The organism is Streptomyces sp. NPDC033221 (assembly GCF_055577005.1).
Window position 1 is genome coordinate 1 of record NZ_JBVIQN010000007.1, and the last position, 115,343, is coordinate 115,343.

Here is a 115,343-nt window from a genome sequence, read left to right on the forward strand (position 1 = left end):
TGTTTCGCTCCTCTTCTCCTCCTCCTCCCCCCGCACCCCTTTCCCCCCCGGCCCCGGGGCGCACCGGCACGGCAACGGCCCCCATCGCACCCGCGTTCCCAGGGTTACGCCAGCAGCCCCGAGCTCTTCCAGAGCTTGCGGCCCACGCCGCGCAGGACGCCGATGTCGTCGAGGAACTCCGTCAGCCGGCCGGCGCCGGACTGCATCACCTCGCGGCGGTGGCCGCTGGCCTTCACCTGGGCGACCGCCTCCCGCCGGTCCAGGCCGACGTTCGTGTACACCTGCGGGTTGACGAAGGCGATGGAGAAGACGCGGGCCGCCTCCCCGCAGCTGACCCGGGTCAGCTCCTGCTCCCAGCGCGGCGCGGTGACCATCTGGCGGCGCAGTTCCTCACGCGCGTACCGGACGTGCCGGGCCTCCTCGACGACGTGGATGCGGGTGACGCCGCGCACGATCGTCTGGACCCGCTCGTCCGGGAAGGTCAGCCGCTGCATCCAGTCCAGTATCTCCTCGCCGAGCAGCGTGCAGGCGAACGAACCGGGCGTCGTGGAGACGGTCTTGAGGACGCGCGCGAGGTTGTGGTTGAGGCGGGAGACGGGGTACGCGGGCGCCTCGCCCTTCTGGATCATGCGCGCGAACATCTTCGAGTGCCGGCACTCGTCGGCTATCTCGGTCAGGGCGTAACGGACGTGCGCACTGGTGACGGACTTGTCGTAGATGTGCCGTACCAGCAGCTGCATCAGGATGATCTCGAACCAGATGCCCAGCGAGGCCAGCGACGCGGCCTCGTGCCGGGACAGCTCCATCCGCTGCTCCTCGGACATCTTCTGCCACATCGGGGTGTCGTAGAGGGAGACCAGCTCCGGCGGCCAGAACCACTTGCCCTCTTCCAGGGGCGCGTCCCAGTCGAGTTCGGTGTCCGGGTCGAAGGAGTGCTTGGCGGAGGAGTCGAGCAGTCGTTCCGCCACCTGCTCGCGGTCCTTGAGCAGCCCGAGGGCGTCCCGGAGGACTTCCGGCTCCGGCACGGTGGTCGCTGTCGTCACGGTCGTCATGGCTGTGGCTACCTCGCTCGTGGGTTACCCGCGGTCACGTCTTATGAGACTGCTTGTCAGCAAGCCCGTCAATCCCCTGTGCGCGAATTGTTGACCCGCCGGTAAGTCCGTGTGAGCCTGCCAACGACCGTCTCCGGTACGGGGGGTCACAAGCGAAGCGAGGAGGCGCAGGTGTCGAGCCGCGAGCTGTACACACAGGACCCGGGCGCATACGCGTGGACCGTACCGGCGGGCAGTCCGGCCCGCTTGAGCTGGGAGTACGACGACGGCCGCGAGCGGCTGCTGGCCCTCTACCAGAAGGGCAAGGACAAACAGTGGGACGCCAACCTGCGCATCGACTGGGCGCAGGAGGTGGACCCGTACGACCCGCTCGGCACCCCGGACGAATCGGTCTCCCTGTACGGCACCGCGTACTGGGACCGGATGTCGGACAAGGAACGCGGCGAACTGCGGCAGCACTACGCGTCCTGGCAGTTCAGCCAGTTCCTGCACGGCGAGCAGGGCGCGATGGTGTGCGCGGCGCGGATCGTGGAGACCGTCCCCGACCTCGACGCGAAGTTCTACTCCGCGACCCAGACCATGGACGAGGCCCGGCACGCCGAGATCTACAGCCGCTTCCTCAAGGACAAGATCGGGATGCTCTACCCGGTCAACGACAACCTCCAGGCCCTGCTGGGCGACACCCTCAGGGACTCCCGCTGGGACATGCCCTACCTCGGCATGCAGGTACTGATCGAAGGCCTGGCGCTGGCCGCCTTCGGCATGATCCGCGACACCACCACCCAGCCGCTCCCCAAACAGATTCTCGCCTACGTCATGCAGGACGAGGCCCGGCACGTCGCCTTCGGCCGGCTGGCACTGCGCGACTACTACAAACAGCTGTCCGACGGCGAACTGCGCGAACGCGAGGAATTCGTCATCGAGGGCTGCTACCTGATGCGCGACCGGCTGCGCGGCCTGGAAGTCCTGGAGAACTTCGGCGTCCCCCGCCAGGAAGCGGCCGACCTCACCGAAAACTCCGAATTCCTCCACCTCTTCCGCAAACTGCTCTTCAGCCGCATCGTCCCGTGCGTCAAGGACATCGGCCTGTGGGGCGAACGCCTCCAGCGCGCCTACGTGGACATGGGCGTCTTCGACCTCGGCGACTCCAACCTGGACCAGCTGATGGCCCAGGACGAGGAACTGGCCGACCAACTCGACGCGGAACGCTTCGCGAAGGAGGAACGCGAACGGGTGGGGGAGGTTACGGAGACGATCGCCCTGGGGGCGGAGGAAACCGAGGGGTGAGTTTGCGTGGCCCTCACGCTCGTGCCATGAACGGCCCCAACTCGAACCAGGTCGCCTTGCCGGGCCCGACACCGTGCCGGCACACGCCCCACGCGGAGGCGTTCGCCGAGATGAGCAGTATGCCGCGGCCGGCCTCGGCCCTGGGTGAGGGCGAAGCGCACACCGGCAGCCCGGTGGCCTCGTCGTGCACGAGCACCCGGAGCTGACTGGGTACGGACCACTCCGCGTACACCGTGACCGGCGCAGTGCAGTCGCTCGTACGGCACGCGTTGACGGCGTTGGTGACGGCCTCGGACGTGAGCAGCAGCGCCGTATCGGTGAGGTCCCCGCGACCCACCGCCGCGAGCAACGCCCGCACGGCCTCCCGCGCGACGCGGACCCAGACGGGGTCGGGTGGGAAGACGAGGGAGCAGGTGTGCATGGGGGTCTCCTGCCGTCGAGAAGTCGACTGCCTGACAGCCGAGTTGGCGGAGACGGTACGTACACGAGTGAAGCCGTTACAACCGTGAACGCCAGATTCGCCCCGCACGAGTGACGATGAGTGGTGTGGATGGACCGCCCGTGTCCCAGTGCGACACACTGCGCTGGGCCATGAGGAGGTGCCAGTTGCCACCTAGGAACTCCCCGAGCGAACGGCAGCGACGACTCGGCGCGGAGCTGCGAAAACTTCGGAAGCGCGCCGGGATGTCAGGAGACGACGCAGGGGCTCTGCTCGGTGCGGAGCGCACGCGGGTGAGTCACATCGAGGCCGGGCGGGTGGATGTTCCGCGCAACGGGCTGTACAAGTTGCTACGCGCCTATGGGTGCGAAGAGGGACCGTATTTTGAAGCGCTGATGGAGATGGCCCAGAGCCGGGGAAAGGGCTGGTGGGACGAGTTCAGTGACGCGCTCAGGCACGATGCTCTGGACCTGGCCGAGGCGGAGGCGAGTGCCCGCGCCATCCGTATGCACCAGCCCCTGTTCATCCCCGGGATGTTCCAGACGGCGGACTACGCCCACGCCGTGACGATGACGACGGGGCAGGACCCTGCCCGGGTCGAACGGTACGTCGCCTTCCGCCTCGCCCGGCAGCGCATCCTGACGCGGCCGGACCCGGTCTCTTACCACGCCGTGATCCACGAGGCCGCGTTGCGAGTACACGTCGGCGGTGCCGGCACCATGCGCAGGCAGCTGATCAGGCTGATCGAACTCGCCAGGCTGCCTCATGTGACGCTACAGATCTTCCCGTTCGAGAAGGGCGCCTACGCGGCGTTCAGCCGGCCGTTCGTCCTGATCGGCGGCCGAACCCCGGAGCTGGGCACCGTCTACTTGGAGCATCCGATCGAAGCCGTGTTCCTGACGGATGGAGATCACAACCACGAGTACGACAAGATGTTTGCGCGCTTGGCGAGCCTTGCGCTCGATCCCGTCGACCCGGAAGCCCCGCCGGAGTCGCATGACAGACCGGATTCACTGAGCTTGATCCAGCACATCATGTACGGACTGTGAGAGGAGTTCGAGTGTTCCCCCTTGAATGGCGCAAGTCATCGTTCAGTACCGGAGACCACGGAGAGTGCGTGGAGGTGGCGGCAAGCTCCTGCGGGGCCGTCCGGTTCCGGGAAAGCGACGAGCCGACCGCCGTCGGCTCCGTCGCGCCCGGGGCGTGGGGTGCGTTTCTCCGGGCCGTCAAGCGTGCGCAGTTGGACGGTTAGCGGCGGCCCGAGCGGGCGAGCCAGCGGCCGTCGTGGCGGGTCACCTCGATGGGGCGGCCGAAGCAGGCCGTCATGCGCTCGTCGGTGAGGACGTCCGTCACCGGGCCCGCCGCCTGTACCCGGCCCTCGCGTAGGAGTAGGGCGTGGCCGATGGCGGGGGAGAGCTCTTCCAGGTGGTGGGTGACGGTGACCGTGGACAGGCCGGGGCGGCCTTCGGCCAGCCGGTGCATGGTGTCGATCAGGTCCTCCCTGGACGGCAGGTCGAGTGCGTTGAACGGTTCGTCCAGGAGGAGCAGCGACGGGTCGGCCATCAGCGCGCGGGCGATGAGGAGGCGGGCCCGCTGGCCGCCGGAGCATACGCCGTACGGGCGATCGGCCAGGTCCTTGCACTCCAGCTCGGCCAGCAGGTCGTGCGCGCGCTCTCGGGTGGCGTCGTCGTACTTCCCCCACAGCGGCTGCACCGTGCCGGTTGCTCCGGTGAGGACCACGGTGTGGCCGGTGGCGTCCTGGGGGACTTTCTGCGCGCTGGAGACCAGGCCGATCGCGGCGCGCAGTTCGCGTACGTCCACGGTGCCGAGGCGGTGGCCTAGCACCTCGACCGTGCCGGTCGTGGGGAACATCAGCGCGCCGATCAGCCGCAGGACGGTGGTCTTGCCCGCGCCGTTGGCGCCGAGGAGGGCCCAGTGCTCACCGGTGCGTACGGTCCAGTCGATGCCGTCGAGGATGAGCTGTTCGGTGGTGAGACGGCGCACGCTTGCGTTGTGGAGGGCCGCGATCACTCGGCTTTCGCCGGTCGAGGGGGCCGAGGGGGCCGAGGGCTGGTCCGAGGGCTCCGGGAGTGTCATGGCGGGGAGGTTAGCTGTGCATGGCAGCTTTGTGAGGTGGGTGTCCGGGGTGTGGACCGGGGGCGGCCTGTAGGGCGTCGCAGCGTCCTACGCCAGGCCCAGCAGGCCACGGACCCGGCGGTACTTGACCGTCAGCCGCTCCCGCGTCGCCGCGTCCAGCAGCGCGAGCCGCGCCGGGTCCGCGTTGTGCGTCAGGTCCGCTTCCTTGATCAGCAGTGCGCCGGGCGTGGCCAGGATGCGGGCCGTATACGCCTCGGCCGGCTCACCCGGGCGCTTGGTCACCGCGCGGACCATCGCCTTGGTGCGGGCGGTGAGCGCGGCGCCGGCCAGCCACGCGGGCGTGAGCGCGCCGTCCTCGACGGCGTCGTGCAGCCAGGCGGCGGCGATCTGTTCGTCGCTGCCGCCGCGCTCCCGTACGCCCCCGGCGACCGCGGCGAGATGCTCCGCGTACGGGCGGCCGGCCTTGTCCGTCTGCCCCTCGTGGGCCCGGCGGACCAGCGCCTCGACCTCAGGGAGAGATAGAAATGCCTGGTCACCGGCCTGGTTTTCGTGTTCTGGCTGTCGCACGCTGCCCCCTGCGCCTCGTGGCCCTTTCCCCGTACGTCACCGTAGCGCGGCCTGCATCACCGCGCGGGCGATGGGCGCCGCGCTGCCGCCGCCGCTGATGTCCGCGCGGTTGGCCGCCGCGTCCTCGACGACCACCGCCACGGCCACCGCCGGGTCCGCCGCGCCGTTCTTCCTGGCCCAGGAGACGAACCAGGCGTACGGCGTGCCCTTGTTGTCCACGCCGTGCTGCGCGGTGCCGGTCTTGCCGCCGACGGTGGCGCCGTCGATCGCGGCGCCGGTGCCGGTGCCCCGGGTGACCACGCCGGTCATCAGCTCCTGGAGCTGCCGCGCGGTGCCGCGGCTCATGGCCCGGTGCAGGGTCTTCTGCCGAGTTCTGGAGACCGTCTTGCCGTGCGCGTCGGTCACCTTGTCCACCAGATAGGGGGCTTTGACCTGGCCGTCGCCGGCCACCGCGGCGGCGACCATCGCCATCTGGAGCGGGGTGGCCGTGGTGTCGTACTGGCCGATGGCCGAAAGGGCCACCTGCGCCTGGTCCATGTCGGTGTCGAAGACGCTGCGGGCGGCGGTGGAGGGGATCTTCAGGTCCGCGTCGTTGAAGCCGAAGTTCTCCGCGGTCTCGACCATGCCGTCCAGGCCGATGGCCACGCCCAGCCGGGCGAAGACGGTGTTGCAGGAGACTTCGAAGGCGTGCCGCAGCGACGCGTTCTCGCAGCCGTCCGCCTCGTTGGTGAGCCGGGTGGACGTCCCCGGAAGGGTGTACGGGCTCGGGACGTCGGTGTCCGCGTCGAGGTCGGTGACCTTGTGGCGGTCCAGCGCCGCGGCGGCCGTGACGACCTTGAAGGTGGAGCCCGGCGGGTAGGTCTGCTTCAGGGCGCGGTTGATCATGGGCTGGCCGGTGCTCCGGTCGAGCCGGTTCCAGGTGTCGGCCACGGCCTGCTCGGTGCCGGCGAGGTCGTTCGGGTCGTACGACGGCGTGCTGACCAGCGCGAGGATCTTGCCGGTCCGTGGTTCCACGGCGGCCACCGCGCCCTTCTTGCCGCCCAGCCCCTCGAACGCGGCCCGCTGCACCCCGGAGTCGACCGTGGTGATCACGTCGCCGCCCGGCTGCTGCTCGCGGCTGATGTCCGTCCACAGCGGCAGCGCGGCGAGCTGCGGGTCGGTGCCGGACAGGACGTCGTCCTCGGCGTTCTCCAGGAGCGAGGTGCCGTAGATCTGGGACGCGTAGCCGGTGACGGGAGCGTACAGCGGTCCCTCGGCGTACGTCCGCTCGTACCGCAGCTGACCGCCGCTGTCGCGCGATCCGGTGACCGGGTCGCCGTCGACGAGGAGGTTGCCGCGCGGCTGGCTGTAACGGGCCAGTGCGGCGCGCCGGTTGGCGGTGTTCTTGTCGTAACCGTCGGCTTCGAAGACCTGGACGCGGGCGGCGTTCAGGAGCAGCGCGACGAGCAGGACCAGGCAGAAGACGCTGGCGCGGCGGATGTAGCGGTTCACCGGTCGCCGCCCTGGTCGTCGTGGTCGGAGGAGGGAGTGGGGGAGGGGGAGGGGCCTCCGTATCCGTATGCGTACGGGGGGTCCTCTTCCTCGTACGGGCGGGCCGAGGCGCCGGAGCGTGCGTCACCGGGCGGCACCGCCGCTACGACCCCGGTCTCCGCGGCCTCCGGGTGGGGTCGGCGGGCGCTGTCGCTGACGCGGATGAGCAGCGCAATGATGATCCAGTTGGTGACGACGGACGAGCCGCCCTGGGCGAGGAACGGCATCGCCATGCCGGTCAGCGGGATCAGGCCCATCACCCCGCCGGCGATGACGAAGACCTGGACGGCCAGGAGGGAGGCGAGGCCGACGGCCAGCAGCCGGCCGAACGGGTCACGCAGTGCCAGGCCCGCCCGGTAGCCGCGGGCGACCAGCAGCGCGTACAGGAGGAAGAGCGCGATGAGGCCGGCCAGGCCCAGTTCCTCGCCGAAGGTGGCCAGGATGAAGTCCGACTTCATGGCGAAGCCGATCAGGGCGGAGTGGCCTTCGCCCAGGCCGGTGCCGAGCAGGCCGCCGGCGGCGAAGGCGAACAGCGACTGGGCGAGCTGGCTCGCGCCCCGGCCCGCCGTGATGCTCGCGAAGGGGTGCAGCCAGTCCGCGACCCGGCTGTGCACATGCGGTTCGAGGACGCCGACGGCGGCGGCGCCGGCGGCGGCGAGCAGCAGGCCCATCGCGATCCAGCCGGTGCGGCCGGTGGCCACGTACAGCAGGACGACGAAGACGCCGAAGAAGAGGAGCGAGGTGCCCAGGTCGCGTTCGAGGACCAGGACGCCGACGCTGACCAGCCAGATGGCGACGATCGGGCCGAGCACCCGGCCGGTGGGGAAATGGAGCTTCCACATCCGCTTGCCGGTGTGGGCGAGGGCGTTGCGGTTGGCCGCCAGATAGGCGGCGAAGAAGACGGTGAGCAGGATCTTCGCGAACTCGCCGGGCTGGAAGGAGAAGCCCGCCACCCGGATCCAGATCTTGGCGCCGTTCACGGCGGGGAAGAAGATCGGGACGATCATCAGGGCGAGGCCGGCGGCGACCGACACGTAGGCGTACCGCTGCAGGGTGCGGTGGTCGTGCAGCAGCAGGACGACGGCGGCGAAGAAGGCGACGCCGAGGGCGGACCAGACCAGCTGGGTGGGCGCCGCCTGATCCTTGGGCGTCTCCAGGTCGAGCCGGAAGATCAGCAGCAGCCCCAGCCCGTTCAGCAGGATGGCGATGGGGAGCAGCAGGGGGTCGGCGTAGGGCGCCCGGAACCTGACGGCGAGGTGGCCGAGGAGGGCCAGGGCCGCCAGGCCGGCGCCGTAGCTCGCCGCGTCGCCCGGGACGGCGTTCTGCCGGGCGAGCCCGACGTCGATGTACCCGCAGACGCTGATGAGGACGGCGCCGGCGAGGAGGGCCAGTTCGGTGCCCCGCCGCCCGGGCGTTCTCAGGCCCGGTGGGGGAGCGTCCGCCGTGGTTGCGGTCATGACAGGCAACGTAGCAAGAGTTGGGGTGTATGTCCGCTATGTCCGCTATATCAGTCATGTCGGGTTGGTGGGGTGCCGGGCGGGTGGGGTGGATGTCGGCGTGGCCCTGGGGTCGGGGCGGGCACGATTTCGGGGTCGGTCGGGCACTGTTTCCGGAGCCGGGCGGGGATGGGTGGGGTCGGTGGCGGGCCCAGCGGTGCCCCGGGTGGGTGGGCCGGGCGGTGCGCCGGAGGGGGGCGGACGCCGGAAGCGCCGTACGGGTTGCCTCGTTCGCCCGTGACGGAACCGGTGGGCCGCAAACCCCGCGTACGGTTGGCTTTCGCCCATGACGCCCGGTACCTCCACAGCTCCGGCGGAGCGCCGCGCCGCGATGGCCGACTGGCCCGCGAGCGGGGCCAGTTCGCTCGGCCGGCATCAGGCCCTGGCCGCCTCCGGGAGAGCCCCTAGGGGGGCAAACAGGGGTTGTTCCGTGATTGCGCGCAATGGCAGTTTGTAAACTCGCCCTCAGACCACGCGCACACATATGTACAAGGCTGAGCTCGTCACGCTGGATGCGGCCGACCGGTCCATGGCGCACGTCACATCCGCGAACGCCGAGCGGATGTCCCGGCGTTCGGCAGCCCTTACCGGGGGCCCGCCGAGGGCGGGTGACCGTCCCCCTCGACGAAAGGCAGTATTAGCGTCATGACGACTCTCCGTTCCCGGATCATCGCCTGGGCCGGCCGTATGTATATGGCAAGGACGCGCAAGAAGGGCTTCGACCTGTCTCGGATGTCTTTCTTGCCCGAGTCTGTACTGATGCCGTTGCGGCGCGACGGGCTGGACCCGGTGGGCGAGCTGGCTACGGTGCGTGAGAAGGAGCCGATCAGCAAGCTGCCGGTGCCGATCGCCGCCAATGTGTGGCTGGTCACCGGTTACGACGAGGTCAAGGCCGTCCTGGGCAAGGGCAACGCCTTCAGCTCCGACTTCACCAACCTCATCGGCCAGGCCGGCGCCAGCACCGACCAGAACCCCGGCGGCCTCGGCTTCGCCGACCCGCCGGTGCACACCCGGCTGCGCCGCCTGCTGACGCCCGAATTCACCATGCGCCGCCTCGGCCGGCTCACGCCCCGCATCCACGAGATCGTGGAGGAGCGGCTGGACGCCATGGAGAAGGCCGGCTGCTCCGGCGAGCCGGTCGACATCGTGGAGCACTTCGCCCTGCCGATTCCGTCGCTGGTCATTTGCGAACTCCTCGGAGTGCCGTACGAGGACCGCGCGGACTTCGAGCGGCTGAGCGCCGCCCGCTTCGACCTTTTCAGTGGCGCCAACGCGTCCTTCGGCGCCATATCGGAATCGCTGCAGTATTTCCGTGAGGTGGTCAAGAAGCAGCGCCAGAACCCGGGCGACGGCCTGCTCGGCATGATCGTGAAGGAACACGGCGACTCGGTCAGCGACGAGGAGCTGGCGGGCCTGGCCGACGGCGTGCTGACCGGCGGCTTCGAGACGACCGCGAGCATGCTGGCGCTGGGCGCCCTGGTGCTCCTCCAGGACTCCTCGCACTTCGCGGCCCTCAGGGGCGGCGACGAGGCGGCCGACCGCTATGTGGAGGAGCTGCTGCGCTACCTCACCGTCGTACAGGTGGCCTTCCCCCGGTTCGCGCGGGAGGACCTGGAAATCGCCGGTGTGCCGATCTCCAAGGGCGACGTGGTGCTGTGCTCGCTGAGCGGCGCCGACCGGGACGGCAAGCTGGGCCCCGACATGGAGCGCTTCGACCCGTCCCGCAACGTGCCCTCGCACCTCGCCTTCGGCTACGGCATCCACCGCTGCGTCGGCGCCGAGCTGGCCAAGATGGAGCTGCGCGCGGCCTACCCCGCGCTGGTGCGGCGGTTCCCCAACATGCGGCTCGCGGTGCAGCCCGAGGAGCTGGCGTTCCGCAAGCTGTCGATCGTGTACGGGATCGAGTCGCTGCCGGTCCGCCTCGACGGCTGAGCCGGATTCTTCCTTCCCCTCGTTGGTGCCAATGGAATGCGACATTCCGACGTACCGGAATGCGAGGGGTCGGTTACTTTTTCAACGACCGGGTGCCTGGCCGAAAGGCCGAGTGCCCGGTCGTTTCTCTTCCTCCTTACGGACGAGGGGTGCGGAATTCCGCAGGGGTCAAAGTCCCGGAAAACACGGGAGTTGCGTGGCCTTATCCGCTCATCTTCGGTGGACTGTTACCTGTCCGGAGATTTCTCGTGATGCGGGGTGAATAGCTTCATCGCGCATACGTACGTGTGCGTGTACGCGTACGCATCAGGAGCCACCGCGACCCCGTGCACCACGATCCGCCACGGCAGCGCCGGAAGCACCGGACGTACCGCCGCCCTGAGCGTCCTCGCGCTCGCCGTCAGTGGCGTCGTGACCGCCTGCAGATCCCGTCGGCCGAGGTCGACAGCCGGCCCGTCCTTCCGCTCGGGCTCACCGGCGACGGCGAGCTGGACGTACCCCCGGTGGACAAGGCGGACAAGGCGGGCTGGTTCACCAAGGGGGTCACGCCGGGGGAGAAGGGGCCGGCCGTCCTTGTCGCGCACTACGACACGGCCCGGCCCGCCTCACTCCGCCCGCAGGGCCACCGGGAGGCTGGTGACGCCGCTGAGCAGGTTGGAGTAGTTGCGGCGGGTGTCGCCGCGCAGCTCCACCGAGGCGACGATCTCGCGCAGTCCGGTCAGCATGGCGGCGATCTCCGCGCGGCCCAGGTAGGCGCCGAGGCAGAAGTGCGGGCCGTAGCCGAAGGCGAGGTGTTTGTTGGGGGCGCGGCTGAGCAGGAACCGCTCCGGGGCCTCGAAGACGTCCTCGTCCATGTTGGCCGAGTCGTTCCACAGCGTGACGATGTCCCCGGCCTTGATCACCTGCCCCTGTCCGCCGACCGGCACGTCCTCCAGCGCCGTACGGCCGAAGTGCAGCGCGGGCGTCGTCCACCGCAGGATCTCGTCGACGGCGGTGGAGATCTCCGCCTCGCCGCTCTTCAGGGCCCGCCACTGCTCCGGGTGTTCGACGAGGGCGAGCACACCGCCGGTCATCGACATCCGGCTGGTCTCGTCACCGCCGATGATCAGGCTGTAGCAGTTGACCACGATCTCGTCCATGGTCAGCGGCCGGCCCTCGATGAGGCCGGTGGCCAGCACGCTGACCGCGTCGCTGCCCGGGTTCCTGCGCCGCTCCTCGGCCAGCGTGCCGAAGTACGCGAGGATGTCGTTGCGCGCCTGCCACGCGGCGGCGGGCGACTGGGCGGCGCCGTCGTTGCCGAGAGCCGTCGCGGTCAGCTCCAGCACCTTGGCCCGGTCCGCCTCGGGTACGCCCATCAGGTCGCAGATCGCGGTGAGCGGGATGTCCGCCGCCACGTCCCGGGCGAAGTCGCACTCCCCGAGGGCGACCGCTTCGCGGAGCAGCGCGCGGGTGGACTGCTGGATGTTGTCCACCACGCCTTCCAGCGCGCGCGGCGAGAACGCCTTGAGCAGGATCTTGCGGATGTCGGAGTGCCGCGGCCCGTCCGTCACCGCGGCCATCATGCCCGCGGCGGAATCCCCGCCCATCAGCAGCGTGGTGAGAACATTTCCCTTCTCCGACGTGAACCGTTTGTTGTCCCGGTAGATTTCGGAGACGTCGGCGTGCCGGGAAACGACCCAGAAGCCCGGCGCCCCGCCGACCGAGGGGTGCCAGTAGAACGGCTGGGTTTTCCGTAGGTGGCGCCAGACCTCGCTCAGGTCGTACTCGGCGTGCGTACGCGGGTCCGTCAGGTCGAGCGTCGCTATGTCACCCGGACTCAGCATGATGCGGCTGGGCATGGATTCAACTGCTCCTTAGGCTCCGTGGCAGGCGTCGGCCGTGTCGCCGTGTTCGCCGCTTTCGGTCTGCGGCCCCGGCGTCGTCCGCCGGTGGCCGGCCATGGTCCCCCGTGGCCCGGTCGGCCGGAGTCGCCCATGCGGCCGCTCCGCATTTTCACAGTAGCAACTCGCCGCGTACCGGCGGAGGTCGTGCCCGGTGTCCGCGGACGGATTCCGTTGCCGGGGCGGCGGCGGAGCCGGAAAACGAAGACGTCATTCCGTTTGCGGCCGTTTCCGCCCGCCCGGGCGACGCCCCCGCGAAACGGGCGCCGGAGCGCGTGCCCGGGCGCACCGGGGGGAGCCGCGTACGTCCCGGGGAGAACTGGCCTGACCAGCGCATATGATCGCTCCGGCGGCAGAGTTCGGAGTGCGCCCGGGCGGCCGGGTCATCTCCTTGACGCCTTCACGGGACTGCTGATTAACTCGCGATGGCTTGATCGAAGGACCCGGAGCGGGTCCGGATGGTGTGCACTTTCGGGGGTTGTGTATCCATGCCACAAGGCGTACGACCGAGGCCGTGGCCCAGCCGCGCCCACGGGGTCGCGACATCGTGTCGCGCGGTTTCCGTCCGGCCGCACCCACTGCGATCGCCCTGATTTCCCGTATGGCTCCACCGGAGCAACGGTCCACGACATGTGACGGACCGCTTCACGGGGGATTCCGGCCTTTCCCTGCGCCCACGGTAACGACCAGACCCGGTACGGCAGTTCGTCGAACGGGTAACCGGCAGGGATGTCCGGGGGGAAAATCCGTTCACCCTTGACCTGCGTCCCGGGTGTGTGAGAACACGGCACCAGAACCCGGCCACGGCCGGATTCCCCGTCTCCTCTCTTCCTTTCCCCTGCCGATTTCCCGTCCGGACCGACCACCGGAGCGGAAACACCGGCCTTCTCCCCACGGAGCGGGTCCGGCGCCTTCGCTGACCGACGCCAGCCCTTTTCATTCCCTCCCCTCGGCGCGGCCTTTTCCGCCGGGCTTCATCGCCCTGCCTCCTGGCCGCCGCGCGCGGTGTGCCCGCCGTGCCGCGCCCTCGGACGCCGTCCCGCACGACGCCGTCCCTCCGACGCCGCTCACCCGATCCCGCCGACGACCGACCAGTGCCGCATTGCCCTGTGCGGGGCAGGAAGAAGGAAACAGCTCATGATCCCGTTGTCCTTTGCGCAGCGCCGGCTGTGGTTCCTGCACAAGCTGGAGGGTCCGTCGGCGACGTACAACATGCCGCTGACGCTGCGGCTGACGGGCAAGGTGGACGCGGAGGCGCTGCGTGCCGCGCTGCGGGACGTGATGACCCGGCACGAGACGCTGCGTACGGTCTTTCCCGAGGTGGACGGTGAGCCGCGGCAGGTGGTGCTGGACGCCGCCGACGCGGACTTCGCCTGGGAACACCGGCAGCTTCCCGAGGCGGACCTGCGAGCCGCGCTGGAACAGGCGGCCCGGCACCACTTCGACCTGGCCACCGAGATTCCGGTGCGCGTATGGCTGTACGAGACCGGCCCGGACGAGCACGTACTCCTGCTGCTGCTCCATCACATCGCGGGCGACGGCTGGTCGATGGGCCCGCTGGCCCGTGACGTCGTCGAGGCGTACACCGCACGGTCCGAGCGGCGTGACCCGGACTGGCCCGAACTGCCGGTGCAGTACGTGGACTACACCCTGTGGCAGCGCGAACTGCTCGGCGACGAGCAGGACCCGGACAGTGTCTTCGGGCAGCAGGTCGCCTACTGGCGCGACCAGTTGGACGGCCTGCCCGACCTGGTGAGCTTCCCCACCGACCGCCCGCGCCCGGCCGTGGCCTCCTACGAGGGCGAGCACCTCACCTTCGACCTGGACCCCGCACTGCACCGGCGGCTGGTGGCGCTGGCCCGGCAGTCGAACACCACCGTCTTCATGGTCCTCCAGGCCGCGATGGCCGCGCTCCTCACCCGCCTCGGCGGCGGCCACGACATCCCGCTGGGCAGCGGCGTGGCCGGCCGCACCGACGAGGGCCTGGACGACCTCATCGGCTTCTTCGTCAACACATTCGTCCTGCGGACGGACACCTCCGGCGACCCCGCCTTCGAGGAGCTGCTCGGCCGGGTCCGCGAGACCAGCCTCGCCGCGTACGAGCACCAGGACGTACCGTTCGAGCACCTGGTGGAACGCCTCAACCCGCGGCGGTCCACCGCCCACCACCCCCTCTTCCAGGTCGCGCTGGTCCTCCAGAACGCGCCGAGCGAGGACTTCCAGCTGCCGGGCCTCCAGGTGCAGGCCGAAGTGGTGAGCGCCGGCACCGCACGCTTCGACATGCTCATCTCCCTCACCGAGGGCCATGACGCGGCCCAGGGCCCCACGGGCATCGAGACGGTCGTCGAGTACGCCACCGAACTGTTCGACCGCGCGACGGTCGAGGACCTGCTGGCCCGCTGGGTGCGGGTACTGGAGCAGGTCACCGCCGACCCGTCGGTGCGGGTGGACGGGCTGGAGCTGCTGTCCGGCACCGAGCGCGACCGGGTGGTGTCCGGGTGGAACGCGACGGCCGCCGACGTGCCGGGCAGGACCCTCGCCGAATCCGTCGCCGGCCATGCGCGCCGGGACGCGGACGCGATCGCGGTGGTCCGCGGTGCCGAGTCGCTGTCGTACGGCGAGCTGGACGCGCGGGCGAACCGGCTGGCGCACTGGCTGGTCGGGCAGGGTGTGGGGCCGGAGAAGCTGGTGGGGGTGCTGCTGCCGCGGTCGGTGGAGATGGTCGTGGCGGTGCTCGCCGTTCACAAGGCCGGGGGCGCGTACGTACCGGTGGACCCGGAGTACCCCCGCGAGCGCCGGGAGTTCATCCTCGGTGATGCCGCGCCCGTGCTGGTGCTGGACGAGGCGGCGCTGCGCCAGGATCTGTCCGGGTTTCCGGAGAGCGATGCGGGTGTGCGCGTTGCCCCGGAGAACCCGGCGTACGTGATTTACACGTCCGGCTCGACCGGTCTGCCCAAGGGCGTCGTGGTCTCCCACCGTGGTGTGGCCAGCCTGGCGCAGGCGCAGGTCCAGCGGTTGGGTGTGACGGCGGACAGCCGGGTCCTGCAGTTCGCTTCGCCGAGCTTCGATGCGGCGTGGTGGGAGCTGGTGATGGCGTTCTCTTCGGGCGCCACGCTGGTGGTGCCGGAGGAGGGCCGGCTGGTCGGTGAGGCGTTGCAGGCGGCGTTGGCCGAGCAGCGGGTTTCCCATGTGACGCTGCCGCCTTCGGTGCTGGGCGCCCTTCCGCAGGGTGCCGAGACCGGGCTGCCGGAGCTGCGGGCGATTGCGCTGGCGGGTGAGGCGGTGCCGCCGGAGCTGATCTCCCGGTGGGCCGTGGGTGGTCGCGAGGTGGTGAACGCGTACGGTCCGACGGAGTCGACGGTGTGCGTCTCGATGAGCGACACGACCGATGAGATGGTGGCGCCGATCGGCCGTCCGGTCACCAACACCAGGACGTATGTGCTGGATGCGGCGCTGCGACCGGTGCCGGTGGGTGTGGCGGGTGAGCTGTACGTGTCGGGGGCAGGGCTGGCGCGTGGGTACGCGAAGCGCCCCGGGCTGACGGCTGAGCGGTTCGTGGCCTCGCCGTTCGAGCCGGGCGTACGGATGTATCGCACCGGTGACCTCGCACGCTGGCGCGCGGACGGTCAGCTGGAGTACCTGGGCCGTGCGGACGAGCAGGTCAAGGTCCGTGGCTTCCGTATCGAGCCCGGGGAGATCGAATCCGCGCTGACGGCTTCCGAAGGCGTACGGCAGGCCGTGGTCATCGCGCGTGAGGACACCCCCGGTGACCAGCGGCTGGCCGCGTACGTGGTGCCGGATCCCGATGCGGCGCTGCGGGCCGGTGCGGAGGCTGACGCCGAGGCGCAGGTCGAGGAGTGGCGGGAGATCTACGACTCGGTGTACGCCGAGACGGGCAGCAAGGGCATCGGCTTCGGTGAGGACTTCTCCGGCTGGGACAGTTCCTACACCGGTGAGCCGATAGCCCTGGACGAGATGCGGGCCTGGCGGGACGCGATCGTGGACCGGGTACGGGACTTCGGTGGCCGCCGGATGCTGGAGATCGGCGTGGGTGCCGGTCTGCTGATGGCCCACCTCGCGCAGGACGTGGACGAGTACTGGGGTACGGACCTGTCTGCCGCCGTCATCGACGGGCTGTCGGCGCAGGTGGCCGAGGCGGGGCTGGGCGACCGGGTACGGCTGCGTGCTCAGGCGGCCGACGACGTGACGGGTCTGCCGGCCGGTCACTTCGACACCGTACTGATCAACTCGGTGATCCAGTACTTCCCCGACGCCGCCTATCTGGCGCAGGTCGTCGACCGGCTCCTCACCCTCGTGGCCCCCGGTGGCCGCCTGGTCATCGGTGATGTGCGGCATGCCGGGTCGCTGCGGACCCTGCACGCGGCCATCCACGCCGGTCGTGGCGCGTCGGCGCGTGCGGTGGTCGACCGGGCGGTGCTGCTGGAGAAGGAGCTGGTCACGGCCCCCGAGTTCTTCAGTGGGCTGGCGGCGGGCGACGGCCGGATCGGCGCGCTGGACATCCGGCTGAAGCCGGGGGTGTATCACAACGAGCTGACGCGCCACCGGTATGAGGTCGTGCTGCACAAGGCGCCCGCTCAGGTCGTGGACGTGGCTTCGGTACGTCAGCTGGCATGGACGCCCGAGCTGGATCTGGCCGCGGTGCTGACCGGCTTCGACGGTGCGCCGTTGCGCGTGACCGGAATTCCCAGCGCGCGGCTGGTCGCTGAAGTGGCAGCCGAGCGGGCGCTGGACGGGCTGGAACCGGAGGACTTCGGCGGGGCCGCTCCGGTCGATCCGCAGGAGCTGACCGCGCTGGGCCGGGAGCGCGGCCTGCACGTGGTGCCGACATGGTCGTCGCGGTCGGTGGACCTGTTCGACGCGGTCATCCTCCCGGCGGACGCCGAGGGTGCGGCCCTGTCGGGTGTCTACGTGCCCGCCGGGACCGGTGGGCCGTGGACGAACACCCCGGTCGCGGCCCGTGGCATCGGTGCGGTCGTGAAGGCGGCCCGTGCGCGGCTGGCGGAGCGGCTGCCGGAGTACATGGTTCCGTCTGCCGTCATGGTCCTGGACCGGCTGCCGCTGACCCCGAACGGCAAGGTGGACCGCAAGGCCCTGCCGGCCCCCGAGTACGCGGCCACCACGAGCGGCGGCCGTGGGCCCCGTACCGACCAGGAGGCCACCCTCTGCGCGCTGTTCGCCGAGGTACTGGGCGTGGACCGGGTCGGCATCGACGACAGCTTCTTCGACCTCGGCGGGCATTCGCTGCTCGCCACCCGCCTGGTCAGCCGCATCCGCAGTGCGCTCGGCGTCGAAATCCCGATCAAGGACGTGTTCGGCGCGCCGACGGTGGCCGCGCTGGCCGGCCGGCTGGCGGCGGCCGCGGGGCAGGCCCGTACGGCGCTGGCGCGGATGGAGCGCCCCGAGCGGGTGCCGCTGTCGTTCGCGCAGCGCCGCCTGTGGTTCCTGCACCGGCTGGAAGGCCCCTCGGCGACGTACAACATGCCGCTGGTGCTGCGCCTGACGGGCGGTGTCGACGCGGATGTCCTGCGGGCGGCGCTGGGTGACGTGGTGGCGCGGCACGAGTCGCTGCGCACCGTCTTCCGGGAGGACCACGACGGCGAGCCGTACCAGCTGGTCCTGGACGCGGCCGACGCGAACTTCGGCTGGGAGCGCCTTACGGTCACCGAGACGGAACTGCCCGCGGCCCTGGAGGACGAGGCGCGGTACGGCTTCGATCTCGGGTCCGAGGTTCCGCTCCGGGCCTGGCTGCACGACATCGGCGCCGGCACCAGCGTCCTGCTGCTCCTGCTGCACCACATCGCGGGCGACGGCTGGTCCATGGGCCCGCTGGCCCGCGACGTCATGGCGGCGTACGGCGCCCGCGTACAGGGCGGCGCCCCGCAGTGGGCCGAGCTGCCGGTGCAGTACGCGGACTACACGCTGTGGCAGCGCGAACTGCTCGGCGACGAGGCAGACGCTGACAGCGTCTACGCGAAGCAGGTGGACTACTGGACCGGTCAGCTGGCGGGCCTTCCCGACCAGGTGACGTTCCCCGCCGACCGGCCACGCCCGGCCGTCACGTCGTACGAGGGCGGCCACCTGGCCTTCACCCTCGACGCTGGGTTGCACGGCCGGTTGGTGGAGCTGGCGCGGCGGTCGAACACGACGGTGTTCATGGTCCTCCAGGCCGGTATGGCGGCATTGCTGACGCGGCTCGGTGCCGGGACGGACGTTCCGCTGGGGTCGCCGATCGCCGGACGCATGGATGACGCGCTCGACGACCTGGTGGGCTTCTTCGTCAACACACTGGTGCTGCGCACGGACACGTCCGGTGACCCGGGCTTCGAGGAACTGCTCGGCCGCGTCCGTGAGACGAACCTGGCTGCCTACGCGAACCAGGACGTGCCGTTCGAGCACCTGGTGGAACTGCTCAATCCGCGACGCTCGACCTCCCACCACCCGCTCTTCCAGGTGATCCTGGGCCTCCAGAGCGGGCAGGAAGCCGCCTTCCGGCTCCCCGGCCTCCAGGTCGACGTGGAGGGCGTCGACCTCAGCGTGGCCAGGGCCGACCTGGTCTTCAACGTGGCCGAGGGCTACGACCGGTCCGGCGAGCCGACGGGTATCGAGGCGCTGGCCGAGTTCGCCACGGCGCTGTACGACCGCGCCACCGTCGAGGGCTTCATCGCGCGCTGGGTGCGGCTGCTGGAGCAGGCCGTCGCGGACCCGTCGCGGCCGATCGGCCGGATGGAGCTGCTGACGGCGCCGGAGCGGGCCCGGCTGCTCTCCGAGTGGAACGACACGGGCGCCGACGTGCCCGCGAAGACGCTGGCCGGGCTGTTCGAGGACGAGGTACGGCGTGCCCCGCAGGCTCCTGCCGTACTGTCCGGCGAGCTGACCCTGTCGTACGGCGAGCTGGACGCACGGGCGAACCGGCTCGCGCACTGGCTGCGGGGGCAGGGCGTGGGCCCGGAGAAGCTGGTGGGCGTGGTGCTGCCGCGCTCGGTGGAGATGGTGGTCGCCGTCCTCGGCATCCTCAAGGCCGGTGGCGCGTACGTACCCGTCGACCCGGAGTACCCGCGAGAGCGCCGGGAGTTCATCCTCGCCGACGCCGCTCCGGTGCTGGTGCTGGACGAGGCGGCGCTGGGCCAGGACCTGTCGGGCTTCCCGGACACCGAACCGGGTGTACGCGTCACCTTGGACCACCCGGCGTATGTGATCTACACCTCGGGCTCCACCGGCCTGCCCAAGGGCGTCGTGGTCTCCCACCGCGGCGTGGCGAGCCTGGCCCGTGCGCAGGGCCGCCCCATGGGAGTCGGCCCGGACAGCCGGGTCCTGCAGTTCGCGTCGCCCAGCTTCGACGCCGCCTGGGCGGAACTGGTGATGACGTTCTCCTCGGGCGCCGCGCTGGTGGTGCCGGAGAGCGGCCGGCTGGTGGGCGAAGCCCTCGCGAGCGTGCTCGCGGAGCACGGCGTGACGCACGTGACGCTGCCGCCGTCCGTGCTGGGCGCGCTGCCGCCCGGCACCGAGACGCGCCTGCCCGCGCTGCGGACCGTGCTGGTGGCCGGTGAGACCGTGCCGCCGGAGCTGGTGGCGCGCTGGTCGGCGGGCGGCCGCGAGGTCGTCAACGCGTACGGCCCGACGGAGTCGACGGTCTGTGTGTCGATGAGCGCCCCGACCGACGGGACAGCCGCGCCGATCGGCCGTCCGGTGCCCAACACGCGCGTGTACGTGCTGGATGCGGCGCTGCGACCGGTGCCGGTGGGGGTGGCGGGTGAGCTGTACGTGTCGGGGGCAGGGTTGGCGCGTGGGTACGCGAAGCGCCCCGGGCTGACGGCTGAGCGGTTCGTGGCCTCGCCCTTCGAGCCGGGCGTACGGATGTATCGCACCGGCGACCTCGCACGCTGGCGCGCCGATGGACAGCTGGAGTACCTGGGCCGGGCCGACGAGCAGGTCAAGGTCCGTGGCTTCCGTATCGAGCCCGGGGAGATCGAGTCGCTGCTGACCGCCTCCGAGGGCGTACGGCAGGCGGCGGTCGTCGTCCGCGAGGACGCCCCCGGTGACCAGCGGCTCGTCGCGTACGTCGTGCCCGAGGACGGCCACGACACACCGGGACGCCCCGCCGGGCTCCTCGCGGGCCTCGCCGAGCGGCTGCCCGGGTATATGGTCCCGTCGGCCGTCGTGACGCTGGAGCGGCTGCCGCTGACCCCGAACGGCAAGCTGGACCGCAGGGCCCTGCCCGCCCCCGAGTACGCGGCCGGCTCCGACGGCCGCGCCCCGCGCACCCCGCAGGAAGAGGTCCTGTGCGGCCTGTTCGCCGAGGTGCTGGGTGTGGACCGGGTCGGTATCGACGACGGTTTCTTCGACCTCGGCGGGCATTCGCTGCTGGCCACCCGCCTGGTGAGCCGTGTCCGCAGTGTCCTCGGTACGGAGCTGCCGATCAGGGACGTGTTCGGCGCGCCCACGGTGGCGGGGCTGGCCGCGCGTCTGGAGGCGGCCGGGGGACAGGTGCGTACGGCGCTGGCGCCGATGCCCCGCCCGGCGGCCGTGCCGCTGTCGTTCGCGCAGCGCCGCCTGTGGTTCCTGCACAAGCTGGAGGGCCCGTCCGCCACGTACAACATCCCCCTGGCCCTGCGGCTGGTGGGCGAGGTGGACACCGAGGCGCTGCACGCGGCCCTGCGGGACGTGATCGGGCGGCACGAGTCGCTGCGTACGGTCTTCCCGGAGCGGGACGGCGAGCCGTACCAGCGGGTGCTGGACGCGGCCGACGCGGACTTCGGCTGGGAGCGGCGGACGGTCACCGAGGCGGAACTGCCCGCCGCTCTCGACGAGGCGGCGCGGTATGCCTTCGAGCTGGCCACGGACGTACCCGTACGTGCCCGGATCTTCGAGACCGGCCCGCGGGACCGTGTGCTGCTGCTTCTGCTGCACCACATCGCGGGCGACGGCTGGTCCATGGGCCCGCTGGCCCGCGACGTGGTCGCCGCGTACACCGCCCGCGTACAGGGCGACGCCCCGCAGTGGGCGGAGCTGCCGGTGCAGTACGCGGATTACTCCCTGTGGCAGCGGGAGCTGCTGGGCGACGAGGCGGACGCTGACAGTGTCTACGCGAAGCAGGTGGACTACTGGCGCGAGCAACTGGCGGGCCTGCCGGAGCAGGTGACGTTCCCGGCCGACCGGCCGCGTCCGGCCGTCGCGTCGTACGAGGGCGCGTCGCTCCTCTTCGAGCTGGACGCCGGCCTGCACGGCCGGCTGGTGGAGCTGGCGCGGCGGTCGAACACGACGGTGTTCATGGTGTTGCAGGCGGGTATGGCGGCGCTGCTGACGCGGCTGGGTGCCGGGACGGACGTTCCGTTGGGGTCGCCGATCGCGGGGCGGATGGATGACGCGCTCGACGATCTGGTGGGCTTCTTCGTCAACACGCTGGTGCTGCGTACGGACACGTCCGGTGACCCGGGCTTCGAGGAACTGCTCGGCCGGGTCCGGGAGACGAACCTGGCCGCGTACGCGCACCAGGACGTGCCGTTCGAGCACCTGGTGGAACTGCTCAACCCCGAGCGTTCCACCTCCCACCACCCGCTCTTCCAGGTGATCCTCGGCCTCCAGAACGCCCAGGAGGCGGGCTTCGCGCTGCCGGGCATCCAGGTGGACGTCGAGGGCGTCGACCTCAGCGTCTCCAAGGCCGACCTCGAACTGAACGTGGTGGAGCGGCACGGCGCGGACGGTGAGCCGCAGGGCGTCGTCTCCGCCGTCCAGTACTCCACCGAGCTGTTCGACCGCGCTACGGTCGAGGGGCTGCTGGCCCGGTGGATGCGGCTGCTGGAGCAGGTGACGGCCGACCCGTCGCTGCGGATCGGCCGGGTCGAGCTGCTGTCGGACGATGAACGTCGCCAGATCGTCTTCGAGTGGAACCGGACGGCCGCCGAGGTCCCGGCCGCCACGCTCGCCGGGCTGTTCGGCGCCCATGCGCGCCGGGACGCGGACGCTATCGCGGTGGTCCGCGGTGCCGAGTCGCTGTCGTACGGCGAGCTGGACGCGCGGGCGAACCGGTTGGCCCACTGGCTGGTCGGGCAGGGTGTGGGGCCGGAGAAGCTGGTGGGGGTGCTGCTGCCGCGGTCGGTCGAGATGGTGGTCGCCGTTCTCGCCGTGCTGAAGGCTGGTGGCGCGTATGTGCCCGTCGACCCGGAGTACCCCCGCGAGCGCCGGGAGTTCATCCTCGGTGACGCGGCGCCTGTGCTGGTGCTGGACGAGGCGGCGCTGCGGCAGGACCTGTCCGGATTCCCGGGCACCGACCCGGGAGTGCGCGTCGCACCGGAACATCCCGCGTACGTGATCTACACGTCCGGCTCGACCGGCAGGCCCAAGGGCGTCGTCGTCTCGCACCGGGGCGTCGCCAGCCTGTCGTACGCGCAGACCGGACGGCTCGGTGTGACGGCGGGCAGCCGGGTGCTCCAGTTCGCCTCGCCCAGCTTCGACGCCGCCTGGTGGGAGCTGGTGATGGCGTTCGGTTCCGGTGCCACGCTGGTGGTGCCCGAGGGCGGGCGGCTGGTCGGCGAGGCGCTGCGGGACGTGCTGGCCGGTCAGCGGGTGACGCATCTGACGCTGCCGCCGTCCGTGCTGGGCGCGGTCCCGGCGGGTGCCGAGACCGGGCTGGACGCGCTGGCGACGGTGGTGCTGGCGGGCGAGGCCGCGCCGCCGGAGCTGATCGCCCGCTGGTCGGCGGGCGGCCGCGAGGTCGTCAACGCGTACGGTCCGACGGAGTCGACGGTGTGCGTCTCGATGAGCGGGGCCATGGAGGCCTCGGTCGCGCCGATCGGGCACCCGATCGCCAACACGCGTACGTATGTGCTGGATGCCGGGCTGCGGCCGGTGCCGGTGGGTGTGGTGGGTGAGCTGTACGCGTCGGGGGCGGGGCTGGCGCGTGGTTACGCGGGCCGGCCTGGGCTGACGGCTGAGCGGTTCGTGGCTTCGCCCTTCGAGCCCGGCGAGCGGATGTACCGGACCGGTGACCTCGCGCGCTGGCGCGCCGATGGACAGCTGGAGTACCTGGGCCGGGCCGATGAGCAGGTGAAGGTCCGTGGGTTCCGTATCGAGCCCGGGGAGATCGAGTCCGTGCTGACCGGCTGCGACGGCGTACGGCAGGCGGCGGTCATCGTGCGCGAGGACACGCCCGGTGACCAGCGGCTCGTCGCCTACGTCGTACCGGACGGCACGGCCGCGCCCGAGCCCGCCGCACTCACCGCCCACCTGGCGGAACGGCTGCCGGAGTACCTGGTTCCGGCCGCCGTGCTGGTGCTGGACCGGCTCCCGCTGACGCCCAACGACAAGCTCGACCGCCGGGCCCTGCCCGTACCGGACTACGCGGCCGGTGCCACGGCCGACGACGGGCGCGACCCGCGCAGCCCGCAGGAGGAGACGCTGTGCCGTCTGTTCCGTGAGGTGCTCGACGTGGACCGGGTCGGCCTGGACGACAGTTTCTTCGACCTCGGCGGGCACTCGCTGCTCGCCACCCGGCTCGTCAGCCGGGTGCGCGCCGAACTCGACGTGGAGCTGCCCTTCCGGGTGCTGTTCGAAGCGCCGACCGTGGCCGGGCTGGTCGAACAGCTCGGCCTCGGCGGCCCGACCCGCACCTCGCTGCGCCCCATGCCGCGCCCGGACGTGCTCCCGCTGTCCTTCGCGCAGCGCCGCCTGTGGTTCCTGCACCAGCTGGAGGGCCCGTCGGCGACGTACAACATGCCGCTGCCGCTGCGCCTGAAGGGCACGGTGGACCACGAGGCACTGCGGGCCGCGCTGCACGACACGATCGGCCGGCACGACGCGCTGCGCACGGTCTTCCGCGTCACCGACGGCGAACCGCACCAGGTGGTGCTGGACGCCGCCGACGCCGACTTCGGCTGGGAGCGGTGCACGGTCACCGAGGCCGGGCTGCCCGATGCTCTGGACAAGGAGGCCCGGTACGCCTTCGACCTCACCGCCGAGCTGCCCTTCCGCGCCCGGCTGTTCGAGCTGGGCCCGGACGACTGCGTCCTGCTGCTGCTCCTGCACCACATCACCGGTGACGGCTGGTCCATGGGACCGCTGGCCCGCGACGTGGTGACGGCGTACGAGGCACGCAAGCGCGGCGCGGCCCCGCAGTGGGAGGCCCTGCCGGTGCAGTACATCGACTACACGCTGTGGCAGCGCGAACTGCTCGGCGACGAGGACGACCCGGAGAGCATGTACGGACAGCAAGTGGCCTACTGGCGCGAGGCGCTGGCCGGGCTGCCCGAGCAGATCAGCCTGCCCGCAGACCGCCCCCGCCCCGCGGTGGCCTCGTACACGGGCGCCTCGGTGCCCTTCGAGCTGGACGCGGCGGCGCACACGCGGCTGGCGGAGCTGGCCCGCGCCTCCGGCGGCACGGTCTTCATGGCCCTGCAGGCGTCGCTGGCCGCGCTGCTGACACGGCTCGGCGCGGGAACGGACATTCCGCTGGGGTCGCCGGTCGCGGGCCGGATGGACGACGCGCTCAACGACCTGGTGGGCTTCTTCGTCAACACGCTCGTGCTGCGTACGGACACCTCCGGCGACCCGGGCTTCGCGGAACTCCTCGAACGCGTCCGGGACACCAATCTGGCCGCCTACGCGCACCAGGACGTGCCCTTCGACCACCTCGTGGAACTCCTCAACCCCCGGCGCTCCACCTCCCACCACCCGCTCTTCCAGGTGATGCTGGTCCTCCAGGACGACCCGGCCGGTGAGTTCACCCTGTCCGGCCTCGACGTCAGCGGCGAGGCGGTGGACATCGAGACCGCCAAGGTGGACCTGTCGGTCAACGTGCTGGAGCGGCACGGTGCCGACGGCGCGCCGGCCGGCATCGCGGGCTCGGTGAAGTATGCGACCGATCTGTTCGACCGGGCGACGGTCGAAGGACTGCTGGCGCGCTGGAAGCGGCTGCTGGAGCAGATGACGGCCGACCCGTCGCTGCCGCTCGGCCGGGTCCGGCTGCTCGGCGACCAGGAGCGCGGTCAGCTGCTCACCGCCTGGAACGACACGGCGGTGGAGGTACCGGAGTTCACCGTCGCCGAACAGTTCGAGATCCAGGTACGGCGCGCCCCGGACGCGGTCGCGGTGGTGTGCGGCACGGAGTCCGTGACGTACGGGGAGCTGAACGCGCGGGCCAACCGGCTGGCGCACTGGCTGATCGACCGGGGCGTGGTGCCGGAGACGCTGGTGGCGGTGGTGCTGCCACGCTCCGTCGACCTGGTGGTGGCGCTGCTGGCCGTACTGAAGGCGGGCGGCGCGTACGCGCCCGTCGACCCGGAGTACCCGGAGGAGCGGCGGGCCTTCGTCCTCGCCGACGCGGCGCCGCTGCTCGTCCTGGACGAGGCGGCGCTGGACCGGGACCTGTCCGCATACCCGGACGACGACCCCGAGACCGACGTCGAGATGGAACACCCGGCGTACGTCATCTACACCTCCGGCTCCACCGGCACCCCCAAGGGCGTGGTGACCGAACACCGCGCCCTCGTCAACTACCTCAACTGGTCCGCCCACCACTACCCGGCGGCCCGCGGCGCCACCCTCGTCCCCACCTCCATCGCCTTCGACCTCACCGTCACCGGCCTCTACACGACCCTGACCGTCGGCGGCCGGGTCTACCTGGGCAGCCTGGACGAGGTGGCCGGACAGGACAACGCGGTCCCGGTGGCGCTGCTGAAGGCCACCCCGTCGCACCTGCCGCTCCTCGGCGACCTGCCCAAGCGCTGGTCGCCGGGCGAGATGCTGATCCTCGGCGGTGAGGCACTGACCGCCGCGGCCCTCCAGCAGTGGCGCACCGGCCACCGCCGGGTGACCGTCGTCAACGCCTACGGGCCGACCGAGACGACCGTCAACTGCACCGAGTTCCGTATCGGCCCGAAGCAGAAGCTGCCCGCCGGGCCGGTGCCCATCGGCCGCCCGTTCTGGAACATGCGGGCCTACGTCCTCGACGAGCACCTGGAGCCGGTGCCGACCGGCACCGCGGGCGAGCTGTACATGGCCGGCGCCCAGCTGGCCCGCGGCTACCTCGGCCGCCCGGGCCTGACCGCCGAACGGTTTGTGGCCTGCCCCTTCGAGCCGGGCGTACGGATGTACCGCACCGGCGACCTGGCGCGCTGGCGGCCGGACGGCCAGCTGGAGTACGCGGGCCGCGCCGACGAACAGATCAAGATCCGCGGCTTCCGCATCGAGCCCGGCGAGGTCGCCTCGGCCCTGCTGGACCACCCGGACGTGCGGCAGGCCGTCGTCGTGGCCCGCGACGGCGGGCAGGGCGACACCCGGCTCGTCGGGTACGTGGTGCCCGAGAACCGCGCGGACGGCCCGGCCGCCGTGGACACTTCCGCGCTGCGCGCGCACGCCGCCGAGCGGCTGCCGGAGTACATGGTCCCGGCAGCGGTGGTGGCGCTGGACGCCGTACCGCTGACGCCCAACGGCAAGCTCGACCACCGCGCCTTGCCCGCACCGGACTTCGGCGCCCACAGTGCCGGGCGCGCACCGCGCACGCCGCGCGAGGAGATGCTGTGCGGCCTGTACGCCGATGTGCTCGGCGTGGCGCGGGTATCCATCGACGACAGTTTCTTCGACCTGGGCGGCCACTCCCTGCTGGCCACCCGGCTGGTCGGCCGCATCCGCGCGGTCCTCGGTGTCGAACTGCCGCTGGGCGCGGTCTTCGAGGCGCCGACGGTCGCCGGGCTGACCGCCCGGCTGGACGCGGCCGGTGGACAGGTCCGTACGGCACTCGTGCCGATGCCCCGCCCGCAGGCCGTACCGCTGTCCTTCGCACAGCGCCGCCTGTGGTTCCTGCACCAGCTGGAGGGCCCGTCCGCGGCCTACAACTGGCCGCTCGCCCTCCGGCTCACCGGCACCGTGGACCGGCAGGCGTTGCGGGACGCCCTGAACGACCTGGTCGGACGGCACGAGTCGCTGCGCACCGTTTTCCCGGACGTGGACGGCGAGCCGCGGCAGGTGGTGCTCGCACCGGCCGACGCCGTACTGGACCTGCGGGTCGAGGAGGTGGCGGGCGAGCGGTTGCACCAGGCCGTGCAGGAGGCGGCCGGACACCGCTTCGGGCTGGACAGCGAACCGCCCGTACGTGCCTGGCTGTTCGAGCAGCCGGACGGCGGCGCGCCGGTCCTCGTCCTCGTGATGCACCACATCATCGGTGACGGCGCCTCCCGCGCCCCGCTGATGCGCGACCTGCGCACCGCCTACGAAGCCCGCCTGGCGGGCGCGGTCCCCGAGTGGAGCCCGCTGCCCGTCCAGTACGCGGACTACGCGATCTGGCAGCAGGAACTCCTCGGCCAGGCCGACGAACCGGACAGCATGGCCGCGCGCCAGCTCGCGTACTGGAAGGACGCCCTCGACGGCATCCCGGCCCAGCTCGAACTGCCCACCGACCGGCCGCGGCCCGCGGTCGCCGATTACCGCGGTGACCTGCTGCCCTTCACCCTGGACGCGGAGCTCCACGCCGGGCTGCGGCGGCTCGCCGCGGACACCCACACGACCCTGTTCATGGTGCTCCAGACCGGCTTCGCCGCGCTGCTGTCCCGGCTCGGCGCGGGCCACGACATCCCGGTCGGCGTCCCGATCGCGGGCCGCACCGACGAGGCGCTGACCGACCTGGTGGGCTTCTTCGTCAACACGCTGGTGCTGCGGACGGACACCTCCGGCGACCCGCGGTTCGACGACCTCCTCGGCCGCGTGCGGGACCGGTCGCTGGCGGCCTACGCGCACCAGGACCTGCCGTTCGAGTACCTGGTCGAGGCGGTCAACCCGGTGCGGTCCCTGTCCGGCAACGCGCTGTTCCAGGTCATGTTCGCGCTCCAGAACGTGGCCGTGCCGACCCTGACCATGGCCGGCGCCGAGGCCGAGCCGTACCCGCTGGACAGCGAGAACTCCAAGTTCGACCTGTTCCTGAGCATGGGCGAGGCGCTGACGGAAGCGGGCGGCCCGGACGGCATCAGCGCCACGCTGGAGTACGCCACCGAGCTGTTCGACCGCGGCACGGCCGAGAAGATCGCCGCCTGGTACGTCGGCTTCCTGCGCGCGGTGGTGCGCGACCCGTCCGTCCGGCTCGCCGACGCCCGGCTGCTCTCGGACGAGGAGCACACCGAACTGCTCCGGACCCGCAACGCGACCGAAGGCCGCACACCTGCCGGGCTGCCGCACGAGCGGTTCGAGCAGCAGGCGGCCCGCACCCCCGGCGCCCTCGCCGTGCGCGCGGGCGACCACGACACGCACTACGCGGACCTGAACCGCCGCGCCAACCGGCTCGCCCGCCTCCTCCTGGACAGCGGCATCGGCCGGGAGAGCGTGGTGGCGCTCGCGCTGCCCCGCACGGCGGACCTGCCCGTCGCGCTGCTGGCCGTCATGAAGACCGGCGCGGCCTACCTGCCGCTCGACCCGGCCAACCCGGCCGACCGGCTCGCATACGTCCTCCAGGACGCGCGGCCGGCCGCCGTGATCACCACCACGGACCTGCACGACGCCCTGCCGCAGCCGCTGCCGGGCCAGTGTGTCCGGCTCGGCGACCCGGACACCGAGGAACAGCTCCGCGCCCGCCGGGACGACGACGTGACCGACGCCGAACGCGGCACACCGGCCCACCCGGCGGACGCCGCGTACGTCATCTACACCTCCGGCTCCACCGGCCGGCCGAAGGGCGTGGTGATCTCCTACGCGAGCATCGCGCACTTCCTGGACGCGGTCCTGACCCGCGTACCGATGACACCGGACGACCGCATGGTGGCCGCCACCACCATCACCTTCGACATCGCCGCCGTGGAGATCCACGCCCCCCTGCTGTCCGGCGCGAGCGTGGTGCTCGCGCCGTCCGGAACCGCCAAGGACCCGCTCGCCCTGCGGCGCCTGGTCGCGGAGAGCGGCGCGACCCTCTTCCAGGCCACCCCGTCCGTCTACCGGTCGATGCTGGGCGGCTCCGGCGACGGGCCGGACGAGGACACCGCGAACCTCTCCGGCGTACGGCTGCTGGTCGGCGGCGAGGCACTGCCCGCCGCGCTGGCCGAGCGGCTGCACGCCCAGGGCGGCGGCGCCGTCAACCTCTACGGGCCGACGGAGGCCACCGTCTGGGTCACGACCAGTGAGGTGACCGGCCCGGAACGGCCGCCGATGATCGGCCGGCCGCTGCCCAACGTGCGGGTGTACGTCCTGGACGAGAAGCTGCGGCCGGTGCCGGACGGCGTCGTCGGCGAACTGTACGTGGCCGGGCCCTTCCTGGCCCGCGGCTACCTGAACCGCCCCGGACTGAGCGCCGAACGCTTCGTCGCCGACCCGTACGGCGGCCCCGGCGGGCGGATGTACCGCACCGGCGACCTCGTCAAGTGGCGCGGCGAGCACGGCCTGGAGTTCGTGGGCCGGGCCGACGACCAGGTCAAGGTCCGCGGCTTCCGCATCGAACTCGGCGAGATCGAGGCCGCCCTCACCCGCCAGGACGGCATCACCGCCGCCACCGTGCAGGTACGCGAGGACCACGACGGCACCCCGCGCCTGGTCGGCTACGTCGTACCCGGCCGGGACGCCGCGGCGGACGGCGAGGACGGCCGCCGGGTCGCCTCCTGGCAGGAGGTGTACGAGGAGGTCTACCGCGGCCAGGCCGGCAGCGGCGGCTTCTGGGAGGACTTCGGCATCTGGACGAGCAGCTACGACGGCTCACCCATCCCGCTCACCGAGATGCACCAGTGGCGGAGCGCCGCGGTCGAGGCCATCCGGCGCCTCGCACCCCGCAACGTCCTCGAACTCGGCGTCGGCAACGGCCTGATCCTGTCCCAGGTCGCCCCGCACTGCGCCGCCTACTGGGGCACCGACTTCTCCGCAGCCGCCGTCGACACCCTGCGGGCCCGGGTCGCGGAACGCGACGACCTGCGCGACCGCGTCGAACTGCGGGCCCAGCCCGCCGACGACATGGCCGGACTGCCCGAGGGCTTCTTCGACGCCGTCGTCGTCAACTCCGTCGCCCAGTACTTCCCCGACGCCCGCTACCTGGCCGACGTCATCACCAAGGCTCTGGCCCTGCTCGTCCCCGGCGGCTCGCTCTTCCTCGGCGACATCCGCAACCTGCGCCTGCTGCGGACCCTGCAGGCCGGAGTCGCCGCACAGGCTCTCGGCACCGACGCCGACCCCGCCGCCCTGCGCGCCCAGGTCGGCCAGCGCACCGCGGCCGAGGAGGAACTGCTCCTCGCGCCCGACTTCTTCACCACGCTGGCCGCCGGACTCCCGGACGCCGGTGGCGTCGACATCCGCCTCAAGCGCGGCGACTACGACAACGAGCTGTCCCGCTACCGCTACGACGTGGTGATCACCAGGGCCCCGGCCGCACCCGCCCAGGTGGCCGACCTGCCCGTCGTCGCCTGGCAGCAGGTGGGCGCGGACCTCGACGGGCTGGCCGGGCCGCTGCGCGAGCACCCCGGCGGCCTGCGCCTGACGGACGTGCCCAACGGGCGCCTCGCCGCCGACACGGCCGTACTGCGCCGCATCGACGGCGGCACCGGACCGGACACCGGAACCGACCCGGAAGCCGTGCACCGGTACGCCGAACGGCTCGGCTTCCACGCCGTCGCGACATGGGCCCGGTCCGGGCACGACGACCGCTTCGACGTCGTCCTACGGCCCGGCCCCGAGGCGCCCGGCACCCTCGTGGCGGCCTACCACGGCACCCCCGGCGACCGGCCGGCGGCGGAGTACGCCAACAGCCCGGCCCGCTCCGACCGGTCCGCCGAACTCAGCCGTGACCTGCGGGCGAAGCTCCGCCGGTGGCTGCCGGAGTACATGGTCCCGTCCGCGTTCGTCGTACTGGACCGGCTGCCGCTCTCCCCGATCGGCAAGCTGGACCGCAAGGCCCTGCCCGCACCCGACTACGGCCTGCTCAGCGCCGGCCGGGCGCCCCGCACACCCCGTGAGGAGGCCCTGTGCGGCCTGTTCGCCGAGGTGCTCGGGCTGGAGCGGGTCGGCATCGACGACAGCTTCTTCGAACTGGGCGGCCACTCGCTGCTCGCGACGCGCCTGGTCAGCCGCATCCGCCGGACGCTGGGCACCGAGGTGCCGATCGCCGCGGTATTCGAGGCGCCCACGGTGGCCGGACTCGCCGGCCGGCTGGACGCCGGCGGCCGGGCCCGTACGGCTCCGGTGGCCGGACCGCGCCCGGACGCCGTACCCCTGTCCTTCGCGCAGCGCCGCCTGTGGTTCCTGCACAAGCTGGAAGGCCCGTCGGCGACGTACAACATGCCGCTGGCGCTGCGCCTGAAGGGCACCGTCGCCCAGGACGCGCTGCGAGGAGCGCTGCACGACGTGATCGCCCGGCACGAGTCGCTGCGCACCGTCTTCCCCGAGACCGACGGCGAGCCCAGGCAGGCGGTCCTGGAAGCCGCGGCCGTGGACTGCGGCTGGCGGGTACGCCCCGTCACAGCGGCGGAACTGCCGGGCGCACTGCGCGACGCCGCCGCCCACCCGTTCGACCTGGCCACCGAACCGCCCGTCCGCGCCGCACTGTTCGAGGGGACCGACGCCGACGGCGGACCCAGCCACGTCCTGCTGATCCTGCTCCACCACATCGCGGGCGACGCCTGGTCCGCGGGCCGCCTGGTCCGCGACCTGGCCGCCGCCTACACCGCGCGGCGCGACGGCGGCACGCCCCGATGGCCCGCCCTGCCGGTGCAGTACATCGACTACGCGCTGTGGCAGCGGGACGTGCTCGGCGACGAGGACGACCCGGACAGCGCCATCGCCCGGCAGATCGCCTACTGGCGGAAGCTGCTGGCCGGAGCGCCCGAGGAAGCGGCCCTGCCCGCCGACCGGCCGCGCCCCGCCGAGCCGGGCTACGAGGGCGGCGTCGTCACCTTCGAACTGCCCGTCCGCACCCACCGTGGCCTGGCCTCGCTGGCCACCGCCTCCGGCGCGAGCCCCGCCATGGTGCTCCAGGCGGCCGTGGCGGCCCTGCTGTCCAAGCACGGCGCCGGTACGGACATCGTGCTCGGCACCCCCGTCGCCGGCCGGACCGACGAGACACTGGACGACCTGGTCGGCTTCTTCGTCAACACGCTGGTGCTGCGCGCCGACCTGTCCGGCGACCCGACGTTCGGCGAGCTGGTCGACCGCGTACGGCAGGCCGGCCTGGAGGCGTACGCCCACCAGGACCTGCCGTTCGAACGGCTGGTGGAGATCATCAACCCGTACCGCTCGACGGCCCGGCACCCGCTCTTCCAGGTCATGGTCGACTTCGGGGTGCAGGGCGCCGACGGCCCCGGCCTGCCCGGACTGGACGTCGAAGCGGTCGAACTGGAAGCCGGGGCGGCCAAATTCGACCTGGACTTCACCTTCAACGAACGGGTCGCCGACGACGGCACGCCCGGCGGCGTCCTGGGCACCCTGCGCTACGCCACCGAGCTGTTCGACCGCACGACGGTCGCCGCCCTCGCGGAACGGCTGGTGGGCCTGGTCGCCACGGTCGTGGCCGATCCGCGCCGGAAGGTGTCCCGGCTCGATGTACGGACCGCCGGCGAGCGCCGCCTGATGGCGGAGACCGCGGACCGGCGCCCGGAGACCGCCGCCGTACCGGACACCGTGGTCAGGCTGTTCGAGGCACAGGCGGCGGCCACACCCGGCTCGCCCGCCGTGGCCGCCGACGACGGCACTCTGACATACGCGCAGCTCAACGGCCACGCCAACCGGCTCGCCCGGCGGCTGGCCGGACTCGGCGCCGGGCCCGGGCAGGTGGCGGCGCTGGCGGTGCCGCCGTCCGCGCGGGCGGTCGTCGCGCTGCTGGCCGTCCTCAAGGCGGGCGCGGCGTACGTGTCGCTCGACGGCCCGGACGCGCCGGAGGCCCTCGAAGCGGCCGGTGCGCTGCTGGTCGTCGCCGGGCCGGGCTTCGACGCCGCGGTCGCGGGCGGGCGGACGGTCGTTCCGCTGGACGAGACGTACGCGGACGCCCCGGCCGACACCGACCTCACCGACGCAGAGCGGACGGCGCCGCTGCTGCCTGACCACCCGGCGCGCGCCGCGCACCGGCCGGGCCACCTCCCCGTGCCGCATGCGGCACTCACCGAGCTGTTCGCCCACCACCAGCAGCACCTGTTCGCCGACGCCGTGACCGCGGCCGGGCAGGAGCGGCTGCGCGTCGCGCTGACCGTGCCGCTCTCCGCCCCGGGCGCCTGGGACGCCCTGTCGGCCCTGCTCGCCGGACACGAGCTGCACCTGTGCGGCGCCCGGCCCGGCGGGGGCCCGGCGGACCCGGAGGACACCGTCGGACAGCTCCGCGCGGCCGGTGCCCACCTGGTCGCCACCACCCCGCGGCAGACCGAACAACTGCTGGACGCGGGCCTCTGCACGCCGGACGGCGGCCGTCCCGTCCCCGTCGGCCTGGTGCTGTCCGGCGAGCCCGCCGGAACGGCGCTGTGGCACCGCCTGCGGGAACTGCCCGCGACGCGGGCCTATGCCGTGCACCGCCCAGCCGGGTGCGCGGCGGCCGCCCTCACGGGCCGGGTGGCGGACGCGACGGCGCCCACCCTCGGACACCCGGCGGCCGACGGCGGGGCGTACGTCCTCGACGCGGGGCTGCGGCCGGTGCCGCCGGGCGTGACGGGCGAGCTGTACGTCCACGTACCGCAGCGCCACGCGGCATACGCGGGCGCGGCCGTGCTCACCGGGGAACGGCTGGTACCCGACCCGTTCCGGCCGGGCGCGTGGATGTACCGCACGGGCGAACTGGTGCGCCGCCGCGCCGGCGCGGACGGGCCCACGCTGGAGCCCGTCGCACAGGCGGGGGAGCACGCCGCCCTGCGCGGCCTGCGCATCGAACCGCGCGCCGTCGAGGACACGTTGACCACGCACCCGGCCGTCGCCGCGGCCGCCGTGGCCGTCCACGAGGACGGTGCAGGTGAGGAGGTGCTGACGGCGTACGCGGTGCCCGCACGCGCCACCGGCGCACCCGAACCCGGCGCGCTCCGCGCCCACCTGGCGGAGCGGCTGTCCGAACACCTCGTCCCGGCCGCCGTGGTCCTGCTGGACCGGCTGCCGCTGACCGGCCGGGGAACCCTCGACCGGACGGCGCTGCCGCTGCCGCAGGACGGGCCGGAGGAATCCGGACGGCCGCCGCGCACGCCCCGCGAAGAACTGCTGTGCGGCCTCTTCGCGGAAATCCTCGGCGTGCCCCGGGTGAACGTGGACGACAATTTCTTCGAACTCGGCGGGCATTCCCTCTCGGCGGTCCGGCTGCTCGTCCGTATCCATGCCGTACTGGGCGTCGAATTCCCGGTGAAGGCCATGATGGAAACGCCCACGGTGGCCGGGCTGGCCCGCCGTCTGGACACCGACGCCGAGGACGGCGCACTGGATGTCCTGCTGCCTCTGCGGACGCACGGCAGCAAGCCGCCGGTCTTCTGCGTCCACGCCGGAAGCGGCCTCGGCTGGTCGTATTCGGGACTGCTCCGGCATCTCGACCCGGACGTACCCGTGTACGCCGTGCAAGCGGCCGGTCTCGACGGCTCGGGAAATCTCCCCGATTCCGTCGAGGAAATGGCGGCACACTACGTCGACCGCATCACCGAAATGCAGCCGGAAGGCCCCTACCACCTTCTCGGCTGGTCGTTCGGCGGCATCGTCGCGCACCGGATGGCGGACCTGCTGGAGCAGCGCGGCCAGCGCGTCGGGCTGCTCACCCTGCTCGACTGCCACCCGGTCGGCACGGTCGCCAGGGAGGAGGTGGAGGAGTCACTGGCGAAGGTCCGAACCGCCGACGTATACCGCGCCATGCTGGCACTTTTCGACATCGAACTCGACGACGAAGCAGCGGCGCGGCTCACCCACGAGAGCACCGTGGACCTGCTCCGCACGAAGAACACCGCACTGGCCGGCCTCTCGGAAACCGAGGTCCGGGCGATGACGGAGGTCACGGTCAACAACGCCCGCATCGGGCTGGACGTGGCACACCGCCCCATCTCCGCACCGGCGCTGGTCATGGCCGCCTCGGAAGAGACCGCACACCAGCTTCTGCCGGGTGCCTGGGACCCGTATTTCGCGGGCGCCGTCGATTTCCGGGAGATTCCCTGCAAACACACCGACATGATGAATCCCGGGCCGCTGGAGCGTATCGGAGCCGTGCTCTCCGAGAAGCTGCGCAGCACGTTCCGGGAAGAGGCAGCGGAGTGACCTGACAACGCCGGACCGCCGCACCGGCACTCCGTGAAAAGGTCTTGGACGTCCGCACCGCGCCGACCGCTCACCCGGTTTTCGGCGCGGAGCGGGCGCAATTGGCCGCGCCGGCGGGAATGGCGGGCGCCCGACGGCCGGGCGGCGCACGGGATTTGCCGGGCCGGGAAGATCTACGACCTTGACGCCGCACCGGGCGGCTGGTTGACTCAAGTGAGATCCAGGCGGGCCATCGGCCGGCCGGATCGGATACAGACGGTGTGCATGTCTACGGGGGACTTCGATATGGCACGAGTCATGCGGAGAGGGCCGCGACCAACGGCCTCCGCGCAGGTGGATTCCAGTACGGCGCCGCGTTCGTCGAACCGTCCCGGGTAACGCCGGCCCGGCACCCGCGTGCGGCCGCCCGCGGGCGCCGACCCGACGCTTCCTTGCCGCGGGCCCGCCCGGTGCCCCCGCGTCTTCCCCCTGTCCGTACGGCTGTTCCGCATCCGTACCCGAACGTATGAACCAGTGTTCCGTGGCGCCCTGCCCGGCCGGCCGGACCCCCGACCCTTCGCAGACCGCCGCCCGGCGTCCGCCGTCCACAGGACGGCTCCCGCCCCACAGACAACCGATCGGCCCTGCCCTCCGCAGACCGGCCGCCGTGCGCAACCACGCGGCCGCCGCGGGGACTTGAGAACGCCAGGAAAGCGAGCGAGAAGTTGGACGCCACGCCATCGTCGACACCGGACCCGACCGCTCCCGGAGCGGCCGGCGGGCCGGCCGGGTCGCGCGAGGAGACGCTGTGCGCTCTCTTCGCCGAGGTGCTGGGTGTGCCACAGGTCGGCCCGCACGACGACTTCTTCGCGCTCGGCGGCCACTCGCTGTCCGCGATCCGGCTGCTGGTCCGCATCCGCGGCGTACTGGGCGCCGAGCCCCCGATCAAGGACGTGTTCGAGCATCCGACGCCCGCCGCACTGGCCCGGCGCCTCGGCGCGGAGGCCGGCGAGGGCGACCAGCGCGCGGCGCTGGCCCCGATGGCGCGCCCCGAGCGACTGCCGCTGTCGTTCGCCCAGCGCCGGCTGTGGTTCCTGCACAAGCTGGAGGGTCCGTCGGCGACGTACAACATGCCGCTGACGCTGCGGCTGACGGGCAAGGTGGACGCGGAGGCGCTGCGTGCCGCGCTGCGGGACGTGATGGCCCGGCACGAGACGCTGCGTACGGTCTTTCCCGAGGTGGACGGTGAGCCGCGGCAGGTGGTGCTGGACGCCGCCGACGCGGACTTCGCCTGGGAACACCGCCGGGTCACGGCCGACGAACTGACCGAAGCGCTCGACGAGTCGGCCCGGTACGGCTTCGACCTCGCCGCCGAGGTCCCGGTCCGGGCCTGGCTGTTCCGGCTGTCCGACGACGAGAGCGTGCTCCAGCTGCTGCTGCACCACATCGCGGGCGACGGCTGGTCCCTGGCGCCCCTCGCCCGCGACGTCCTGGCCGCGTACACCGCCCGCGCCGACGGCACCGCACCCCAGTGGTCCGCGCTCCCCGTCCAGTATGCCGATTACACCCTGTGGCAGCGCGAACTGCTCGGCGACGAGAGCGACCCGGACAGCCTCGTCAGCCGCCAGGTGGGCTACTGGCGCGACCGGCTGGACGGCCTGCCCGACCTGGTGAGCTTCCCCACCGACCGCCCGCGCCCCGCGGTGGCCTCCTACGACGGCGCCCACCTGGAGTTCACCCTCGGCGGTGACCTGCACCAGCGCCTGGTCGCACTGGCCCGGCAGTCGAACACCACCGTCTTCATGGTCCTCCAGGCCGGTATGGCGGCCCTGCTGACCCGCCTCGGCGCCGGAACCGACATCCCGCTCGGCAACGGCGTCGCCGGCCGCGCCGACGAAGCCCTCGAAGATCTGGTCGGCCTCTTCGTGAACACGTTCGTCCTGCGGACGGACACCTCCGGCGACCCCACCTTCGAAGAACTCCTCGGCCGGGTCCGCGAGACCAGCCTCGCCGCGTACGAGCACCAGGACGTACCGTTCGAGCACCTGGTGGAACTGCTCAACCCGCACCGCTCCGGCTCCCACCACCCGCTGTTCCAGGTGGCGATGGTCCTCCAGAACACCCCGGAGGAGTCCTTCCGCCTGCCGGACCTCGACGTCCGCAGCGAATTCGTCTCCACGGCCACCTCCCGGTTCGACATGCTCGTCGAGATGTTCGAACGCCACGAGGACGTACACGGCACCTCGGGCATCGAGACCGTTGTCGAGTACGCCACCGAGCTGTTCGACCCCGCGACGGTCGAGGGACTGCTGAACCGCTGGGTACGGCTGCTGGAGCAGGTGACGGCCGACCCGTCGCTGCGCCTCGGACAGGTGGAACTGCTGTCCGGCGACGAGCGCGAGACGCTGCTGACCGGCTGGAGCGGCACCACGGCCGAGGTGCCCGCCGTGACACTGGCCGAGGAATTCACGGCCCACGCCCGCCGCACCCCGGACGCGGTGGCCCTCGCGGCGGGGGACCGGACGGTCACCTACGCGGAGCTGGACGCACGGGCCAACCGGCTGGCGCACTGGCTGCGGGGGCAGGGCGTGGGTCCGGAGAAGCTGGTCGGGGTGCTGCTGCCGCGCTCGGTCGAGATGGTGGTGGCGGTGCTCGCCGTTCACAAGGCCGGCGGCGCGTACGTCCCCGTCGACCCCGAGTACCCGGAGGAGCGCCGCCGCTACATGCTGGCCGACGCGGCCCCGGTGCTGGTGCTGGACGAGGCGGCGGTGCGCCAGGATCTGTCGGGCTTCCCGGAGACCGACCCGGGTGTGCGCGTCGCCTTGGACCACCCGGCGTACGTGATTTACACGTCCGGCTCGACCGGTCTGCCCAAGGGCGTCGTGGTCTCCCACCGTGGTGTGGCCAGCCTGGCGCAGGCGCAGGTCCAGCGGTTGGGTGTGACGGCGGACAGCCGGGTGCTCCAGTTCGCTTCGCCGAGCTTCGATGCGGCGTGGTGGGAGCTGGTGATGGCGTTCTCCTCGGGCGCCACGCTGGTGGTGCCGGAGGAGGGCCGGCTGGTCGGCGAGGCGTTGCAGGCGGTGCTGGCCGAGCAGCGGGTTTCCCATGTGACGCTGCCGCCGTCGGTGTTGGGGGCGCTTCCGCATGGTTCGGAGAGCGGGCTGCCGGAGTTGAAGGCGGTGGCGCTGGCGGGTGAGGCGGTGCCGCCGGAGCTGATCTCCCGGTGGGCCGTGGGTGGCCGCGAGGTCGTCAACGCGTACGGTCCGACGGAGTCGACGGTGTGCGTCTCGATGAGCGGGACCACGGATGAGACGGTGGCGCCGATCGGCCACCCCGTCAGCAACACGCGCGTGTACGTGCTGGATGGGGCACTGCGGCCGGTGCCGGTGGGTGTGGCGGGTGAGCTGTACGTGTCGGGGGCAGGGCTGGCGCGTGGATACGCGAAGCGCCCCGGGCTGACGGCTGAGCGGTTCGTGGCCTCGCCCTTCGAGCCCGGCGAGCGGATGTATCGCACCGGCGACCTCGCACGCTGGCGCGCGGACGGTCAGCTGGAGTACCTGGGCCGTGCGGACGAGCAGGTCAAGGTCCGTGGCTTCCGTATCGAGCCCGGGGAGATCGAGTCGCTGCTGACGGCCTCGGACGGCGTGCGGCAGGCCGTGGTGGTGGCCCGCGAGGACGTCCCGGGCGACCAGCGGCTGGCCGCGTATGTCGTGCCGGACCTGGACGCGGCTGCCCGAGCCGGCGCCGGCGTGGACGCCGAGGCGCAGGTCGAGGAGTGGCGGGAGATCTACGACTCGGTGTACGCCGAGACGGGCAGCAAGGGCATCGGCTTCGGTGAGGACTTCGCGGGCTGGGACAGCTCGTACACCGGCGAGCCGATCCCGCTGAGCGAGATGCGGGCCTGGCGCGACGCGATCGTGGACCGGGTACGGGACTTCGGTGGCCGCCGGATGCTGGAGATCGGCGTGGGTGCCGGTCTGCTGATGGCCCACCTCGCGCAGGACGTGGACGAGTACTGGGGCACGGACCTGTCCGCCGCCGTCATCGACCGGTTGTCGGCGCAGGTGGCCGAGGCGGGCCTGGGCGACCGGGTACGGCTGCGCAGCCAGGCGGCCGATGACGTGGACGGCCTGCCGTCCGGCTGTTTCGACACCGTACTGATCAACTCCGTGGTGCAGTACTTCCCGGACGGGGAGTACCTGGCCAAGGTCATCGACCAGGCGCTTGGGCTGCTCGCGCCCGGCGGCCGCCTGGTCATCGGCGATGTGCGGCACGCCGGGTCGCTGCGCGCGCTGCACGCTGCGGTGCACGCCGGTCGCGGGGCTGCTGCGCGGGCGGCGGTGGACCGCGCCGTGCTGCTGGAGAAGGAACTCGTCGCCGCCCCCGAGTTCTTCAGCGGGCTCGCGGCGGGTGACGACCGGATCGGCGCGCTGGACATCCGGCTGAAGCCGGGGGCGTATCACAACGAGCTGACGCGCCACCGCTACGAGGTCGTGCTGCACAAGGCGCCCGCTCAGGTCGTGGACGTGGCTTCGGTACGTCAGCTGGTATGGACGGACGATCTTGACCTGGGCCGGCTGCCCGAGGGCCCGCTGCGCCTGACCGGCATACCCAACGCCCGCCTGGTCGCCGAGGCGGCCAGGGAGCGGGCGCTGGACGGGCTGGACGCCGAGGAGTGCGCGGGCGGCACAGCCGTCGACCCGGAGGACCTGGTCGCGCGGGGCCGCGCGCACGGGCGCCGGATCGTGCCCACCTGGTCGTCGCGGTCGGTGGCACTGTTCGAAGCCGTCGTACTGCCGGACGGCGCGGACGACGCCGCGCTGTCAGGCGTGTACGTGCCCGCCACCACCGGCGGTCCCTGGACCAATACCCCGGTCGCGGCCCGTGGCATCGGCGCGGTCGTGAAGGCGGCCCGTGCGCGGCTGGCCGAGCGGCTGCCGGAGTACATGGTTCCGTCCGCCGTCATGGTCCTGGACCGGCTGCCGCTGACCCCGAACGGCAAGGTGGACCGCAAGGCCCTGCCCGTACCCGAGTACGCCGCCACCGCGGACGGCCGTAAGCCCCGTACCCCGCAGGAAGAAGTCCTGTGCGGCCTGTTCGCCGAGGTACTGGGCGTGGACCGGGTCGGCATCGACGACAGCTTCTTCGACCTCGGCGGGCACTCCCTGCTCGCCACCCGCCTGGTCAGCCGCATCCGCAGCGTCCTCGGCGCGGAGCTGCCGATCAAGGACGTGTTCGAGGCACCGACCGTCGCGGGACTGGTGGCACGGCTGACGCCCGGCGGCCGGACCCGTACCGCGCTGACCCGGACGGCGCGCCCCGAGCGGGTACCGCTGTCGTCCGCCCAGCGCCGCCTGTGGTTCCTGCACAAGCTGGAGGGCCCGTCCGCCACGTACAACATGCCGCTGGCGCTGCGCCTGACCGGCACCGTGGACACGGAAGCACTGCACGCGGCACTGCGGGATGTGATCGGGCGGCACGAGTCGCTGCGTACGGTCTTCCCGGAGACCGACGGCGAGCCGTACCAGCGGGTGCTGGACGTGGCCGAGGCGGGCTTCGCGTGGGAGCGCCGCACGGTCGATGAGGCGGAGTTGCCGTCGGCCATGGAGGAAGCCGCCCGGTACGGCTTCGATCTGGCCGGTGAGCCGCCGGTACGCGCCTGGCTCTTCGAGGCCGGGGCGCAGGACAGTGTGCTGCTGCTCCTGCTGCACCACATCGCGGGCGACGGCTGGTCGATGGGCCCGCTGGCGCGTGACGTGGTCGCCGCGTACACGGCCCGCGTCCAAGACGCGGCTCCGCAGTGGCCGGAACTGCCGGTGCAGTACGCGGACTACACGCTCTGGCAGCGCGAACTGCTCGGCGACGAGGCCGACCCGGACAGCCTGTTCAGCCGCCAGGTCGCCTACTGGCGCACCCAACTGGCCGGCCTGCCGGAGCAGGTGACGTTCCCTGCCGACCGGCCGCGCCCGGCGGTCGCCTCGTACGAGGGCTCGTACGCGGAGTTCACCATCGATGCCGCGCTGCACCAGCGGCTGGCGGACCTGTCCCGCGCCTCGGGCGCGACGGTCTTCATGGCGCTCCAGGCCGGTATGGCGGCGCTGCTGACGCGGCTGGGTGCGGGGACGGATATCGCGCTGGGCAGTGGTGTGGCGGGGCGTACGGATGAGGCGCTGGACGACCTGGTGGGGTTGTTCGTGAATACGTTCGTGCTGCGGACGGATACGTCCGGGGACCCGAGTTTCGGTGAACTGCTGGGCCGGGTGCGGGAGTCGAGCCTCGCGGCGTATGCGCACCAGGACGTGCCGTTCGAGCACCTGGTGGAGCAGCTGAATCCGCAGCGCTCCACCGCCTACCACCCGCTCTTCCAGGTCGCCCTCGTCCTCCAGAACACCGACCAGGGCGACTTCACCCTGCCCGGTCTGCGGGTGCGGATGGAGGAGGTGGACGCGGGCACCGCACGCTTCGACATGCTGCTCTCGCTCACCGAGCGGTACGACGCGGCGGGCCGTCCGGCCGGCATCGAGACGCTGGTCGAGTACGCCACCGACCTCTTCGACCGGTCCACCGTCGACAGCCTCGTCGCCCGCTGGATCCGCCTGCTGGAACAGGCGCTCACCACGCCGGACCGGCTGATCAGCCAAGCCGACCTGCTCACCGGGCAGGAGCGCCGGCAGCTGCTGGCGGACTGGAACGAGACCACGGCCGACGTCCACCCGGGCACCCTGGTCGACCTGGTCGAGGCGCAGGTCGCGCGGACGCCCGAGGCCACCGCCGTACGGTACGGCGGCACGGCGCTCACCTACGCCGAGCTGAACGCGCGGGCCAACCGCCTCGCCCGGCACCTCACCGGACTCGGCGTCGGCCCCGAGCGGCTGGTCGCGGTCGCGCTGCCCCGCTCCGCGGAGACCGTCGTCGCCCTCCTCGGCGTCCTCAAGGCCGGTGGCGCCTATCTGCCGCTCGACCCGGACGACCCGGCCGAGCGGCTGCTGTCCACGCTCCGCGACGCCCGGCCGCAGTTGGCGCTCGTCGCCCGGGACAGTGGCCTGGACACCGCCGCCGCGGGCATACCCGCCGTCGTCCTCGACGACCCGGAGACCGTCGCGGCCGTCGCCCGGCACGCCGCGGACAACGTGACGGACCGCGAGCGCACCTCGCCGCTGACCCCCGCCAGCCCGCTGTACGTCATCTACACCTCCGGCTCCACGGGCCGCCCCAAGGGCGTACTGGTCGAGCACCGCGGCCTGGCCAACAACCTCCAGTGGATGCGGGCCACCTACCCGGTGGGCCCCGGCGACGTCCTGCTGTTCCGTACGTCGGTGCGGTTCGACTCGGTGGGCCTGGAGATCTGGTTCCCGCTGCTGTCCGGCGCGGCGATCAGCGTGGCGCCCGCCGACGTGGTCCGCGACCCGCAGCGGCTGGTCGCCCACATCGCGGAGAACGGCGTCACCGTCGCCCAGTTCCCGCCGTCCCTGCTGGCCAACCTGCCCGAGCCGCCCGCCTCGCACGCGGTCGGCCGCATCTGGTCCAGCGGCGAGGCGCTGCGCCCCGACCTGGCCGCGCGGATCAGCACGGCGTGGGGCAGCGAGCTGTCCAACCTGTACGGGCCGACAGAGATGACCATCCAGGTCGCCTCCGCCGTCTGGACGGGCGAGGACGACGGCGGTCACGCCGTACCGATCGGCCGGCCCATGTGGAACACCCGGGTCTTCGTCCTGGACGCGGGCCTGCGGCCGGTGCCGGTGGGTGTGGTCGGTGAGCTGTACGTGACCGGCGTCCAGGTGGCGCGCGGTTACGTGGGGCGGGCGGGTCTGACCGCGGAACGGTTCGTCGCCTGCCCGTTCGTACCGGGCGCGCGGATGTACCGGACCGGTGACCTGGTGCGCTGGCGCGCCGACGGGCAGCTGGAGTTCGCCGGCCGCGCCGACGAGCAGGTCAAGCTGCGCGGCTACCGCATCGAGCCCGGCGAGATCGAGGCGCTGCTGACCGCTTCGGAAGGCGTGCGGCAGGCCGTCGTGGTGGCCCGCGAGGACACCCCGGGTGACCAGCGGCTGGCCGCGTACGTGGTGCCGGACCTGGACGTGGCCGCGCGGGCCGGTACGGACGTGGCCGCGCGGGACCAGGTCGAGGAGTGGCGGGAGATCTACGACTCGGTGTACTCCGGTCCGGGGGCCGGCGAACCGGCCGCCTTCGGCGAGGACTTCTCCGGCTGGGACAGCTCGTACACCGGCGAGCCGATCCCCCTCGGCGAGATGCGGGCCTGGCGGGACGCGGTCGTGGACCGCGTGCGGGAGTCCGGCGGCCGTCGCGTGCTGGAGATCGGCGTCGGGTCCGGCCTGCTGATGGCGCACCTGGCCGGGGACGTGGACGAGTACTGGGGTACGGACCTGTCGGCCGCCGTCATCGAGCGGCTGAGGGGGCAGGTGGCCGAGGCGCGGCTGGGCGACCGGGTACGGCTGCGCAGCCAGGCGGCCGATGACGTGGACGGTCTGCCGGCCGGTCACTTCGACACCGTGCTGATCAACTCCGTGGTGCAGTACTTCCCGGACGGGACGTACCTGGCCCGCGTGGTCGGCCAGGCGCTGGACCTGCTCGCGCCCGGCGGCCGGCTGGTCGTCGGCGATGTGCGGCACGCCGGGTCGCTGCGGGCCCTGCGGGCCGCGGTGCAGTCCGGGCGCGGCGCCGCGGCGCGTACCGTCGTCGACCGGGCCGTCCTGCTGGAGAAGGAACTGGTCGTGGCTCCGGAGTTCTTCGCCGGGCTGGCGGCGGACGACGACCGGATCGGCGCGCTGGACATCCGGCTCAAGCCGGGCGCGTACCACAACGAGCTGACGCGGCACCGTTACGAGGTGGTGCTGCACAAGGCGCCCGCTCAGGTCGTGGATGTCTCCGGGGCCCGGCAGGTGGCATGGACCGCCGGCCTCGACCTGGGACAGCTGCCCGAGGGCCCGCTGCGCCTGACCGGCATACCCAACGCCCGCCTGGCCGCCGAGGTGGCGGCCGAGCGCGCCCTCGACGGGCTGGATGCCGAAGGGTTCGGAGCCGGTGCCGCCATCGACCCCGAGGACCTGGTCACGCGGGGCCGGGAGCACGGCCTGCGGGTGATCCCCACCTGGTCGGCGCGGTCGACGGGCCTCTTCGACGCCGTGGTCCTCCCCGGCGACACGGACGACGCCGCCCTGACGGGCGTGTACGTGCCCGCCGCCGCCGGCGGCCCCTGGACGAACCACCCGGTGGCCGCCAAGGGCATCGGCGCGGTCGTCGAAGCGGCCCGCGAGCATCTGACGCAGCGGCTGCCGGAGTACATGGTCCCGTCGGCGGTGATGGTCCTCGACCGGCTGCCGCTGACGCCCAACGGGAAGCTGGACCGCAAGGCCCTGCCCGTACCCGAGTACGCCGCCACCCCGGGCGGCCGCGCTCCGCGCACCCCGCAGGAAGAGGTCCTGTGCGGCCTGTTCGCCGAGGTGCTGGGCGTGGGCCGGGTCGGCATCGACGACGGCTTCTTCGACCTGGGCGGCCACTCGCTGCTCACCACCCGCCTGGTCAGCCGCATCCGCGGCAGCCTGGGCATCGAGGTGCCGATCGCCACGGTCTTCGAGGCGCCGACCGTCGCCGGGCTGGCGGCCCGCCTCACCGACAACGGCCGCACCCGTACGGCCCTGGCCCCGATGGTGCGCCCGGACGCGGTGCCGCTGTCCTTCGCGCAGCGCCGCCTGTGGTTCCTCCACCAGCTGGAGGGCCGCACAGCTACGTACAACATGCCGCTGGCGCTGCGCCTGACCGGCGACCTGGACGCGGACGCGCTGCACGCGGCACTGCGGGACGTGATCGGGCGGCACGAGACGCTGCGCACGGTCTTCCCGGAGACCGACGGCGAGCCGCACCAGCGGGTGCTGGGCCCGGCCGAGGCGGACTTCGCGTGGGAGACCCGTACGGTCACCGAGGCGGAGCTGCCGGCCGCCCTCGACGCGGCGGCCAGGTACGGCTTCGACCTGGCCGGGGAGATCCCGGTACGCGCCTGGCTCTTCCGCACCGGGCCGCGGGTCGGCGTCCTGCTGCTGCTCGTCCACCACATCGCGGGGGACGGCTGGTCGATGGGCCCGATCGCGCGCGACTTCGCGACCGCCTACACCGCGCGTGCCGGCGGCGCCGCGCCGCAGTGGGCCGAGCTGCCGGTGCAGTACGCGGACTACACGCTGTGGCAGCGCGAACTGCTCGGCGACGAGAGCGACCCGCAGAGCATCTACACCCAGCAGGTCGCCTACTGGCGGCGGCAGTTGGCGGGGGTGCCGGAGCAGGTGACGTTCCCCGCCGACCGGCCGCGCCCGGCGGTCGCCTCGTACGAGGGCACCCACCTCGATTACGAGCTGTCCGCGGAGCTGCACCAGCGCCTGGTGGCGCTGGCCCGCCGCTCGAACGCGACGGTGTTCATGGTGCTTCAGGCCGGTATGGCGGCGTTGCTGACGCGGCTGGGTGCGGGGACGGATATCGCGCTGGGTAGTGGTGTGGCGGGGCGTACGGATGAGGCGCTGGACGACTTGGTGGGGTTGTTCGTGAATACGTTCGTGCTGCGGACGGATACGTCCGGGGACCCGAGTTTCGGTGAACTGCTGGGCCGGGTGCGGGAGTCGAGCCTCGCGGCGTATGCGCACCAGGACGTTCCCTTCGAGCACCTGGTGGAGCTGCTCAACCCGCAGCGCTCCACCGCGCACCACCCGCTCTTCCAGGTCGCCCTGGTCCTCCAGAACACGCCCCGCAGCGACTTCGAGCTGCCCGGCCTGCGCGTCAGCCCGGAAGCGGTCGGCATCGGCAGGTCCCGCTTCGACATGCTGCTCAGCCTGGACGAGAGCAGCGGCGAACAGGGCGTCACCGCCACCGTCGAGTACTCCACCGACCTCTTCGACCGGGCCACGGTCGAGAGGCTGCTGGATCGCTGGGTACGGCTGCTGGAGCAGGTGACGGCCGACCCGTCGCTGCCCGTCGGCCAGGTGGAGCTGCTGTCCGGCACCGAGCGCGGCCAGGTGGTGTCCGGCTGGAACCGGACGGCCGCCGAGGTGCCCGGCACCACCCTCGCCGGGTTCGTCGCCGGGCACGCCCGCCGGGACCCGGACGCGGTGGCACTGGTCGCCGGTGACCTGTCGCTCACCTACGGGGAGCTGGACGCCCGGGTGAACCGGCTGGCGCACTGGCTGCGGGGCCAGGGCGTGGGCCCGGAGAAGCTGGTGGGGGTGGAGCTGCCCCGGTCCGCCGACATGGTGGTGGCGGTCCTCGCCGTACTGAGGGCCGGTGGCGCGTACGTGCCGGTGGACCCGGAGTACCCGGAGGAGCGCCGCCGCTACATGCTGGCCGACGCGGCTCCGGTGCTGGTGCTGGACGAAGCGGCGGTGCGCCAGGATCTGTCGGGCTTCCCGGAGACCGGCCCGGGTGTGCACGTCGCCCCGGAGAACCCGGCGTACGTCATCTACACCTCGGGCTCCACCGGCCTGCCCAAGGGTGTCATGGTCTCCCACCGCGGCGTGGCGAGCCTGGCGCATACCCAGCTGGAGCGGCTGGGCGTGTCCGCCGGCAGCCGGGTCCTCCAGTTCGCCTCGCCCAGCTTCGACGCCGCCGTCTGGGAACTGGTCGTCGCCTTCGCGCCGGGCGCCACGCTGGTGGTGCCGGAGGGCGGGCGTCTGGTGGGGGAGGCGCTGCAGGGCGTGCTCGCCGACCGGCGCATCACCCACGCGCTGATCCCGCCGTCGGTGGTGGCCACCCTGCCCACGGGCGCCGGCGCCGCGCTGACGGACTTCGCCTGCCTGGTCGTGGGCGCCGAGGCGGCGCCGCCCGAGCTGGTGGCCCACTGGTCGGCCGGCGGCCGCAAGGTCGTCAACGCGTACGGCCCGACGGAGTCCACGGTCTGTGTGTCCATGAGTGACACGTTCACCGGCGACGTGGTGCCGATCGGCCGCCCGGTGACCAACACCAAGGCGTATGTGCTGGATGCGGCGCTGCGGCCGGTGCCGGTGGGGGTCGCGGGCGAGCTGTACGCGTCGGGTGCGGGGCTGGCGCGTGGGTACGCGGGTCGGCCTGGGCTGACGGCTGAGCGGTTCGTGGCTTCGCCGTTCGAGCCCGGCGAGCGGATGTATCGCACCGGCGACCTCGCACGCTGGCGCGCCGATGGGCAGCTGGAGTACCTGGGCCGGGCCGATGAGCAGGTCAAGGTCCGTGGTTTCCGTATCGAGCCCGGGGAGATCGAGTCGCTGCTGACCGCCTCCGAGGGCGTACGGCAGGCCGTCGTACTGGCCCGCGAGGACGCCCCCGGCGACCAGCGCCTCGCCGCGTACGTCGTGCCCGACCTGGCCGCCGCCGCGGTGGCGGGAGTCGTCGAGGAAGCCGCCTCCGGCATCGACGCGCAGGTGGGGGAGTGGCGGGAGATCTACGACTCGGTCTACTCCGGGCCGGGCGGCGCGACCTTCGGGTTCGGTGAGGACTTCTCCGGCTGGGACAGCTCGTACACGGGTGAGCCGATCCCGCTGGACGAGATGCGGGCCTGGCGGGACGCGATCGTGGACCGGGTACGGGACTTCGGCGGCTCGCGCGTGCTGGAGATCGGTGTCGGATCCGGCCTGCTCATGGGGCACCTGGCCGGGCACGTGGACGCGTACTGGGGCACCGACCTGTCCGGCGCCGTCATCGAGCGGCTGACCGGCCAGATCCGGGCCGCGGGCCTCGCCGACCGGGTGCACCTGCGCTGCCAGGCCGCCGATGTGACGGACGGCCTGCCGGCCGGCACGTTCGACACCGTACTGATCAACTCGGTGATCCAGTACTTCCCGGACGACGCGTACCTGGCCAAGGTCGTCGACCAGGCGCTGGGGCTGCTGGCGCCCGGCGGCCGCCTGGTCATCGGCGACGTGCGGCACGCCGGTTCGCTGCGGGCCCTGCACGCGGCCGTCCACGCCGGGCGCGGCGCGTCGGCGCGTGCGGTGGTCGACCGGGCCGTGCTGCTGGAGAAGGAGCTGGTCACGGCACCGGAGTTCTTCGCGGAACTGGCTGCCCGGGACGAGCGGGTGGGCGCGCTGGACATCCGGCTCAAGCCGGGTGCGTACCACAACGAGCTGACGCGGCACCGTTACGAGGTGGTGCTGCACAAGACGCCCGAGCGGGTCGTGGACGTCGCCGGAGCACGGCAGGTGGCGTGGAGCCCGGAGCTGGACCTCGGCGCGCTCCCGGCCGCGGACGGGCCGCTGCGCGTCACCGGGATTCCCAGCGCGAGGCTGGTCGCCGAAGTGGCGGCGGAACGGGCGCTGGACGGCCTGGCCGCCGAGGACTTCGGCGGGGCCCCGGTCGATCCGCAGGAGCTGGTGGAACGGGGGCGGGAGCACGGGCTCCAGGTCATTCCCACCTGGTCGGCGCGGTCGGTGGCCCTGTTCGACGCGGTCATTCTCCCGACGGACACGGAGGACGCGGTGGGCGCGGCCCTGTCGGGCGTGTACGTGCCCGCCGCCACCGGCGGCCCGTGGACCAACAACCCGGTCGCGGCCCGCGGCATCGGCGCCGTCGTGAAGGCGGCCCGCGCACGCCTGGCGGAACGCCTGCCGGAGTACATGGTTCCGTCCGCCGTCATGGTCCTGGACCGGCTGCCGCTGACGCCCAACGGCAAGCTGGACCGCAAGGCCCTGCCCGTACCCGAGTACGCGGCCACGGCAGGCGGCCGCAAGCCCCGTACCGAGCAGGAGACCACCCTCTGCGGCCTGTTCGCCGAGGTGCTGGGCGTGGACCGGGTCGGCATCGACGACAGCTTCTTCGACCTCGGCGGGCACTCCCTGCTCGCCACCCGCCTGGTCAGCCGCATCCGCGCGGCACTGGGCACGGAGGTCGCCATCGGCACCGTCTTCGAGGCGCCGACCGTCGCAGGACTGGTCGAACGCCTGGCGGCGGCGCCGAAGAAGGCGGCCAGGCGGCCCGCCCTGCGCCGGATGCCGCGGCCCACCGACCGGACCTGACCCCGCCACGCACGACCGGGCGGCGCCCCTCCCGGCGCCGCCCGACCACCGAGAAACAAGTGAGGACCCGAACATGACGAACCCGTTCGAGAACCCGGACGCCAGCTACCTCGTGCTCGTCAACGACGAGCGGCAGCACTCCCTCTGGCCCGCGTCCATCGAGGTCCCCGACGGCTGGACCGTCGCCAAGACCGCGGACACCCGGGAGGCCTGCCTCGCCCACGTCGAAGAGCACTGGACGGACATGCGCCCGGCGAGCCTGGCCGAGGCCATGGCGGCCGCCGGTTCCTGATCCCCGTCCGCAGAGCGCAACAGCCACGGGGGCGGCCGCCGCGCGCGGCGCCCCCGGTCACCACCCCTCCGGCGAAGGCACAGAGAACATGGGCACACCGACAGACACCGGCTCCCCCGGCGGATCCGGGACCGCTACCGCCATCCCGCGATGGCTCACCGGGCCGCGGCAGGACGGCGGGCCCGCCACCGTGTACACGTGCCGGGTCCCCGACGCCCTGGCCCCGGCGCTCACCGGGCTCGCCGGCCGGCTCGGTGTGCCCGTCGGCGCCGTCCTGCTCGCGGCGCACGCCAAGGTGCTGTCGGCGCTCACCGGCGAGACGGACGTCCTGACGGGCCGGGCCGCGCCCGGCGACGGCGGCGCGCACCGGCCGTGCCGGGTGCCGGTGGCGGACGGCGACTGGGAGCGGCTGGTGCTGGCGGCCCACCGCGCGGCCGGCGAGCCGGGCGGCACCGCGGACCCGGCGCAGCGGTACGAGGTGGTGTGCGACCTCTCCGCGCTCGGCGAGCCGTCCGGGCCGTCCGGCCCCGAACCCAAGGACCTGGCCGACGCCGGCCCGGACCTCGTGCTGCGCGTCGCCTTCGGCGGTACGCCGGAGGACGGACTGCACCTGCGGCTGGACGGCCGCGGCGACCTGGTCGACCCGCCGTACGCGGAGCGGATCGCCGGTTACCACCTGGCGGCCCTGGAACACCTGGCCGCCGATCCGCGGGCCGCCCACCACCGGCAGAGCCTGCTGTCCACGGACGAACTGGCGCACCAGATCGACGGGCTGGCGGGCCCGGAGCGCTCGGTACCCGACCGGCGCGTGCACGAACTGTTCGAGGAACGGGTACGGCTGCACCCCGGCCGGACGGCCGCCGAGCACGACGGCACGTCCTGGACATACGGCGAACTCAACCGCCGGGCCAACCGCGTCGCCCACGGCCTGCTGCGCCGCGGCCTGCAACCCGAGGACGTGGTGGCCGTGGTCACCGAACGCAACCTCGACTGGCTGGCCGCGACGCTCGGCGTCTTCAAGGCGGGCGGCGCCTACCTGCCCGTCGAACCGCACTTCCCGGCCGGCCGCATCACCGCGATGCTCACCCGCAGCGCCTGCCGCTTCGTGCTCACCGAACCCGGCGCCACCGCCACCCTCGACGAGGCGCTGACCGGCCCCGGCGGCACCACGCGTCTGCCGGTCACCGAGCTGACCGAGGCGGCCGCCGACGGCGCGGACGACACCGACCCCGGCGTGCCCGTCACCGCCGGACAGCTCGCGTACATCTACTTCACCTCCGGCTCGACCGGCGAGCCCAAGGGCGCGATGTGCGAGCACGCGGGCCTGGTCAACCACCTCTTCGCGAAGATCGACGACCTGGAGATCGGCCCGGAGCAGGTCGTCGCGCAGACCGCGCCGCAGTGCTTCGACATCTCACTGTGGCAGCTCGTCAGCGCCCTGCTCGTGGGCGGCCGTACGCGGATCATCGGGCAGCGGGACATCCTCGACGTACGGCGCTACGTGGACAGCGTCGTCGCGGGGGACGTGGAGGTCCTCCAGGTGGTGCCGTCCTACCTGGAGGTGATGCTCACCTACCTGGAGGAGCGGCCGCGGCCCCTGGGCCGGCTGCGCAGCGTCTCGGCGACCGGCGAGGCGCTGAAGAAGGAACTGGTCGAGCGCTGGTTCGCGGCGTACCCCGGGATCAAGCTGGTCAACGCCTACGGCCTCACCGAGACCTCCGACGACACCAACCACGAGGTGATGGACCGGGTACCGCGGCAGGACCGGGTGCCGCTCGGCCCGGCGGTCAACAACGTCCGGGTCTACGTCGTGGACGAGGAACTGAACCCCGTACCGCTCGGCGCGCCCGGCGAGATCGTCTTCTCCGGCGTCTGCGTCGGCCGCGGCTACATCAACGACCCCGAGCGCACCGCCGCCGCGTTCGGCACCGACCCGCACCGGCCGGGCGAACGGCTCTACCGCTCCGGCGACATCGGCCGGTGGCTGCCGCACGGCAGCCTGGAGTTCCTCGGCCGCCGGGACGCCCAGACCAAGATCCGCGGATTCCGCATCGAGATCGGCGAGATCGAGAACCGGCTGCTGCGGGTGCCCGGCGTGCGGGACGCCGCCGTCGTGGTGCTGGAGAGCCCCGACCACGGAAAACACCTCGTCGCCTGCTACGCCGCCGACACCCCGCTCGACGAGGCGGCGATCCGGCGGCCGCTGGGCGACGCCCTGCCCGCGTACATGGTCCCCCAGTTCTTCCACCACCTGCCGGCCCTGCCGCTGACCGGCAACGGCAAGACCGACCGCAAGGCCCTGGTCCGGCACGCCGGTGAACTGGCCGCGGCCCGCACCGCGTCCGGCGCCGGGACGGACGCGGACGCGCCGCGGACCGGCACGGAGCGCCGGCTGGCCCGGCTGTGGGCGGACGTACTGCGGATACCCGTCGAGAGCATCGGCCGCGGCCAGCACTTCTTCGAGTCCGGCGGCACCTCGCTGTCCGCCGTACGGCTGGGTGTGGCCATCGGGGACGCGGTGGCGCTGGAGGACATCGTCCGGCTTCCGGTCCTGTCCGACCTCGCCGCGGCCATGGACGAGAACGACCAGCAGAAGGACATCAGCGCATGACACAGCCGCCCGCCACCGCCACCGACGCCGTACCGGCCCCCGACCCGGCCACGGGCCTTGAGGCCGCCCTCGAACTCGCCCCCGGCAAGCCGCCGGTCCTGCACGCGGACGCACCGGTCGCGGCCGCCGGCCTCGCCGACTGGGCCGCCGAGCACGGCCCGGCTCTGGAGGCCGTGCTGCTGCGCCACGGCGCCGTCCTCGTACGCGGCCTGGGCGTACGCGACGCCGCCGCGCTGGGACGGCTGGCCGGTCCGCTGACCGGCCCCACCGTGCCGGAACGCGAGGCGTTCGCGCACCGCCGCCCGCTCGGCGGCCCGGTGTTCTCCTCCCTGGAATGGCCGCCGGACCAGCCGATGTGCATGCACCACGAGCTGAGCTACGCACGGGAGTTCCCCCGTCTGCTGGCCATCGGCTGCTTCACCCCGCCCGCCACCGGCGGCGTCACCGGGCTCGCCGACGCCCGCCGCATCCTCGCCGACCTGCCCGCCTCCATCGTCGAGCGGTTCACCGCGGAGGGCTGGGAGCTGACCCGCTCGTACAACAGCGTGGTCGGCGTGGGCTGGACGGAGGCGTTCGGCACCGAGGACCGCGCGGCGGCCGAGGCGTACGGCGAGGCCAACGGCATCACCTTCGACTGGCAGCCGGACGGCAGCCTGCGCACCCGCCAGCGCCGTTCCGCGGTGATCAGCCACCCGCTGACCGGCGACCGGGTCTGGTTCAACCAGATCGCGTTCCTGAGCGAGTGGACCATGGAACCGGCCATCCGCGACTACCTGGTGCGCCAGCTCGGCCGGGACGGCCTGGCATTCAACACCTGGCACGGCGACGGCACCCCCCTCGACCCGGACACCGTCGCGACCGTCAACGAGGTCTACGAGGCGGCCACCCTGCGCGAGCCGTGGCAGGCCGGCGACGTGCTGCTCGTCGACAACATCCGGATGGCGCACAGCCGCGAGCCCTTCACCGGGCCGCGCGAGACGGGCATGGTCCTCGGCACCCCGGTACGGCTCGCCGACTGCTCGCCCACCCACTCCTGAACGCCCCCCCACCGACCCCTCGGAGAAACGGAGCCGCGCTCCCTCATGACCGTCCGGATTCCCCCCTTCGCCGTCGTCCCCGGCTCCCAGGTGCACCAGGTGCTCACCGGGCAGGAGGAACGCGTCATCGCGCTGATCGAAGAGGCCTACCGCGTGCACGGCGAAGGCGACACGGTCAACCCGCCGTCGTACTTCCTGCGCTTCCCCGACCGGCCCGCCTCGCGCATCATCGCGCTGCCCGCCTCCATCGGCGGTCAGAGCAAGGTCGACGGCATCAAATGGATCTCCAGCTTCCCGGAGAACATCGAAGCGGGCATCCCGCGCGCCTCCGCCGTCCTCGTGCTCAACGACCAGGCCACCGGCTACCCGATCGCCTGCATGGAGAGCTCCATCATCAGCGCCGCGCGCACCGCGGCCTCCGCCGCCCTCGCGGCCGACGTACTGACCAAGGAGCGCGGCCGGCCGCGCCGCATCGGCTTCTTCGGCACCGGCTTCATCGCCCGCTACCTCCACACCTATCTGCACGGCGCGGGCTGGACCTTCGACGAGGTGGGCGTGCACGACCTCGACCTGGAGCACGCGGGCGGCTTCCGCTCGTACCTGGAGCGCAGCGGCGCCACCGGGCAGGTCACCGTGCACGAGCGGGCCGAGGACCTGATCAGATCCAGCGACCTGGTGGTGTTCGCGACCGTCGCGGGCACCCCGCACGTCACCGACGCCAAATGGTTCGCCCACCATCCCGTCGTGCTGCATGTGTCGCTGCGCGACCTGGCGCCCGGCATCATCCTGGAGTCGGCCAACGTCGTCGACGACATCGAGCACTGCCTGAAGGCCGACACCTCGCCGCACCTCGCCGAACAGCAGGCCGGGAACCGGGGCTTCATCGACGGCACGCTGTACGACGTCATGTCCGGCCGGGTCGCCCTGCCCGCCGACCGGACCGTGATCTTCTCACCGTTCGGGCTGGGCGTCCTGGACCTCGCGGTGGGCAAGTACGTGTACGAGCAGGTGGCCGCGGCGGGCACCCTCAAGGTCGTCGACGACTTCTTCCACGAGACCAGCCGCTACGGCGACGACCCGGGGAAGACGCCCGGCCCGGCGGACGGCGGGCAGGCCGGGGGCGGCCATGCGTGAGGCGGGGTGGCCGCGGTGCCGGTGATCACCTCTCCCCAGGAGTTCAACACCGACGACCTGTACGTCGACCTGCGCCCGGTGCTGGGCACCGCACTGCACCTGAAGTGCGAGGGCTTCAACTTCGCCGGGTCGGTCAAGCTCAAGGCCGCCGCCGCGATGGTGGAGGCGGCCGAACGGTCCGGCGCGCTGCGCGAGGGATCGGTGCTGGTGGAGTCGTCGTCCGGGAACCTGGGCGTGGCCCTCGCCATGATCGCGGCGGACAAGGGCTACCGGTTCCGGTGCGTGACCGACGCGCGCTGCAACCTCGGCACCCGGCGGCTGATGGAGGCCATGGGCGCCGAGGTGCACTCGGTCAACCGGGCCGACGACGACGGCGGTTACCTCGGGGCGCGGCTGCGGTACGTCCGGGAACTGTGCGCCTCCGACCCCCGGTACGTCTGGCTGAACCAGTACACCAACCCGTACAACGCCCTCGCCCACCAGCACACCACCGCACCCGCGATAGCCCGGCAGTTCCCGGACCTGGACGTGCTCTTCGTCGGCGCGGGCACCACCGGCACGCTGATGGGGTGCGCCCGCTTCTTCCGGCAGTGGACGCGCCCGGTGACCGTGGTCGCGGTCGACGCGGCCGGTTCGGTGACCTTCGGCGGGCCGCCGCGCACCCGGATGATCCCGGGGCTGGGCGCGGGCGTCCGGCCGCCGCAGCTCGACCTCTCCCTGGTGGACGACGTGGTGATCGTGCCGGAGCCGGAGACCGTGCGGACCTGCCACCGGCTGGCCGCGGCCGGTTTCCTGTTCGGCGGGTCCACCGGGACGGTCGTCGCCGGGGCGCGGCGCTGGCTGGCCGCCCACCGCTCCGGCGACCCCGTCACGGCCGTGGCGATCTCGCCCGACCTGGGGGAGCGCTATCTGGACACGATCTACCAGGAGTCGTGGGTACGGAGTGCCTACGGCGATGCCGCGTACGAGGCAGAGCCGTCTGAGCCGGACCTGTACGAGCCGGAACCGGACGGCGCGGAGCGGGACGGCTTTCCGGCGGCGCGGCCGTGCACGCTCGGCGCGGGCTCGGCGGGCCGGTGACCGTGCGCCGCCGCACGGACACCGCGCCCACCGCGCCCGCCACCCGGGCTCACGCGGGAGCGGGCGTCCCGTCCGCCTCCGCGGCGGCGCGTTCGGTCAGCACCCGGCGGTCGACCTTGCCGTTGGCGTTGCGCGGCAGGGACGGCAGCCGGTACGCGGTCTCGATGATCGCGTACCGCGGCAGCTGCCGGGCACAGTGCCGCTTGAGGTCGATGAGCGAGGGATCGTGAGCGTCCGCGGCGACCACGTACGCCACCACGGCGGCGTCGATGCCGGTGCCGCGCACCACGGCGGCGGCCTCGGCGACCCCCTCGTGGCTCTGCAGCACGGCCTCCACCTCGCCCAGCTCCACGCGGTTGCCGCGGACCTTGACCATCGCGTCGCGGCGGCCGACGAACTGGAAGGTGCCGTCGTCCAGGACGAGCGCGATGTCCCCGGTGGCGTAGGTCCGGTCGGTGACCGGCGGACGGCCCCAGTAGCCGAGCATCACGCTCGGCCCGGTGACGATCAGCTCACCCTCCTCGCCGGGCCCGGCCGGCTGCCCGTCGGGCCGTACCGCGACGACGGTGTCCCCGCAGACCGGCCCGCCGATCGGTACCGGCAGCAGCCGGTCGTCCGGAATGTCACCGACCTCGTGGGCCGTGCAGACGGTGGTCTCCGTGGGGCCGTAGAGATTCATGAACCGGACGTCCGGGAAATGCCGCCGGAGCTGTCGCAGCGGACCGATCGGAAAGGACTCGCCGGCGAACAGCAGACTGCGCAGCGACGGCACCCCGGTTTCCAGCAGACCGCCGTGCCGCATCATCAGCATCAGGGCCGCCGGCACCGAATACCAGACGGTGATTTCGTGGTCGGTGAGGAAGCGCACCAGCGCCTTCGCGTTGTATGCCGTCTCCGGCGGCACGAGATGCACGGAACCGCCGACGGAGAACGGGACGTAAACGTCGATCACCGTCATGTCGAAATGAAAAGGAGCGTGATTGGAATGGCGGTCGGCGGCCGTGGCGCCCTCCGCTTCCGCGGCCCATTCCACCCAGGCCCACGCACTGTTGTGACTGTGGCACACGCCCTTGGGCTCACCGGTGGATCCGGACGTGTACAGGATGAAGGCGAGGTCGTCGTCGGTGATGTCCGGCTCCGGCACGTCCGGGCCGGGCCGCACCGCTCCGGCGGGCAGGTCACTCCAGTCGCCGCCGTCCGGCCAGGTGGTCATCAGCGGGGCCGTGACCCCGTGTTCGGCCAAGGTTGCGGCCCGCTGCGCAGGGGCCGCCACCAGAGCCGGAGCGAAATTCCCGACCAGCTTGGCCACCCGTGCCGGCGGTGCCTGCGGGTCGAGCGGCACATATGCGGCGCCCAGCCGCAGGGTGGCCTCCATGAGGGCGACGGCCGCCACCGACTTGTCGAGCCAGATGCCGACCCGGTCGCCCGCGCGCACGCCCCGGGCGGCGAGTTCACGGGCGAGTCCGTCCGCCCAGGCGTCCAGTTGTGCGTAATTCGCCGACCCGTCCGGACCGCTGACGGCGAGGGCGTCCGGAGTGCGCCGGGCCGCCGCCCGGGCGAGGTGGTGCAGTTTCACAGTCGGGTCTCCATGTCTCTCTTGGCCGGCCCGCCCGGAATGCATCAAGTTCCTTGACAGTCAACCCGGCAGAACAGTAGCGTGATTTACCGTCAGGCGCGGCGCGCGGAGTCGCTCGGTGGGAGAATGCGGCGAGAATGCCGACGGAAACCTGACATCAACGTGGGGGAGATAAATGAAGGATAGCGAGACCTTTGACGCTGTCAAGGGATTCATCGAGGAGAACGTCCTCAAAGGCCAGGGTACGGTCGAAGCCGACACCCCGCTGCTGGAATGGGGGATTCTCGACTCGCTCTCCGTCGCCCGGCTCGGTGCCTTTATCGAGAAGCGCTACGGCGTCGTCATGCCCGGCGACACCCCGCTCGCCGAGAAGTTCCACAGCCTGGACAGCGTCGTGGCGTTCGTCGGCGAACTGCGGGTCGCCGCATGACCGCACGGCTGGCCCTGTCCGCGGCCCAGACCGGCGTCTGGGTCGCCCAGCAACTCGACCCGGACGACCGGTCCTTCAACATCGCCGAGTACTGCGACATCGAAGGCCCCGTAGACCCCGCGCTCTTCGAGGCCGCGCTGCGCGAGGTGGTGGCCGCGACCCCGGCCCTGCGCGCCCGCTTCGGCCTCGGCGAGGAAGGGCTCTGCCAGGACATCGACGACACGGTGGACGTACCGCTGCGGTACGAGGACGTCAGCGCCGAGCCGGACCCGCGCGCCGCCGCCGAACACCGGATGCGCCAGGACCTGGCCGGGCCGTACGACCTCGCCACCGGACCGCTGTTCAGCTGGGCGCTGTTCAAGGCGGGCCCCGAACGGTACTTCTGGTACCGCGCAGCCCACCACGTCGTCGTGGACGGCTTCGGCCTGTCACTCGTCGCCGCGCATGTCGCCGACGTCTACACGGCCCTGGCCACCGGCCGCCCGCGCCGCCCCCGCCCGCCCGGCACGCTCGCCGAGGCCGTCGCGGCGGACAGCGCCTACCAGGAGTCGCCGGAGTTCGAGGCGGACCGCCGGTACTGGCTCGCGCGGATGGCGGACCAGACCGAGGTCGCGAGCCTCACGGAACGGCAGCCGCCGCGCACCCGCTCCTACGTACGGCACAGCGGCCACCTCGGCCCCGGTGACGTGGACGCCCTGCGCGCCGCGGCCCGCCGCCTGGAGGTGACCTGGCCCGAGGTCGTGCTGGCCGCCGTCGCCGTGCAGCTGCACCGTGCGACGGGCGTCCGCGAGGTGGTCCTGGGCCTGCCGGTCACCGGACGCACCGACCCGATGCTGCGCCGCGTACCGGCCATGCTGACGAACACGGTGCCCCTGCGCGTCACGGTGGCGCCGGAGCGCACGTTCGCCGAGGTCGTCGCCGACCTCTCGGTGCGGCTCGACGAGGCCGTCACCCACCAGCGCTACCCGCAGGAGCGCCTGGTGCGGGAGCTGCCCGGACTGCCCGAGGGCCGCAAGCAGTTCGGCCCCGACGTCAACATCATGTCCTTCGGCTTCGGCTCCGGCTACGCGGGCCACCCCGCCACGGTCCACAACCTGGCCGCGGGCCCGGTCGAGGACCTGACCGTCAATGTGTACGACCGGCTGGACGGCCAGGGCCTCCAGGTCTCCTTCGACGGCAACGACGGGCTGTACGGCCGTACGGAACTGGCCGGGCACCTGGACGGCTTCCTGGGCCTGCTGCGCTCCGTTCCCGGCCTGCTGGACGGGCGGCCGCTGGGCCGGGGCGCCACGCGCTGAACGGACGGAGGCCCGCACCGCGTACGGTGCGGGCCTCCGCCGCGGCTACGCCAGGGCGCCGGCGAGGCGCTCCACCGGAGTGGTGTCCCGCCCGACCAGGAAGTCCGGGCGGGTCGGCCGCGTCGGCGCGTTGCGCACCGAGTTGTACGTGATCAGCAGCACCGCGCGCCGGTCGTCCGAGAGGTTGTCGGTGGACGAGTGCACGATGCTCGGGTGGAAGGCGGTGATCGCGCCCGCCGGGCCGGTCATCTTCACCGCCGGGAACTCCGCGGCGAGTTCCCGCACCCGCGCGTCCGGCACGGTGTGCGTCAGCCGCGCCGACACATGCTCGTGCCAGTCGCGGCCGGTGACGGCCCGCGCCGCCTCCGGCGCCTCGATCAGGCCGAGCCGGTGCGAACCGGTGAGCACCGTCAGCGGACCGTTGTGCTCGTGCACCTCGTCCAGGTTGACGGCGATGTTCACCGCGTCCGCCGCCGGCATGCCGTCCTCGTGCGCCCAGAACGCGAAGTCCTGGTGCCAGGGCCACTCCTGGCCCTCGCGCGGGCTCTTGATGTTCACCTTGAACTGGTACACGTACACCCGGTCGCCGACCAGTTCCTCGGCCAGGTCGAGCAGCAGGGGATGCCGTACGAGCTGCGCGCACACCTCGTCGTAACCGTGGCAGCCGTGCAGCGCCCGTACCGTGTCACTGCCCGCTTCCTGCACCACTTCCGGCCGTTCGGTGCGGGAAATCGCCGCGATGCTTTCCCGAACCTTTTCCAAGGCGTCCGCCGGGAGCCGGCCGGGCACGGACAGCCATCCGCTGCGTTCGTATTCCTCGCGTGCATTCGGCGGCACAGCGGTTCCCCGTGACATGTATGACGTCTCCTCTGTGAGGTGCCGCTCCCGAAAAGGCCGGTGGGCTCCGGGACAGCGGCGTGGAATGCGGCGGACGGGCCGCGAAGAGAGGAACGGCGGTGCCGGGCCGCGTAATGCGCCCGCACCGGCGGGACGGCGGGCCGGGCGTGACGGCCAGCCCTTTTTCCGGCCCCCGTTCAACGCGACCAGTTAACTCCAGCCGTGATCCACCGCGCAACCTTTTCCGGCCTCCCGGGACAAGCGGAACCGGAACTTCACTGGGGCGCTCGAAAGGCGCGCGGGGCGTGCGCCGCCGCGGTGTCCACGCCGCCGGCCCAGCCTGGCCGGACCCGTTCGGACCGTCGGCTCCCGCTTTCGGTTGCTTCGTCCAACCACCCCCTCTGAGCTGGGCTTACGTGGTTGGACACTTCGGCATCGAGTGACATTTCGCCATAGGGTGCTCTCAGGGACGCGTGCTAGCATCCCGGTGTTCGACAGGGCCGGAACAGGTCATCAGAATCATTGGCCGACGGGGGCGCGAATGATGGCAATCGACGTGAGAGCGGACGCGGTGACCAGCACCGGCGACCGCTTCGACGGCGCGATCCGGTGTGCTGCCGGCCGCCGCACCGCACCACCACGCCGCCGGGTGGCCACCGCCTCGTAGCGGGCCCCGGCGTACGGCACGAAATCACCCACACTCGTCGATCTCCGTGAGCGGTCCGCGGCCTGCCCAGAACGGCCGGGGCCCGGCACGCGCACCGGTGTGCGGTGCGGCAGGAATACGCCGCCCCGTACCCGCACGGCGCGCCCGTCACGGCACCACCACCACTTCGGACCACGGAATTTCGCGCCGGGTCTTTTCCGCGGGAGAAGACCGAAGCTCTTCCGGCCGACCGCCGGGACGCGCACCGACTAGGAGCGGAACAATCCATGACCAGTCAAGTAAGCCTCGGGCTGCTGGTGGACCAGGCGTTCTACGGTTCCCCGTACCAGGGCAAGGACGCGTGGCGGGCCGCCGCGGAACTCGGCGCCGAATGGATCTGCATCGTCGAAGAGGCGATGGAACTGGAGCAGGAACGGCTGCTGCAATTCCGCAACGACGCCGACGCGGTGGGCCTGCCGATCAGCCTGACGGCCTGTCACGCCTTCGGCCTCAGTGATTTCCGCGACGTCGTACGCGAGTTCCACCTCAAGCGGGCCGAGGCGCATGTCGACCTCACCAGGGAACTCGGCGGCGAGGTCATGAAACTGCTCCTCGGCGACTGGTTCTGGCGCGCCATGTGGCCCGAGGAGGCGCAGTGGCAGCTGCTGGCCGCCTCGGTCCGGCGGCTCGCGGACTACGCCGAGGCGCGCGGCATCGCGCTCAGCGTCAAACCCGAGCCGATGGAGACCTCCCTGGTCACCGACGTCGACGACCTCGTACGGCTGCTGGACGACGTCGGCTCCCCGGCCCTCCGGGCGAACGTCGACGTGTCCCACCTCGTCGTCGCCGGCGTGGCCGCGTCCGAGGTGGGTCGGCTGCCCGGCCGGGTCAACAGCGTGGACTACTCCGACTCCAACGGCACGTACCACGAACACCTGGTGCCGGGTGAGGGCGTCGCCGACATGGCCGCCTTCACCGAACAGCTGCTCGCCGTCGGCGCCGGCTGGATCGGCGTCGAGGTCGGCCCGTTCTCCGACCCGGAGAACGCCTACGACAAGGTCGGCCGGGCGATGGCCCGGTCCCGCGAGTTCTTCGACACCGCGGCGGCGCGGCGTGTCTGAATCCACCACCCTCCCGGAGGCCCCCGTGGCGAACCCCGAAGACAGCGCGTCCATACCCGCTGACCCGCTCCAGCTCGTCCGCCGGGCGTGGCAGGACGTGCTGGGCGTCGACGACGCGCCCCTGGACACCGGCTTCTTCGAAGCGGGCGGCAACTCGATGCTGCTGGTGATGCTCAGCGACGAGCTGTCCGACCAGACCGGGCGCGAGCTGGAGGTCGCCGAGCTGTTCCGGCACGACACGGTGCGCGCCCAGGCCCGGCTGCTGGACCCGTCGTACGAGCCCGAGGCCCCGGCGCCCGCGGCGGCCCCGGCCGGCCGCGGCCGGCTGCTCGGCAGTGCCCGGCGCGGCCGTACGGACACCGCGGACGCCACCGGCCCGCAGCAGCCGGAAGGGTCCGCCGCGCGATGAACAGTGAGACCGCCGTAGCGGTGGTGGGCGTCGGCTGCCGGTTCCCGGAGGCCGCGACACCGGAGGAGTTCTGGAGCAACCTCGACAAGGGCGTGGTCTCGCTCCGGGACATCCCCGCCGAGGACCTGCGCCGCTGCGGTGTGTCCGCACAGACGGCCGCCGCCCCGGGCTTCGTGACCCGGTCCGGCTGGATCGGGGACCCGGAGCTGTTCGCCGCCGAGTTCTTCGGGTACACCCCCGTCGAGGCCGAGCTGATCGACCCGCAGCAGCGCCTCTTCCTGGAGGCGTGCCGGGAGGGCCTGGAGCGGGCCGGGCACCTGCCGAACGGTGCGCACGGACCGCAGGTCGGTGTGTTCGCCGGGGCGAGCAACAGCTCGTACAACACCCTGCTCCAGTACGCCCGCGCCCGTACGGAAGGCCCCGCCGCCTTCGACGACCTGGCCACCCAGCTGGGCGGCGGCATCGACTTCATGGCGCCCCGGGTCTCCTACAAGCTCGGTCTGCGCGGCCCGTCGCTGGCCGTGCAGACCGCCTGCTCCTCCTCGCTGACCGCCGTGCACTACGCGGTCCTGAGCCTGCTGTCGGAGGAGTGCGACATCGCCCTGGCGGGCGGCAGCGGACTGTCGTACCCGTCCGTCGGGTACCGGTATCAGCCCGGCGGCGTGCTCTCCGAGGACGGCTTCTGCCGCGCCTTCGACATCCGCTCCACCGGCACGGGCGCGGGCTCCGGCATCGGCGTCGTCGTGCTGCGCCGCCTCGCCGACGCGCTCGCCGACGGCGACCCGGTCCTCGCGGTGATCGGCGGCAGCGCGGTCGGCAACGACGGCGCCCACCGGCCCGGCTTCACCGCGCCCAGCCCCGACGGCCTGGCCTCGGTCGTCTCCGCCGCGCTGACGGTGGCCGGGACCGACCCGGCGGACCTGCGGTACGTGGAGGCGCACGGCTCCGGCACGCCCCTGGGCGACCAGGTCGAACTGCGCGGCCTCATCGACGGCCTGCGCGCCGCGGGCGGCCGCGCCGCCGACCGCGGTCACTGCGCGCTCGGCACGGTCAAGGCGAACATCGGGCACGCCGGATCGGCCGCCGGCATCGCCGGCCTGATCAAGGCGGTCCACATCGCCCGTACCGGCCATCTGGTGCCGCACCCGATGTTCGAGCACGCCCGGGACCCCGGTGTCCTCGCCGACAGCCCGTTCCGCGTCCCCACCGAGCTGGAGCGGTGCACCGACGCCGGCCGCCGGGTGCTGGTGAACTCGATGGGCCTGGGCGGCGCCAACGCCTCCGTCGTCCTCGCCCCGCCGCCGGAGCCGGTGCGCCCCTCCGCGCCCGCCCGGCCCGTCGTACGGCTCCAGCTCTCCGCCCGGACCCGTACCGAACTGGACGCGCTCTCCCGCAACCTGGCCGACGAGATCGACCAGGACCGGGCCCCGGCCGGGGACATCGCCCACACCCTGCGCGTCGGACGGCAGGACTTCACCGAGCGCCGGGTGGTCACCGCGGCCCCCGACCGGCTGGCCGCCGCCCTGCGCCTGCCCCGGCCGCCGGCCGCCCGTACGGTCCGCAGCGAGACGCGCCGCCCGGTGCTGGCCGTCACGGCGGCCGGTGAGCACGCCGAGGAGCTGCGCACCGCGCTGCTGGCGGCCCTGGGCCGCCGCACCGAGCAGCACGCCACCGTGCCCGCCGCGCTGCCCGCCGACGCCTACCTCCTGGTCGTCGGCGACGGCGAGAACGGACCCGGCCGGTACGTGCTGCCCGTCGACCCGGCCGAGGACCGTGCCGCCCGGGACGGGCGGATCGCCGCGGCGCTCGCGGACGCCTGGCTGCACGGCGTCCCGGTGGACGCCCGCGCACTCGACGACGGCACCGGCCGCCGCGTCCCGCTGCCCACGTACCCGTTCACCCGGCGCCGCTGTTCGGCCCTGGACGACTCGGTGTTCACCGTGCCGGGCACCGCCGAACCGGTACCGGCGGGCCGGACCGCGGCGAGTGCGCCCACCGGCCTCGAAGGCGAACTGACCGCCCTCTGGGAGGAACTGTTCGGCATCGGCGGCATCGGCCTGCACGACGAGTTCGGCGCCCTCGGCGGCACGTCCCTGCTCGGCCTGCGGATGACGCTCGAAGTGCAGGAGCGGTACGGCACCCTGCTCAACCTCCACCGCACCGGCGGCAGCCGGGCCACCGTCGCCCGCGTCGCCGAGGCGGTCCGCGGAGCCCGTACGGAGGCTGGAGACACCGGCCGTACGGACACCGGCACCACCGGCGAGGCCCCCGCGGCGCACCCCTCCGACGCCGCCCTCATCGATGCCGACCTGGCCCTCGAACTCCCGCCCCTGACGCCGCGCGACACCCCGCCCGGCACGGACGTACTGCTCACCGGCGCCACCGGCTTCGTCGGCGCCTTCCTGCTGCACGAACTCCTGACGGACCCCGGCTACCGCGACAGCCGCGTCTACTGCCTGGTCCGCGCCGACGACGAGGACCACGGCCGCCGGCGCCTGCGCGAGGCCGCCGCCCGCTTCCGGCTCCCCGAGCCCGACCCGGCACGCGTCCACGTCGTCCCCGGCGACCTGCGGGACATCGCCGAGGTGTGCGAGACCTACCGCGACGGCGAACTCGCCCGCCGCACCGGCCACGTCGTGCACTGCGGCGCCCACGTCGTCTTCACCGAGCCGTACGAGGTGCTGCGCCCGGCCAACACCCTGGCCACGTACCACCTCCTCGGCTGGATGCGCCGCCACGGCATCACCGACATCAGCTACATCTCCACCCTCGCCGCCTGCGGCCAGGCCCTCGGCTCCGAAGGCCGGCTGCTGGAACGCCGCGAACAGCCGCTGGACCCCGAGGCCGGCGGCTACGGCATCTCCAAGTGGGTCAGCGAACGCCTCCTCGACAAGGCCGAACGGGACGGGATGCGGGTCCGGGTCTTCCGCCCCGGCCTGATCGGCGGCGACACCACCACCGGCGCCTGCAACGACCTGGACATGCTCTGGCGGCTGGTCGCCGCGTGCCTGGCCGTCGGCGCCCACCCGGCCGACGACATGCCGCTGCCGGTGGCCCCCATCGACCTGGTGGCCCGCGCCGTCGTCCAGCTCGGCCGGGAGCCCGGCTCGGCGGGCCGCGCCTACCACCTGGTCGGCGAGGAAGCCACCACCTTCTCCGCGCTCTTCGCCGAACTGGCCGCGCTCGGCACACCGACCCGCGGCGTACCGGTCGCGGAGTGGGCGCGGCTGGCGGGCCGGCGGGCGCTGGAGACCGGCGACCCGGTGCTGTCCACCATGGCCCTGTACGAGACCCACGACCTGGACACGCCACGGGTGGACGTGGAAGGCCGGCTGTGGGGGGAGTGGCTGCGCGAGCGCGGCCTGAACCCCCGCCTGGACGGCGAACGGGCCCTGCGGGCCCTGCGCCACCTCGCCGGACACCCCACCTTCGCGGCCTTGTTGACCGATGTGACGGAAGGCGCCTGACCCAGTGACCACCGACGGAACGACGGACGGGACGACGATGGACGACGGATGGGGCGACGGCCGGCTGGCCGTCGTCGGCGCCGGGGTCATGGGCACCGCGCTGGCCACGCTCGCCGTGGGCCGCGGCCTCCCGGTGCTGCTGATCGACGTGTCCGAGGACCGGCTGGAGCGCGCCTTCGGCGCGGTACGCCAGCAGCTGCGGCACGCCCGGATGCTGGGCAAGCTGCCCAAGGGCCCGGACGGTGAACTGACCCTGAGCACCTCGTACGACCAGCTGGACACCGCGGCGGCCGTCATCGAGGCGGTCACCGAGACCACCGACGCCAAGGTCAAGGCGCTCGGCGCCGTCTCGGCGGCGGTCCGCCCCGGCACACTGATCGCCTCCAACACCTCGGCCGTACCGGTCGACGAGCTGGCGGGCTACACCCAGCACCCGGCGGACGTCGTCGGCACCCATTTCATGAACCCGCCCTACCTGATCAGGGCGGTCGAGGTGATCCGCGGCCCGCGCACCGGCGACGCGGCGATGGCGGCGCTGGACCGGCTGCTGACCGCGCTGGACCGGGAGGCCATCGTCGTCGGCGACGGCCCCGGCTTCGTCTCCAACCGCATCCTGATGCGGGTGATCAACGACGCGGCCCGGCTGGTCGCCGAGGGCCGCGCCTCCGCCGAGAACGTGGACCGCGTCTTCACCGGCTGCTTCGGGCACCGTACGGGCCCGCTGGCCACCGCGGACCTGATCGGCCTGGACAACATCGTCGACACCCTCAAGGTGCTGCACGACCGCACCGGCGACGACGGATACCTCGCCTGCGACCTGCTCCTGGACAAGGTGCGGGCCGGCGACTTCGGCCACAAGACCGGCAACGGCTTCTATTCCTACGGAGGAACGCGCGCATGACCACCGTCGACCATCAGACCGCCACGGCGACCGGGCCCGAGGACGTACAGCAGCGCCTGGTGGCGTTCCTCGGCTCCCGCACCGGCGGCGACTGGGACCTGGACCAGGACCTGTTCGCCTCCGGGGCGTTCTCCTCGCTGTTCTCCCTGGAACTGCTCCAGCACGTCGAGCAGGAGTTCCAGGTCACCGTCGAGGGCGACGACCTCACCCTGGACAACTTCCGTACCGTGCCGGCCATCACCGCACTGGTCCAGCGGCTGCGCGGCGAAGGAGCGGCGGGGCAGTGACGGCACAGGCGACCGCGGACGACCGGGCCGCGCTCGGCGACCTCGTCGGCGACCGCGCCGAGGAGTGGGACCTGACCGGCCGGATCCCCGCGGAGACGGTACGGGAGGCGTCCCGGCGCGGACTGCTGTGCGCGCAGGTCGCCACGGAACACGGCGGCCTGGGCCTGGACAGCCGCGCCAACGGCGAGCTGACCGCGCACGCCGGGTCCCTGTGCAGCTCCCTGCGGTCGCTGATGACCTCGCAGGGCATGGCCGCCTGGACCGTGCAGCGCTTCGGCACCGCCGCGCAGCGCGGCACGTTCCTGCCCCGGCTCACCGGGGGCGAGACGGCCGGCGTCGCGTTCTCCGAGAGCGGCGCGGGCAGCGACCTGTCGGCGATGCGCACCGAGATCCGCCGCGACGGTGACACCGTGCACGTCACCGGCGCGAAGGTCTGGGTGACCGGCGCCGCCTACGCGAGCCTGCTGGTGGTCTTCGGGACGTACGGCTCCGGCGCGGCCGTGGTGGTCGTACCGGCAGACGCGCCGGGCGTACGGATCGAGCGGGTGCCGGACCCGATGGGCTGCCGGGCCGCCGGCCACGCCGACGTACACCTCGACGACGTCCGTGTACCGGCGGACCACCTGCTGTCCGGCGCGGGCCTGCCGGTCACCCTGCTCGCCACCGCCGCGCTCACCTACGGGCGGCTCTCGGTCGCCTGGGGCTGCGCGGGCATCCTGCGCGCCTGCCTGGACAGCGCGGCGGCGCACACGCGGACCCGGGAACAGTTCGGCAAGCCGCTCGCCGACCACCAGCTCATCGCCCGGCACCTGGCCGAACTGGCCGTCGCCGAGCAGATCGCGCTGCGCTGCTGCGAGCACGCCAGCCTCTGCTGGGACGAGAACCGGCCGGAACTGGGCACCCAGGCCGTCGTCGCCAAGTACGTCGCCTCCCGGGAAGCCACCCAGGGCGCCGCCACGGCCGTCCAGGTACTGGCCTCCCGCGGGGCGCGCGACGGCCACCCGGTGGCGCGGGCCTACCGCGACGCCAAACTCATGGAGATCATCGAGGGCAGCACGGAGATCAGCCAGCTGCTCCTCGCGGACCACGTACGGACGGGCCGGGGATGACGACGACGGACACGGGCAGCAGCACGGACACGGCCGTCGGGGTGGGGGCGGTGCACTGCCTCCTGCCCGACGAGCTGGTGCCCGTCGAGAAGCTCGACGAGTTCGCCGGACTGCCACGCGAAGAGGCGGAGTTCGCGCGCGACTGCGGCATCCGTACGGTCGGCCGGTTCGCCGGCGAACCGTCGGCCGCCGCCCTCGCGGCACAGGCCGTACGCGAACTGCGCGAGCGGGACGCCGCGGCCCCGGACCCCGACGTCCTGGTGGTGGTCGGCGCCCGCGCCCCCGAGGTGCTGCTCGGCTCCGAGTCCGGCCGCATCGCGAAGGAGGCCGGGCTCACCTCGGCCTTCTCCTTCGTCCTGGACGGCCTGGGTTGTACGGGCTCCAGCGCGGCCTGGGCCCTCGCCAGGGACCTGCTCGCCGCCGACCCGGCCCGGCAGTCCGTCATGATCACGCACGCCAGCCGCCCGGTCGCCCTGGACCGGGTGCGTCACCCGGTCACCGTCGTCGGCGACGGCGCCTTCGCCATGACCCTGGTACGCGGCGGCCGGCCGGTGCTGCGCGCCCACCGCCAGCACACCGACGGCCGGTTCCACGACCTGCTCCAGGTCGACTACAAGAACGCCCCCTGGTACGAGTGGCGCGAGGAGGTCAGCTCCGCCGACCGCTACCGCTTCGAACTGGCCCTGCACAGCCAGCAGCACCTCAAGCGCCTGGTCGGGGAGGTGCTGGAGGACGCGGGCGTGGCGCGGCAACAGGTCGCCGCCACCCTCATGCAGAACGTCACCGCACCCGCCTTCCAGTTCTACGAGACCCTGCTCGGCCTGCCCGTCCACCCGGTCTGCACCGCACACCTCCAGGCGTACGGCCACACCGGCGCCATGGACGTGGTGCTCAACCTCGACCGGCTGCTGACCCGCGGGGAACTGGCGCCCGGCGACCTCGTCCTCGTCCTGAACAACAGCCCCGTCGCGGCCTGGGCCGCGACCCTCTGGGAGGTATGACCGGCATGGCGGGCACCACGACGGCGGAGATGATGGACACCCCGGACGACGCGGCGGAGACGGCCGCGCTGCCGGCGGTGAAGTGCCTGGTCTGGGACCTGGACAACACCCTGTGGCAGGGAACCCTGCTGGAGAACGACGAACCGGTCCTGCGGCCCGGCGTCCTGGCGACGCTGCAAGCCCTCGACGAGCGCGGCATCCTCCAGTCGGTGGCCAGCCGCAACGAGTACGGCGACGCCTGGGCCCGGCTGGAAAGCCTCGGCGTCGCCGAGTACTTCGTCCTGCCGCACATCGGCTGGGGCCGCAAGTCCGACGCCGTACGCGCCGTCGCCGAGCAGCTGAACTTCGCGCAGAACACCATCGCGTTCATCGACGACCAGCACACCGAGCGCGCCGAGGTGACGTACCACCTGCCGGACGTACGCTGCTACGACGCCCCGGAAGCGGCCGGCCTGCCGGACCTGCCGGACTTCGCGCCCACCGTCACCAGCGACGCACGCCGCCGCCGGGCCATGTACCAGGAGAAGTTCCGGCGGGAGGCCGCCCAGAGCGGGTTCAACGGCCCGGACGAAGACTTCCTGCGCACCCTGGACATGCGGATGCGCATCGCCCGCGCCCACGAGGACGACCTCGCGCGCGTCGAGGAACTGACCCTGCGCACCAGCCAGATGAACGCCACCGGCGTCCACTACTCGGACGCCGACCTGCGCGCCCTGCTCACCGACCCGGACCACGAGGTGCTGATCACCACCGTCGAGGACCGCTTCGGCTCGCACGGCGCGGTCGGCGTGGCCCTGCTGGCGCGGCAGCCGGGCAGCTGGCGCCTGAAGCTGCTCGCCACCTCCTGCCGGGTGGTCAACTTCGGCATCGGCACCCAGCTGCTGCGCTGGACCGCCGACCAGGCCCACCGGGCCGGGGTGCACCTGGAGGCCGACTTCCGGCGCACCGAACGCAACCGGATCATGGAGGTCGCGTACCGGTTCGCGGGCTTCGACTCCAAGCCCTGTGCGTGCCAGGACGGCCGGGACACGGCCGCGGACGCCCCGGCGGACGTCCAGCGCCTGCACCTGGTCCCGCAGCGGCAGACCGCCCCGACGACGCTGACCGTGGCCGGCCCCGCCCTGTGGTCCGGCGACGGCACCGAGCAACCGTGGGCATGACGGACGGGGCCGCGACGGGCCCCGGCCGGGGCGCCTTCGGCCGGCTGTGGGCGTCCACCGCGGTCTCCGCGCTGGGCGACGGCGTACGGCTGACCGCCCTGCCGCTGCTCGCCCTCTCGCTCACCACCGACCCGCTGCTGATCTCCCTGGTGACGGTCGCCAACTGGCTGCCGCTGCTGCTGTCGCCGCTGGCCGGAGTCTGGGCGGACCTGGCCGACCGGCGCGCGCTGCTGATCGGCGTCGACCTGATGCGCGCGGCCGCGGTCCTGGTCCTCACGCTGACGGTGGTCACCGGCGTGGTGAGCCTGCCGGTGGTCTGCGCGGTGGCGGCGGTGCTCGGGCTGGGCGAGACGGTGCACATCGTCGCGTCCCAGTCGTACCTGCCGATGGTGGTGGACACCGGCCGGCTCGCCGCCGCCAACGGGCGCCTCCACGTGGCCCAGCTGATCTTCCGCGACTCCGCCGGGCAGCCGCTCGGCAGCCTCGCCTTCGCCGCCGGAGCGGGCCTGCCGTTCCTGATCGACGGGGTGTCGTTCCTGTTCGGTGTGGCCCTGCTGGTCACCCTCCCGCGGTTTCCCGGGCCGTCCGCGGGCCGTAAGGAGCCAGGTGCCGCGCCGCGCTGGCGCACCATGATCCTGGACGGCGTACGGCTGCTCCGCGCCGACCGGCTGCTGGCCACCCTCGCGGGCATGCTCGGCGCGCTGAACTTCTTCATGGGCGTCACCGGAACGCTCGAAGTCCTCTACGTCGTGCGCTGGCTGGGCCTGCCGGAAGCCGCCTTCGGCGTGTTCCTGGCCGTCGGCGCGCTCGGCGGCATCGCCGGCGGGCTGCTCAACGCGCGGCTGGCCGACCGGTTCGGCACCTTCCCGGCCGCGCTCGGCGGCATGGTCCTGATGGGCGTCGCGATGCTGCTGACCGGCCTGGTGCGGCACCCGCTCGTGGCGGCCGCCGGCTTCGCCCTGATGGCGCTCGGCGCCGCCGTCTACCAGGCGCTGACCGTCTCCTTCCGCCAGGCCACCACCCCACCCGACCAGCTGGGCCGGCTCAACGGCGTCTACCGGCTGGTGGGCACCGGCACCATCCCGCTGGGCGCGCTGGCGGGCGGCGCGGTGGCCAAGCTGGTCCAGGTCAACGTCCCGTACATGGCCGCCGGAGCCGGTGTGCTGCTGCTGTTCGCGGCGGTCGCGCGCCCGGTCGTACGCATGGGATCGGTGCAGGAGCAGCGAGCCGGGGCCCCGGAGACACCCGCGGGGGCCGCTCCGTGAGCCACCCGCCCGCCGGGAGCCGTGCCGCCGCTCCGCCCGCCCCACCGCCCACCGCTCAGCCCGACCCTGTGGAGCCTGCCTTGGAAGACCGCACCCTCTACCAGTGGTTCGCCGACTCCGCCCGCCGGTGGCCGGACGCCCCGGCCCTCGAACTGGGCGAGCGGACCCTGTCCTACGGTGAACTGCACCGCAGGGCGCTGGCCCTGGCGGCCCGCATCCTCGACGGGCAGCCCGCCACCGGCGGGCCCGCGCGCCCGCCGGCCCGGATCGCGCTGGTCGCCTCCCGCACGGTCGCCGCGTACGTCGCGTACCTGGCCGTACAGCGCCTCGGCTCCTCCGCCGTCCCCCTCAACGCCGACCACCCGCTGCCCCGCAACCTCGACATCGCGGCCCGCGCCGGGGTCGGCGCCGTGCTCGTCGGCGAGGAGCACCGCGACACGTTCGCCGACCTGCCCGGGGACTTCCGGCCGGTGGTGACCGTCGTACCGGCGGACGGCGACGGCCTCCCCGAGCCGCCCGCGGACGCCCTGCCCGCGCACCCCGGCGACCCGGAGGACGAGGCGTATCTGCTGTTCACCTCCGGCTCGACCGGCCGCCCCAAGGGCGTGCCGATCCGCCACCGCAACGTCTCCCCGTACGTGGCGTACAACATCGACCGCTACGAGGCCGGCCCCGGCTGCCGGATGTCGCAGACGTTCGGCCTGACCTTCGACCCGTCCGTGTACGACCTGTTCGTCGCGTGGGGCTCCGGCGCCACCGTCGTGGTACCGGACCAGGACGAGCTGTACCGGCCCGTGGACTACGTGGTGCGCCGCCGCCTCACCCACTGGTTCTCCGTACCGTCCCTGGTCACCACCGCCGAGCGGTACGGCAACCTGCCGCTCGGCCGGGTCACCACGCTGCGCCACAGCTGCTTCAGCGCGGAGCCGGTCACCGCGCAGCTGACCGCGCGCTGGCACGAGGTCGCGCCCGGCAGCCGTATCCACAACCTGTACGGGCCGACCGAACTGACCATCACCTGCACCGACCACGAACTCGCCGACGCGGGGGCCGCCGCGGCGGGCAGCGCCAACGGCACGGTGCCCATCGGCGGGCCGTACCCGCACATGGAAGCGGTCCTGCTGGACGAGGACGGGCAGCCCTGCGACGACGGCGAACTGTGCGTACGCGGCGCCCAGCGCTTCGACGGCTACCTGGACCCGGCCGACAACGCCGGACGGTTCGTCCGCCACGAGCCGGGCGCGCCCGCCGTCTCGTACGACGGCACCGGACCGCTCACCCGCGCCCACTGGTACCGCACCGGCGACCGGGTCCGCCGGGAGGACGGCCGGCTGGTGCACCGCGGCCGGCTGGACAACCAGGTCAAGATCATGGGGCACCGGGTGGAACTGGGCGAGGTGGAGGCCGCGATGCGGCGCCACCCCGAGGTGACCGAGGCGGCCGTGGTGGTCGTGACGGTCAAGGACGAGGTGCGCCTGCTCGGCGCCTACCTGGGCAAGGAGATGCGGGCCCACGAGTTCAGCCACTGGCTGCGGCAGCACGTCCCGCTGCACATGGTGCCGCGCCGCATCTGCCGCCTGGAGGAACTGCCGCACAACGACAACGGCAAGCTGAACCGCCGGCGGCTCGCCGAGCTGCTGGCGTGAGGGGTTGCGGTCAGGTGCTCCGGCCCAGGTCAGCGGGGGTTTCCGGATCGGTGTGCGGGACCGCCGCGCCGATCCGGGGCCGCGCCGTGCTCACCACGGCGGCGACGGCGTCCCGGCGCGCGTCGGTGTGGTCGAGCACGTACAGGTCGCCGTGGCGGGACGGGTTCCGCTGGGGACCGACCGTGGCTTCCGCGTCGGGCAGGCCCGAGAGGTCCACGGCGGCCAGCCCGCCCAGCGTGGTCCGGCCCAGCTTGACGAAGCACTCCTTGCGGACCCACTGGCGCAGGAAGTACGCGTCCGGATCGGCGTGTTCGCGCATCGCCGCCCGCTCGGCCGTACTCAGCACCCGGCCCGCCGCGCCCCGCACGCTGTCCGGCAGCGTCCGCCGCTCCACGTCCACGCCGACCGGCGCGTGGCCCGCCGCGGCGGCCACCACACCCGTCGTGTGCGACAGGCTCACGTACACCTGCGGCAGTCCGGCGAGGCCCGGCCTGCCGTGCTCGTCGGAGCCGCAGCCGGGGCAGCGCTGTTCCAGTACGAGGGAGCCTGCCGACCGGTCCAGCAGCCGGGCGGCGCAGAGCCGCACCAGGACGTGCGCGGCGATGAAGTCGGCCCGCAGGGCCGGAGTCAGGAACGCGCCGGCGCGCCGCCGCTCCACGCCGGTGAGCAGCCGCTCGTACGCCGGGACCGCCCCGAGCACCTCGTCCGTACCCGCCACCACCGCCAACGGCTGTCCGCTCTCCACGGAGATCACCTTTCCAGAGCGGCCACGCACCGGGCAAGGCGCCCGAGTCGCCGCATCCGTAACCGCTCCCGCACCCGCTTTCGCACCTTTTGAACGGCCCGCTCCAGGCGTCGGCCGACGAGTGGAGGACCAGTGAACGACATGACGCAGGCGGCGGTTTCCACCGCGCCCTTCCCGGAACTCTTCGCCCGTCAGGCGGCGCGCACCCCGGACGCCACGGCGCTGGTCTTCGAGGACGCGGCGCTGTCGTACCGGGAACTGGACGCGCGGGCCAACCGCCTGGCGCACTGGCTCGCCGAACGGGGCGTCGGCCCGGAGACCCGGGTGGCGCTGGTCCTGCCGCGCTCGGTGGAGCTGGCGGTGGCGCTGCTCGGCGTCCTGAAGGCGGGCGGCGCGTACGTACCCGTCGACCCGGAGTACCCGCGGGCGCGCCGCGCCTTCATCCTCGACGACGCGGCCCCCGTCCTCGTCCTCGACGAGACGACCCTGCCCCGCGACCTGTCCGGCCGCCCCGCGACCGGCCCCGGCACGCGGCTCACCCCGCGCCACGCCGCGTACGTCATCTACACGTCCGGCTCGACGGGCGTCCCGAAGGGCGTCGTCGTCTCCCACGCGGGCCTCGCCGGGCTGGCCGCCGCGCACGCCGAGCGGTTCGCGGTGACGGCCGGGAGCCGCGTCCTGCAGTTCGCCTCGCCCAGCTTCGACGCGTCCGTCGCGGAGATCTGCGTCGCCTGGCTGACCGGCGCCGCCCTCGTCATGGCCCCCGCCGCCCGCCTGCTGCCCGGCGCGGGCCTCGCGGAACTGGTCGCCGAGCAGCGCGTCACCCACGCCACGCTGCCGCCGTCCGTGCTGGCGGCGCTCCCGCCGCACACCACCCTCCCGGAGATCACCACGCTGGCGGTCGCGGGCGAGGCCTGCCCGCCCGACGTGGTCGAACGCTGGTCGGCGGGCCGGCGCCTGGTCAACGCGTACGGCCCGACGGAGACCACAGTGTGCGCGACGGTGGGCGAGCCGCTGTCCGGCCGCGTGGTGCCCGCGCTCGGCACGCCGATCGCCGACGTACGCCTGTACGTCCTCGACGCGTCGCTGCGCCCGGTGCCGGACGGCGCCACCGGCGAGCTGTACGTCACCGGCAGCGGCCTGGCCCGCGGCTACCTCGGGCGTTCCGGGCTGACGGCGGAGCGGTTCGTGGCCTGCCCGTTCGGTCCGGCGGGCGCGCGGATGTACCGCACCGGCGACCTGGCGCGCCGCCGGGACGACGGCGGACTGGAGTTCGTCGGCCGCGCCGACGACCAGGTCAAGGTACGCGGCCACCGCGTCGAGCCGGGCGAGGTCGAGCAGGTGCTCGGCGCCCACCCGGCGGTCGGGCAGGCCGTGGTCGCCGCCCGCGAGGACCGGCCCGGCGACGTACGCCTGGTCGGCTACGTCGTACCGGCCGACGGCCCCGCGCCGGACACCGGGGCCGACGACCACCAGGTCGGCGAGTGGCAGGAGATGCACGACCTGGTCTACGCCGACGAGGCCAAGGCGCAGGACGACGAGCCGCCGTTCGGCGAGGACTTCAGCGGCTGGAACAGCAGCTACGACGGCACGGCGATCCCCGTGGAGGAGATGCGCGACTGGCGCGCCGAGACCGTACGGCGCATCCTCGACCTCAAGCCGCGCCGGGTGCTGGAGATGGGCGTCGGCAGCGGCCTGCTGCTGTCGCGGGTGGCGCCCGCCTGCGAGGCGTACTGGGGAGCGGACTTCTCCGCCCCGGCCGTCGAGCGGCTGCGCCGCCAGGTCGCCGCCGTACCGGAGCTGGCCGGCAAGGTCGAGCTGAGCTGCCGGCCCGCCGACGTCACCGAGGGCCTGCCCACCGGGTACTTCGACACCATCGTGATCAACTCGGTCACCCAGTACTTCCCCAACGCCGCCTACTTCCTGCGCGTCCTGCGCAACGCCGTCGACCTGCTGGCCCCCGGCGGCCGGGTCTTCGTCGGCGACCTCCGCAACCGGCGGCTGCTCCGCCTCTTCCGTACGGCCGTCGAGCTGCACCGCGCCGGCGCGGACACCGAGCCGGGCGCCCTCGGCGCGGTCATCGACCAGAGCGTCCGGCTGGAGAAGGAACTCCTGGTCGACCCGGACTTCTTCGCCGCGCTGCCCGCCGAACTGCCGGACGTGACGGGCACCGGCCTCCAGCTCAAGGGCACCCGCCACCACAACGAGCTGACCCGCCACCGCTACGACGCCGTGCTGCACAAGCGGCCCGCCCGTACGGTCTCCTTCGCCGACGTCCCGGCTCTCGTCTGGGGCCGGGACGTCACCGGCGAAGCCGGCCTCGAACAGGCCCTGCGCGACCGGCCCGGACAGCGGCTGCGCCTGACCGGGGTGCCCAACCCGCGCCTGGCGGGCGAGGCGGCGGCCGAGGCCGCCGTCACGGCGGGCCTGCCGGTGACCGAGGCCCGCGCCCGGCTGGCCGCCACCGGAGCCGTCACCGAAGCCGCCGACGCCGCTACCGACGCCTCCGCCGGAGCCGAGCCGGAGCAGCTCACCGGACTGGGCGCCCGCCTCGGCCTGTGGACGGCCGTCACCTGGGCACCGGACAGCCCGGCAGGCCGGTACGACGTGCTCTTCGCACCGCCGGAGGACCTGGCCACGGCGGTCCCCGTCGGCCTCTGCCGCCCCGCCGGAGACCTCGCCGGCCCCCTCGCGGACCACACCACCGACCCCGGCGCGGCCCTGAACACCGCAGCCCTGGTCACCGACCTCCACCGGTACCTGCGCGACCGGCTGCCCGCCCACCTCGTCCCGTCCGCCCTCGTCGCACTGGACACCCTGCCCCTGACGCCCAACGGCAAGGTCGACCGCGCCGCGCTGCCCGCGCCCGGCCCGGCCCACCTCGGCGACGGGACCGGCGGCCGGGCGCCGCGCACCCCGCGCGAGGGCGTGCTGTGCGAGCTGTACGCCGACATCCTCGGCGTGCCGCAGGTCGGCATCGACGACAACTTCTTCACCCTGGGCGGCCACTCACTGCTCGCCACCCGCCTGATCGGCCGCATCCGCACCGCCCTGGACGTGGACCTGCCGATCACCGCCGTGTTCGAGGCGCCCACGGTCGCCGCGCTCGCCGAGCACGTCGACGCCGCCGCCTCCGGGAGCCGCCCGGCCCTGCGGCCCATGCCGCGCCCCGAGGTGCTGCCGCTGTCGTACGCCCAGCGCCGCCTGTGGTTCCTGCACCGGCTGGAGGGCCCGAGCGCCACGTACAACGTCCCGACGGCGCTGCACCTGTCCGGCGAGCTGGACCACGACGCGCTGCGCGCCGCGCTGGGCGACCTGCTCGCCCGGCACGAGAGCCTGCGCACGGTCTTCCACGAGACGGCCACCGGCACCCCGCGCCAGGTCGTCCTCGGCACCGCCGAGCCGGACGGCCTGCCGTCCGTGTTCTCCGTGGTGCGGACCGGCCCCGACGACGTACGGCACCTGCTTCACGAGGCCACCCGCCACGCCTTCGACATCGCCGCCGAACTGCCGCTGCGCGCCACGCTGTTCCAGGTCGCGCCCGACGAACACGTGCTGCTGCTGTTGCTGCACCACATCGCCGGTGACGGCTGGTCGTCGGCGCCGCTCTCGCGCGACCTGGCGGAGGCGTACGACGCGCGCCGCCAGGGCCGTGCGCCGCAGTGGTCGCCGCTGCCGGTCCAGTACGCCGATTACACCCTCTGGCAGCGCGACTTTCTCGGCGGCCCCGAGGACCCGGCCAGTGTCCAAGCGCGGGAACTCGCTTATTGGACACGGCAGCTGAATGGCATCCCCGAAGAGATCGCGCTCCCTTACGACCGCCCGCGCCCCCGGCGCGCGACGTACCGGGGCGACGCGCTCGACCTGGAACTGCCCGCCGCACTGCACCAGAACCTGCACGCCCTGGCACGCGACACCGGCACCAGCCTGTTCATGATCGTGCAGGCGGGCCTGGCTGCCCTGCTCACCCGCCTCGGCGCTGGCACCGACATCCCGGTCGGCAGCCCCGTCGCGGGCCGCACCGACCAGGCCCTGGACGACCTGGTGGGCTTCTTCGTCAACACCCTCGTACTGCGTACGGACACCTCCGGCAACCCGACCTTCCGCGACCTGCTGCGCCGCGTCCGCGACACCGACCTGGCCGCCTGGTCCCACCAGGACCTGCCGTTCGAGCAGCTGGTGGAAGCCCTCAACCCGGTACGGTCGGCGGGCCGGCAGCCCCTGTTCCAGGTGGTCGCCGCCGTGCAGAACGCCCCCGAGGGCGGCTTCGACCGGCTCGGCGTCCGGACCCGCACCGAGCTGATCAGCACCGGCACCGCCAAGTACGACCTCTTCTTCAGCCTCTGGGAGCGCCAGAGCCCGCAGGGCGAACCATGCGGCCTGGACGGCTTCGTGGAGTTCAGCACCGACCTCTTCGACCGCTCCACGGTCGCCACCCTCGCCGCCCAGCTCGTCCGCGTCCTGGAGACGGCCGCCGCCACGCCGGACGTGCCCCTCGCGCACCTCGACGTACTGACCACCGAGGAGCACGAGCGGCTGCGGCGCGATGCCTCGGCCGCCCGTCCGGCGGTGCGGCACAGCACGCTGCCCGGACTGTTCGCGGAGCAGGTGGCGCGCACCCCCGAGGCCACGGCGCTGGTCTTCGAGGACGTCTCGCTCTCGTACACGGAACTGAACGCCCGCGCCAACCGCCTGGCCCACTGGCTGACCGGCCAGGGCGTCGGCCCGGAGGCGCTGGTGGCCGTGGCGCTGCCGCGCTCGGCCGAGCTGGCGGTGGCGCTGCTCGCCGTCCTGAAGGCGGGCGGCGCATACGTGCCCGTCGACCCGGACTACCCCGCCGAGCGGCGTGCCTTCGTCCTGGCCGACGCCGCGCCCGCCCTCGTCCTGGACGCCGAGGCGATGCGCCGGGCTCTGGCGGACCTGTCGGCGTATCCGGACACCGACCCCGCGACCGGGCTCCGCCCGTCCCACCCGGCGTACGTGATCCACACCTCCGGTTCGACGGGCACGCCCAAGGGCGTCGTCGTCTCCCACACCGGCCTCGCCGCGCTGGCAACCTCGCAGGCCGAACGCTTCGCGGTGACGGGGGAGAGCCGGGTGCTCCAATTCGCCTCCCCGAGCTTCGACGCTTCGGTCTCCGAGATGTGCGTGACCTGGCTGGCGGGCGCCGCCCTGGTCATGGCGCCGGGGGAGCGGCTGCTGCCGGGCGCCGGGCTGGAGGAACTGCTCGCGGAGCAGCGCGTCACGCACGCCACCCTGCCGCCGTCGGTCCTCGCCGCCCTGCCGCCGCAGGCGACCCTGCCCGGCGTCGTCTCGCTGGTGGTGGCGGGCGAGGCCTGCCCCGCCGACCTCGTGGAACGGTGGTCGTCCGGGCGCCGCATGGTCAACGCGTACGGCCCGACCGAGGCCACGGTGTGCGCGACGGTGGGCGAGCCGCTGTCCGGCCGCGTGGTGCCCTCGCTCGGCGCGCCGATCGGCGACGTACGGCTGTTCGTGCTCGACGCACTGCTACGGCCGGTGCCGGACGGCGCCGCGGGGGAGCTGTACCTCGCGGGTTCCGGCCTGGCCCGCGGCTACCTCGGACGTTCCGCGCTGACCGCGGAGCGGTTCGTGGCCTGCCCGTTCGGGCCCACGGGCGCGCGGATGTACCGCACCGGCGACCTGGTACGACGCCGCGGTGACGGCGACCTGGAGTTCGTCGGCCGCGCCGACGACCAGGTCAAGGTACGCGGCCACCGCATCGAGCCGGGCGAGGTCGAGCAGGCGCTCGCCGCCCACCCGGCGGTACGGCAGGCCGCCGTGGCGGCGCGCGCCGACCGCACCGGCGACCTCCGCCTGACCGGCTACGTCGTGCCCGCCGAGGACGCCGCCCGGCAGACCCTCGCCGCCGGCCTCCGCCGCGACCTGCTCGCCCGGCTCCCCGAACACCTGGTGCCGTCCGTGATCACGGTGCTCGACGCGCTGCCACTGACCCCGAACGGCAAGGTGGACCGCAAGGCGCTGCCCGCCCCCGACCCGGCCCGTACCGGAGCCGACACGGGCGGCCGGGCGCCGCGCTCGCCGCAGGAGGAGATCCTGTGCGAGCTGTACGCCGACCTCCTCGGCGTCCCGAGCGTCGGCATCGACGACAGCTTCTTCGCCCTCGGCGGCCACTCGCTGCTCGCCACCCGCCTGGTCAGCCGTGTCCGCGCGGTCCTCGGCGTGGAACTGCCCATCGCCGCCCTCTTCGAGGCCCCCACCGTCGAGGCCCTGGTCGAACGCCTCGGCCTGTCCACCGCGCGCACCCGCAGCGCCCTGCGGCCCATGCCGCGCCCCGAGGTGCTGCCGCTGTCGTACGCCCAGCGCCGCCTGTGGTTCCAGTACCGCCTCGAAGGCCCCAGCCCCACCTACAACATCCCCCTCATGCTGCGCATCGCGGGCCCGGTGGACGAGGACGCCCTGCGCGCCGCGCTGGCCGACCTGCTCGCCCGGCACGAAAGCCTGCGCACGGTCTTCCGCGAGACCGGCGGCACCCCACAGCAGGTGATCCTCGATCCGGCCACCGACCCCGGCGCCTTCGACATCCTCACCGTCACCGAGGACGTCCCCGGCGACCCGGAGGCGTTCCGCGCCCTCCTGAAGGAAGGCGCCCGGCACCGCTTCGACCTGACCGCCGACCTGCCGCTGCACGTGAAGCTCTTCCGTGCGGGACCGGACGAGACCGTGCTGCTCCTGCTGCTCCACCACGTCGCCGGTGACGGCTGGTCGATGGCGCCGCTCTCCCGCGACGTGGCCACGGCGTACGACGCGCGCCGCGCCGGACGGGCCCCGCAGTGGACCCCGCTGCCCGTCCAGTACGCCGATTACACCCTCTGGCAGCGGGACCACCTCGGCGACCCCGAGGACACCGACAGCGTCTACGGACGCCAGATCGCCTACTGGCGCGACCAGTTGAAGGGCCTCCCCGAAGAGATCGCGCTGCCCTTCGACCGCCCCCGCCCGCAGCGCGCCTCCTTCCGCGGCGACTCGATCACCTGGGAGATCCCCGCCAAGCTGCACCAACGCCTGCACACCCTCGCGGGCGAGACCGGCACCAGCCTCTACATGGTGCTCCAGGCGGGCCTGGCCACCCTGTTCACCCGGCTCGGCGCCGGCACCGACATCCCGCTCGGCAGCCCCGTCGCGGGCCGTACCGACCAGGCCCTCGACGATCACATCGGCTTCTTCGTCAACACCCTCGTGCTGCGGACGGACACCTCCGGCGACCCGACCTTCCGCGAACTGCTCCAACGCGTACGCAGCACCGCCCTCGCCGGCTGGGCCCACCAGGACCTGCCCTTCGAGCAACTCGTCGAAGCCCTCAACCCGGTCCGCTCGGCGGCCCGCAACTCCCTCTTCCAGACCATGCTCACCCTCGACAACGCGCCCGAAGGTGAGTTCACCCTCGGCGGCCACGCCGCCCACACCGAACCCGTCCACGTCGACGCCGCCCGCTTCGACATGTCCGTCTTCCTGACCGAACGGCGCGGCGCGCACGGCGAACGCCCCGGCATGGACGGCGCGATCGAATACAGCACCGACCTCTTCGACCGGCGTACGGTCGAGGCGCTGGCCGCCCGGTTCGTCGCCCTGCTCGACGCGGTGACCGCCGACCCCGACCGGTCACTGGCCCACCTCGACGTGCTGACCGCCGACGAACGGGCCCTGCTGCTCGGCGAGGTCAACGCCACCGACCGGCCGGTCCGGCGCACCTCCCTCGCCGAGGCGTTCCAGGCCAGGGCGGCCGAGACCCCGGACGCGCCCGCCCTCACCTTCGACGGCGCGACCCTCACCTACGCCCAGCTGAACGCCCGCGCCAATCGCCTCGCCCGGCACCTGACCAGCGCGTACGCAGTCGGCGCCGAGAGCCGCGTCGCCGTCCTGCTGGACCGCTCCGCCGACCTGGTCGTCGCGATCCTCGCCGTCCTCAAGGCGGGCGGCGTGTACGTACCGCTCGACAAGCGCTACCCGGCCGCCCGGATGCGGCTGATCGCGGCCGAGACCGAAGCGGTCGTGGTCCTCACCCAGCGGGACCTGCCGGCCGCCGCCTACCTCCCCGGCGTCCCCGCCCTCGCCGTCGACGCCTGCGCGGAGACGGTGGCAGACCTCCCCGGCACCGACTTCGCCGCTCCCGCCGCGTACGCCGACTCCGTCGCGTACGTCATGTACACCTCCGGCTCGACCGGCGCGCCCAAGGGCATCGCCGTCACCCAGGGCGACGTGGTGGCCCTGGCCGCCGACCACTGCTGGGCCGAGGACGCCCCGGACGGCGCCCGGCACACCGTGCTCGGCCACGCCTCCACCGCCTTCGACGCCTCCACCTTCGACCTGTGGGTACCGCTCCTGAACGGCGGCCACCTGGTCATGGCCCCGCCCGGCGACCTCACCCCGGACGATTACCGCGACCTGCTCACCACCCACCACATCACCGCGGTCCTCCTCACCACCGCCCTGTTCAACCTGCTCGCCGAGGAGTGCCCCGGCGCGCTCGCGGGCGTACGGCAGGTCTGGACGGGCGGCGAAGCGGCCTCCCCGTCCGCCGTACAGAAGATCCTCAACGCCTGCCCGGACACCCGCGTCTGCAATGTCTACGGGCCCACCGAGGTCACCATGTCGGCGACGTACCACGCGATGCGGGCACCGCGGCGGGTCGCCGGAACGGTCCCCATCGGCCGCCCCATGGACAACATGCGCGTCTACGTCCTCGACAGTGCCCTGCGCCCCGTCGCCCCCTCGGTGACCGGCGAACTGTACGTCGGCGGCACCGGCCCGGCCCGTGGCTACCTGAACCGCCCCGGCCTCACCGCCGAACGCTTCGTCGCCGACCCCTTCGGCGCACCCGGCGCCCGCATGTACCGCACCGGCGACCTGGTCCGCTGGACCCCGGACGGCCAACTCGACTACATCGGCCGCGCCGACTCCCAGGTCAAGATGCGCGGCTTCCGCATCGAACTCGGCGAGATCGAAACGGTCCTGGACGCCCACCCCGCCGTCGCCCAGGCCACCGTCAACCTGCGCGAGATCACCCCGGGCGACGCACGCCTGGTCGCCCACCTCGTCCCCGTCTCCAGGGAAGCCTTCGACTCCACCGCTCTCCGCCGCCACCTGCGCGACCGCCTGCCCGCCTACATGGTGCCGTCCGCCATCGTGGCGCTCGACACCATGCCGCTCACCCCGAACGGCAAGGTGGACCGCAAGGCCCTGCCCGCCCCCGACCCGCGCTCCGAACTCGGCGGCCGCGGCCCCCGCTCCCCGAAGGAAGAGATCCTCTGCGGGCTGTACGCCGACGTGCTGCGCGTGCCCCGCGTCGGCATCGACGACAGCTTCTTCGTCCTCGGCGGACACTCCCTCATGGCGACCCGCCTGATCAGCCGCATCCGCACCGCCCTGAACGTCGAACTGCCCATCGGCGCCCTCTTCGAAGCCCCCACCGTCGCGGCCCTCGTCCAGCGCCTGGACTCCACCACCGCCCAGGCCCGCCCGCCGGTGAAACCCGCCGTACGCCCCGACACCGTCCCCCTCTCCTACGCCCAGCGACGGCTCTGGTTCCTGCACCGCCTCGAAGGCCCCAGCCCCACCTACAACATCCCGCTCGCCCTGCGCTTCTCCGGCAAACTCGACCCCGAAGCGCTACGGGCCGCCATCGGCGACCTCGTCGCCCGGCACGAGAGCCTGCGCACCGTCTTCCCCCGCAAGGCCCGGGCCGCCCAGCAGATCATCCTGCCGCCGGACTCCGGCCGCGACCTGCTGACCGCCATCGAGGTGGAGCCCGGTGACCTGGCCCCCGCCCTGCACGAAGCCGCCCGCCACTGCTTCGACATCACCACCGAACACCCCCTGCGCGCCACCCTCTTCTCGACCGGCCCCACCGACCACGTCCTCCTCCTGCTCCTGCACCACATCGCGGGCGACGGCTGGTCCATGGCCCCGCTCTCCCGCGACCTCGCCGCCGCCTACGACGCGCGCGCCGCGGGCGAGGACCCGCAGTGGTCGCCGCTCCCCGTCCAGTACGCCGACCACACCCTGTGGCAGCAGGACTTCCTCGGCGACCCGGACGACCCCGACAGCGCCTACAACCGGCAACTGGCGTTCTGGCGCGACCAACTCGCCGGCCTCCCCGCCGAAATTCCCCTCCCCCTCGACCACCCCCGCCCAGAGGTCACCACCTACCGCGGCGACATGTTCCCCCTCCGCCTCCCCGCCGACCTCCACCAGGGCCTGCAGGCCCTGGCCGGCGACACCGGCACCAGCCTCTACATGGTCGTCCAGGCCGGTTTGTCGGCCCTCCTGACCCACCTCGGCGCCGGCACCGACATCCCGATCGGCAGCCCCATCGCCGGCCGCACCGACCAGGCCCTGGACGACCTCGTCGGCTTCTTCGTCAACACCCTCGTCCTGCGGACCGACACCTCGGGCGACCCCACCTTCCGCGACCTCCTCGCCCGCGTCCGCGACACCGACCTCGCGGCCTGGGCCCACCAGGACATCCCCTTCGAACAGCTCGTGGAGGCCCTCAACCCGGCCCGCTCCACCTCCCGGCACCCCCTCTTCCAGACCCTCCTCACCCTCGACAACGCCCCCGAACGCCACTTCACCCTCGGCGGCAACCACGCCCGCCCCGAACCCGTGGACCTCCACGTCGCCCACTTCGACCTCTCCATCGGCCTCACCGAACACCGCACCGCCCAGGGCGCCCCCGAGGGCCTCGACGGCTTCGTGGAATACAACACGGACCTCTTCGAGCGGGAGACGGTGGAGGGGGTGGCGGCGTCGCTGGTCACGCTGCTGACCGCGGCCATCACCGCACCGGACACCCCGCTGTCCGGACTGCTGCCGTAGCCCGCCGGAGACCGCGGGGCGGGCCCTGACCCCCGTTCAGGGCCCGCCCCCGGCCGCCGGCCCGTATGCCCCGGCCACTGGGCCATACGAAGCAACCGCCCCTGCGCCACCCCGGCACAGGGGCTACACCTGTTCCCATGCAGACCTTCCTCCCGTACCCCGACTTCGCGGCCTCCGCCGCCGTCCTCGACGCACGCCGGCTCGGCAAGCAGCGGGTGGAGACCCTCCAGGTCCTGCGCGGCCTCACCGTCCCCGGCTACGGCTGGCGGCAGCACCCGGCCGTACGCATGTGGACGGGCTACGAGGAGGCCCTGGTCCGCTACGGCCTCGAAATGTGCCGCGAATGGACCGACGCCGGCCGCCAGGACACCTGCGCCACCACCCTCGCCCAGGACTTCACCGCCCACCGCCCCCGCACCCCCGTACGCCCCTACGCCGAACTCGGCGAAACCGGGGACCTCCCGAACTGGCTGGGCGACCCGGCCTTCCACCGCAGCCACCAGTCCGCCCTGGTGACCAAGGCCCCGGAGCACTACCGCCCGCTGTTCCCCGACGTCCCGGAAGGGCTGCCGTACGTGTGGCCGTCGTCCGACCGGAGGAGGGGCCGGGAGGAGTGACGCGGGGAGGGCGCCCCGGCCGGACATCAGTCCCGGGCGAGCCGCCGCATCGACCCGGCCATGAAGACCACCGCGACCAGCACCGCCGACATCGCGAGCACCACCGCCGGGGGCAGCCCCGCCGGCCGGCCCTCGATCCGGATGGCGCCCATGAAGTCGAAGAGCGGCAGACCGTCGGCGACCGTGTACCAGAAGGGCAGATAGACGGCCTGGAAGAGGCGGTGGGTACGGCTGAGGGTGCCCAGGGCCAGCGCCAGCGACGGAACGAACAGCGCACCGGCGGCCCAGCACGCGACCCCTGTGCCGTCCCCGGCGATGACCAGCCGGACCAGCGGCCCGAGCCCTACCACCGCGGTGAGCGCGGCGCCCGCCGCCCATTCCGCGACCACCCGGCGGCGCGCCGAAGGGTAGGCGCCGAGGATGCCCTCCACGCCGTGCTCGTGGCGCTGGGTCCCGAGCCGCGACCAGATCAGCACCGGCCAGAGCCAGGACACCGGCAGCATCAGCCGGGTCGCACCGGGCATCGTCGAGCAGACGCCGAGGATCATCCAGAACCCGGCACCCCACCACCACCCTTTCGGCACGCCCTGCAGCAGGATGCGCAGCTCACCGACCCACAGACGCAGCATGACGCGGCCAGGCTCCGGCGGCGTCCCCAGCAGGGCCGAGGCGGAGGCCCGCCGGTCGCCCGCCGACCGCGGCATCTCGTCCACATATACGGCCGGGCCCGAGCCAGCCGCCTGGTCCTGCTGCGGTAGCTCGGCCGACGGCTTGTCCCGCGCCGGATCGAAGCGGCGGAACCACAGGGCGGGCAGCAGCGCGACGACCACCGCGATGCCGACGAACACCGTCCGGGCCAGTACATAGCCGCCGGACGGCGTGAAGCCGTGCCAGTCGAACACCTGCAACGGCTTGTCGAGGAACGTCAGGCCCAAGCTGAACGCGCCGTCCACCGTGACCTTCTGCGCCGCCATGTCCGCGTACATCGACATGGCGACACTGTTCACACCGATGCCGCCCAACGGCAGGCCGGGCCCCTGGCCCCCCACGGCCAACACCGCCCAGAGGCAGAACCACACGACATTGCCCAGCCCGCCGCGCAGCAGCGGCACCGCCTCGAAGAACAGGGCGAAAGCCGCGGTCAACGCCACCAGCGGCACCGCGAGCAGCAAGAACGGCTGCCAGAGCGCGACCGGGTCCACACTCATGTCCTCACCGCGCACGAGCTGCATCACCAGCGCGGTCAGGGCGAGCACTCCCACCATCGAGGCGAGCACCAGGAGATTGCTCAGAAACTTCCCCGCCATGTACGACGAGGTCCGCACGGGAGTCGCGGCGAGCAACTGCCCCACTCCGGAGCGGCGGTCGCGCCCGATGGAGTCGCGTACGACGTAGAAGCCGCCGAGCGACACCCACAGGCCGCAGGCCAGCGCGGTCGCCGTGCCGACATACGCGCTGTTGTAGACGCCGCGGTGGTCACCGAGCTGCATGATGACCCACTTGGCACCCGAATCCGGCACCGCCACGTAACCGAGGGCCACGGCCGCGGCCAGCGTCACCAGGTAGGCGGGCCGCCGTACCCGGTCCTTGAAGTCGGCCACCGCCAGGCCGGAGAGCACCCGCGTCATCGGACCACACCGCCCGAGCGCAGCCGCTGCGACGCGGCGGCACCGTAATCACCCTTCCCGGGAGCCCCGTTGATGACGTGCAGATAGGCGTCCTCCAGATCGGGGGTGAGCTGGACTGCGCCCTCATACGGCTGTGACGGGGACAGCAGCCGGACCTTCACGCCCTGGACGGTGCGCACCACCCGGCTCACGACGTACCGCGCCTGCACCTGCGGGACGGCGCCAGGCTCGACCAGGGCCTCCCACACCTGCCCGGCCACCTCGTCCAGCAGCGCCTCCGGCGTGCCGCGGCGCTCCAGCCGGCCGTTCGCCACGACCGCGATGTCGGAGGCCACCGACTCCACGTCGGAGACGATGTGGGTGGAGAGCATCACGACCCGGTCCGAGGCCAGGTCACTGAGCAGATTGCGGAACCGCACCCGCTCCTCCGGATCGAGCCCGGCCGTCGGTTCGTCCACGATGATGACCTGCGGGTCGCCGAGCAGCACCTGGGCGATGCCCACCCGGCGCAGCATCCCGCCGGAGTACGTGCCCAGGGGCCGCTTGACGGCCCCGGTGAGATTGACCAGCTCCAGCAACTCGTCGATGCGGGCCTTCGCGGACCGGGCCGACACACCCTTGGCGGCGGCCAGGTACGTCAGGAACTCGCGCGAGGTGAGGTTCGGATAGACGCCGAAGTCCTGGGGCAGATACCCGAGGGCCTTGCGCAGGACATCCGGCCTGGCCACCACGTCCTCGCCGTGGAAATGCACCTCGCCACCGGTGGGACGGGTGACCGTGGCGGCGATCCGCATCAGCGAGGACTTCCCCGCCCCGTTGGGCCCCAGCAGCCCCAGCATGCCCGGCCCCATGTGCAGGGTCAGGTCGTCGACGGCCCGTTTGCCGCCCTTGTAGACCTTGGTGATCCCGGAAAGCCGGAGCATGATCAGCCTTCGCCCCGCAGCCCGGTCTTCCGGCCGTCCCGCAGCACGGTGACGCCCTTGGGGACCTCCACTCTGAACTTCGCGTCACAGATCGCGAAGCCGCTGCACCCCGCGTCGATGTCCAGCACGTCCCCCTTCAGCTCCCACGACAGGTGCTCACTGCCGGCCGCCGCGTCGAACCAGCGGGTGACCTTGACGTCCTTGCGGTCCACCGCGACCAGGTCGGTGGCGATCTCGTGAGCCTTGACGTTGAGGGTCCTGCCCTGGAGGGGAAAGGTCTTCGACTCAGGCGTCGCCTCCGAAGCCTCGACCGAACAGCCGGTCAGCCCCAATCCCAGCACCAGTGCCAGCGCCGTGACAGCGGCCGGCACGGCCACCGCACGGGTACCGCTCCGTTTCGACTTCCCACCGTTGAGCATCTGCCCCTCCAGGCTCGCGTTCCTTGACCGGCACCGAGCTTTCCAACGGGGGACAGGGGGCACATCTCCCGAATGGCAGATATCCGCGAACTCGTTCGGAGCCTGGACCAGCGGCCCTAATCCGCGACTTCCCACGCACCTGGCACCGTTACGCCCGGGAGTACGCAGCTCACCCGCCACCCCCCACCGTGCGGGCCCGCCCCAAACGCCCCACCCAGCGCATCGACCCGCTCCGCCAGCCCGGCCAGCCCCGTGCCACCACCGGTCCGGGTGCTCCCGGGCGCCCCGCCCCCGTCATTGGTGACCGTCACCTCGACCGAACCCTCGGCAGTACGCCGGACCTCCACCACGACCCGGGCGGCGCGCGGCGCATGCCGCCGTACATTGGTCAGCGACTCCAGCACCACGCGGTACGCGGTGTCCCCGCCCTCTCGCGGCAGCACCCCCGCCAGCCCGTCCCCTTGCGACAGCTGCGTTTCCGCGCTCGTCATAGCGGAGAAACGATCCACCAGCTCACCCAGGTCGGCCAATCCGTACACACGGGTGGGAGGCACCTCCTCCCGCTTCTTGCCGTCCACCCGGCGCAGCGCCCGCACCGTCCGGTCCATGGAGTCCAGCGCCCGCAGCCCCGCCGCCTCGATGCGTTCCAGCAGCTCCCGGGCCTGCTCCGGAACCCCCTGTTCCAGTTGTGCCCCCTGAACCTCCAGCACGATGCCCGTCACCTCATGCGCGACAAAGTCATGCAGGTCACGCGCAACGTCCAGGCGCTGGTCACGCAACGCCTGAGCGACTGCCCGGGTCCGCCGCCCGTCCAGCGCCCTCAGATAGAGCCCGACCCCGGCCACGCACGCGGCAGGGAAGAACCCCAGGAACACCCCGAAGACCGACGCCCGCCACTCCTGCTCCGGCGCATGCAACGTAACCCGCAACAGCAAGCAAACGATCGCCGCCCCCACCAGCCCACCGACCCAGCCGACCCGGGACGCGGGCTCCCGCCGCGTCACCCGGTACAGCAGAACCAGCAACGCGGCCCCCTCGAAGGGCAGCCAGAACCCGATCGGCTTCGGATCGCCGACATACGCGAAGTCCAGCACCAGCGACAGAACCGCGGTGAAGCCCGACGCCTGGGCGAGGGAAACACGTCCCGTGGGCCGCCCCAGCATCGCGGCCGTCACGGCCACAGCCGCACAGAGCGCCAAGGGAAGGGCACCGACCGAGGTGCCCAGGGCAGGAAACAGAACCATCACCACGAGCACCGCACACCAGATACGGCGCTTACGTCCCGAGGCTCTCACGTCGTCGTCCACGAGCCGAGGCTACGCACACGGCCGCGAGAGCACCGGCGCGAACGCGCGGTCTCGCGATTCAGCGCGCGCCTCGGCCCTCCACGTACCCCAACTCCCACGCACGCACGGCCACTCCGACGCGATTGCGCACCCCGAACTTCCGCTGAATGCTGGCCACATGCGTCTTGACCGTCCCGGCCGAGATGAACAGCTCAGCCGCGATGTCGGCATTGGTCTTCCCCTCACCCACCAGCGCGGCTACCTCGACCTCCCGCCCGGTCAGCGGCGAACTCCCCTTCTTGCGCCGTGTGTCGGCACCCCTCACATGCCGAAGCAGCCGCACGGTGATCTCCGGGCTGATCAGGCTGTCCCCCGACACCGCCGCCCGAACCGCCTCGACCAGCAGCGCCGGCCCCGATCGCTTGAGCAGAAAACCCGAAGCTCCGTACCGCAGCGCGGGATAGACATACTCGTCCAGGTCGAACGTCGTCACCACGACCACCTTCGTCGGACGCTCCGCCGCGGAGTCCGCGAGCAGGCGGGTCACCTCCAGCCCGTCCATCCGCGGCATACGGATGTCCACCAACGCCACATCCGGTTCCAGAGCCCGCGCCAACTCCACGGCGTCGACCCCGTTCGCCGCCTCGCCGACCACCTCCATGTCCGGCTGGCTCTCCACGATGCGTCGCATTCCGCGGCGGACCATCTCCTGGTCGTCGGCAATCAGCAAGCGAATGGTCACGGGTAACCATTCTGCCGCATGGAGCCGGGTCCCGTTCCTGGTTATGCCCCATTGGTCAAAATTGTGTGGAGTGCGGAATGTGGACGGATATGAGGTCGAAACCGGGTGGGGGGCAGGTCTGAGTCGGGAGGGATGCGCGAGCGCGACGAACGAAGCGTCTCTGCGCTTCGTTTGACGGCCCAAAGGGCCGGCTGAATAATCTCGTCGTCATTTGTAGCCGGCTGTAGCGAGGCGAAAGCCGCGTTCGGTGCGCGCGAAAGGCCCTCTGGGCTCGATGGGGGTTCTCATGACCAGCAGCGGACCGGAACCGGGCAAGCGGGAGATCGACGACTCCGAGCTCATGGACGTCGCGCAGGACCCCGAGCAGGCGCACAGCCTCCACAAGGCGCTGCGCACTCTGGCCGGCAATCCCAAGGTGGGCGGACCGCTCCAGGAGATGGCCCAGGACATCCTGTCGGGACGGATGGGAATGACCGACGCCATCAAGAGCGAGCGCTACATGGACGCGCTGGGCGACCGTATGACCGAGATCCGCCGCGCCGCCGAGTCGCAGACCGTGGAGGACCGCGAGGCCGAGCGTGAGAAGCGCGAGCAGTGGGAGCGCAAGCGGGACGAGGAAGAGCAGAAGGAGCGCGCCGAGCACGACGGTCCCTCGGCCCACCTGGTCACGGGGCCGAAGAAGCGGGGACGGGGTGGACACCGGGACTGAGCCCGGAGCCGGATACGGGCCAAGGGCTCGTGCCCACCTGACGGCCCCCAGCCGCTCTCGCTGCTGCGCGAGTTCGTCATCGGCCACCCCGGGCACGGCGATCGCCGTGCCCCGGAAGATGTATCGGCCAAACACTCCCGGGACAGCACTGTGACACCCAGGGGTTGAGGGCCTGGCCGTGCCACTGGGTACGCTGGCACAGCCATGAGACGGATGTGACCGGCAACTTGACGGCGCCGGATGGTGAACGGGGGAACAGGCATGGGTGACGGGTTCAAGAGCAATTCGGGCACGCTGAAGACCGAGGGGAAGAATTTCTCCGAGATCGGCAGGGATTTCTACCAGGCGACCGCCAAGCTGAAGAATGGCCTGGCCGCGCAGGGTGACGGTGGCGGCGGCGGAGGCGAAGCGCCGAAGGAGACGACGGTTTCGAGCGTCGCCCAGGACGCCTGGAAGGGCCTGACCACCTTCAGCGACAAGGAAGGCACCCCGCCGTGGGGTGACGACGAGCTCGGCGAGAAGTTCGGCGTGGTCTACGAAGGCCTGCGCGACGGCATGACGGACTCGATGGAGCACCTTGCCACCAAGCTCAACGAAATAGGCAAGGCGTTGGAGCGGATGGCGAAGAACCACGACGAGAACGAGGACTTCACCGACGCTCTGATCAAGGAGCACAAGCCGGAGAACCAGTTCGGCGGCGACATACGGATTCTGAAGTCGTCCACGAGCAAGTGACACGGCCCGCACCACGGGGGCGTGTGGCGACCGCACAGCGGGGTTGCAGGGTCGCCACCGCAGCGTGGCCGCGGCAGCGAGGGCCGAATGTTCACGTCGCATCTGCGCCGTATCGGTTACGGCGTCGCCTCGGGCCTCACCTCGACATGTCGACGGCCACCGTCCCGCGCCGAACCCGAGTACCACCGCTTGTCCGCGCCTGCCCCACAGTCGCCCCTTCACTGACAGGAGAAAGTCCGTGTCACATCCTGACGCGCCCGAACCGGTATTGCCCGTCCCCGCCACTGCCGACGAGGCATTGGCTGCCGCTCGCGCCCGATTCGAAGTACTGGACCTGGAAGGAAACCCGGCGCCCTTGCACGTGGCGGAGTTCGACACCGGATTCCTCGTCCACGCCGTCATGCCCCCGCCGCCGCCCGGCACTCAGGCGCCGTTGGGTGGCAGCCATATGGTGATCTCCAAATCCGACGGAGCCGTCACCTATGTCCCCAACTTCCCGCCGGACTCCGCGATCGAGCTGTACCGCAGCATGCGCCGGCCCCATGGCTAGGTAAACCGGTCACACACTCACGGGGCACCGAATGGCGCCTCCGGCACCAGCAGAGAAGCAGAACCCTTCCGCCGGGGTGAGGCGGATGGAGTCGGTCGGCCCACAGGGCCGGAACGACACGAATTACATGGGCGACAACGGGGGTCTTCGTCATGGCTTTGATGCTGCCGAACGCACTTGAGTGGGTTCTCGAGATGTGTGGCTTCGACTGGCCCACAGGCAACGAAGACAAGATGATGGAGTGCGCCAACACCTGGCGCCGGTTCGCCGCTGACGTGGAGGCCCTCCAGGCCCGTGGCACCAGCGCCGCCGGAAACGTCCTCGCCGAGAACGCCGGCGACTCCATCGAGGGCTTCAACAAGACCTGGGACAAGTTCGCCGGCGGCTCGGGCTACTTCGACGACGCCCGCCAGGGCGCCGAGCTGATCGCCATTTGCCTGGACGCCGCGGCGATGCTCATCATCGGGCTGAAGGTCGCGGTGATCGCCCAGCTGGTCATCCTGGCGGTCGAGATCATCGCGGCGCAGGCCGCCGCTCCCTTCACCCTGGGGCTGTCCGAACTCGGCGCGATCGGCGCGGCCGCCGCCACGCGGCTGATCCTGCGCAAACTCCTCAAGGAAGTGGCCCAACAGATCCTGCAGGCGGTGTTGGAGACCGCCAAGGAACCCTTTGTCTCCGCTCTGGAAGCCATGGTCTCCGACCTGGTCGCCCAGACCGTCGAGCAGAACTTCGGCAAGCAGTCGGGCTACGACCTGGGCCGCACCGCCAAGAAGGGTTACGAAGAGGGCAAGGAGGCCCTGAAGAACTCCGGCTCCACCTTCGGCGAGTCCCTGCGCGACGGCGGCGGCTCCCGCGCGGGGCATGGCGCCCGCCACGGACTGACCAACAGCGGACACGACGGCGGCGACGGCTCGTCGGGCTCCGGTAACGACGGCTCGTCGAACTCCGGCAATGACAGCTCGTCGAACTCCAACAATTCGTCGTCGAGCAATTCTTCGGCGTCGAACAGTGACTCCTCATCGAACGACAGCAGTTCGTCGAGCAACTCGCCGAGTTCCAATAGTTCGCCGGGTTCGAGCAGCGGCGACTCGGGGCGCAGGGCACCGGATATCGGCGGCCCGTCGTCCTCTTCTCCGTCGAATGCTTCGGACAGCTCTTCGTCCAGTCCGTCCTCTTCGTCGAGCCCGTCCTCTTCGTCGAGCCCGTCCTCTTCGTCGAGCCCGTCCTCTTCGTCGAGCCCGTCCTCTTCGTCCAGCTCGTCCTCGTCATCCGATAACCCCTCGGCTTCGAGTTCGCCCCCCTCCTCATCGAGTACGCCGTCCAACAGCGGCCCGGCCAACTCCGGCAGCCCGGACTCGTCGAGCCCCTCGTCGTCCTCGCTCTCGCCCTCGCCGAGCCGTGGATCCGACTCGCCCAGCCCCTTCGACGTGGGCACCCAGGCCTACAACGACAGCATCGGTAGGCCTCCGGGCGATGGCTCGCCCGCCCCCGACTCGTCTCCGGACTCGTCCACGCCGTCCACCACGACGAGGCCCGACGTCGAGAGTGGTCCGGCCTCCGACGCCACCCCTGCCTCCAGCCGTCCGGACAGCACACCGGACGCCCCGCCGAGCACGGCACCGGGCATCGATCCGTCCACGCCCTCCAACTCCTCGCCCATCGAGAGCCCAGGCGCCACGCCGAATGCCGATGGCCACACCCCGGGCCATGGCGCGTCGATCCCGGACCCGCGCAACAGCGAGCCCGCGCCCATGCCGTCCCCGCCGCCGGAGACGGACCGTCCCGAGGCCACCCCGGCCCCGGCTCCCGACAACTCCCGCCCCGAACCGGGCGTGCACCAGGTCGACCGCGACTCGGTCACCACCATGCCCGCACAGGCCCAGGGCCCCATGCCGGGCGAATCCCACGACGGCAACAACAACGACAACCAGAACCAGGGCAGCGGCCGCGTCTCCATGCCGGGCGGCGCCATGCCCGGCAACACGCCCTCCGCACACCCCAGCCCTGGTCAGGGCCATGCGCCGACATCGTCAACACCGACCCCGCACAATCCGGACGACGAAAGCCTCGGCCTCATGGGCAACGTCGCCATGGCGGCGCCCCCGGCCTCCGGTACGCAGCCCAGCGAGGCGGGCATTCCGCAGCAGGCGGCCCCGTCGTCCGCGACGCCCTCAACGGCGACCCCGGGAGCCATGCCGCCACCGACGGCCGGCCCCGCCCCGACGCAGGCGCCGGCGGCAGGCACCCCCACGAGGACACCGCGGGCCACCAGGCCCAGCGCCACGACGTCGCGCACGGAACAGCCGAGCACCAGGCCCACGACGCCGTCGCGGGGCACCCGGCAGACCCGCCCCGCGTCGCCGCTGCACACCGCGACGCCGCGCACCGAGACGCCGGGGCGCCCGGCCACGCCGCCCCGCGGCGAGCAGCCGACGGGCCGCCCGACGAACCGTCCGACGGACCAGCAGCCACCGGCCGAGTCCCCCACGTCCACCCCGAACGACCAGGGGATGCCGGCACCGACCAATCAACAGCCGGACGCCACCAACCAGACGCCCGACCAGAACCAGCCCCCCACCGACGCCGGCGCGCCCAAGCACCCCACGGCGCCCCCGCCCCAGGCAGACAGCCTTTCGGACATCCGTAACGACCTGAGCATCCCGTTCGAAGGCCTGACCACACCCGACCCCGTCCATCAGCAGGACCTTGAGAACGCCCACCCGAGGAACCCCGACGGCACCCCGCAGGTGTACGCGGACCCGCGGCAGGGAAACTGGGCCGGCCTGCAGAACGACGGCGGCGTGGGGGTGCCAGGCCGATCCAACAACTGCGCCGACTGCACCCGCTCGTTCCTGGAGACATGGTTCGGCCGCCCGACGGTGTCCGCCCCGCGCACCTTGGACGTCAATGCGGACGGCAGCCTCAACACCTTCTCCGCGGAGCGCGACTCGGTCGACAACCAGACGCGTTGGGCCGGCGCACCCAGCACGTACGCGGGCAAGGACCATCCCAACCCGTACGCGCGTATCGCCTACGAGCTGTCGCAGGCCGGGCACGGCTCGGCAGCCGTGATCGGCGTCAACTGGCCCGGCGGTGGAGGCCATGCCTTCGCCGCGGTCAACCACAACGGCCAGGTCCTGTTCGTCGACGCGCAGACAGGCGTCGTCAGCGAGAATCCGATTCACCTGGGCGCCCAAGAGGTCTTCTACACCCCGCTGGACGCCAATCGGAATCCGATCACTCCGTACTTCCTGACCCCAGCGACGCCTCAACCATCCACTCAGCACACTTCGAACACTCCGGACGCCAACAACAACTCCGGCCCCGATGCGTTGACGGCTCAGTCAACTCCCGACGCTCAGTCGGACGGATCTTTCAGCACCTCGCCGCCCACTGACGAGGCACCCTCCGACAACGACGACTCGGCCGCCGAACGGAACGCGAACGACGGCAGCACCGACACGGCACCCCCGTCGACGGCCCCGGAATCCTCCACAACACCGGACACGACGCCGACCCCCGACGTGACGCCGCCCCCGGAGACGACGTCCCCGCAGAACGAGGAGACCTCTCCGGACACGAACACCCCCCAGGGGTCCACCCCGGACCAAGACAATCCGCAGCCCGACAACGCGCAGGACACGCAGGACACCCAGGACACCCAGACCCCTCCCGACACCGACCAGCGAACGGAGTCGAGAGATCCGGTCTTCCCGGCCACCGCCACGCGCCCCTCCGGTCCGCCGGATGGCTACGACGACCCCACCGACGCCGACAACCGCGCGCAGCAGGAACGATTCCCGCGCAATGCGGACGGCTCGTTCCAGCAGGCTCCCGACCCGCGCGAGGGCACCTGGGTCGACGATCTGCGCGGCCAGAACCCGGACGAGTCCGGCCGCGACGTCAACTGCCCCGACGCGTCACTGGCGTTCGTCGACTCGTACGCGGGCAACCCCACGGTCGCCGCCCGCCGCAGCCCGAACGAGGACGGCACCCCCGCCCACACGCCTGAACCCAACGGCCGCGACCGTATCGAGAATGCCCTGGGCGCCGAGTTCGACGACTTCGGCGACGGCCGTGACGCGTACCACAACCTGGAGACCACCCTCCTCAACGAGGGCCACGGCTCACAGGCCGTGATCATCACCCAGAACGCCGACGGCCGAGCCCACGCCTGGAACGTGGTCAACCACAACGGCCAGATCGTCTACGCCGACCCGCAGACGGGCCGGAACAGCACCACCCCGCTCCACAGCGGCGACAACGGCGTCTTCGCGATTCCGCTGGACGCCAACCGCCGCCCCATCGACACCACCAACCGGCCCACCACACAGCACCAGAACGGGACCACACCTACCGATACCGCCCACGCAGCCCCCGAGCGCCCGGCCGGTACGCCTCCTGAGTCCGGCCCCAGCGCTGAAGCCACTCGCGAGCATCGCAACCAGAGCCTTCCCGACCCGGAAGCACGGACCGATGAGCATGCGAACCTTCCTCCGGACAACGCACAGGGCGACCTCCGAGACGCGCACGACGTCCATCGGATCGGCCTGGATCCGGTCCAGGCGCAGATGCGGCAGTGGGCCCAGCCGCAAGGCGACCCGCCCCGGGTGCCCTTGGCCGACGTACTGCGGGAATCCATCGGTCGCCGCCAGGCGCACGCGGAGTCGGCGCAGCTGGTACGTGAAGCCCGGCACGACTATGACCGGGCGCTGAAGGAAGTCGCCGACGCCAAGGCAGAGCGGACCAGGGCGGCGACCGCGGAGCGGAAAGCCAAGACCGCCGACGCGAAGCAGGCGGCTCAGGCCAAGCGGGCGGCGGCGGAGCAGCGGCTCGCCCATGCCCAGCAGGCTCTTCCCCAGGCTGACGCCGCCCACAAGGCCGCGATGGCTGTGCATCGGAATGTTCCGATGCCGGCGACGAACTTCACCGACAGTGATCTCCGGCAGCATCTGGATCCGGCGTGGTCGCAGATGAATGACGGCCAGCGGTACGCCGCGATCGCCGCGCTGGCCCGTATCAGCCAGTCCTTCCACGCCAACAACGCCGTCGGCGTGAACCCTGACCCGGCCGCGCGCAACGACGCGTACAACAACGGAAAGTTCCACGAATCAGCGGCTCCCTGGCGACGTGAACTCGCTTCGCACCCGGACGGAACGAACCTTCGGGATGTGGAAGACCTCAAGCGGCTGCTTGAGGAGACAGAGAGCAATTCGCCCGACTTCTCCGGCAAGAACTACGCGGTCGTGGAAGTTTTCGATCCGAACACCGGGGAAAGCCACTACATCGTCGACTCGTCGGTTCCGCCTGCCGTGGACGGCGCCGACCCGATGCACTCCGAATCCCACATCCTCAATTGGATCGACCAGCTCAACGAGAACCGCGAGGCCCGGAAGCAGACCAAAGTCGAGGTCAAGGGCCTCTACACCGAACGTGAGCCTTGTGGCCTGCCCAACACCGCATCCGGCCACCCCACCGGCCACGCCAACTGCTCCAAGACCATCAACGATTCCCGGGCGATGGACGGTGTTCCCGTCTACTACAGCACGACCTATCGAGCGGACCCGGACCTCAAGGGCCTCAAGGCGGCCGAGCGGGACAGGCTGCGGGCGGAAGGCAAAACCGAGTCGCAAATCAAGACCGCGCTCGGCAAGTTCCGCACGCCAAGCCAACAGGTCCAGGACAGGGAGATCCAGCAACACCTGAAATTCGTCAACGAACTGGCAAAGGCGCTGGCGAATCCGGGCCAGAACCCACCGCCGGCCCCGACACCCGGCCAGAACACACCGCCCACCCAGGCGCCCCAGTCAGGCCCGTCGAATCCCACCACGGACCCCAACCGCACACCCCCGTCGAACCCGGCAGGCACAGACCGCCGCGCCCCGGCGGACCCCGCCGGCACGCCTTCGACAGACCCCGCGAGCGCCGGAGAGACCCCGCGCCCCACCACTGCCACTGGGGTTGCCGAGCAGGCCGGAGCCCCAGCCCCATCCGCCGACGAGTCCCGCGAGGGCTCCTCCGCCTCGGAGAACGAGCCGAAGAAGCCAGGCCGGATCAGGCAGATCTGGCAGTCCATAACTCATTCAGGCCAGGCCGAGCCCACCGAGATCACCACTGAGGTGGACCAGCCGCGCTTTGGGAACCACAAGAAGCCGGCTGAGCACCAGCCCGACCGTTACGGCACTCCGCTGGACCGTCCCGACGGGACGCGTGTGCCGCTGTTCGACGGGCCTCCGTCGCGTGAGCAGACGCAACAGGGCGCCATCGGGGACTGCGGCATCATCGCCACCTTGGGTGCCCTCGCGAGCAGGTACCCGGATCTCCTTCAGGACATGATCCGGGAGACCGAGGACGGTAATTACGAGGTCCGTTTCCACGAGGTACGGCGCAACAATTACGGTAATCAGGCTCCGACCGGCCGCATTCTGACCGTGCGCGTCACTCCCGAAGTGCCCGTGTACAGCGACTTCCCCAACACCACCGCCTACGCCAACGCCAACGAAACGGGCGTGGCCTGGCCGGTGATCATGGAGAAGGCCATCGCGGGCCTGGACCAGTTCTGGGACGACAAGAAGCGCGAGAACGAGTCGCAGTACCCCGGCAACAAGGATTTCGACGGCAACCTGTTGACGGGATACTCCCGTATCGGTCAGGGCTCCACATCGGGCGACCGTGCCGAGCTGCTCGCCCAGCTGACGGGACGTACGTCGGAGAACTACGATTTCCCGACGCAGTACGATATGCACGGCCGCACCCCGGAAAAGCAACTCCTGGCCCACCTACGGGAACTCACGGAAAGCGGCAGGCCGGTCGTTATCGGCACCCGCCCCAGGGGTACGGGTGTGGAGAACAAGATGGAGAAGGGCCTCCTGAGTTCCCATGCCTACGAGATCGTCTCGGTCGATGACAAGGGTCTGATTCACTTGCGTAATCCGCACAACGAGGACGATCCTCAGCCGCTTACCATCAAGGAATTCATGAAATACTGCAGCAGCCAGTACGCGTCTTTGGAGGATGAGAAGTGAGTGCCGACACCATTCAGCTCTGGCACGGAATCCAGCGGAGTACCGAGACCGCGAGGTTCGCGGTGATGGACATCTACAGGGAGTCCGACGCCTCTGTCAGGGTCCTGTTGAGGACTGTCGCCACCGAAAAGCAGCATCACACCCTCCGCATCGGCGAAACCTTCCCCGTGAACGACGAGACGTGGCAGCTCGCCGACTTGACCGGGTGGCCGAGCGAGGACGACTGGACCGTGGTGCTGCGCCGCGTTGCGACTGCCCCGGCCTGACCATTCGCACCCAGCCACACATAGGGTCGACGAGCCATCGCGCAACCGAGGAGGACCATGCACGAGCCGACCACCGACACCCCCAATACCCCCGGAATTCCCGAAATCCCCGAGGAACAGGCCGCCGGTCGCGTCGGCGCATGGTGGCGTGCGGGTGGGCTCGGTGGCCGCGTGGCCTTTCTTGTGTCTGCGGGCGGTCATGATGTTTCGGCCGTGATGCGGGATACGCACGAGTGCGTGCCGGGCAGTGTTGTCGTCGACGCCACCGGCCTCACCGCCGAGCAGGTCATGCAGCAGGCCCTCACGGCGCTCGGAGTCGACTTGTCCGCGGACGAGCGGGACGACTGGCGTTTCGCGCTCGGCTCGTGGGCCGAGGAGCGGTTGCTGCTGGTCGTCAACGCCCATCGTGCCGGGCCGACACGGCGGTCGTACGAGCCCGAGCGGCTGGTGACCCGGACCCTTCCGTGGCTGGCGCGTGGCAAGTTGGCCGTGATGGTCCATGTGGTGCCCGAGTTGCTGCCGGCGCGTGTTGATCCCAAGGCGGTGTTCCGGCTGTCCGCGGCAGCCGTCGAGGCTCCGCCGGCGGTGACGGATTCCGTTGCCGTGCGGGCGTTGGCACTGGCCGAGCCCCGTTTCGTACCCGTTCCTGTCTGGGCCCAGCTGGTCACCGCGCTGACCGGTGAACCGGCATCCGAGGACGAACTCGCTGAATCGGCGAGGGAAGGGGCCGGGACTCTCCGGCTCGGACCGCTCGGGGTTTCCTTTGTCGACGAGGGGCTGGCCGAGACCTTGCGCCGGGAGGTCGAATCTGCCGAACTGTGCCGTGTCAACGGGCATATGGCGGATTGGCTGACGCGCTCGGCTCCGGATTTCGCCCACCCCGAAGGGTGGGCCAGACGCAGTGCCGTCGGCCTGTACGCGGCCACCGGGCTCGCCATGCACGCCGTACAAGCGGGAACGTACGACGAACTCCTCCGGGACGGGCGTGTCATCGCCAATCTGCCGCAGACGGCGCTCATGGACGCGGCACGAAGCATCACGTTCTTCATTCCCGGAAACACTGCCGCCGCCGACGCGATGCATCTGTGGGGCTGGGGGGTCACACCGCGGCATCAGGCGGAGTGGGCTTCGTGGCTGCACTTGATGGCGCTTTCGCGCGATGATCTCGAATTCGCGTCGGCGGTCGCCTCCTCTCGCGTGGCACTGCCCTGGCAGGCCAAGTGGGCCCACTGGCGGCCGCCGGGTGGCTACCATGCGCGCTATCTGCGGGCCGGGAAATTCGCCGCACTGGCGGAGGTGCGCTGGCAGGGGCGGCCCGCCATTGCCGGTTTGCAGCAGCGGACGGTGGACGAAGAGCAGCAGCCGTACGTCTCGATCTGGGACGCGGAGACCGGAGAGCGTGTCGCAGGTCCTTGGGAGACTGACGAGGTTCCGCAGGAGCACCGTGCGGATCTCACCTGGCCCACGTCATCCACGAACGGTTTCGCTTCGCCCGCTCTCGTCCGGGAACTGTTCGCCTCATCCTCCCCCCGGCGAAGCGAGCAGGCTTTTGTCCTGCCGTGCGCCCCATTGGCCGTGGGTGACGTCGTCGTTTTCGGCGGCGATTCGGGGCTGGTCGCCATCCGGCCTGCGGACGGCGGGGACATCTCCGGCTTCGGCGCCCGGCAGCAGCCCCTGAGCTGGGATTACGCGGACGCGGGCCCGAGCAGCCCGAGCGGTGCGCCGGCCCCGAGCCACGAGGACGTCAGCGCCCTGTTCGGCGAGGACGCCATCTATCCCATCGAGGCCGAGGATTTCCCGGACCGGCTCACTCACGCGGCGACCCGCGAACTCCTCCTGGAATTCGGGCTGCCGAACATGAACGAGGGAGCCATGGGGATTTTCCCGTACGGCAACTGGGAGATCGGAATTCTCGACGAACTGCCCTCCTGGCCCGAGGGAATCGAGCCCGTCCCAGAAACGGGACCCTTCTTCCAGATCGGCAAGTGGATGGGCGGCAAGCTCGTCATCGACGGGCCCACCGGACACGTCCTGCGCGTTCCCACGAAGCCGGGCCAGGATCACCTTGCCGCCCTCCCCGCCGCGCACAGCCTCGAAGATTTCCTCACCATGGTCACGCTGTGGGTCACCGGGCTGCGTACACGGAATATTGTGCCCCCGGCCGGTTCCGAACGAAATCAGGTCACCAATTGGGTCCTGGGGGCGCTGGCCGAAGTCGACGAGACGGGCGGCGAGCAGCCCGCCTGGGCGTACGTACTCCACAACACGTGACGCCGAGCGGTCGGAGAGGCGGGCGTGCGTACTGAATCCGTACGTACGCGATGAGGCGCGACGCGTTATCGGCAACGCGTCGCGCCTCCACGGCGATCGGGGCAGATCAGAACAGTCCGTGCCACATCTGCTCGACGATTACCGACCACCAGTTCCTCGGGTCGTCCAGGGCCGATGTGTCGATGGCGACGAGCTGATCCTGGAAGTCGGCGACGGCCCGGCCCGCCATGAGCGGGTCGGACCCGATCATCCCCTCGCGGGTGGTCTCCAGGAGCGCGAGGGAGCGGACGAAGGCGGACACCGAGGCGTTGACGCGGCGGCCCGCGCCGTTTTCCGGAGTGACGGCCCAGAGCTGGCCGACCGGCTCGCCCTCCCGTTCCGACCCCGTGCACTGGACGGTGATCAGAGCGCCCCCGTCGCTGCCGATTTTGACATGCCCCTCCAGGAACGCGAGGGAGTCGTCGCTCGCCTGGGTGCCGACCTCGCGCAGATACTCGGCGGCATTGCCGAACAGGCCGGCCAGGTGCCCCGCCGCCGGGTCGTCGGCCGTGAAGAAGAACGGGACGTCGGGAAGCCCGGCCCAGGTCAGCGTGGCCTTGGCGGCCTCGGGGAGCGGGGTGCCCGCCACGTCGTCGGCGTCGTAACGACGTACCTCGTCAGCACCGAAGGCCTCCGTCAGCGCGCGGCCCAGGGCGACATCGCGGAGCGGCTCGGCCGGCTCGACATCGGTCCGTACCGGCACGCGATGAGGCCGCGGCGGCGGCTGCTGTCCCGCGATCCGGTGCATCATCTCGACGTGCTGGAGCAGCCCGGCGATCGCCTCGGCGCGCTCCTCGCCCCGCAGGCCGTACTCCTGCACGCAGGAGAACCGGACGTTGGGGTAGGCACGGCTGATCAGCCGGCCCGGGTACCCGCCGGGGAGCAGGGCGGAGCTGAGGTCGGTGTGGATCGCGACCACGTTCTCCGCGGGGACGTCGAGGTCCTGGATCTCCGCCAGGGCCTGGAACTCGGAGTGCGGCAGACCGGGGGCGGAATTCATGGAGAGGCTCGTCTCCTCGCCGGTGCGCGGGTCGACGTAGGTGATGACCGTGGTGTTGCCGGGGCCGGTGACCGGCGGCTGCCCGGGCGGCGCGGCCTCCTGACCGCCGCCGTGCTTCTGCTGGTACATCCGCACGACCTCCTCGACCGGCACGGACGGCCAGGTGCTCAGCTCGCCGGTGCGGCGGTCGACCACACCGCAGGAGTGGCCGATCGTGGCCGGCGGCCGGCGCTTGCCCGTGACCGGGTCACGCTCGACCGGCGGGGCCGCGGCCCACACCACCCAGCCCAGATCGAACTCCTGTATCCGCACCTCACGGCGTTGCTGTCCCTCGGGGTTGAGCCACCCCTCGGCGGTCGCGAGCGCCTGCTCCTGGCTGATCACGGGAACTCCCTACGAGTCTTCGGTCGGACGGGGCCGGTGCGGACGGGGGCGATGCAGCCCGGGTCGGTGCCGGGCGAGCTCCGCGGCCCTCGTCCGAGTGGGCCTGTGGTGCAGGCGGTCTGATGCGGGCCTTCGAGAGGCTTCGGTGCTGCGAGCCTGTGAGCTTGGGCTTTGGGCCCTTGAGCCCTTGAGACTAACGGTCCGCGGTGGGTGGGTGTCAGGCGGTCGGCTGGGCGTCGGGCCCGGGGGCTTGCGGAGCCTGTGCGGCTTCCGGCTTCCGGCTCGGGCTCGGCTGCCTGGGACGGGAGCCGTGTACGGAACATCAAGAGGTCATGTCATGGTGCTGCGCCGGGCGGATCTGCAGCGCCTTCACACCGCTCTCCGTGGCAACAAGGAGGATGCCGTCGGGGGAGAGGTCGGTTCCCGTGAAAGGCATGGCGGAGACGAAGGCCGTGACGATCTTCTCGCCGCCCTTCTCCTCACCCTCCTCACCGCGACGCCAGACGCGTACATAGTCGGCGCCGCGGCTGAACCCGAGCGGTCCGGTGGCGCGCTCGTCGTCCGAGGGGCGCAGGATCCGGGTCGGGTCGGCATCGATGACGGAGCCGGTGGCGAGGTCCTGCACCAGCATGGCGGGGGCCTCGGGATCGTCGGCCTGCAACGGGCGTGAACCCGGGGTGCCTTGAGGCACCGCGCTCACGGCGACCGCGAGTGGGGCCGGCTCCGGAGGCTCCTGCTCCGCAGACGCCTCAGCGGCGCTGCCCGACGCGGCCTCGGACGGGGGCAGTTTGCCGACGGTCACGGCGTCGACCCCGGCGACCGGCACGCTCCACAGCGTGTGCCAGGGAAGGTCCGGCACGATGCGGCGCAGCACCGCCGCGTACTCCGGCAGTCCGTCTTCGACGAACGCGGTCTCCAGGAGCGCCGCTCGAAGGACGGCGGGTGCCTGGGTGCGGGTGAGCAGCGGAGCCGTACGCAGATAGGTGCGCGCCGGTGCGTCCAACTGCTCCGGGGGCACAGCCTCCACCGCGGCGCGCAGCCGCACCGGATCGGCGTGGGCGAACAGGCCGGGGTCGGTGAGGAGCCGGGGGAGCAGACCGGCCTCCAGGGTGTGTCCCGCGATGTGATCGCGAACGTACGCCCCTGCCTTCGCCCAGTCCTGATCGGGTACGGCCTCCAGCAACTCCACGGCGATACGCGCCTGAGCGCCCGGAATATCCGGAATGCCTGCCCGAACGGCCTCGCCGATGCCCGGGTGCTGCAAGCCAAGGAGCGTCCGCTCGTCCTCGGGGATGCCTTCGCCGTCCCTCTCGACGGGCCGGATGAAGGGGGCGGCGAGCAGCATGCCCCGCGCCATGTCCTCGCTCATGTCCCGCTCGGCGACTGCGGAGGCGAGCGGGGTCAGCAGGTGTACGGGCAGGCCGTCGCCCTCGGCGAGGGCGAGGGGCGCGAGGATCTGCCGCAGGGTGCGGGGGTGGGCGCCGAGTCGCTGGGCGTGCAGGTCGAGCACTTCGCCGACGCTGCCGGGCAGTTGGCTGGCGTCCGCCGGGCCGAACCCCTCCGGGTGCATCAAGATCGACTGTACGGCGAGATGCACGGTCAGGCGGCTGCCGGCGCCGTCTCCCGCGTGCCGGGCGATCACTTCGGCCAGCGCGCGTCGCGCGTCAGGCTCGGTCGTGAACGGCAGTTCCGGGACGCCGGACTGGGGATCGAGCAGTGCCTCGGCCTGCCGCACCAGCCCTTCGGGGTCGGCCCACTCCGGTGCGTCGAGGTCGATGATCTGGACCACGCCGGGAGGCAGGCCCTCGGCGAGCTCGGCGGCGAGCTCCCGGGGCACGTCGGCGAGAAGGCGTACGGAATCGATGGCGGCGAGGGGGTTCAGCACGTCCCGCACCACGCGCGCGGGCTCACCCGCTCCCCGCACCGGACCGGCCCGGTCCACATCCGGCACCACGATCGTCACCGGCCGCCCGGCCAACGGGAGTCGGCCGAGTTCGGGAAAGATGTCGGCGGTGCGGCTCGCGGACAACTCGTAGTGATCGGCGATCAGCCACAGGGTCTGCGCCGCCGTCAGCCCGGCGACGCTCGGCACCGCGGGGGCGGGCAGGTCCGGAGGCACGGTCGCCGGATCGAGCGCGTCCAGCTCGATCTCCTTGCGATGCTCCGGATCGCAGAGCATCAGGAACCCCGTGAGCAGCCGCGAACACCCGGTACCCGGGCTACCGGTCAGGACGACGACCCGAGGCGCACCCGGCCACTCCATCCGCCACGAGGCGAGCGCGCGCAGCACGGCATCGCGCCCCCCGATGTAGGGGTGGGGCTCATGGGCTCTGATCTGTTCTGGGGCCTGGGTCGGGCTGGTCATTGTCTCCCCGTTGTCCTGTCCGTCCGGCACCGTCAACCCGCGTTGATCGTGCGCCGTTCATCCTAGGGCGCTTCTTCCGGAACGCATGGTGGTCCAGGTGGAGATGCCCGCGATGTGCGAGGCGGTGAGGGGGAAGGTGGCGCCCTGGCCGTAACGGGTGGCGAGGCCGTGCTTGAGCTAGGTGATGCCCCGCAGGGGTCGGCAGCGGCCGTCCGCGGCGAGGTGGATCTTCGTGGTCAGCCCGCCGCGGGAGCGTACGAGGCCATGGTCGGCCGGCTCGCCGGCCGGCCCCTCCACGAATGGTCCACAGGTCGCGTCATAGGACTGCGCCGGGCCGCACAGGCCCGCACATACGCGAAGATCCCGCACTCAGCGTTCTCGCTGATGGCGGGGTCTTCTGGCACTTCAGCCGAAGTGCCCCCGGCAGGATTCGAACCTGCGCACACGGCTCCGGAGGACGGCCAGTTCCCAGGAATTGCCGCAGGTCAACGCCCTGTATGACGGCCTGTCAGCCGCGCGGTCCCGCGTATGTCCCGTAAGAATGAAATACTCCCTTTGTTGCATATCAGGGGTGAATGGCTGGCGCGGCCGATCACAGGTCACCAGTGAGGCTGCCTTCCGGCGGATCGCCGGACCGGGCTGACCGGCGGGCGTAGGCTGACGGTCGTCACGAGTATGGCCCGAGCCGGGGTGGGAAGAGCCGTGGATGGTCTTACCAAGGCGAACCTCAGAGCGCTGGCCGGTGCCCGTTCCTTCGACCGCGGGCTCGGATACCTCGACGCGGTGTCGCGGATCGAGGTCGGTGACGCATGGGTCACCGCGACCGTCCAAGGTACGCAGCGGTACGAGGTGGAGCTGACCCTGAACGCGCCCGGGGGTGTGGCCGGCGAGTGCGACTGCCCGTACGGCCTGGAGGGAAACTTCTGCAAGCACCTGGTCGCTCTCGGGATGGCCGTGCTCGCCCAGCAGGAGAGCCTGCCGCAGCAGCAGAAGGCGGCTCGGGAACGCGCACAGGACCTCGACGCTTGGCTGTTCGGCCTGTCCAAGGAAGAGCTGCTCGCCCTCGTACAGGACCAGATCGCCGAGGACCGGCAGTTGCGCCGCGCCCTGGAGCTGCGGGCCGCCAGCGCCCGCGGAGACCTGGCCGGGGCCCGGGCCCGCGTCCGTGAGCTGCTCGACATCGGCCCGTTCGCACAGTACGGGTACGTCGAATACGCCGATGCCCGTGCCTACTCCGACCAGGCCGGGCTAGCAGTGTCCGCGATCACGGCGCTGACCGGCTCGGGCCGGGCCGCCGATGCGATCGTCCTGGCACGGGAGGCGATGCGACTACTGAGCGACGCGGTGGAGAGCGTCGACGACTCGGACGGATGGCTGGGCCAGGTCGGTGCGAAGCTCGCCGACGCCCACCACGAGGCATGCCGTGCGGCGCGCCCCGCCCCGGAGGAGCTGGCTCGCTGGTTGGCCGGCCACGTGCTTGGGGACGCAGACGACCTCACCGGTATCGATCCGCTCGACTACGAGGACCTTCTCGGCGAACAGGGGATGACCGCCCTGCGGAAACTGGCGGTCGAGGCATGGCGAGGCAACCGCACCGGCTGGGGCGAGAAGTATCTGATGGAGCGCCTGGCCAAGGCGGGCGGCGATGTCGATGCGGTGATCGCTGTGCACGCGGCTGACCTCGCACCGGACGGTCACACCCACCTGGTCATCGCCCAGGAACTGGACGCCGCTGGGCGGCCCGGTGAGGCTCTGAACTGGGCGGAGCGTGGTATCCGGGAAGCCCGGGACCTCGCCTCCATCGACACCGCCCTCGTCGACCATCTCTCCGACCGCTACGCGCAGGCGGGCCGGCTTTCCGAAGCCGTCGCCTTGCGACGCGACCATTTCGCCGCCCGCCGCTCCCTGCTCGCTTACCGGCAGCTCCGCGCCGCCGCGCGGGCCGCCGACTGCTGGCAGGCCGAGCGCGAGAGGGCACTGGCCCTGCTGCGTACCGACGCCGGGCGGTGGCAGGACGGCTGGCACGGTGGCCCTGTCCTGGTCGATGCCTTGCTCGACGACGAGGACGTTGACGCCGCCTGGCGAGCTGCCACCGAAACCGGCGCCCACGCGCAGCAGTGGCTCACCCTCGCCGACCAAGCCCGTGCCGACCGCCCCGCCGCCGTGCTCGGCGTCTATCTGCGCTTGGCCGAGCCGCTCACCCGGCAGACCGGCAACGCGGCCTACGAGCAGCTCGTCAGCCTCCTGCTGAGCATCCGCGACTGCCACCGCCGCCTGGGTACGTTGGACGAGTTCGCCGCGTACGTCACCGCTTTGCGTACTGCCCAGAAGCGCAAGCGCAATCTAATGCGCCTGATGGACGAACACGGGCTGTGAGTCAGAGCTCAGACGCTGTTCGGGGCGCCTGGCCACTGCCGTCCGGTGGATATAACTCCAGGTCGGGCTCCTCCTGCCAAATGCAGACCGATTCGGATGACATCAAGCACCGGGAAAGGCTTCTCCGCGCTCGAAACAGCCTGTCCACGCACCGTCGACCGCTGGCTCACACCGCGATGACGGTGACACGCTCGCCGCACAGGGCGGTGAGGTCCTCCGGGTCAGAGGTGAGGACCGTGACGGGGCCGGGGCGGTGAGGGCGGTGGCGCTAGGCATCGCGTCGATGGGCTGCCGGAAGAGGAGAGGACCGGCGCGGAGGTGGCGCTGAACGCTGTGGCGGCCGTAGTGGTGGCTGCAGGGGGCAAGCCCGAGGGCGGGAGCCCGAAGGTTTCTTGAGGGCTGTGTCGGAGGTGTGTCGCGAACACTGAGAAACAGTGAGAGAGGGCGGGAGTCAGTGAGACTGACTCCCGCCCTCTTCTGTCGACATCCGCCCTGGTCAGCGCTTGTTTGCTGCTGGTACCTGGCGAGTGCCCCCGGCAGGATTCGAACCTGCGCACACGGCTCCGGAGGCCGTTGCTCTATCCCCTGAGCTACGGGGGCGTGTCTGCTGCTCTCGCGGCGACGGGTAGAACACTACCAGCTCTGACGGGGTGTTCATGAACGGGTTGGGGGAGGGGGCCGTAGCGCATGTGGGGGTGGGGGTTCGGGTGGTCGGGGAAAGGTCCCTCGCACGGGGCGGAAGTGGGGAAAACCCGGACGCAGCCGGAGGCGCGCGCCTAGTCTCAAGGTGTGCCTGGCTTGTCCGGCCGGGTCCTTGTGGTCGACGACAACAAGGTCATCCGGCAGTTGATCAGGGTCAACCTTGAGCTTGAGGGCTTCGAGGTCGTGACCGCGGCTGATGGTGCCGAGTGCCTGGAGATCGTGCATCGGGTCGCTCCGGACGTGGTGACGCTCGATGTGGTGATGCCCCGGCTCGACGGGCTGCAGACGGCGGCTCGGCTGCGGGCCGATCCGCGGACGCGGGAGATACCCCTCGCCGTCGTCTCCGCCTGTACGCAGGTGGAGGTGGAGAGCGGGCAGGCGGTGGGGGTGGACGCGTTCCTGGCGAAGCCGTTCGAGCCCATGGAGCTCGTGCGTACGGTGCGGCGGCTGATGAGCCGCGGCGGGGAGCCGGGGGCCGAGGGGCCGGCCGATGCGGACGCCGATGCCGATGCCGACGTCCGCCGGTGATGAGGGGATGAGAGCCGACCGGTGCGTCCTGCGGGGTGAGGGGGGAGCGGTGACGGAGGGTGCGCCGTCGCCGGGGTGTCCGGTGGGTGAAACCAGGTGGCGGTGGGGGGCTGCATCTCCCATACGCTGGGGGTGTGACTCCCGCTGAGCTCTCCCGCGCCGTCCTGCGCTCCGTGCGTGGTGCCGTCGAGGGCGGGGAACTCTCCGTGACCGTTCCGGAGCGGGTTGTCGTGCGCGCGCCCATGCCGGGGGAGGGCGGGGGCGGCGACGCCGATCTTGTGTGCACTGTCGCGCTGCAGGTCGCCAAGGAGGCCGCGCGGCCGCCGCGTGAGGTGGCGGAGATGCTGCGGCAGCGGCTGGCGGGGGTGTCCGGGGTCGCCGGGGTGGAGATCGCCGGGGCTGGATTTTTGAATGTGACGCTGACGGGCCCGGCCCGCGCCGAGCTCGTACGGAGTGTGCTGGCGCAGGGGCGGGAGTACGGACGCGCCGGAGGGGCGGGGCAGGGGGAAGGGCTGAGGCCGGGGCCGGGGTCCGGAGGGGCTTCGGTGGTGTTGCGGGCCGCGTCCGGGGTGCGGGCCGCGGTGGTTGTCGAGGTGTTGGAGCGGGTTCTGGATCTTGGGCGAGTCGCGGCGGGGGAAGCGCGGGTCGAGGAGGTGTGTCCTCGGCCGGTGGTGGGGGTTTCCGGTGGGGGTGCGTCGGAAGAGTGGCGCGCTCTGGCTGGTCGTCTGGGCTCTGATGAAGCGCGCTGGGTTCTGCTTCGGGCTGCCCAGCAGGATGCTGTGCGGCTTCCCGAGCGGCCGGTGCAGCGGGAGAGCAATGGGCGGTTCCGGGTGCAGTACGCCTATGCGCGTACGTGTGCGATGACGCGGAACGCCCGGGAGCTGGGATTCGAGGCCGAGCCCGGGGACGCGGGAAGCGCGCGGGAGGTCCGCGAGGTGTGGGCTGCGATCGCCGAGTATCCGGGTGTCGTCGAGGCCGCCGCGCGCCACCGGGCGCCCGACCGCGTGGCGCGGCAGCTGGAAGTGACCGCGGACGCCTGGCTGCGATGTCATGACGTGTGTCCGCCGCTGCCCGTCGGGGAGGAGAAACCCTCGGCCGTGCACCGTGCCCGGCTGGCTCTCGCCGAAGCCGCCGGAACGGTGCTCGCCAACGGCCTGTCCCTGCTCGGCATCTCCACGCCCGAACGTCTGTGATCGAGTGGTCGGGCGATCGACCGCGACGGTCCGTCCGCGATCACCCGGACGTCTGACTCCATCCGGCGGCGCCGTACGCGCGGCGACGTCGTACCCGTACTTGCGTACCCGTACTCGAGGGGAACTTCCACGCCATGAGCCGCTCCGCCCACCCCGCAGGACCCCGGCACGGAGACGTGCTGCCCGAGGGGCACTACACCGCTCCGCCCGCCGACCTGAACAGCCTCGACCCGCGGGTGTGGTCCCGCACGGTCGAGCGTGACGCCGACGGGGTCGTCTCCGTCGGCGGGATGACGGTCGCCGCGCTCGCCGAGGAGTTCGGGACGCCCGCTTTCTTCCTGGACGAGGACGACTTCCGGGCCCGGTGCCGGGCGTGGAAGGACGCGTTCGGGGAGGGGGCGGACGTCTTCTACGCCGGGAAGGCCTTTCTCTCGCGGGCGGTGGTCCGCTGGCTCGCGGAGGAGGGGATGAATCTGGATGTGTGCAGCGGCGGGGAGCTGGCCACCGCGCTGGCGGCGGGGATGCCGGCCGAGCGGATCGCGCTGCACGGCAACAACAAGAGCGTCGACGAGATCACCCGGGCCGTGGAGGCCGGGGTCGGGCGGATCGTGCTCGACTCCTTCCAGGAGATCGTGCGGGTGGCGCACATCGCGGACCGGCTGGGCAAGCGGCAGCGGGTGCAGATCCGGGTGACGGTGGGCGTGGAGGCCCATACGCACGAGTTCATCGCCACCGCGCACGAGGACCAGAAGTTCGGGATCGCGCTGGCCGGCGGGCAGGCCGCGGAGGCCGTACGCCGGGTGCTGAAGCTGGACGGCCTGGAGCTGACCGGCATCCACTCGCACATCGGCTCGCAGATCTTCGACATGGCCGGGTTCGAGGTGTCGGCGCGCCGCGTGGTGCAGCTGCTGACCGAGGTGCGCGACGAGCACGGGGTCGAGCTGCCGGAGATCGACCTGGGGGGCGGCCTCGGTATCGCGTACACCCCCGACGACGATCCGCGCGAGCCGCAGGAGATCGCCAAGGCGCTGGGCGACATCGTGACGCGGGAGTGCGCGGCGGCCGGGCTCGCCGTGCCGCGGCTCTCCGTGGAGCCGGGCCGCGCCATCGTCGGGCCGACCGCCTTTACCCTTTACGAGGTCGGCACGGTCAAGGAGCTGGACGGGCTGCGTACGTACGTCTCCGTCGACGGCGGCATGTCGGACAACATCCGTACGGCGCTGTACGACGCCGAGTACAGCGTGGCGCTGGCCTCGCGGGCCTCGGACGCCCCGCCGATGCTCTCGCGGGTGGTCGGAAAGCACTGCGAGAGCGGCGACATCGTCGTACGGGACGCCTTCCTGCCCGCCGACGTGGCCCCCGGCGACCTGCTCGCCGTGCCCGCGACCGGCGCGTACTGCCGGTCGATGGCGAGCAACTACAACCACGCGCTGCGCCCGCCGGTGGTCGCGGTGCGGGACGGCGAAGGACGGGTCATCGTCCGGCGTGAGACGGAGGAGGACCTGCTCCGCCTCGACGTGGGGTGACGACGGGAGCGGTACCGGAGGGCGGGGCCGGCCCCGCCGGGGGCGGGACTCGCCGGGCGCAGGACCCGCCCGTCCGGCCGGTGACGGGCGCGCCCGCCGGGTGACCGACAATGGTGGAACAGATGTCTCGGCATCCGGACCGGGGCCGGAATTCCCGGTCCGGTGCGTGAGACTGGTGCAGACCGAGCAGGAAAGTGAAAGAGGTCGAATGATGCGTACGCGTCCGCTGAAGGTGGCGCTGCTGGGCTGTGGAGTGGTCGGCTCAGAGGTGGCGCGCATCATGACGACGCACGCCGACGACCTCGCCGCCCGCATCGGCGCGCCGGTCGAGCTGGCCGGGATCGCGGTCCGCCGCCCGGACCGGGTGCGTGCCGGGGTTCCCGCGGAGCTGATCACCACTGACGCGAAAGAGCTGGTCAAACGGGACGACATCGACGTCGTCGTCGAGGTGATCGGCGGGATCGAGCCCGCCCGCAGCCTGATCACCACCGCGTTCGAGCACGGCGCGAGCGTCGTTTCGGCCAACAAGGCGCTCGTCGCGGCGGACGGTGCCGCGCTGCACGCCGCCGCCGAGGCCAACGGCGCCGACCTGTATTACGAGGCCGCCGTGGCCGGCGCGATCCCGCTGGTCCGGCCGCTGCGCGAGTCGCTGGCCGGCGACAAGGTCAACCGGGTGCTGGGCATCGTCAACGGGACGACGAACTTCATCCTGGACAAGATGGACAGCACGGGGGCGGGCTACTCCGAGGCGCTGGACGAGGCCACGGCGCTGGGGTACGCGGAGGCCGACCCGACCGCGGACGTGGAGGGCTTCGACGCTGCCGCCAAGGCCGCGATCCTGGCCGGAATCGCCTTTCACACCCGGGTGACCATCGACGACGTGCACCGTGAGGGGCTGACCGAGGTCACCGCCTCCGACATCGCCTCCGCCAAGCGGATGGGCTGCACGGTCAAGCTGCTGGCGATCTGCGAGCGGGCCGCCGACGGTGCCTCGGTCACCGCGCGCGTGCACCCCGCGATGATCCCGCTGACGCATCCGCTGGCCTCTGTGCGCGAGGCGTACAACGCGGTCTTCGTCGAGGCCGAGGCCGCCGGCCAGCTGATGTTCTACGGCCCCGGCGCGGGCGGCTCGCCGACCGCCTCCGCGGTCCTCGGCGACCTGGTGGCGGTCTGCCGCAACAAGCTGGCCGAAACCACCGGCCCCGGCGAGTCGGCGTACACGCAACTGCCGGTCGGCCCGATGGGTGACGTCGTCACCCGCTACCACATCAGCCTGGACGTGGCCGACAAGCCCGGTGTCCTCGCCCAGGTCGCCACGGTCTTCGCCGAGCACGGCGTGTCCATCGACACGGTCCGCCAGCAGAGCAAGGACGGGGGTGCCGCCCGCTCCGGTGAGTCCGCGAACGGGGGAGAGGCGTCCCTCGTCGTCGTCACGCACCGGGCGGCCGACGCCGCCCTGTCGTCGACCGTCGGCGCGCTGCGCGACCTGGACACGGTCCGGGGCGTCGCCAGCATCATGCGGGTCGAAGGGGAGTAGAGGAACCCATGTCTGCCATTTCCACCGCGAGCCGTCAGTGGCGCGGAATCATCGAGGAGTACCGGGACCGGCTGCCGGTCGCGGCGTCGACCGAGGTCGTCACGCTGCGTGAGGGCGGTACGCCGCTGGTGCCCGCCCAGGTGCTCTCCGAGCGCACGGGCTGTGAGGTGCATCTCAAGGTAGAGGGCGCCAACCCCACCGGGTCCTTCAAGGACCGCGGCATGACGATGGCCATCACCCGGGCCAAGGAGGAGGGCGCCAAGGCGGTCATCTGTGCCTCCACCGGCAACACCTCCGCGTCGGCGGCCGCGTACGCGGTACGGGCCGGGATGGTGTGCGCCGTACTGGTGCCGCAGGGCAAGATCGCGCTCGGCAAGATGGGTCAGGCGCTGGTGCACGGCGCGAAGATCCTCCAGGTCGACGGGAATTTCGACGACTGTCTGACGCTGGCCCGGGGTCTCTCCGAGAAGTACCCCGTCGCACTTGTGAACTCCGTCAACCCGGTGCGGATCGAGGGCCAGAAGACCGCCGCCTTCGAGATCGTCGACATGCTGGACGACGCGCCGGACATCCATGTGCTGCCGGTCGGCAACGCGGGCAACATCACCGCGTACTGGAAGGGGTACCAGGAGTACGCCGCCGACGGCATCGCCTCGCGCACCCCGCGCATGTGGGGTTTCCAGGCGTCCGGCAGCGCGCCGATCGTACGTGGCGAAGTCGTCAAGGATCCGCACACGATCGCGACGGCCATCCGGATCGGCAACCCCGCCTCCTGGCAGTTCGCCGAGCGTGCCCGGGACGAGTCCGGTGGCGCCATCGACGAGGTGACGGACCGTCAGATCCTGGCCGCCTACCGGCTGCTGGCCTCCCAGGAGGGTGTCTTCGTGGAGCCCGCCTCGGCCGCCTCGGTGGCCGGTCTGCTCAAGGCGGCCGACGAGGGCAAGGTCGACCCGGGCCAGCGCATCGTCTGCACGGTCACCGGCAACGGCCTCAAGGACCCGGACTGGGCCGTCGCGGGCGCCCCGCAGCCGGTCACGGTCCCGGTCGACGCGGACGCCGCGGCCGAGCGCCTCGGCCTGGCGTAGTACGCCGCCCCGGCGCGCGACGCACCCGGCCGCATCCCCCCGCGGCCGGGTGCCCGCCCCGGACGCGCGACCTCGCGCGAAAAGGGGTTACGGAGCCCGCAGGAACCCCGTAACCTCGGATGGAGCAAACCCTGCAAAGGCTGCAAAGGCGGCCGTGGGCCGCGGGCAGCGCGCGACACGCATCGTGCGCCTCCTGTGCGCCCTATGTCGCCACAGAACCTTCCTTCGATAGGCTGGCAGCCAACTCCCCTCCCCACGGCATGTCGCAGTGGAGTGCAGGGCAGGTCAGAACGGTCCCCACGAGCCGGCCGGGCACCCAGGTGCCGCGGCGCTCCGGGGCAGTGCCGCAGCATCACATCAAGGAGAGTCATCGAGCGATGGCCGGTCCAGCGTTCCGCGCCGCCGCCGTCCGGGTGCGCACCCCCGCGACCAGCGCCAATCTCGGTCCCGGCTTCGACGCCCTCGGGCTGTCCCTGGGCCTGTACGACGACGTCGTGGTGCGGGTGGCCGATTCCGGCCTGCACGTCGACATCGCGGGCGAGGGCGCCGAAACCCTGCCGCGCGACGAGAGCCACCTGCTCGTACGGTCCCTGCGTGCCGCCTTCGACCTGCTCGGCGGACAGCCGCGCGGCCTGGAGATCGTGTGCGCCAACCGCATCCCGCACGGCCGTGGCCTGGGCTCCTCCTCCGCCGCGATCTGCGCGGGCATCATGGCCGCCCGCGCGGTGACCATAGGCGCCGAACAGAAGCTGGACGACGCGGCGCTGCTGGAACTGGCCACCGAGATCGAGGGGCATCCGGACAACGTCGCCGCCTGCCTGCTCGGCGGCTTCACGCTGGCCTGGACCGATACCGGATCGGCGCGCGCGATCAGGCTGGATCCCGCCGATTCCATCGTTCCGGTGGTCTTCGTACCGGACCGGCCGGTGCTCACCGAGACCGCGCGGGGCCTGCTGCCGCGTACCGTCCCGCACGTGGACGCCGCGGCCAACGCCGGCCGCGCCGCACTGCTCGTCGAGGCCCTGACCAGGCGCCCCGAGCTGCTGCTGGCCGCGACCGAGGACCGACTTCACCAGGAGTACCGTGCTCCCGCGATGCCCGAGAGCGTGGCCCTG

At 72.1% G+C, this 115,343-nt stretch carries 56 protein-coding genes, 1 tRNA gene and 2 pseudogenes (1 of these 59 running past the window's edge); 38 read left to right on the top strand and 21 right to left on the bottom strand.

Annotated elements, in window-relative coordinates; genetic code table 11:
• Nucleotides 1-104 precede the first annotated feature (104 nt).
• Entirely contained in the window at nt 105-1,052 is a 948-nt protein-coding gene (locus ACZ53K_RS11120) for an AurF N-oxygenase family protein (RefSeq protein ID WP_468834032.1), read from the bottom strand.
• 171 nt (nt 1,053-1,223) lie between these two features.
• Between ACZ53K_RS11120 and ACZ53K_RS11125 the strand changes: the two genes are divergently transcribed.
• Nucleotides 1,224-2,339: a ferritin-like domain-containing protein gene (locus tag ACZ53K_RS11125; RefSeq protein ID WP_468834034.1), complete on the top strand. Its 1,116-nt coding sequence runs from the start codon at nt 1,224-1,226 to the stop codon at nt 2,337-2,339.
• 13 nt (nt 2,340-2,352) lie between these two features.
• Here the strand turns inward: ACZ53K_RS11125 and ACZ53K_RS11130 are convergent, their stop codons facing one another.
• Nucleotides 2,353-2,760 (bottom strand): ATP-binding protein, encoded by a 408-nt coding sequence (locus ACZ53K_RS11130; RefSeq protein WP_468834036.1) that lies wholly within the window; start codon nt 2,758-2,760, stop codon nt 2,353-2,355.
• A gap of 170 nt (nt 2,761-2,930) precedes the next feature.
• On the opposite strand from ACZ53K_RS11130, the gene ACZ53K_RS11135 reads away from it, so the two are divergent.
• Both ACZ53K_RS11135 and ACZ53K_RS11140 read left to right on the top strand, forming a co-directional pair.
• Complete coding sequence (locus tag ACZ53K_RS11135) at nt 2,931-3,827, top strand: helix-turn-helix domain-containing protein (protein WP_468834528.1); 897 nt, start codon at nt 2,931-2,933, stop codon at nt 3,825-3,827.
• Between the two features lie 11 nt (nt 3,828-3,838).
• The gene (locus ACZ53K_RS11140; protein WP_468834039.1) at nt 3,839-4,030 is read left to right on the top strand and encodes a DUF397 domain-containing protein; all 192 of its coding nucleotides are present in this window, start codon (nt 3,839-3,841) and stop codon (nt 4,028-4,030) included.
• Here the strand turns inward: ACZ53K_RS11140 and ACZ53K_RS11145 are convergent.
• The 4 genes from ACZ53K_RS11145 to ACZ53K_RS11160 all read right to left on the bottom strand — a co-directional run bounded on the left by ACZ53K_RS11145 (nt 4,027) and on the right by ACZ53K_RS11160 (nt 8,429).
• Nucleotides 4,027-4,875: an ABC transporter ATP-binding protein gene (locus ACZ53K_RS11145; RefSeq protein ID WP_468834041.1), complete on the bottom strand. Its 849-nt coding sequence runs from the start codon at nt 4,873-4,875 to the stop codon at nt 4,027-4,029. The genes ACZ53K_RS11140 and ACZ53K_RS11145 overlap by 4 nt on opposite strands.
• Nucleotides 4,876-4,962: 87 nt before the next feature.
• Nucleotides 4,963-5,442, bottom strand: coding sequence for an HD domain-containing protein (locus tag ACZ53K_RS11150; protein ID WP_468834044.1), 480 nt, complete (start codon nt 5,440-5,442; stop codon nt 4,963-4,965).
• Nucleotides 5,443-5,478: 36 nt separating this feature from the next.
• Nucleotides 5,479-6,933 carry a penicillin-binding transpeptidase domain-containing protein gene (locus ACZ53K_RS11155; protein ID WP_468834046.1) on the bottom strand — a complete coding sequence of 485 codons (1,455 nt, stop codon included), beginning with the start codon at nt 6,931-6,933 and terminating at the stop codon, nt 5,479-5,481.
• Nucleotides 6,930-8,429 (bottom strand): FtsW/RodA/SpoVE family cell cycle protein, encoded by a 1,500-nt coding sequence (locus tag ACZ53K_RS11160; protein ID WP_468834048.1) that lies wholly within the window; start codon nt 8,427-8,429, stop codon nt 6,930-6,932. Before ACZ53K_RS11160 ends, ACZ53K_RS11155 begins: the two co-directional genes overlap by 4 nt.
• Before the next feature lie 732 nt (nt 8,430-9,161).
• On the opposite strand from ACZ53K_RS11160, the gene ACZ53K_RS11165 reads away from it, so the two are divergent.
• A complete protein-coding gene (locus tag ACZ53K_RS11165) occupies nt 9,162-10,400 on the top strand; it encodes a cytochrome P450 (protein ID WP_468834530.1) in 1,239 nt (412 codons plus the stop codon).
• A gap of 605 nt (nt 10,401-11,005) precedes the next feature.
• On the opposite strand, the gene ACZ53K_RS11170 is transcribed toward ACZ53K_RS11165, so the two are convergent.
• Nucleotides 11,006-12,238, bottom strand: a complete 1,233-nt coding sequence (locus ACZ53K_RS11170) for a cytochrome P450 (RefSeq protein WP_468834051.1) — start codon at nt 12,236-12,238, stop codon at nt 11,006-11,008.
• A 1,179-nt stretch (nt 12,239-13,417) separates the two neighbouring features.
• Here ACZ53K_RS11170 and ACZ53K_RS11175 point away from each other — a divergent pair.
• From ACZ53K_RS11175 to sbnA, 7 genes are all read left to right on the top strand, one after another.
• The gene (locus tag ACZ53K_RS11175) at nt 13,418-35,452 is read left to right on the top strand and encodes a non-ribosomal peptide synthase/polyketide synthase (protein ID WP_468834053.1); all 22,035 of its coding nucleotides are present in this window, start codon (nt 13,418-13,420) and stop codon (nt 35,450-35,452) included.
• Between the two features lie 704 nt (nt 35,453-36,156).
• On the top strand, nt 36,157-49,413 hold the full coding sequence (locus ACZ53K_RS11180) for an amino acid adenylation domain-containing protein (RefSeq protein WP_468834056.1): 13,257 nt from the start codon (nt 36,157-36,159) through the stop codon (nt 49,411-49,413).
• A 73-nt stretch (nt 49,414-49,486) separates the two neighbouring features.
• Entirely contained in the window at nt 49,487-49,705 is a 219-nt protein-coding gene (locus tag ACZ53K_RS11185) for an MbtH family protein (protein ID WP_468834058.1), read from the top strand.
• A gap of 88 nt (nt 49,706-49,793) precedes the next feature.
• On the top strand, nt 49,794-52,316 hold the full coding sequence (locus tag ACZ53K_RS11190; protein ID WP_468834061.1) for a non-ribosomal peptide synthetase: 2,523 nt from the start codon (nt 49,794-49,796) through the stop codon (nt 52,314-52,316).
• Nucleotides 52,313-53,353, top strand: coding sequence for a TauD/TfdA family dioxygenase (locus ACZ53K_RS11195; protein WP_468834064.1), 1,041 nt, complete (start codon nt 52,313-52,315; stop codon nt 53,351-53,353). The genes ACZ53K_RS11190 and ACZ53K_RS11195 overlap by 4 nt, the downstream gene beginning before the upstream one ends.
• A 45-nt stretch (nt 53,354-53,398) precedes the next feature.
• A complete protein-coding gene (gene sbnB, locus ACZ53K_RS11200) occupies nt 53,399-54,487 on the top strand; it encodes a 2,3-diaminopropionate biosynthesis protein SbnB (protein ID WP_468834066.1) in 1,089 nt (362 codons plus the stop codon).
• A 15-nt stretch (nt 54,488-54,502) separates the two neighbouring features.
• Nucleotides 54,503-55,567 (top strand): 2,3-diaminopropionate biosynthesis protein SbnA, encoded by a 1,065-nt coding sequence (gene sbnA, locus ACZ53K_RS11205; RefSeq protein WP_468834069.1) that lies wholly within the window; start codon nt 54,503-54,505, stop codon nt 55,565-55,567.
• 49 nt (nt 55,568-55,616) lie between these two features.
• Here the strand turns inward: sbnA and ACZ53K_RS11210 are convergent, their stop codons facing one another.
• Nucleotides 55,617-57,143, bottom strand: a complete 1,527-nt coding sequence (locus tag ACZ53K_RS11210) for an amino acid adenylation domain-containing protein (RefSeq protein WP_468834071.1) — start codon at nt 57,141-57,143, stop codon at nt 55,617-55,619.
• Between the two features lie 175 nt (nt 57,144-57,318).
• Here ACZ53K_RS11210 and ACZ53K_RS11215 point away from each other — a divergent pair, with 175 nt between their 5' ends.
• Nucleotides 57,319-57,573, top strand: a complete 255-nt coding sequence (locus ACZ53K_RS11215) for an acyl carrier protein (RefSeq protein ID WP_468834074.1) — start codon at nt 57,319-57,321, stop codon at nt 57,571-57,573.
• Nucleotides 57,570-58,871: a condensation domain-containing protein gene (locus ACZ53K_RS11220; protein ID WP_468834076.1), complete on the top strand. Its 1,302-nt coding sequence runs from the start codon at nt 57,570-57,572 to the stop codon at nt 58,869-58,871. Before ACZ53K_RS11215 ends, ACZ53K_RS11220 begins: the two co-directional genes overlap by 4 nt.
• 45 nt (nt 58,872-58,916) lie before the next feature.
• On the opposite strand, the gene ACZ53K_RS11225 is transcribed toward ACZ53K_RS11220, so the two are convergent.
• Nucleotides 58,917-59,726, bottom strand: a complete 810-nt coding sequence (locus ACZ53K_RS11225) for a phytanoyl-CoA dioxygenase family protein (RefSeq protein ID WP_468834079.1) — start codon at nt 59,724-59,726, stop codon at nt 58,917-58,919.
• A gap of 501 nt (nt 59,727-60,227) precedes the next feature.
• Entirely contained in the window at nt 60,228-60,407 is a 180-nt protein-coding gene (locus ACZ53K_RS11230; RefSeq protein ID WP_468834080.1) for a hypothetical protein, read from the bottom strand.
• A 234-nt stretch (nt 60,408-60,641) separates the two neighbouring features.
• Here ACZ53K_RS11230 and ACZ53K_RS11235 point away from each other — a divergent pair, with 234 nt between their 5' ends.
• From ACZ53K_RS11235 to ACZ53K_RS11280, 10 genes are all read left to right on the top strand, one after another.
• The gene (locus ACZ53K_RS11235) at nt 60,642-61,475 is read left to right on the top strand and encodes a sugar phosphate isomerase/epimerase family protein (protein ID WP_468834083.1); all 834 of its coding nucleotides are present in this window, start codon (nt 60,642-60,644) and stop codon (nt 61,473-61,475) included.
• A 25-nt stretch (nt 61,476-61,500) separates the two neighbouring features.
• Nucleotides 61,501-61,884, top strand: a complete 384-nt coding sequence (locus ACZ53K_RS11240) for an acyl carrier protein (RefSeq protein ID WP_468834084.1) — start codon at nt 61,501-61,503, stop codon at nt 61,882-61,884.
• Entirely contained in the window at nt 61,881-65,351 is a 3,471-nt protein-coding gene (locus ACZ53K_RS11245) for a thioester reductase domain-containing protein (protein ID WP_468834086.1), read from the top strand. Before ACZ53K_RS11240 ends, ACZ53K_RS11245 begins: the two co-directional genes overlap by 4 nt.
• A 37-nt stretch (nt 65,352-65,388) precedes the next feature.
• Nucleotides 65,389-66,252 (top strand): 3-hydroxyacyl-CoA dehydrogenase family protein, encoded by an 864-nt coding sequence (locus tag ACZ53K_RS11250; protein ID WP_468834533.1) that lies wholly within the window; start codon nt 65,389-65,391, stop codon nt 66,250-66,252.
• Nucleotides 66,249-66,539 carry an acyl carrier protein gene (locus ACZ53K_RS11255; protein ID WP_468834089.1) on the top strand — a complete coding sequence of 97 codons (291 nt, stop codon included), beginning with the start codon at nt 66,249-66,251 and terminating at the stop codon, nt 66,537-66,539. Before ACZ53K_RS11250 ends, ACZ53K_RS11255 begins: the two co-directional genes overlap by 4 nt.
• Nucleotides 66,536-67,648, top strand: a complete 1,113-nt coding sequence (locus ACZ53K_RS11260) for an acyl-CoA dehydrogenase family protein (RefSeq protein WP_468834092.1) — start codon at nt 66,536-66,538, stop codon at nt 67,646-67,648. Before ACZ53K_RS11255 ends, ACZ53K_RS11260 begins: the two co-directional genes overlap by 4 nt.
• Nucleotides 67,645-68,649, top strand: a complete 1,005-nt coding sequence (locus ACZ53K_RS11265; protein ID WP_468834094.1) for a 3-oxoacyl-[acyl-carrier-protein] synthase III C-terminal domain-containing protein — start codon at nt 67,645-67,647, stop codon at nt 68,647-68,649. The genes ACZ53K_RS11260 and ACZ53K_RS11265 overlap by 4 nt, the downstream gene beginning before the upstream one ends.
• The gene (locus tag ACZ53K_RS11270; RefSeq protein ID WP_468834096.1) at nt 68,646-69,809 is read left to right on the top strand and encodes an HAD-IIIC family phosphatase; all 1,164 of its coding nucleotides are present in this window, start codon (nt 68,646-68,648) and stop codon (nt 69,807-69,809) included. The genes ACZ53K_RS11265 and ACZ53K_RS11270 overlap by 4 nt, the downstream gene beginning before the upstream one ends.
• A complete protein-coding gene (locus ACZ53K_RS11275) occupies nt 69,806-71,074 on the top strand; it encodes an MFS transporter (protein WP_468834099.1) in 1,269 nt (422 codons plus the stop codon). Before ACZ53K_RS11270 ends, ACZ53K_RS11275 begins: the two co-directional genes overlap by 4 nt.
• An 80-nt stretch (nt 71,075-71,154) precedes the next feature.
• Nucleotides 71,155-72,720, top strand: coding sequence for an amino acid adenylation domain-containing protein (locus tag ACZ53K_RS11280; RefSeq protein ID WP_468834101.1), 1,566 nt, complete (start codon nt 71,155-71,157; stop codon nt 72,718-72,720).
• Nucleotides 72,721-72,730: 10 nt separating this feature from the next.
• On the opposite strand, the gene ACZ53K_RS11285 is transcribed toward ACZ53K_RS11280, so the two are convergent.
• A complete protein-coding gene (locus ACZ53K_RS11285; RefSeq protein ID WP_468834104.1) occupies nt 72,731-73,465 on the bottom strand; it encodes a 4'-phosphopantetheinyl transferase family protein in 735 nt (244 codons plus the stop codon).
• Nucleotides 73,466-73,597: 132 nt separating this feature from the next.
• Here ACZ53K_RS11285 and ACZ53K_RS11290 point away from each other — a divergent pair, with 132 nt between their 5' ends.
• Nucleotides 73,598-84,322: an amino acid adenylation domain-containing protein gene (locus ACZ53K_RS11290; RefSeq protein ID WP_468834106.1), complete on the top strand. Its 10,725-nt coding sequence runs from the start codon at nt 73,598-73,600 to the stop codon at nt 84,320-84,322.
• 137 nt (nt 84,323-84,459) lie between these two features.
• Nucleotides 84,460-84,939 (top strand): MSMEG_6728 family protein, encoded by a 480-nt coding sequence (locus tag ACZ53K_RS11295; protein WP_468834109.1) that lies wholly within the window; start codon nt 84,460-84,462, stop codon nt 84,937-84,939.
• Nucleotides 84,940-84,965: 26 nt separating this feature from the next.
• Here the strand turns inward: ACZ53K_RS11295 and ACZ53K_RS11300 are convergent, their stop codons facing one another.
• The 5 genes from ACZ53K_RS11300 to ACZ53K_RS11320 all read right to left on the bottom strand — a co-directional run bounded on the left by ACZ53K_RS11300 (nt 84,966) and on the right by ACZ53K_RS11320 (nt 89,937).
• Nucleotides 84,966-86,567: an ABC transporter permease gene (locus ACZ53K_RS11300; protein WP_468834111.1), complete on the bottom strand. Its 1,602-nt coding sequence runs from the start codon at nt 86,565-86,567 to the stop codon at nt 84,966-84,968.
• Nucleotides 86,564-87,490, bottom strand: a complete 927-nt coding sequence (locus ACZ53K_RS11305; RefSeq protein WP_468834114.1) for an ABC transporter ATP-binding protein — start codon at nt 87,488-87,490, stop codon at nt 86,564-86,566. The genes ACZ53K_RS11300 and ACZ53K_RS11305 overlap by 4 nt, the downstream gene beginning before the upstream one ends.
• A gap of 2 nt (nt 87,491-87,492) precedes the next feature.
• Nucleotides 87,493-87,861, bottom strand: coding sequence for a hypothetical protein (locus ACZ53K_RS11310; RefSeq protein ID WP_468834117.1), 369 nt, complete (start codon nt 87,859-87,861; stop codon nt 87,493-87,495).
• A gap of 164 nt (nt 87,862-88,025) precedes the next feature.
• On the bottom strand, nt 88,026-89,216 hold the full coding sequence (locus tag ACZ53K_RS11315; RefSeq protein WP_468834119.1) for a sensor histidine kinase: 1,191 nt from the start codon (nt 89,214-89,216) through the stop codon (nt 88,026-88,028).
• Nucleotides 89,217-89,274: 58 nt separating this feature from the next.
• Nucleotides 89,275-89,937 carry a response regulator gene (locus ACZ53K_RS11320; protein ID WP_468834121.1) on the bottom strand — a complete coding sequence of 221 codons (663 nt, stop codon included), beginning with the start codon at nt 89,935-89,937 and terminating at the stop codon, nt 89,275-89,277.
• 286 nt (nt 89,938-90,223) lie between these two features.
• Here ACZ53K_RS11320 and ACZ53K_RS11325 point away from each other — a divergent pair, with 286 nt between their 5' ends.
• From ACZ53K_RS11325 to ACZ53K_RS11350, 6 genes are all read left to right on the top strand, one after another.
• On the top strand, nt 90,224-90,646 hold the full coding sequence (locus ACZ53K_RS11325) for a hypothetical protein (RefSeq protein ID WP_468834123.1): 423 nt from the start codon (nt 90,224-90,226) through the stop codon (nt 90,644-90,646).
• A gap of 261 nt (nt 90,647-90,907) precedes the next feature.
• Entirely contained in the window at nt 90,908-91,381 is a 474-nt protein-coding gene (locus ACZ53K_RS11330; protein ID WP_468834126.1) for a hypothetical protein, read from the top strand.
• 238 nt (nt 91,382-91,619) lie between these two features.
• Nucleotides 91,620-91,931: a hypothetical protein gene (locus ACZ53K_RS11335; protein WP_468834128.1), complete on the top strand. Its 312-nt coding sequence runs from the start codon at nt 91,620-91,622 to the stop codon at nt 91,929-91,931.
• Nucleotides 91,932-92,092: 161 nt separating this feature from the next.
• Nucleotides 92,093-98,956 (top strand): toxin glutamine deamidase domain-containing protein, encoded by a 6,864-nt coding sequence (locus ACZ53K_RS11340; RefSeq protein ID WP_468834535.1) that lies wholly within the window; start codon nt 92,093-92,095, stop codon nt 98,954-98,956.
• Entirely contained in the window at nt 98,953-99,222 is a 270-nt protein-coding gene (locus ACZ53K_RS11345) for a DUF6406 domain-containing protein (RefSeq protein WP_468834130.1), read from the top strand. The genes ACZ53K_RS11340 and ACZ53K_RS11345 overlap by 4 nt, the downstream gene beginning before the upstream one ends.
• Before the next feature lie 57 nt (nt 99,223-99,279).
• Nucleotides 99,280-101,493, top strand: coding sequence for an SUKH-4 family immunity protein (locus ACZ53K_RS11350; protein WP_468834132.1), 2,214 nt, complete (start codon nt 99,280-99,282; stop codon nt 101,491-101,493).
• A 106-nt stretch (nt 101,494-101,599) separates the two neighbouring features.
• Here ACZ53K_RS11350 and ACZ53K_RS11355 read toward each other — a convergent pair whose 3' ends face one another.
• The 3 genes and pseudogenes from ACZ53K_RS11355 to ACZ53K_RS11365 form a co-directional block, all read right to left on the bottom strand.
• Complete coding sequence (locus ACZ53K_RS11355) at nt 101,600-102,916, bottom strand: SUKH-4 family immunity protein (RefSeq protein WP_468834135.1); 1,317 nt, start codon at nt 102,914-102,916, stop codon at nt 101,600-101,602.
• Between the two features lie 322 nt (nt 102,917-103,238).
• Nucleotides 103,239-105,281, bottom strand: coding sequence for an ATP-binding protein (locus ACZ53K_RS11360; RefSeq protein ID WP_468834136.1), 2,043 nt, complete (start codon nt 105,279-105,281; stop codon nt 103,239-103,241).
• 192 nt (nt 105,282-105,473) lie between these two features.
• Nucleotides 105,474-105,551 (bottom strand): annotated as a pseudogene (locus ACZ53K_RS11365) (IS5/IS1182 family transposase); the annotation flags it as partial.
• Nucleotides 105,552-105,983: 432 nt separating this feature from the next.
• Here ACZ53K_RS11365 and ACZ53K_RS11370 point away from each other — a divergent pair.
• Nucleotides 105,984-107,657, top strand: a complete 1,674-nt coding sequence (locus tag ACZ53K_RS11370; RefSeq protein WP_468834139.1) for an SWIM zinc finger family protein — start codon at nt 105,984-105,986, stop codon at nt 107,655-107,657.
• A 166-nt stretch (nt 107,658-107,823) separates the two neighbouring features.
• Here ACZ53K_RS11370 and ACZ53K_RS11375 read toward each other — a convergent pair.
• A pseudogene (locus ACZ53K_RS11375) lies at nt 107,824-107,945 on the bottom strand (DNA-binding protein); the annotation flags it as partial.
• A 240-nt stretch (nt 107,946-108,185) separates the two neighbouring features.
• Nucleotides 108,186-108,257 (bottom strand) — tRNA-Arg (locus tag ACZ53K_RS11380).
• 189 nt (nt 108,258-108,446) lie between these two features.
• On the opposite strand from ACZ53K_RS11380, the gene ACZ53K_RS11385 reads away from it, so the two are divergent.
• The 6 genes from ACZ53K_RS11385 to thrB all read left to right on the top strand — a co-directional run.
• Nucleotides 108,447-108,887 carry a response regulator gene (locus ACZ53K_RS11385; RefSeq protein ID WP_468834141.1) on the top strand — a complete coding sequence of 147 codons (441 nt, stop codon included), beginning with the start codon at nt 108,447-108,449 and terminating at the stop codon, nt 108,885-108,887.
• A gap of 134 nt (nt 108,888-109,021) precedes the next feature.
• Nucleotides 109,022-110,080: an ArgS-related anticodon-binding protein NrtL gene (nrtL, locus tag ACZ53K_RS11390; protein WP_468834143.1), complete on the top strand. Its 1,059-nt coding sequence runs from the start codon at nt 109,022-109,024 to the stop codon at nt 110,078-110,080.
• A 134-nt stretch (nt 110,081-110,214) separates the two neighbouring features.
• Nucleotides 110,215-111,606: a diaminopimelate decarboxylase gene (gene lysA / locus ACZ53K_RS11395; RefSeq protein ID WP_468834146.1), complete on the top strand. Its 1,392-nt coding sequence runs from the start codon at nt 110,215-110,217 to the stop codon at nt 111,604-111,606.
• A 208-nt stretch (nt 111,607-111,814) separates the two neighbouring features.
• A complete protein-coding gene (locus tag ACZ53K_RS11400; RefSeq protein WP_468834148.1) occupies nt 111,815-113,143 on the top strand; it encodes a homoserine dehydrogenase in 1,329 nt (442 codons plus the stop codon).
• Nucleotides 113,144-113,151: 8 nt separating this feature from the next.
• Nucleotides 113,152-114,228, top strand: a complete 1,077-nt coding sequence (thrC, locus tag ACZ53K_RS11405) for a threonine synthase (protein WP_468834151.1) — start codon at nt 113,152-113,154, stop codon at nt 114,226-114,228.
• Between the two features lie 377 nt (nt 114,229-114,605).
• On the top strand, nt 114,606-115,343 hold the 5' portion of the coding sequence (gene thrB / locus ACZ53K_RS11410) for a homoserine kinase (protein ID WP_468834153.1). It continues 180 nt past the right edge of the window; 738 of the gene's 918 nt are visible here — the first part of the coding sequence; the start codon lies at nt 114,606-114,608; the stop codon falls past the right edge of the window.

Coding starts and splice junctions, on each gene's coding strand:
- ACZ53K_RS11120 (WP_468834032.1), bottom strand. CDS start 1,052: ATGACGACCGTGACGACAGCGACCACCGTGCCGGAGCCGGAAGTCCTC.
- ACZ53K_RS11130 (WP_468834036.1), bottom strand. CDS start 2,760: ATGCACACCTGCTCCCTCGTCTTCCCACCCGACCCCGTCTGGGTCCGC.
- ACZ53K_RS11135 (WP_468834528.1), top strand. CDS start 2,931: ATGAGGAGGTGCCAGTTGCCACCTAGGAACTCCCCGAGCGAACGGCAG.
- ACZ53K_RS11145 (WP_468834041.1), bottom strand. CDS start 4,875: ATGACACTCCCGGAGCCCTCGGACCAGCCCTCGGCCCCCTCGGCCCCC.
- ACZ53K_RS11160 (WP_468834048.1), bottom strand. CDS start 8,429: ATGACCGCAACCACGGCGGACGCTCCCCCACCGGGCCTGAGAACGCCC.
- ACZ53K_RS11165 (WP_468834530.1), top strand. CDS start 9,162: ATGGCAAGGACGCGCAAGAAGGGCTTCGACCTGTCTCGGATGTCTTTC.
- ACZ53K_RS11170 (WP_468834051.1), bottom strand. CDS start 12,238: ATGCCCAGCCGCATCATGCTGAGTCCGGGTGACATAGCGACGCTCGAC.
- ACZ53K_RS11175 (WP_468834053.1), top strand. CDS start 13,418: ATGATCCCGTTGTCCTTTGCGCAGCGCCGGCTGTGGTTCCTGCACAAG.
- ACZ53K_RS11185 (WP_468834058.1), top strand. CDS start 49,487: ATGACGAACCCGTTCGAGAACCCGGACGCCAGCTACCTCGTGCTCGTC.
- ACZ53K_RS11190 (WP_468834061.1), top strand. CDS start 49,794: ATGGGCACACCGACAGACACCGGCTCCCCCGGCGGATCCGGGACCGCT.
- ACZ53K_RS11195 (WP_468834064.1), top strand. CDS start 52,313: ATGACACAGCCGCCCGCCACCGCCACCGACGCCGTACCGGCCCCCGAC.
- sbnB (WP_468834066.1), top strand. CDS start 53,399: ATGACCGTCCGGATTCCCCCCTTCGCCGTCGTCCCCGGCTCCCAGGTG.
- ACZ53K_RS11215 (WP_468834074.1), top strand. CDS start 57,319: ATGAAGGATAGCGAGACCTTTGACGCTGTCAAGGGATTCATCGAGGAG.
- ACZ53K_RS11220 (WP_468834076.1), top strand. CDS start 57,570: ATGACCGCACGGCTGGCCCTGTCCGCGGCCCAGACCGGCGTCTGGGTC.
- ACZ53K_RS11225 (WP_468834079.1), bottom strand. CDS start 59,726: ATGTCACGGGGAACCGCTGTGCCGCCGAATGCACGCGAGGAATACGAA.
- ACZ53K_RS11235 (WP_468834083.1), top strand. CDS start 60,642: ATGACCAGTCAAGTAAGCCTCGGGCTGCTGGTGGACCAGGCGTTCTAC.
- ACZ53K_RS11245 (WP_468834086.1), top strand. CDS start 61,881: ATGAACAGTGAGACCGCCGTAGCGGTGGTGGGCGTCGGCTGCCGGTTC.
- ACZ53K_RS11250 (WP_468834533.1), top strand. CDS start 65,389: ATGGACGACGGATGGGGCGACGGCCGGCTGGCCGTCGTCGGCGCCGGG.
- ACZ53K_RS11255 (WP_468834089.1), top strand. CDS start 66,249: ATGACCACCGTCGACCATCAGACCGCCACGGCGACCGGGCCCGAGGAC.
- ACZ53K_RS11265 (WP_468834094.1), top strand. CDS start 67,645: ATGACGACGACGGACACGGGCAGCAGCACGGACACGGCCGTCGGGGTG.
- ACZ53K_RS11270 (WP_468834096.1), top strand. CDS start 68,646: ATGACCGGCATGGCGGGCACCACGACGGCGGAGATGATGGACACCCCG.
- ACZ53K_RS11275 (WP_468834099.1), top strand. CDS start 69,806: ATGACGGACGGGGCCGCGACGGGCCCCGGCCGGGGCGCCTTCGGCCGG.
- ACZ53K_RS11295 (WP_468834109.1), top strand. CDS start 84,460: ATGCAGACCTTCCTCCCGTACCCCGACTTCGCGGCCTCCGCCGCCGTC.
- ACZ53K_RS11300 (WP_468834111.1), bottom strand. CDS start 86,567: ATGACGCGGGTGCTCTCCGGCCTGGCGGTGGCCGACTTCAAGGACCGG.
- ACZ53K_RS11305 (WP_468834114.1), bottom strand. CDS start 87,490: ATGCTCCGGCTTTCCGGGATCACCAAGGTCTACAAGGGCGGCAAACGG.
- ACZ53K_RS11325 (WP_468834123.1), top strand. CDS start 90,224: ATGACCAGCAGCGGACCGGAACCGGGCAAGCGGGAGATCGACGACTCC.
- ACZ53K_RS11330 (WP_468834126.1), top strand. CDS start 90,908: ATGGGTGACGGGTTCAAGAGCAATTCGGGCACGCTGAAGACCGAGGGG.
- ACZ53K_RS11340 (WP_468834535.1), top strand. CDS start 92,093: ATGCTGCCGAACGCACTTGAGTGGGTTCTCGAGATGTGTGGCTTCGAC.
- ACZ53K_RS11350 (WP_468834132.1), top strand. CDS start 99,280: ATGCACGAGCCGACCACCGACACCCCCAATACCCCCGGAATTCCCGAA.
- ACZ53K_RS11360 (WP_468834136.1), bottom strand. CDS start 105,281: ATGACCAGCCCGACCCAGGCCCCAGAACAGATCAGAGCCCATGAGCCC.
- lysA (WP_468834146.1), top strand. CDS start 110,215: ATGAGCCGCTCCGCCCACCCCGCAGGACCCCGGCACGGAGACGTGCTG.
- ACZ53K_RS11400 (WP_468834148.1), top strand. CDS start 111,815: ATGATGCGTACGCGTCCGCTGAAGGTGGCGCTGCTGGGCTGTGGAGTG.
- thrC (WP_468834151.1), top strand. CDS start 113,152: ATGTCTGCCATTTCCACCGCGAGCCGTCAGTGGCGCGGAATCATCGAG.